The organism is Corynebacterium guangdongense (assembly GCF_030408915.1).
In the GTDB taxonomy this organism is placed as follows: Bacteria; Actinomycetota; Actinomycetes; order Mycobacteriales; family Mycobacteriaceae; genus Corynebacterium; species Corynebacterium guangdongense.
On record NZ_CP047654.1, the window covers coordinates 2721477 to 2806781 of the forward strand.

Sequence of the window (85305 nt, forward strand, 5' to 3'; positions counted from 1 at the left end):
CCGGAACCACCCCGATCCCGGACGGCGCCGTCCACCCCCCGCAGCCGCCGAAGACCGCTCGCGTCGAGGCGAATGCAGGACACGACAATGCCGACCCTACTGACCCTGCCGAAAGCACCGAGGGCGATGAGGCTGACGGCAACGCCCCGGCCCCGGGGCCGGTCACCCCGCGAAGTGGCGTCGCTAAGCCAGGTCGCGCCCGCCCGACTCCCGGTTCCCTCGCCACCGCGGGTGTCAGCCCGACACCCGCGGTGGCCTCGACTGCGCCGAAGGAGGCCGAGGCCGGCCAGCCGGAGAACTACGATGACTTCGAGCCCTCGGAAATGGAGGCCGAGCTGGCGAAACATCAGCCTCCGGCGCCGAGCCCAAGTCCGGCCCGCCCCTCCGGCGGTGCCCCGAAGCCCTCGATGATGGCGCCCCGGCGCAAGCTCCGTTCGCGTTACGTGCCGTTGCCCGAGGAGGTGTGGTCCTCCGCCGGATTTCAGACGCCCTTCGACGTCGGCCAGCAGTATGCGACCTGGTGGTACGACAATGCCGCGAGTGTCGACCAGCGCGACCAGGCCCACCTGCTCTCGGGTGGCGGACTGCCGCCGGAAATCGACCGTCCACTGCTGCAGTTCGCCTGCGAAACCCTCCACGAGTACACGCTCAGCGAAAATCAGCGCGTGAACCTCCGCGACGGGTTCCACGCCGGCATCCGTAGCGTGCTCATCAACATCCGCCGAGGCTAGGCGCCACTTGCCCGCACCCAACTCCCCCGGTCCCACTTATGGCCGGGGGAGTTTTGGCGCGCCCGGATCCCCTCCGGCCGACAACCCCCTTCAATTTGTTGACGTGTCATTATTTTCGACCTATCATTAACCTCAGCGCAACAGGGCGCATCGATTAATCCGCGGAATTTTAACCGCGGGGAACTGAGGACATCATGACCACCTTCACAGGCAAAGTAGCTCTCGTCACCGGCGCCGGTTCCGGGCTCGGCGAAGCCACCGCAAAGGATCTCGCCGCCCACGGCGCCAAGGTTATTGTCGCCGACATCAACCTTGAGGGCGCCGGGCGCGTGGCCGAGGAAATTACCAAGGCCGGTGGCGAGGCCGTAGCTTTCAGGATGGATTCCGCGTCCCGCGAAGACAATAGGAATGTCGTGGAGTTCGCCGTCGAGAAGTACGGCGCGCTCCACCTCGCGGTCAACAACGCCGGCATCGGAGGCAAGGCCAACAAGGTTGGCGAGATGGACCTGGACGACTGGGATCGGGTGATCGCCATCAACCTTTCCGGCGTCGCCTACGGCAACCGTTATCAGATCGAGCAGTTCCTCAAGCAGGACGATCCGTCCCAGACCGCGATCGTCAACATCGCCTCCATCCACGGCACCGTCGCCGCCCCGGGCAACTCCGCCTACACGGCAGCCAAGCACGGCGTCGTCGGCCTGACCAAGAACGCCGCCGCTGAATACGGGGACAAGGGCATCCGCGTGAACGCGGTCGGCCCCGGCTACATCAACACCCCGCTGCTGGCGAATCTGCCCCAGGAGCATTATGACGCGCTCGCCGCCAAGCACTCGCTCGGCCGCCTCGGCGAAGCCCAGGAGGTCGCGTCCCTGGTGCGCTACCTGCTCTCCGAGGACGCGTCGTTCATCACCGGCTCCTACCACCTGGTCGACGGAGGTTACACCGCCGTCTAGGCCCTCCGACCCGCCACTCCCCAGCAGCCGACCTGAGCCATCAGAAGCGGCGCCGGGGAGTTCCGGCTTTCCGGACGGCAGGACACCGAAAGCACAGGTGCGCCCCGGCCATAACCGGAGCGCACCTTAGTTGCTTTCGGCGGGCTACTTAGCGTCCTTTTTGGCGTCCTTTGCCCCGGCCTCGCCCTCAACCTCGGCGTCCTGGACGTCTCCGGTGTCGGCTTTCTCGCCCGACTCGATGGCGGCGTCGGCCTTGCCGTCGGTGAGCTCGCCAGCCTTGTCCGCGTTCATGGCGGCGCGGATCTCATCAAGACGAGCGCTGGCCTTCATGTCGGTTCCGGCGGCGGCGACCTCCGCCATGCGGTCATTGACCGTATTACCCAGCAGCTCCTGCTGGCCAAGCGCGTCGGCGTAACGACGCTCGATCTTGTCTCGGACGGAGTCCAGGGTCGGGACGTTCTCGCTCGGAGCCATGGAGGTGTCGATGGAGGCCATTGCTTCACTGGATTTCTTCTGCATTTCCGCCTGATCGGCCTGTGCGAGAAGCTTGTCGACCTCGGCGAGCTGCTGCTGCAGGCGGGCCTCGGACTGCCGCTGCTGCTCCTGCGCCTGTTCGGAGGCCTGCACGGCCTGGGCATGGAGCGTGCGGGTCTGCTCGAGCTCCTGCTCGGCGGCGACGAGCTGGGAGGCGAGTACCTCGGCCGCGTTGTTGAACTCGGCCGCCTTCACCTGATCGCCTTCGGCCGCAGCCTTGTCGGCGAGGCTGAGCGCCTGGCGGGCCCGATTCTGATAATCGGCCTGGGATTTCACCAGCCTGTCCATCTGCATTTCCAGCTGCCTCTTGTTGCCGAGGACAGCCGCCGCCTGCTTCGTAATCTCCTGGTGCTGTTTCTTCGCGCCTTCGACGGCCTGCTGGATCTGGACCTTCGGGTCAGCGTTCTCGTCGATCTTCTGATCGAAAGATGCCATGAGGTACTTCCAGCCCTTGCTGAACGGGTTCGCCATGTCCAGGTTTCCTTACTGTCTTCTTCGGATTTGCGGTCGAATATTTATATGGGGCCGAGTTTACGTAGGTTTTTCCGCGCGTGCCGGTCCCGAAGTGGTCCCCGGAAAAGGAAGGCGCCACCGTCCCGGTCCAGCCGGGGCGATGGCGTCACACGTGTCGTCGGGTTTACTGGCCGTCCGCCTGAGCGTTCTGCTCGGCGACCTGGCGACGAACCTCATCCATGTCGAGGGCCTTGACCTGACCGATGAGGTCTTCCAGCGCGGCCGGTGGGATGGCGCCGGCGTTGCGGTAGACCATGATGCCGTCACGGAAGGCCATCAGGGTCGGGATGGCTTGAATCTGCAGGGCGGCGGCGAGCTGCTCGTTAGCCTCGGTGTCAAGCTTGGCGAAGGTGACGTCCTCATGGGCCTCAGAGGACTTCTCGTAGGTGGGGGCGAAAGCCTTGCAGGGGCCGCACCAGTCCGCCCAGGCGTCGACCAGAACAATGCCGTCGCCGGTAACGGTGGTCTCGAAAGTGTCCTCGGTGATGTCAATGGTTGCCATGGTGCCTGTTCTCCTTAATAGGGTAATTTGTCGCCCACGATATAAAATACTGCCGACTTATCGTGGTTTCAGTTATCTTCAACTGTAGCGACTCGACTCCTATTCCCACAGGGGCGACGAGCATGCAGTTCGTGCGGGCGCACGAGTGTTTCCATTCAGGAGGACGATCACGATGACGAAGACCTATCAGCTGACGGGTCCGACCGACGCCGATTCCCGCGAGAAGCTGGTGAGCGAGCTCCAGGATGTGCAGGGCGTCCACGACGTGGACGTCTTCGAGGAGGCGGATTCCCCGAACTCACTCTCCATCGCCCTGTCGGGGCTGGGCTTCACGGACGAGCAGGTGGATGACGCCGCGGGCGCGGCCGGCTATGCACTGAAACTCTCATAGGAAACTCCTTGCACCATACCCCAAGGGGGTATACAATGGCGGGCGTTGCCCACCCATGAATCGAGGAGCTGTCATGGCAGAGACCAGGAACTACATTGTCGAGGGAATGACCTGCGGTCATTGCGAGATGTCCGTCAAGGAGGAGATTTCGGAGATCGAGGGAGTCACCGAGGTCGTCGCCGATCACGCCACCGGCGCTGTCGTAGTCACCGGCGAGAACTTCAGCGACGAACAGGTCGCCGAGGCCGTCAAGGAGGCCGGCTACACGCTGGTTTAAGGGCGGCTCGCCGCCACGTCACTGCCGCCGCCCTTGGGGCGGCGGCAGTGACGTTTCCCGTTTCCCCAGTACATCCTTGAACATATACCCCATAGGGGTATAGGGTGAACAGTGATCCGTGATCCCCGGAGGAAAGGAAACCTCATGACCACCGCCCAGCAGCCGGCGGGCACTGACGCCCCCGGACTCGACGCCGCCCACCTGGTCCAGCTGGACCTCGGGGTGACGGGCATGACGTGCACCTCCTGCTCCAACCGCGTCGAGCGAAAACTCAACAAGGCCGACGGCGCCGAGGCCACGGTCAACTTCGCCACCGAGTCCGCCTCGGTCCGGTACGACCCCGCCAGAATCAGCGAGTCCGAGCTCATCGAGATCGTCCGCAACGCCGGTTACGACGCATTCACCATGGCCGGCGCCACCCAGGGTGAGGACGAGGGCGACACTGCCGGCGTGCAGCAGGCCGACCGCCACGAGGAGGCCCGCGGCGAGGAGGCTCAGGACCTCAAAGGCCGCCTCATCATGTCCGCGATCCTCGGGATCCCCGTCACTCTGGTGTCGATGATCCCTTCCCTGCAGTTCATGAACTGGCAGTGGGCGGCGCTGGCTGCGACCACCCTGATCTTCTTCGTCGGCGGCGCGCCCTTCCACCGGGCCACGTGGGTGAATCTCAGGCACCGGGCCACCACGATGGACACGCTCGTCTCGCTCGGCACCACCGCCGCCTACCTGTGGTCGATCTGGGCGCTCTTCATCGGCAACGCCGGTGTACCCGGCATGGCCATGGAGATGTCGCTGCTGCCCCGCGACGACGGCATGGACCACATTTATCTCGAGACCATCGCCGTGGTCATCACCTTCCTGCTGCTCGGCCGCTGGTTCGAGGTGCGCGCCAAGGGCCAGTCCTCCGAGGCGCTGAAGAAACTACTCGACATGGGCGCCAAGGACGCGGCCGTCATCCGTGACGGCGCGGAGGTCCGCGTTCCGGTCGCTCAGCTCCAGGTCGGTGACGTCTTCGTCGTCCGCCCGGGAGAGAAGATCGCCACCGACGGCGTGGTCACCGAGGGTTCCTCCGCGATCGACGAGTCCATGATCACCGGCGAATCCGTCCCGGTCGAGGCCACCCGGGGTTCGGCCGTCACCGGCGCGACGATCAACACCTCGGGGCGGCTGCTCGTGGAGGTGACCCGCACCGGCTCCGACACCACGCTCTCCCAGATGGCCAAGCTCGTCACCGACGCGCAGGCGAAGAAGGCCCCGGTCCAGCGTCTCGTCGACCGGATCTCCGCCGTCTTCGTCCCGGCGGTCATCCTTGCCTCGATCATCACCCTGATCGTCCACCTCGCCATCAGCAGCGGAACGAACTGGGCGTTCTCCGCCGCCGTCGCCGTACTCATCATCGCCTGCCCGTGCGCCCTGGGCCTGGCGACCCCCACCGCGCTGCTGGTGGGCACCTCCCGCGGCGCCCAGCTGGGCCTGCTCATCAAGGGCCCGGAAGTCCTGGAGTCCACACGTCGGGTCGACACCGTCGTCATGGACAAGACCGGCACGGTCACCGAGGGCAGGATGTCGGTGACCGGCTACACGGCCGCACGGGATTCCGGACTCAGCAACGACGACGTCCTGGCCCTGGCCGCGGCCGTGGAGACAGGCTCCGAACACCCGATCGCCCACGCCATCGTCAGGGACGCCCAGGACGCCGTCGCGATTCCCGCGGCCACCGACTTCACCGCCACCGCCGGCCACGGCATCTCGGCGACGGTGGACGGGAAGACGGTCAGCGTCGGCAAGCCGGAGGGCACGCTGCCCGCGGACCTGGCGGCGGCTTTCACCGCCGCCCGGTCCCAGGGTGCGACCCCCGTGGCCGTCACCGTCGACGGCGCCACGGTCGGCGTCGTGGTCGTGCGCGACACCGTCAAGGCCTCCTCCGCCGAGGCCATCGCGCAGTTTCGTGAGCTCGGCCTGACCCCCTATCTCCTGACCGGCGACAACACGCAAGCCGCCCGGGTCGTCGCCCGTGAGGTCGGGATTGACGAGGACAAGGTCATCGCCGACGTGCTGCCGGCGGACAAGGTCGCGGTCATCGAGAAGCTCCAGAGCGAGGGCCGCAACGTCGCCATGATCGGCGACGGAGTCAACGACGCGGCCGCCCTGGCGCAGTCGGATCTGGGCCTGGCCATGGGCGCCGGCACCGACGTCGCCATCGAGGCCAGCGACATCACCCTGATGAACAATGACCTGCGTTCCGCGGGCGACGGCATCCGCCTGTCCCGTCGCACGTTGGGCACGATCAAGGGCAACCTGTTCTGGGCCTTCGCCTACAACGTGGTGCTCATCCCGGTCGCCGCACTCGGCCTCCTCAACCCGGGCCTGGCCGGTGTCGCCATGGCGTTCAGCTCTGTTTTCGTCGTGACGAACTCGCTGCGCCTGCGCGGTTTTCAGTCCAGCCATTAGGAGCGGGCATGTCTCGACCCCGGGGATCCGTCGTCCCCGGGGCTGACGTGATCCTGCGGCAGCGATTAGAGTTCAGCGCATCAGCCGGGCCCGCCCCAGTGGCCCGGCCCGAGGCGAAAGGCCACGCCGCCGACATGAGTACCCCCGCGACGCCGACCACTGACCCCGGCCCGGCCGGCCTCACCCGCAACGAAAGGCTGGACCGGCTCCCCGTCACCGCCAAGCACCATAAACTCCTGGTTGGTTCGGGCATCGGCTGGGCGCTCGACGCCATGGACGTGGGCCTGATCTCCTTCATCATGGCCGCCCTGGCGGTCCAGTGGAGCCTCAGCCCCACAGAAACCTCCTGGATCGCCTCCGTGGGCTTCATCGGCATGGCCCTGGGCGCAACCTTCGGCGGGTTGCTCGCCGACCGGGTCGGACGTCGGCAGGTCTTCGCGATCACCCTGCTGGTCTACGGCATCGCCACCGGCGCCTCCGCCTTCTCCACCGGGCTGGCGGTGCTCATCGCGCTGCGTTTCATCGTCGGCCTCGGACTAGGGGCGGAGCTGCCCGTCGCGTCGACGCTCATCAGCGAATTCGCCCCGCGCAAGATTCGTGGCCGCATGGTGGTGCTGCTCGAGGCCTGGTGGGCGGTGGGATGGATCCTTGCCGCGGTGATCGGCACCTTCGTCGTGGCCGGCAGCGACAACGGCTGGCGCTACGGCCTGCTGCTGGGCACGGTCCCGGCGGCCTATGCGCTCATCATCCGCTGGAAAATGCCGGAATCGGTGCGCTTCCTCGAAACGAAGGGCCGCCACGAGGAGGCCGAGGCCACGGTCCGCAGATTCGAATCCGGCGTCGACCCCGACACGCTCAGGCTTATCGACGCCCGGATTGCCCGCACCGAGGAGCACGTTGAACCGGTCGACCGTGACCTCGCACAGGAGACCTCGATCTGGTCGAGGAAGCTGCGCGGCCGCACGGCCGCGTTCTGGATCGTGTGGTTCTGTGTCTCGCTGTCCTACTACGGGGCATTCACCTGGATCCCCTCGCTGCTGGTCGCCGACGGCTTCACGATGATCCGATCCTTCAGCTTCACTCTCATCATCACCCTGGCCCAGCTGCCCGGTTACGCCGTGGCCGCCTGGCTGATCGAGAAGTGGGGCCGCCGGATGACCCTGGCCGTGTTCCTGGTGGGTTCCGCGGTCTCCGCCGGCCTCTACGGCCTGGCCTCGGTTGAGTGGCAGATCCTGGCGGCCGGCATGCTGCTGAGCTTCTTCAACCTCGGGGCCTGGGGCGCGCTCTACGCTATCGGGCCGGAGCTCTACCCCGCCCACATCCGGGCCACCGGCACCGGCGCCGCCGCGGGCTTCGGCCGCATCGCATCGATCCTCGCGCCGCTGATCGTCCCCTTCGTCATGGGCGGTTTCGGCATCAGCTGGCTGTTCGCGCTCTTCGCCACCTCCTTCGCCATCGCGGCGGTGGCGGCCTTCACCCTCCCCGAGCAGAAGGGGCGCCAGCTCGACGCTTAAGGAGCGGAAACGGCGAGGCACCCGGCAGAATTTCTGCCGAGTGTCTTTTCTCTGGCTTCGGACGGGCGGCCTAGAAGGCGAACAGTCGGCCGAAGAAGCCCTTTCCCCTCTTGGCGGCGGTGGCCTCCGCGAGGTCCTCGATGCTGCGGGGCATGTTCAGCAGCAGAGTGTTGCCTTCGGTGTGGGCGACGGTGAGGGAATCATCCAGTCGGGCGAAAGTCGTTGCGCAAGCGGTGTCGGTGTTGACGGTACGAATGGTCATGGGGTGTGCCTCCTTCCTCAATGCGGTGTCTGCAGTACAAGGTCTCAGCAATGTCTGCCGGGTCGATGTCCTAGAGTTTAGGACTTTTGCGCAGGTCAGGCACCGTTGGTAAGGCAAACCTAAAGCAGGAGCGCCTTAGATAGGCAACCCTAAAAAGAGGGTCCGAAACCCCGGGACCACGGGCTTTAAGTCAGACCAAAAGCTCTGTTAGGTAATTCTCACCACTCCCCCCTGGGGGTGTGATGAATAAAAATACCCGGAAAGACGGCCGACCGATGGCCCGCCCCTCCTTAACCGTGTGCCATGGACACGAAACGCGAGTAGTGCAGCTGGTGGGCGACCGGAATCGTGTCGATCGGACCGCCACGATGCTTGGCGATGATGATGTCCGCCTCACCCGCGCGCTCCGAGTCTCGCTCCTGCGAGTCCGGGCGGTTGAGCAGCATGACGATGTCGGCGTCCTGCTCGAGGGAGCCGGACTCACGCAGATCGGCCAGCTGCGGTTTCTTGTCCGGACGGTTCTCCGGGCCACGGTTCAGCTGGGAGATGGCGATCACCGGGACGTCGAGCTCCTTGGCCAGCAGCTTGAGCTGGCGGGAGAACTCCGAGACCTCCTGCTGACGGGACTCCACCCGCTTGCCCGAGCTCATCAGCTGCAGGTAGTCGAGCACGATGAGGTCGAGGCCGTGAGACTGCTTGAGACGGCGGGCCTTGGAGCGAATCTCCATCATCGTGAGGTTCGCAGAATCGTCGATGTAGAGGGGCGCGTCCTGGATCTCGTTGAGCCGGCTGGTCAGCTTCTCCCAGGCCGGCTCATCCATCTTGCCCGAACGCATGTCCGAGAGCTTGATGGCGGTCTCCGCAGCGAGCATGCGCATGATGATCTCGGAGGCGCTCATCTCCAGCGAGAAGATGATTGAGGTCAACCCGTGCTGGATGGAGGCCGAGCGCATGAAGTCCAGGGAGAGCGTCGACTTACCCACGCCCGGGCGGGCGGCGATGATGATCATCTGACCGCCGTGCAGGCCGTTGATGAGGTTGTCCAGGTCGGCGAAACCGGTGGGCACGCCCATCGCGGTGCCCTTGTCACGCTGGAAGGCCGCGAGCTCGTCCATCGTGTCGGTGAGCAATTCGTTGAGGACCTTGTAGTCCTCCGCGGTGCGGTTCTGGGCGACGCCGAAAACCTCCTGCTGAGCCCGGTCGACGACCGCTTCGACGTCGTCGCCGTCGTTGCCCTCATAGCCGTACTGGACAATACGGGTGCCGGCGTCGACGAGCCTGCGCAGCACCGCCTTCTCCGCCACGATCTCGGCGTAATAGCGGGCGTTCGCCGCGGTCGGCACCGAGGAGATGAGGGTGTGCAGGTAGGGCGCGCCGCCGACGCGCTCCAGGTCATTGTGGCGGTCGAGACGCCCGGCGACGATGACCGGGTCAATGTTCTTGTCGAGGGCGTAGAGGTCCAGAATCGCCGCGTAGATGAGTTCGTGCGCCGGGTAGAAGAAGTCCTCCGGGGAGAGCTCCTCGATGACGTCAGTGACCGTGTTCGGGCTCAGCAGCATCGCGCCGAGCACCCCCATCTCAGCCTCCTTGTCATGCGGCGGCTGGCGGTAGTCGTCATAGCGCGGCGCGGAGTCCCGGTCGCGGCCGCGGCCGCCCTTCGTACCGAAGGCCTTGCGGGGCGCCTCATCGCGGGGCGCCGGCGGCTCCATGGGTTCGAAGGGCTCCGCGGGCGGCACGTAATCGTCGTCGAAGCTACCGCTGGCGTCATGCTGGCTCGGGTTGGTCATGTACTGCTCCTTCGTTAAGGCGGTCCCCCTTGTTGTAGGCAGTTTAAGTCCCGACCACGACACCGTCGAATAACCCGTTTTGTCGGAGGAAAAGGGGAGTTGTACCCAGGGCTGTGGGGGCATTCTCGACGTTTATCCACACTCTCTGTGGATAAATATGGTTAACAGCACGTGACGGGCGTGTCACAGTCCGCATGTACTGTGGATAACTTGTGGAGAACTTCGCCCCTGCGGCCCACATTATCCCTATTCATCGTGTTCAGACGAGTTTCTGCCCTGTGGATAAACCTGTGACTGATGCCTCGAGACCAAAGTCCGAAAGGAGCCTCGACGGGGTGGAAATCACACTTCTTCACACGTCCGGAAGGTGAATAGCCGGGAAACAATGCACAGCAGAACCGCAAGGTGTGGAAAATGCGACCGACCCCGTGGCCCAGCGTCCGGGCGACGCCTCTTCCCTCACAGAAGAGACGCGCACGGTGGACGTGGGTGACGGGGCCGGTGGCGTGCTGTTGTCGTCTGGTGTGATCTTCTCCCGTAGCCGCGGTCCGGTTTCTCAGGCCGGAGTGCGGGGATGCGGGTCACACCCGTCTATCGCGCGAGTAAATTACTCGGCGACGACCGAAAAGTTGACCTTGCCGTTGACCTCAGGGTGCAGCTTCACGATGACCTGGTAGTTACCGGTCGTGGTGATGTAGCCCTTCGGCAGCTCGATGTTGCGCTTGTCCAGGGTCGGACCGTTGGCAGCCTTCACGGCGTCAGCGATGTCGCCGGTCTTGACGGAGCCGAAGAGCTTGCCCTTCTCGGAGGTCTTCACCTTGACGGTGACGCCCTCCAGGCCGTCGAGCTGCTGGCGCACCTCATGTGCGTGGTCGAGATCGCGGATCGCACGTGCATCCTGTGCACGCTTGATCTCCTCGATCTCCTTCTCTGCGCCGCGGGTGGCCACAATGGCCAGGCCGCGCGGAAGCAGGTAGTTGCGTCCGTAGCCGTTCTTGACCTCGACGATATCGCCGGGCTCGCCAAGCTTCTCAACGGCAGCGGTGAGGATCAGCTTCATGATCCCTGCCTTTCGTTGTGTTCAGGTGTAGATGGATGACGTTCTTGTTACTTACTTGAGCGTTTAGAACGGCGGCTCATCATCTGCGCCCCCGCCGAAACCGCCGGCCGGGGGTGCAGAGTTCCACGGGTCGTTCTGGGGAGCGTTGCCACCCTGGTTGGACTGCTGGCCACCGAAGTTGCCGCCGCCGCCAGAATTGCCTCCGCCGAAACCACCCTGGTTTCCACCCCAGTTGCCGCCGGTGTTGCCACCGGCGCCGCCGCCGAAGTTGCCGCCGCCCTGGCCGCCACCGCCCTGGTTGCCGCCGCCGGACCAGTTGCCGCCGCCGGACCCGCCTTCACGCGGGTTGCGGTTGACCTGGGCCGAAGCGAACTTCAGGGAGGGGCCGACCTCGTCGACCTCAACTTCGAAGACGGTGCGCTGCTCACCCTCGCGGGTCTGGTAGCTGCGCTGCTTCAGGCGGCCGTTGACGATGACACGCATGCCCTTGGACAGGGTCTCGGCGACGTTCTCGGCAGCCTGGCGCCACACGTTGCAGGTAAGGAACAGGGCTTCGCCATCCTCGTACTGACCCGAGTCGCGGTTGTAGACGCGCGGGGTCGAGGCGACGCGGAAATTAGCCACAGCCGCACCCGACGGGGTGAAGCGGAGCTCCGGGTCGGCAACGACGTTGCCGACGATGGTGATCGGGGTATCTCCAGCAGCCATTATGTATTCCTCAATTCCTTACAAGTGTGTTCGGGGTGAAAGAGCCGTGTTGCCCGGAGGCTACCTCATCGGCAGCCCCCGGTGTTCCCGTTCTTACTTGTCGGCGCGAAGCACCTTGGTGCGGAGAACCGCATCGCTCAGGTTGAGAAGACGATCCATCTCCTGGACGGACTCAGACTCGCAGTCCAGGTTGACGACGATGTAGACGCCCTCTTCCTGCTTCTCGATCGGGTATGCCAGATGGCGCTTACCCCAGACGTCAACCTTCTCGACAGTGCCCTTATCCTTGCGGATGATTTCCAGGTACTTATCCAGCGACGTGGCTGCGGTGCGCTCATCCTGGGTTGGGTGCAGAATGATCATTACTTCGTAGTGACGCACGGACCTCATCACCTCCTATGGTCTAGTGTTTTTTGGCTCGGCCATGCCCCTTGTGGGCATAGCAGGAGGGTCGTTGCGTCAGGCAACCTGGCCAGAATAGCAGCCCCGCAGGTCAGAGCGAAATCACGTTATTTGACATCGCGCGGGAAATTTTGTTGCCCGGGCCGGCCCGACGACGCCGACGGCACATTCGCCTGCGCAACCGCCAGAAAGTCGGTCGCCGGCGAGTGCATCGGGGCGTCCGGCCACACCACCCGCAGCGGGCGGCGCAGATCGACCCCGTTGGTCGGGACCTCGACGAGCATGCCCGTGCGCAGGGGTACATCCACCACCAACCGGGAGAGCACGCCGGGCGCGACGCCCGCGGCGACGGACCCGACCACCGCGGCGTTGGAGCTGACCTCGAGTTCCGGGTCCGCGCGGGGATAGTCGCGGAGCAGCGCGTCCAGCGTCCCGCGGGTGCCGGAGCCCGTCTCCCGCACCACCAGCCCGGTGCCCGCCAGTTCCCGCGCGCTGACGGGGCGGGCCCGCCCGGCCCAGGGGTGGCCCGGCGCGACGACGAGGGCGAGCTCGTCGGTGGCCAGCAGGTTGACGCGGGCGTGGCGCACCGGCAGCGGGGTCTCGATGAAGCCGATGTCGACGCGGCCTGCCTCCAGGGCGGCCAGCGTGTCCTGGGAATTGGCGACCGTGAGCGTCACCTCGACGTCCGGATAGTCCCTGTGGAAGCGTGCCAACCAACGCGGGGCGAGGTATTCGGCGATTGTCTGGGAGGCGCCGACGCTGAGGTGGGTGCCCGCCTCATGCGCCAGGGAGGTGACTGCGCCGGCGTACTCGTCGAGCGCGAGGAGGGCTTCTGCGGCCCACGCGGCGACGAGTCGGCCGTCCTCGGTGAGGGTCGAGCCGGCCGGGGTGCGATCCACCAGGTGCAGGCCGGTGACCCGTTCGTACCTGGCCAGTGCGCGGGAGGCGTTGGACTGGGCCATGCCCAGCTCCCGCGCGGCGGCGCCGAGGGAGCGGCGCTCACCGATGAGGACGAGCAGCCGCATGGCGTTGTCGTCGATGACCTGTGCCGGAATACCCATGCGCCCATGATATGACCCCATGGCAAAGTGCTCCTTCCCAGGGTCCCGGGCATCGGGGAGAGTAAAACCTATGCGCTTCAGGACCGAGACAGAGACCGATGCCCAGACAGGCCGGTCACCACACGTCGGGCAGGAGCGGGCCGAACCCCACGACCCTCCCGGGTGGTTCGCCCCGCTGCCCGGCGCCGCCGCCTGCCTGCTCGGCACTTTGGTCGCCGCCTGGTTGAGCGGACTCCTCCCCGTCATCCCCATGATGCCCCTGGCGATCCTGCTCGGGGCATTCCTCGCCAACGCGATCCGCCTGCCCGAGGTGATCGAGCCGGGCATCGCCTTCTGTGCCAGACACGTATTGCGGATCGGGATCGTGCTGCTGGGCCTGCAGATCCCCCTCTCCGAGGTCCTCGGCCTGGGCTGGCAGCCCCTCCTCGCCGTCCTCGCCGTCGTCGCCGGCGGGATGGCCAGCACCGTCTGGCTGGGGCGCCGACTGGGCGTGGACGAGCAGCTGACCCTGCTGATCGCCGCGGGCTTCTCCGTCTGCGGCGCGGCCGCGGTGGCCGGCGCGCAGACCGTGGTGAGGGCGAGCCGGGAGAAGATGGCGACGGCCCTCGCGCTGGTTATCCTGTTCGGCACGCTCGCCATTGGGCTGGTCCCCGTCCTCGGCGCGTTGTTCGGCCTGTCCTCCGCCGCCACCGGCGCCTGGGCGGGCGCAACGATCCATGAGGTCGCCCAAGTCGTCGCCGCCGCCGGCGTCGTCGGTGGCCCGGAGTCCACGGCGATGCAGTACGCCGTCGTCGTGAAGCTCTCCCGAGTCGTTCTGCTGGCGGCGGTGGTCGCCTACCTGGCCGTCCACCTCCGCAGGCGCGGTCTGGCCACCGTCGCCCACGCCCCCGACCGGGCCCCCCTCGTGCCGGGCTTCGTCGTCGGGTTCCTCGCCATGGTCGTCCTCGCCTCGACCGGAGCCGTGCCGGCGCCGGTCCTGGACATCCCCTCCCGGCTGCAGTCGGTGCTGCTGGCCATGGCGATGTTCGCCCTGGGCTGCGGCGTGAAGTTCAGCGAGCTGCGCACCATCGGCTGGCGCCCGTTCGTCCTGGGCGCGCTCGCCAGCACGGTGGTCGCCGCAATCGGCCTGCTCGGCGTCCTCGTGGCCTTCTAGGCGGCCCTAGCGATCAACCTCGGTGACGAGGCCCTCCGGGGTGATATCGACCTTGATGTCATCGACCTCCACCTCGAAGTGGCGCTGGCCGTCGTCTTCCTCGGCTTCGGTCCGGCCCTCGCCCGCGCAGGCGCGCTCCAGAACGGAGGCGACCTCCTCCTCGGTGACCTCCTCCGCGGCCAGGTCATCGCGGGCCTCCGGGGAGTAGTCGCCCGGCGCGCACGGGGCCTCGCCCGCGGCGTCATTGGAGGCGGTCGCCTCGTTGACCGCGGAACCGGCGGCAGAGGTGGCCTCCGCGGCTGCGGAACCGGCCGCCGAGGTGGCCTCCGCGGCCGTGTCGGCGGCGTCCTGGGAGTCGGAGCAGGCCACCATGCTCAGGGAGAGGGCGGCTGCGGCTGCACCTGCGGCGATGCGACGGGTCAGGGTGGTCATGGCGTCTCCTCACGTATGTCCAATGCTTGATACGTGACCCACGCTACGGCCCGGGCCCGGTGCCTGAAAGCGAATTCACCGGAATCTGAGCGGATTCTTATTTTCTACCCGGACCTGGCAGCGGCCTGCCAGGCTAGCCGCCGGTGGTCGTCGCCCAGAACACGGCGAGGGTGACGGGGACCACTGTGACGAAGAACAGGGCAAGCAGGCCGAGGACCACCGCCAGCGCCGTGGAGCGCTTGCGCATCACCGCCAGGTAGGACCCCGCGATACACAGGAAACCGACGACGATGGACAGGATGCCCAGAACGGTGATGAGCACGGTTAGTGACCTTCCTTGACGGGGGCGGCGGGCCGCTTGTCGACGCCGACGCCTATTTCTTCTGCAGGTGACACGGGAACGTCTCGCCGCCCGGCCCGGCCGACGCCCCGGCCGAGGACGAACCTGTCCGCCTGGCCGAAGGAACCGGCCAGCGGGTCCAGGCCGCCATGCGCCTCGGCGACCTTGTCCCTCCCATATCCCAGCATCTGGCGGACGACAAGGACAATCATGGCGATGATGAATGCGTCGCGGGTGAGGACGACGACGTCGAGGACCTCGCCCGGCAGGCCCTTGTTCTCGGCGCCGTGCATGTGAAGCATGAGCACCGGCCACACCATCATCTCGGTGAGCATCCACGCCAGGAGCAGGCGCCAACGGGGCAACGCCAGGACGGCGGGGACCACCAGCCACAGCGAATACTGCGGGGACCAGACCTTGTTGATGAGCAGGAATGCGGCGACGATGAGGAAGACCAGCTCGGCGACGCGCGGGCGTCGGCAAGCCATCGTGCCGAGCGCGAAGACTCCGGCGCAGGCCAACGCGAACAGGGTGAGGGTGACCGCGTTGAGGATCTCGGGGGCCCCTCCCCCGGCGTCGAAGCCCTGCCAGCCGGTGATGCGGGACACGACGGCCCACACCGTGGTCCACTCCCAGCCGCGCTCGGAGTTGAGACGGGTGAACTCGGCCCACGCCTGCGGATAGCGCAGCATCACCGACACGTTGACCGCCAGCCACGCGAGGACCGCGGCGGTGAGCATGCGCGCAAACGCCGCCCAGGCCCGCGAACGCACGGCGAGGACGAGGAACGCGCCGAGGAGGAACAGCGGCCACAGCTTGAACGCCGTGCCCAGGCCGATGGCCGCGCCGGCCCAGCCCGGCCGGCCCCGGGTGACGAGCCACAGCGCCAGGATGACCGCGAAGACCGAGGGAATGTCCCAGTTGGTGAACGCGTGCATGATGACGATGGGACTGGCCGCGACCAGCCAGAGGTCCCAGACGCGGTTGCCCGCCAGATCGACGAGCAGGCGGATGCCGGCCACCCAGAAGGCGGAGAGCACCAGGGCGGTCAGGCAGAAGTACCAGGCGGACTCCGCGACGGCCAGCGGCAGCGACTCCACGAGCGGGTACGTCAGGCGGGTGAGCCAGGCGACCGCCCCCTGGAACAGACCGGCCAGCACCGGGTACTCCATGTATCGGGTGAGGTCGCCCTCCACCCAGGAAAAGGCGTAGGGGAAGCCACCCTCATTGAGGCCCCGCCCGTTGTAGAGGGGGAGGATGTCGTTGTAGCAGGCCGAGACGTACTGGCGGTTGCCCGACCAGTTCAGGCCCACCACACCGTCCTCGCCACGCACGCCCTGGAGGCAGTTCGCCTTCGAGAGGAACCCGAAGGACAGCCACACCAGCGACGTGAGGATGAGCACGCGCAGCGGGGTCCACCACCGGGCCCGGCCCACCTCGGCGTGGCGCCCCAGGGGGCCGCCGAGGAAGGTGATGAATCCACGGGCCAGGGACTCGCTGCGGGCCGGCCAGACGCGCCTTGTCGGGTGAATGACCGGGACCGCGTCGGGCCGGGTCGCCTGGTGTGTCATGGGGACTCTCCTCGGCTGGCTGGAATCGGGAAAATGACGCCGGCCACGCGCCACGCGAAATGGTGGGGCGTAGCCGGTTTGAGTCGTCGCTGTTTACCGTACCCGGCCGGCGGTGCGTTATCCGGTCGGCAGGAGGTCGGCGATCTCGGGCGGGAGCTCGATGTCGATGGGCGGTCCCGGATCCGGGTTCGCCGGCGGGGCCGGAGCCTCCTCCGGGGCCGGGGCGGGAGTCGGCGCCGGGGCCTCCGCCGGGGGCGCCTCCTGCGGGGCCGGGGCCACGTCCGCCGACTCCGCGGAGGACGGCGCCGGGGCCGGGGCCACGTTGGTGACGACCGGCGCCGGCGGCGCGTAGTACGGGTCGTACACGTAGTCCGAGTAGGAGCTGCCGCCCGTGTAGCCGTTGAGGCCGAACTGAATCGGCTCCGGGGTCGGGAAATCGATGACCTCGAGGCCTTCGTGGGAGGTGTCCATCATGGACTTCCAGATGTCGGTGGGGGTGCCGGAGCCGTACATGTTGCCGCCCCACTCGTTGTAGATCGCAGAAGTGTTGTCGGCGGTGCCGACCCACACCGCGGTCGACAGCTGCGGCGTCGCGCCCAGCATCCAGGCGTCCTTGTTCGCGCCGGTGTCACCGAACTGCGCGGTGCCGGTCTTGCTCGCCGACGGACGCCCGCCGGCCAGACCCTTGCCCCCGGACCAGGCGGCGATCGGCTCCATGGCGCTCAGGAGGTTGTCCGCCACCTGCTTCGAGACGCGGCGCTCACCCTCCCCCTGCTCCCACTGGTAGAGCACGTCGCCGTTGGCGGTCTCCACCCGCTCGACCCAGTGGGTCGGCTGATACACGCCGCCGTTGGCGACGGTGGCCAGCGCGACGGCCAGGTCGATGGCGCGGGACTGGTACTGGCCCAGGATGATGCCCTCGTACGGCTGGTCGCCGTTCTCGGTGAGGGTCTCCGGGATGCCCGGCAGGGAACGGGCCACGCCGAGGGCGTGGGCCATGTCGGCGGTGTCCTGGGTGCCGTCGTAGAGGTCGTCCTGCAGACGGATGAAGGAGGTGTTGTACGAGCGCAGCAGGGCGTGCTCGATGGAACAGGTGCCGCAGGAGCCGGTGACGTTGGTGACCGGGATGTTGCCCGGCAGGGTCACCGGCGCCGAGGAGTACTGGGCGCTCAGCGGGATGCCCTGCTGGAGGGCGGCCGCCAGGCCGAAGATCTTGAACACGGAACCGGTCTGCAGGGCCGCGTTAGCGTAGTCCCAACCGGCCGCGTCCTCGCCACCGTAGTAGGCGCGGATGGCGCCGGTGCCCGGCTCCACGGAGGCGACGCCGGCGGCGGCGTCGTCCTGCAGGGTGCTCAGCCCGTCGTAGACGGCGTCGAGGGTGGCGTTCTGCGCCTTCATGTCGATGGTCGTGGTGATCTGCAGGCCGCGGGTGGTGACGTCCTCCTCGGAGATGCCGAGGGCCGCCAGCTCGGCCATGACGTGGTTCTTGATGTGACCGTTGGTGCCCCTGGCCTCGGTGTAGGCCGAGTACTCGGCGGGATCGCGGGTTTGCGGGAACTGCGCGCTGTCACGCTGCTCCTGGGTGATGGCCCCGGTCTCGAGCATGCCGTCGAGGACGTAGTTCCAGCGGGCCTCGGCGCCCTCCGGGTTGGACCACGGGTCCAGCTGGCTCGGCAGCTGAATCGTCGCGGCCAGGACCGCGCCCTCCGCCGGGGTCAGCTCCGCGGCGGGCTTGTTGAAGTAGGCGTTGGCGGCGGCCTCGATGCCGTAGGCGTTGCGTCCGAAGTACACCGTGTTCAGGTACGCCTCGAGGATGGTCTCCTTGTCCCACTGGTTGGTCATCTTGACGGAGTAGACCATCTCCTTCCACTTGCGCTCGATGGAGCGCTCGTTGCCCACCAGGGTGTTCTTCACGTACTGCTGGGTGATCGTGGAACCGCCGCCGGCGGCGTCGTTGCCCGTGACGACGCCGACGGCGGCGCGGGCGAAGCCGGAGAAGGAGAAGCCCGGGTTGGTCCAGAACTCGCGGTCCTCGGCGGCGAGGACCGCGTTCTGCACATGGTCCGGGATCACCTCGAGGGGCACCGTCGTCCGGTTGCCCTCCGGCGGCACGATGCGCGCCAGCTCCGTCTCACTGTCGGTGGCGTAGATGCTGGACACCTGCGCGGTGGTGAGCTCCTGCGGCTCCGGGATGTCGACCCGGACGTAGCCGAAGAAGAACGCGATCACCGGGATCGCGATCACCACGGCCGCCGCCGCACCGACGACCGACCAGATGGACATGCGCCGGCCGCGCTTCGCGGACGGCGTGGACCTGGACGTTGAGGTGGACGTCGACTTTGCAGCCGACTTCGGCTTTGACGCCGATTTAGAGGTCGACTTCGACTTCGATGAGGAGCTCTTCTTTGGGGACTGAGGATCGTCAGACACTGATCTTTTCCCTGTGCCCTTCCGTTAGATCTGGTGGAGGCGCGCCACCCAGACAGCGAAATTCCGGGCGAGGGGCGCAGAATCAACACAATATGGTGTGCCGAGACATTTTCAACACTTGCACATGCTACTTCGTCGGGAGGTTGCTTTGAAGTCGCGAAACCTGTGGGGACCGGGGTTATTCCGGGGAGGACGCGGCGTCGGCCCGCGGCTCACCCGCCCGGTTCGACCGTGCCGGTCTCCAGGAGATGGTTCCAGCGGCACCGGGTGCACACCTCCACGAGATGAACCGTGACGGGCCCGACCTCCTCGACGATGCGGACGATCTCCTCCTCCCGGCGCGCCGTGTTGCTGCGCTTGCCGAGCCGGTCACCGTAAATCCAGTTGACCTCCCGGAGCGTGTCCCCCTCACAGACGGGGCACGCACGCTCCGCTGGGTATCCGTGATACTTCGACGCCTCCACCAGAAGGAAGTCGGCGTCGCAGATGGAGTCGCGGTCGACTTCGCCCTGCCGCCAGGCGCGCAGGAGCATCCGCCTTTCCCAGCGGTGGGAAACCTCTTTACGTAAGCGGGCCATGACCGGCCATTGTAGGAGCCTCTCCCATTCAGATGCTTTAAAGTGAGATATGTTCTATGGTGAAACAATTGTGCCTGAATCCATTCGGGCCGACCCCGACAAGATGAGGAATTCCAGCATGTCCGACGGTGCACTGCAGGGCGGTCTGGCCGCCCAGACCGCCACCGAGACCGGTGTCAGCGATCTGGCGATGTCCCTGTCGAAGCGCATCCGCCCCGCGATGACCAAGCTCTACGTGATGTACTTCCGCGTCGCCGAGCAGTCCGACCTGACCGGCCCCCAGCTGTCCATCATGTCGCGCCTCCAGGAGAACGGCCCCTCCCGCATCAGCGCGGTCGCCCAGGCCGAGGGCATCCGTATGCCGACCGCCTCCAACGCCCTCCACCAGCTCGAGCAGCGCGACCTTGTCCGACGCGTCCGCGACGAGTCCGACCGCCGCGGCGTCCGCGTCGAGCTGACGCCCCTCGGGGAGACCGAGCTCGTCCGGGTCGGGAAGGAGCGCGAGCTCTACCTGGCGGAGATGCTGGATTCGCTTGACGACGACGACCTCCGCGACGCCCACGAACTGGTCGACATCATCAACCGCCTCGCCGACGCCTACAGCGCCGGCGTGATTTCCGACAACGGCAAGTAACACCCCATAATGGCGGTGGAGGTTCCCTCACCGCCCCTGCGCGCTGAGGCGACCCCGGAGCCGGCTCCTGATCCGGCCCCGCCCATCATCCTCATCGACCCCAGCGAGCTTATGGCCAGAGAAGAACAGCCCCCGACCGCCCCCGGGCCGATTCGCCTGCTCGTCGCCATCGAGCCCGGCGGCAGCGACACCGAGGCCATCAACTTCGCCGTCTGGCTCAGTCGCACCGCACCCGTCAAGGTCCGGGCCGTCGGCACGTTCCAGCGCCCCTGGCCGATCTCCGGTCTCTCCAAGATGGCCGGCCGTTACGAGGAATGGCTGCAGCGACAGTCCGCCAAGTACGCCAAGCAGGTGGCCAAGACCTTCCGCAACGCGGGCCTGGAAGAGGAGTTCTGGGACGACCAGATCTCCACCTTCGTCGACGGCCCCTCGGAGGCCACCCTCCTGTGCGAGGCCGCCGACGACTTCAACGCGGACCTCATCATCCTCGCTTCGACGCCGGCCGCCCCCAAGGGCCGCTTCACCCCGGGCACCTCCGCCGACGCCCTGCTCCACTCCTCCCCGCACCACCTGGGCTTGGTCCCCCGGGCGGCGAAACTCTCCAAGCGCGGCGTCACCCGGCTCAACTTCGCCCTCCTCGAGAGCGACCACCAGCGAGACCACGACGCCCTCATGTTCACCGCCGACCTCGCCGCCCAGTGGGAGGTGCCGCTGCGGGTGCTGGCCTTCTCCCCCATGGGCCTGACGGACGCCAACGACGCGCTGCGCCTCGACCTGCACCGCGACGTCAACGACGAGTGGCACGAGTACGCCCTGAGCATGCTTGACCGGGTCCGCGACAGCGTCCTGCACCGTCACGAGTCCCTCGACCTCGACACCGGAATCGCCGCCGGCGGCGGCTGGTCCGGCGCCCACGGTGCGGTGAAATGGAAGAAGGGCGACCTTCTCATGCTCGGCAGCCAGCCAGTCGGCGCCTTCTCCCGGGTCTTCGTCGGCTCCACCGAGGCGGAATTCATCCGGCACGCGCGGGTGCCTGTCGTAGTTTCTGCGCCCAAAGCGGGATAGTGTGGAGGGTCATGGCACCCTCCATCTCACGGGGAGACCGGGACTACCCGGATCATCCCGAAAATGACCTGTCGGACGACGCCGACTACGCGAACCTCCTACCGCCGACGCCCAGCTCCGCCGAGGAACTAGCGGAGTCGGAGGACCCTGTGCGCCGAGCCGAGCGCAACCGTGCCTCCACCCGCCAGGCGCTCTGGTACCTCGCCGTCATCCTCGTCGGCACCTTCCTCGCCGGCGGACTGCTCGCGGTTCTCGCCCGTGCCCTGGGCGGACCGCTGTGCACCCCCGACGGCGCCGACTGGCTGTGCTCCGAGGCCTCCCAGACCTGGTGGCCCATCGCCGCCTCCGTCACGCCAATCGCCGGGCTGATCGGCTGCGGCGTCATCATGGTCCGCAAACTCAAGAGCTACCTGCGCTGGCGCCCGTGGATGGGCGTCTTCTGGGTGCTGGTCCCTTTCACCATGTGGTGGCTGACCTACACCCTGGGCATTCTCGCCTCCAACTAACTGCAGTCCAGGCAGACCGCGGTGCCGGCGTCCGTGGCGCAGTCCCCGCAGATCAGCACCTGCTTCCGGCAGTCGTCCTCGTTCGCGCAGTTGAGGAACTGGTTCGTGGCCTCGCCGCAGTGGATGCACCGGCCGAGCTGCGCGGCCTGCCCCTCCGGTCCGAACTCGACGTGCATGCGCTTGTCGAAGACGTAGAGCGAACCCTCCCACAGCCCGTCGTTGCCGTACTTCTCCCCGTACCGGACGATGCCGCCGTCAATCTGGTAGACCTCGGTGAATCCGCGGTTCTTCATCAGGCTGGAGAGCACCTCGCACCGGATGCCACCGGTGCAGTAGCTGACGACCGGCTTGTCCTTCATCCAGTCGTACTTGCCGGAATCCAACTCCTGGATGAAATCGTGGGTGGTCTCCACGTCAGGCACCACGGCGTTCCTGAACTTGCCGATCTGCGCCTCCATCGCGTTGCGACCGTCGAAGAACACGACCTCGTCGCCACGTTCCTCGACCAGCCGGTTGACCTCCTCCGGCAGAAGGTGCTGGCCGCCGCCGATCACGCCGTCCTCATCCACCTTGAGCTCCCCCGGCGCGCCGAAGGCCACGATCTCGTTACGGACCTTCACGCTCAGCTTCGGGAAATCATCCCCCGTGCCGTCGGACCACTTGAACTCGGTGTCCTTGAACCCCGGGTAGTCCTTTGTCTTGCGGATGTACTTCTTGCAGGCGTCAATGTCACCGCCGACGGTGCCGTTGATGCCGTGCTCACTGATGAGGATGCGCCCCTTCAGACCCAGGGACTCACACAGGTCGCGCTGCCAGAGCATGACGGCCGTCGGGTCCGGGATCGGGGTGAACTTGTAATACAGCAGAATCTTCGGGGTGGCCACGGGTGCCAGTCTAAAGCGGCGGTGGTGGGCTGCTAAATCCTCGGTGGCGGACACGCCAGGACGGCGTCGCTTCGGGGCGAGGAGGCCTCGCCCCGAACTTGCCTGGCCTTTCGAAACTAACGCGCCGGAATGCCGGCGACGGCCCCTAGCGCTTCTGGTACAGCTGCTTCTTCCAGAACTTCGGCTCACTGGTGGCCTGCATGCCGAGGTTGCGGAAGATGCCCTCATCCACGGAGCCGAGAATGGTGGAGGTGTGGACGTCGCAGCCCTGGAGGTTCTGCAGCTGAGCCAGCGCCAGGCGGGCCTCCTCGCTGGTCGCGGCGGAGACTGAGAGCGCGATCAGCACTTCGTCGGTGTGCAGGCGGGGGTTGCGGGAGCCGAGGTGGCGGGTCTTGAGGGTCTGGATCGGCTCAATGGACTCCGGGGAGAGCAGGTGGGCCTCCGGGTCGATGCCGGCCAGGTACTTGAGGGCGTTGAGGAGCATGCCGGCGGAGCAGCCGAGCAGGTCGATGGTCTTGCCGGTGATGATGGTGCCGTCGTGGAGCTGCATGGCCGCGCCGGGCAGACCGGTCTCCTCCTCAATCCGGAGGGCGGGGGCGACGACGGTGCGGTCGGAGGGGACGCAGCCGGCCTTGGTCATGATGACGGCGGCACGGTCGGAGACGGTGGTGTCCTCGGTGGCGGCGCGGGCCTCGTCGACGAGGGCCTTGTAGTAGCGGCGGATGATCTCCTGGGTGGCGGCGGCGCGGCAGACCTCGTCGTCGGTGATGCAGTAGCCGGCCATGTTGACGCCCATGTCGGTGGGCGACTGGTAGGGGGTATTGCCCGTGACCTTCTGCAGCATTCCCTTGAGCAGCGGGAACGCCTCGACGTCGCGGTTGTAGTTGACCGTGGACTCGCCGTAGGCGCTCAGGTGGAAGTGGTCGATGACGTTGACGTCGTCGAGGTCGACGGTGGCCGCCTCGTAGGCCAGGTTGACCGGGTGGTCCAGGGGCAGGTTCCAGATGGGGAAGGTCTCAAACTTGGCGTAGCCGGCCTTCCGGCCACGCTGGTTCTCCTGGTACACCTGCGAGAGGCAGGTCGCGAGCTTGCCGGAGCCCGGGCCTGGCGCGGTGACGACGACGAGGTCGCGGGAGGTCTCGACGAATTCGTTCTTGCCGAATCCCTCCTCGGAGACGATGGTGTCGATGTTGCCGGGGTAGCCGTCGATGACGTAGTGGCGGGAGACCTTGAGGCCGAGGTGGGTGAGCTTCTCGGCGAATTCCACGACTTCGGCGGATCCCTCGTCGAACTGGGTGATCACGACGTGCTCGGTGAGGAAGCCGCGCTCACGGAAGGCGTCGATGAGCCGCAGAAGGTCGTCGCCGTAGCCGATGCCCAGGTCGGCGCGGACCTTCTTGCGCTCGAGGTCCTTGGCGCCGATGCAGACGAGGATTTCCACGTCGTCCTTGATTCGATCGAGCATCGCGATCTTGTTGTCCGGTGTGAAGCCGGGCAGGACGCGGGAGGCGTGCATGTCGTCGAAAAGCTTGCCGCCCATCTCCAGGTAGAGCTTGCCGCCGATTTCCTCGCGGCGCTCCTGGATGTGCTTCGACTGCAGCTCGATGTACTTGTCGGGATCGAATCCCAGTGCCTGCGGCATAGTGCCCCTTTGAGGTTGCGCGTTTTGACCGCACCCTAGCTTAACCCCGGAAGCGCCTGAGGCACAGATCCCCTGTTGCCGCGGCGGCGCGAGCGCGAATCGGCGCCCGGATCCCCTCGGGCTACCATCTGATCCATGCCTGAGGGTCACATCATTCATCGTCTTGCCCATCATCTCAACGAGGATTTCCGGGGCGTGGAGCTGGCGGTCTCCAGCCCGCAGGGGCGCTTCGCGACGGAGGCCGCCGTCCTGGACGGGCACCGGATTGAGTTCGCGGAGACCTTCGGCAAGCACCTGTTCATCCATTTCGACAACCCGGAACCGGCGCACACCGTCCACCTCCATCTGGGCCTGATCGGGTCGCTGCGTTTTGAGCCGGCGGCGGACGAGTGGGGTCAGATGCGGTTGCGGATCGTCAACCCGGACACGGGGGTGGCGGCGAATCTGCGGGGTCCGCAGTGGTGTCGGCTCATCACCGATGAGGAGGCGGCGGTGGCCAAGGCCGGCTTCGGCGAGGACCCCATCCGGCCGGACGCGGAACCGGAGATCGTGTGGGAGAAGGTCAGCAGGAGCCGTCGCCAGATCGGGTCGCTGCTGATGGATCAGAAGCTCTTCGCGGGCGTGGGCAACATCTACCGTGCGGAGGTGCTGTTCCGGCAGAACGTCTCCCCTTTTCTGCCCGGGCGGGACCTGACGAGGTCGCAGTACGACGCGCTCTGGTCGGATCTGGTGCTGCTCATGGCCGAGGGGGTTCGCGAGGGCGAGATCAACACGGTGCGCGAGGAGCACATGCCGGAGCGGATGGGTCGCGACGCCCGCCACGACGATCACGGTGGCGAGGTCTACGTCTACCGCCGCGAGGGGCTGTCCTGCTACATCTGTGAGAGTGACGTGCTGCGCGACGCCATGGAGGGGCGCAACCTTTTCTGGTGCCCCACCTGTCAGCCCGGGTAATCCCCGCGCCAAAGCGCCGCGCCGGGGCTAGCCTGAGACCATGCCCGCAATGACCTACGCGTATCCCGTGGCCGCCATCCGTGCGGCCGAGCAGCCGCTCCTCGACGCCCAGTCCGAACCCGATGAACTGATGCGGCAGGCGGCCCACGCGGTGGCGATCGCCGCACAGACGATGCTGACATCCCAGCCCACCGAGCCCGGGGTGGAGCGGGTGCTGGTGCTCGTGGGGTCGGGGGGCAACGGCGGCGACGGCCTCTACGCGGGGGCGGCGCTGGCGGCGGCCGGCTACCCGGTCGACGCGGTACTGCTGGGCGAGACCGTGCACCAGCGGGCCCGGGACGCCTTCCTGGAGGCCGGCGGTTTCCTGCTCGACGGTTTCCCGGAGGAGTCACGCCATCTCTACCGCCTGGTCATCGACGCGCTGCTCGGCATCGGCGGCTCCAGCGGCCTGCGCCGGGACGTCGCCGTCGAGGTGCAGCTGCTGCATTCCATGGACGCGCCGATCCTGTCGGTGGACGTGCCCAGCGGCATCGAGGCCGACACGGGTGTGGAGCCGGAACCCTACGTCGTCGAGCACCAGAGCGTGCCGGCGCACGTGTCGGCCGACGTCACCCTCACCTTCGGCGGGCTGCGTTACGCCCACTGCCTGTCGACGGCGTGCGGCGAGGTGCTGGTCACCAACATCGCCATCGCCGAGCAGCGCCTGGCGGGTGGTCTGACGCGGCTGCTCGCCGAGTGCGACGCCCCGGTGGTCTTCGCCTCCCGGGCGATGTCCTACCCGCGTCGTTATGAGTGGCCGACGAGGTTCCACTCCCCGCGCCCGGAGGCGGTCACCCCGATCGAGCCGGGCCCGCACGACGACAAGTACACCGGCGGCGTGGTCGGCGTGCTCGCCGGGTCGCCGGCCTATCCCGGCGCGGCGCTGCTGTGCGTGAACGCGGCGGTCCGCGCCACCAGTTCCATGGTGCGCTACGTCGGCGGGGAGCCGATCGAGATCGTGCGCGCGCACCCGGAGGTGGTCGCCACGGAGCGGCTGGCCGACGCGGGCCGCGTCCAGACCTGGGTGGTCGGCCCCGGCCGCGGCACCGACGAGGCCGCGCGGGCGGAGCTGGCGGAGACCCTGGACGCCGAGGTGCCGGTGCTTCTCGACGCCGACGCCCTCACCCTCCTGGCCCGGCACGAGGAACTGCGCACCGCGGTGCGCGAGCGTCCCTGGGCCACGGTGCTCAGCCCGCACGCCGGTGAGTTCGCCCGTCTCGCCGACGCCATGAAGGCCGGCGTCGACATCCCGGATCCGAGGCAGAACCCGGTGCAGGCGATCGAGCGCCTGGCGATCGCGTTGGACTGCGCGGTCATCCTCAAGGGCCGCTTCACCCTGATCGCCTACCCGACAGGGTCACGCATCTCGATCACGGCGGTCGACGCCGGCACGTCCTGGGCCGCGACCCCGGGCTCCGGTGACGTACTCTCCGGCCTGGCGGGCGCGCGGATGGCCTTCCGTTACGCCCGGGGCCGGGCGAGCGTGCCCCGCCCGGCGGCACAGGACGACGTCTGGTCCTGCTACGTCGCGCTCGCGGAGTCCGTGCAGATTCACGGTGTCGCGGCGTGGTTGTCGGCGCAGACGCCGGACGGGCCGGCGGCGACCTCGGCGAGCAGAATCGCGAAGTACATTCCGCGCGCGACGGCGCGACTGACGCTGCGCTGACACCGGGGCCGGGCCGCCGCCCTAGCCGAGATCGCGGCCGGTCACCTCGCCGCCATGGCCGACGAGGAAGTTCCACGAGATGCCGTTCTTGGTGAGGACCTGGGGGCGCAGGGCGTCGGCGAGCGCGAAGGACTTGTCGTGGTAGCCCAGCAGGTACTCGTCGAAGGCGGGCAGCCGGTACTCGGTGGCCAGCGCCTGCTCGATCTCCCCTGCGGTGACGTCGGCCTGCCACGCGCCCATGTGGAAGCCGTCGACGGCGATGGCGCCGGGGACCGCGGCGAGCGCGGCGCCGGCCTCGCGTTTGCCCAGGCCGGTCCACCAGCGGAAGTCATCGGCGGTGACGGGACCGTGGGAGTCGACGTAGCGGGCGGCCAGCAGGGCCAGCGACTCCGCGCGGCCCAGCTCCACCGACTCGACCGGCAGGGAGTCCACGAGGAGGAAGGTCTCGTCACGTCCCCGCTTCGGCCCCTGCACGACCTCGCCCTCCCCGCCCAGGGCGCGGAGCAGGTGCGGGCCGCGGTTGTCTCCGGGGTCGACGCCCGCGGCGGTGAAGACGGCGTAGACCTCGGGGCGGGTCAGCGGGCCGTCGGCCAGAGCCGCGTGGAGGGCCCGGCGCGCCGTGTCGACGTCCTCCGGACTCAGCCCCAGCCCGGGCCGTCGGCGGGCGGCGGCGCGTTCGACAGGCGGGTTGCCCAGGCGCATCATCCAGCGGGCGTCCTCGGCGGGGACGAAATGCAGGGTGCCGCGCATGGGCCAGCAGCGGACGATGAGGCCGGCCTCGATGGCGTCGTGCACGGCGGAGTCGTTCTCGTCGTGGGGGCCGGCCCAACGCAGGCTCAGCCCCCGGATGCCGGCGGGGTAGGTCTGGCCCTGGACCGCGCCCATGGACCGCACAGCTGTGCGGGGGTCGGCAGGTGTCGGGCGCGCGACCGCGGGGCTGAGGTGCTGGGCGATCAGGCGGCGGGCGCGCAGCTCGAGGAGATCCATGGCCCCATTATGCAGAACGGCAAATACTTGAACGTTGTAGCAAATGGCGGGCTGCAGTAGCATGGGGCCCATCTCACGAAAGGCGGGACCATCAACCATGACCACCACCTCCCACGGACACCATGAAGCCATCGTCGTCGGCGGCGGGCAGGCCGGGCTGGCCACCGCCTACTACCTGCTGGCACGCGGCGTCGACACGCTCGTCCTCGACAACAACATGGGCCCCGGCGGCGCCTGGAGCATGTACTGGGACACCATGACCCTGCTCAGCGAACCCGCCCAGAGCTCCCTGCCCGGCATGGCCATGCCCGACGTCCCCGGCGGCCTGACACCCGCCCACATGGTCGAATACCTCACCAACTACGAAGGCGTCTTCGACATCCCCGTGCGTCGCCCGGTGCGGGTGCTCCACGTCAGACCCGCGGGCGCACACTTCACCGTGGAGACCGACCAGGGCACCTGGACGGCGAGCCAGGTCATCATGGCCACCGGTACCTACGCCCGCCCCCTGGTCCCCCATGTCGAGGGCACCATTATGGGCCAGTTCTGGCACGTGGCGAACTACCCGGGCCGGGACACCTTCCGCGGCAAGAAGGTCGCCGTCGTCGGCGCCGGCAACGCCGCCGCCCAGATCGGCGCGGAGCTCAGCGAGGTCGCCGAGGTCATCTGGCTCACGGACACCGAACCCCGGCTTGTCGACGCCTCCCTCACCGGCGCCGACTACCACCGCCTGATCGCCGAGCGCCGCGACGCGATCCTGGCCGGCGCCACCGACGTCCCCTCCGACCCGGCCGAGCTGGGCAATATCATCCAGACCCCGCCGGTCAAGGCGGCGATCGAATCCGGCGCGCTGACGCCGACCCCGCTGCCGGAGACCCTGGACGGGCTCGAGGTCAACCACCTGATCTGGGCCACCGGTTTCGAGCCGGGCCTGTACCCGGTGCGGGGCCTGGTCGAGGACGGGAGGCCGAGCGTCGAGGGGCTGCACCTGGTCGGCTACGGCGGGGCCTCCGGCTACGGCTCCGACACCATCGCCGGCATCGGCCCGTGGGCGCAGCACACCGCACGGACGGTGGCCGAGGGCCTGGGCAAGCGCTAGCCCGAGTGGGACTCCTGCCCCGGCACGTTGGTGACCGTGGTCAGCAGGAACACCGAGTCGTCCTCCGCGGTCACCGAGTGGCGCCGATGGGTCAGCCCGTAGAGGTCGCCGGGCCCCATGGACACCTCGTCGTCGGCATTGACCGTGACCTGGCCTTCGAAGACCAGGATGGACGCGGCCGGCGGAGCGTTGTGCTCCTGCAGCTGCGTGCCCTTGCGCAGGGCGATGACGGTCTGGCGCAGCGGGCCGTCGCTGACCAGGAGTTTGGCGTAGCGGCCGTTCTCGGCGGCGCGGGCGGTGGCCAGGGCGTTGGCGATTTTCTCTTTCATGTCCCCAGTGTAACCGGCGTCACTTAATCGACAAGGGCCTCGTAGGTCCCCTCGAATTCCGCACGCACCGCCGCGTAGTACTCCTCGTGCTCGGGACGGTACGTGAAGGGCTCGCCGAAGGGCGGGACCGCCCGCTCCCCGCCCGGATCCAGGACGTCGAGCGCGATGAGGGCGGTGCCGCGCAGGGTGGCACGCTTCATCTCCAGCGGGATCACGTCGACGCCGAGGGTGTTGGCCAGGACCTGCAGCCAGGTCGGGTACTCCGTGGTCACGCTGCCGGAGGCGATGACCCGGGTGGCCGCGGCGCCGGCGGCGTCCAACTGCTCCCAGATGCGTTCGTAGCTGATGGCGATGGACTCGATCACCCCATACCAGACGTCCAGCGCGGTGGTGTCGTTGCTGATGCCGGTCAGGGCGGCCTTCGCATCGGCGGCCCAGCCGGTGGCGCGCTCACCGGAGAAGAAGGGCAGCCCGTGCGGGGTCTCGGGGTCCGGGTCCCCGGCCAGGCGCTCCCGGAGAGCATCGGGATCGACCGGGGCGATGACGTTCTCCAGCCAGGCGAGGGCGCGGCCGACGTCATTGATCGCGCCACCGAGGATGGCGTGGGAGTCGTCGAGACGGTAGCACCACAGCCCCTCCTGCACCGTCTCGGGAATGGTCGGCAAGATGACGCGCATCGCCCCCGACGTGGCGGCGGCGACGGCGACGGTGGTCTCGTCGACCGCCCCCGGGCCGACGTTGGACGGCCACCCGTCCGGGATGGCGTGGAACCAGGCGATGTCATTGAGCGCCGCCCAGGCGGTCTCCGTCGGGAAGGCGGGGTCCTGGGGGGTTCGCACCTCGTCGAAGAGGTCGGGGCTCACGCCCACCGCGTCGAGAATTTCGGCGTCGATCAGCCCCGTCTGCAGGTTGAGCACCCCCGACCAGGCGGCCGTCGAGGTGGCGATGCCGCGCACCCCGCCCAGCTTGAGATAGACGTACTCGCCGATGGTCATGACGGTGGCGGTCTTCTCCAGCAGCTCCGGACGCTCCGCCTTCAGCCACGCCAGTCGCGCCGGGTGGTAACTGGTGTGCAGTCGCACGCCGGTGCGCCGGTGGTAGGCGGACTCGTCGATCTGCTCGCGCAGCACGCCGACGTACTTGGCGCAGCGCGAGTCGGCGTAGGTGATGGCGCTGGTCAGGGCGTTGCCCTGGGCGTCGACAAGCACGAGGCTGGAGGCGAAGGAATCCATGGCCACGCCCTCGATCCGCAGGCCAGCGGACTCCGCGAACGCCACGATCCCCTCGATGACCTCGCGGCACTCCGAGACGACCTGGTCGGCGTCGATGGCGGAGGTGCCGTCGTAGTCGGAGATGAACTCGTGGGCGATCCGCTGCTTGGAGCCCTTGACCGGGCGGCCGGTGGAATCGTAGAGACCGCCGCGCGAGGCGGTCGACCCGACGTCGACGCCGAGGACGTAGGGGCCGCTGGCCTCCTTCCGACGGACCGCCATTGTCGGGACCTTCTTCGTCTCACTCATCGTCGGGCTTCCTTCCCTCGGCGTGCTGCCTGCTGAACCGGCATTGCGTATGACCAATCCTAGGCAGCCAGGGTGCACCGGGCGAAGCAGTTACCCTCGGACTCATGACTTCCACAGTAATTCGTACCGAGAACGCCGTCGAGATCGTCGAGACCCTCCCCGAGCACGCCGGCAGCGGCGCCCACACCATCCACGCCACCCACTCCTCACTGAACTACAAGGACGCGATGGCCCTGGCCGGTGACCGCGGCGTCGTCCGGAACTTCCCGATCGTGCCCGGCATCGACGTCGTGGGCACGCTGGCCGGTGACCCGGACACCCTGGTCACCGTCAACGGCGCCGGCCTCGGCGAGCGCCGCCACGGCGGCTACACCCCGCTGGTCAACGTCGACGAGTACACCGTCGTGCCCCCGGTGTTCGACGCATACCAGGCCGCCGCGATCGGCACCGCCGGCTACACGGCGGCGCTGTCGGTCAACGCCCTGCGCACGGTGGTCTCCCCCGGCGACGGGCCGGTGCTGGTCACCGGCGCCACCGGCGGCGTCGGTTCGGTGGCGATTCTGCTGCTGCGCTCTCTCGGCTACGAGGTCCACGCCCTGAGCGGCCGGGTGGCGGAGCACGGCGACTGGCTGCGCTCCCTGGGCGCGTCCGAGGTACTGGACCGCGCCGAGTTCTCCGAGCCGGGCAGGCCGCTGCAGAAGGGCCGTTTCGCCGGCGTGGTGGACGCCGTCGGCTCGCACACCCTGGTCAACGCGATCGCCCAGGTGACCTGGGGCGGAGCAGTGACGGCGTGCGGGATGGCGCAGGGCGCCGACCTGCCGGGCAGCGTCCTGCCCTTCATCCTGCGCGGAGTGTCGCTGCTGGGCATCAACTCCGTGGACGCCCCCGCGCGGCTGCGGGACGAGGCCTGGGTCCTGCTGGCCGAGCACCTCGACGTCGACAAGCTGCACGTGGAAACGGTCGGCCTGGCCGAGGTCGAGGCCGCGGGCGCCGACCTGCTGGCCGGAAAGCGTCACGGCCGCACCGTTGTGACGCTCTAGTGCGCCTCCTCGGCGATCACGTGGCGGGTGCCGGAGAAGTGCCGCAGGCGACGTTCGGCCACCAGCATGAGTCCGACGACGGCGCCGCCGACGGCCACCCAGAGCAGGGAGATCGCCAGCTCCGCGCCGCTCGCCGGGAGCAGCAGGTTCGCGTCGGCGTCCTGCCAGGGCCACAGCGCCCGCAGCGAGCCGACCATCAGGCCCGCCATGGTCACCAGGGCGACGGTGCGGTGCTTGTCCAGCAGCCAGCGCAGGACGCGGGCGAAGAGCGCGACGCCGAGCAGCGCCCCGGCGACGAAGGTGCCGATCACGGCCCAGTCCCGCTCCGCGACGGCGCCCATGACCGGGGCATAGAGTCCCAGCGCCAGCAGCAGGAAGGACCCGGACAGGCCGGGCAGCATGAGCGCGGTCACCGCGACCATCGCCGCGAAAAAGACGATCGGCGCGTTGAGCTGCTCCACCGGCGCGGCCGTGAAGCCGGTACCGATGAACGCCAGGACCGCGCCGAGGACGAAGAGGAGCCACACCCACGGCTTCGACGTCAGATCCGGGCGGTAGACCATCGACAGCGGCACTGAGACGGACACCGCCACCATGCCGAAGAACAGGGAACGGGCGGTCTGCTCGTAGTCCGTGACGAAGGCGGTCAGCGGACCCGCCATCGCGAAGACCGCGAACACCATGGCGGCACCGGCGGGGAGGATGAGCAGCCAGTCCAGGGCGCGGAACCGCGCGCTGACCTGCACTCCCTCCCCCTTCGCCACCGGCCTGACGACGCCGATGGCATCGCCGATCGCCGCGAGCGCCCGCTCATAGACGCCGACGACCAGGGCGACCGTGCCGCCCGAGACCCCCGGGATGAGTTCCACCACCCCGATCAGAAATCCTCGGAGCGCGTTCACGACCGCGTCGATCACGGGTGGCGCTGACTGGGCGGGCGACTGGCGGTGGTGCTGGGACATGGGTCCTTCATCGTCGTCGGGAGTTATGTAGTTTCCAGGCGGAACAACGCCGCCCAGGCTATCAAACCCCCTGCACAGCAGAGGCAGCCGCCACCCGCCGGCGGCTACCTGTCCGAGACGGTGAAGCGGGTCCTCGAATGGCGCTGGTCCTCGATCTCGTCCAGCAGTGCGACCGCCATCGTGCCCGTGGTGGTGTGGGACTCGCCGTCGGCGGCGAGGATGATCTCGTCGACGCCGAGCACCGGCTCGGTGGCCGCCCCCTCCACGAAGAGGCTCTGCGGGGAGACCCCGACCCAGTCGACGTCCTCGACGCCGCGGAGATAATCGAGCTGCTTGAGCTGGTTCTCCGGGATGGAAATCCAGTGCTCGGCGCCCGGCATCCAGCGGATCTCTTCGACGAAGAGGCCGCCCTCGGCAGTGCGTAGTGAGCCCGCGCCGAGGATGAAGAGCAGGCGCGGGGAGTTCGGGCCGAGCTCCCGGGCCGCTTCGATGAGGTTGCGGGTGACCTCGATGTGCTGTTCCGCCTGCTCCGGCGCGGTTCCGAAGGCGTTGACCAGCGCGTCGAGACCGACGATGTCGTCGGAGGTCAGTCTCAGCGCGTCAACGACGTGGACCTCCACGTCACCGAGCGCGCGGGCCTTCTCCGCGTCCCGGACCAGTGCGGTGACCTGGTGGCCGCGCCTGAGCGCCTCCGCCGTGACGGCGCTGCCGGCCTTGCCGGTCGCGCCGATGATGCCAATTTTTTGTGTCATGTCACCCAACTGTAATCAGCATCATGACCAGTTCGCTAGCGCCGAAAACCACCAGGCACACGGACAGCATCAGCACCGAGGCCGTCTTCGGTTCCGCCCGCTCCTGCCCGAAGGTCGAGGCGTGACGGCGGTAGCGGCGGTCGCTGGTCGCCATGAGGACCACCGCCAGCCCCAGCAGGATGACCGACAGCACAATGATGACGCCCGGGAAGAGGTGGGCCCAGCGCAGCATCGTGGCCGCCCCGACCATCAGGGCCAGGACGGTGCGGCTCCAGGCCAGCGAGGTGCGCTCCGGCTGCAGACCCGGATCCTCGTGCAGCCTGGGCCTCACAGGATGCCGATCAGGAGGACGACCGCGCCGAGCACGCTCACCAGCGACAGGAAGGGGATGATGCCGGCCACCGGCAGCGGCCGGTGGTGGCGCATCGCCCGTTCCACGTTGTACCAGCGGGTGGCCGAACCCAGGGCGATGAGGAGGCCGACGACGACCATGAGGATCGCCGCCGTCCTCTGCAGCGCCGGGTTGAGGGACTCGATGGGGAAGGCCTGAAGGGCGATGCCGCCGGCCATGAACGCCAGGGAGGTGCGGGTCCAGGACAGGAAGGTCCGCTCGTTGGCCAGGGTGAAGCGGGCGTCGGGATCCTCCCCGTCGGGGAAGACGGTGCGCGAGAGCCAACCACGCTCGTCGGGAGTGCTCATGTCCCCGAGACTAGCCCGGACGCCATGATCGTGACCACCGCCACCGCCCCGATGCTCAGCGCCGCGACGGCGGCGTAGCGGTTGGCCGTGTCCAGGAAGGAGGCGAGCCAGGCGCCGAGCACGGCGCCGAGGGTGTTCATCAGGAGGTCGTCGACGTCGGTGTAGCCGAGGGCGAACACGAACTGCGTGAGCTCGATGAAAAGGGAGAAGCAGAAGCCGAGCAGACCGCCCAGCAGGACGGGGTGGGTGCGTCGGCCGAAGACGTCCCGGGCCATGGCGGTCACCAGCCCAAAGGGAAGGAACAGGACGATGTTGCCGAAAGTGTTGGTCCACGGGGCGTACCAGACGCCGGGGTCGTCCCAGCCGTCGAAAAGCACGAGGTCCAGGTCGCGTCGCTGGTGGACCGCCGCGTTCCACAACCCGCCCACCTCGGCGTGCGCCTTGAGCAGGGTGACCGTCAGGATCGCGAGAACGACGATGATCGCGGTGACCATCGTCGCCGCCCGGGGAACGGCCCCGGACGGCTGCCCGGGGCGCGAAGGTGCCTGCATGGTGAGGATAGACATCCGTTTCACGCTAATGGCCGGCCCTGACAATCGTCTGGACCGGCCCTGGAGCGTTCCCGTCGGTTACTTCACGACCAGGTTGACCATGCGGCCCGGGATGACGATCTTCTTCACCAGGTTCTTGCCCTCGACGAGCGCGGCGATCTTCTCGTCGGCCAGCGCCACCTCGACCACGGCGTCCTGGTCGGCGTCGGCCGGGACCGTGATGCGTCCCTTGACCTTGCCGTTGATCTGGACCGGCAGCTCGACCTCGTCGTCGACGAGCCACTTCTCCTCGAACTCCGGGAAGGGTTCGAAGGTGACGGTGCCCTCATTGCCCAGACGCGACCACAGCTCCTCCGCCACGTGCGGGGCCAGCGGCGAGACCATGATGACCAGCGGGGTGACCGCGGCCAGCGGGACGGTGTCCGGGTAGGTCTTGGTCAGGTAGTTGACGTACTCGATGAGCTTGGCGACGACCGTGTTGTCGCGCAGGTGCGCGTAATCCTCGCGCACGCCGGCGATGGTGCGGTGCAGCTGCTTACGGTCCTCGTCGGTGAGCTCGGCGTCCTCGGACGCGTACACGGAACCGGATTCTTCGTTGATGATGAGGCGCCACAGGCGCTGCAGGAAGCGGTGGGAGCCGACCACGTCCTTGGTCGCCCACGGGCGCGAGGTGTCCAGCGGACCCATCGACATCTCGTAGACGCGCAGGGTGTCGGCGCCGAAGTCGTTGACGACGTCGTCCGGGGCCACGGCGTTCTTGAGGGACTTGCCCATCTTGCCGTACTCCTGGTTGACCTCCTCGCCGCTGTAGAAGAACTTCCCGTCCTTCTCCTCGACCTCCTCGGCCGGGACGTAGACGCCACGGGCGTCGGTGTAGGCGTAGGCCTGGATGTAGCCCTGGTTGAACAGGCGGCGGTACGGCTCCTTGGAGGTGACGTGGCCGAGGTCGTAGAGCACCTTGTGCCAGAAACGGGAGTACAGCAGGTGCAGGACGGCGTGCTCGACGCCGCCGACGTAGAGATCCACCCCGCCCGGATCGTTGGGGCCGTGCTCCTCCGGCTGCGGGCCAGTCCAGTAGCGCTCGTTCTCGAGGTCGACGAACGTCTCCGAGTTGGTCGGATCGACGTAGCGCAGCTGGTACCAGGAGGAACCCGCCCACTGCGGCATGACGTTGGTGTCGCGCCGGTACTCGCGCGGGCCGTCGCCGAGATCCAGGGTGACGTTGACCCAGTCGGTGACCTTGGCCAGCGGCGGCTGCGGCTCGGAGTCGGCGTCGTTGGGGTCGTGGGCGGCCGGGGCGTAGTCGTCGACCTCCGGCAGCTCCACCGGCAGCATGGACTCCGGCAGGGCGTGCGCGACGCCCTCGGAGTCGTAGACGATGGGGAAGGGCTCGCCCCAGTAGCGCTGCCGGGCGAAGAGCCAGTCACGCAGCTTGTACTGGATCTTCTCGACGCCACGCTCGTTCTCCTGGAGCCAGGCGATCATCTTCTCGATACCCTCGTCCTTGCCGGTGCCGTCGATGAAGCCGGAGTTGATGTGCGTGCCCTCGCCGACGAAGGCCGCCTCGGTGACGTCGCCGCCCTCCAGCACCGGGATGATGTCGATGCCGAAGGCGGTCGCGAACTCCCAGTCACGCTGGTCGTGCGCCGGGACGGCCATGACGGCGCCGGTGCCGTAGCCCGCCAGGACGTAGTCGGCGGCGAAGATCGGGATCTGCGCGCCGTTGACCGGGTTGGTGGCGTAGGCGCCGAGGAAGACGCCGGTCTTCTCCTTGTTCTCCTGACGCTCGACGTCGGACTTGGCGGCGATGGCGCGTCGGTAGGCGGCCAGCGCCTCCCTCGGGGACTTCTCGCCGTAGGTCCAGCGCTCGTCGATGCCCTCGGCGTAGGGCTCGTCGCTGATGAGCTCATCGACGAGGTCCGCTTCCGGGGCGACGGCCATGTAGGTGGCGCCGAAGAGGGTGTCCGCACGGGTGGTGAAGACGGTGATGTCGGTGTCACCACTGGTGAAGGTGACCTCCGCACCGCGGGAACGGCCGATCCAGTTGCGCTGCATGCTCTTGACCTTCTCCGGCCAGTCGAGCAGCTCCAGGTCGTCGACCAGGCGGTCGGAGTAGGCGGTGATGCGCATCATCCACTGGCTCAGGCGCTTGCGGAAGACCGGGAAGTTGCCGCGCTCGGAACGGCCGTCGGCGGTGACCTCCTCGTTGGCCAGCACCGTGCCCAGGCCCGGGCACCAGTTGACCATGGAGTTGGAGCGGTAGACCAGGCGGAACTCGTCGATGGCCTCCTGCTTCTCGACACCCGACAGCTCGTTGTAGTCACGGCCGTCCGCGGTCCGGCGGGTACCGTCCTCGAGCTCGGCGATGAGCTCGGCGATCGGGCGGGCCTTCTGCTGCTCGGCGTCGAACCAGGAGTTGTAGATCTGCAGGAAGATCCACTGCGTCCAGCGGTAGAACTCGGTGTCCGTGGTGGCCACCGAACGGCGCGGGTCATGGCCCAGGCCCAGCTGACCCAGCTGGCGGCGCATGTTCTCGATGTTCTTCATCGTCGTCGTGCGCGGGTGGGTGCCCGTCTGGATGGCGTACTGCTCGGCCGGCAGGCCGAAGGCGTCATAACCGAGCGTGTGCAGGACGTTCTTGCCCAGCATGCGGTTGTAGCGGGCGTAGACGTCGGTGGCGATGTAGCCGAGCGGGTGGCCGACGTGCAGGCCCGCGCCCGAGGGGTACGGGAACATGTCCTGGACGAACAGCTTGTCCTCCGGCAGCTCCTTACCCGGTTCAGCGAGCTCGCCGACCGGGTTCGGGGCGTTGAAGGTGCCGTTGTCGTTCCAGTACTGCTGCCACTTGACCTCGATCTGGTTGGCCAGCTCGTTGGTGTAGCGGTGTGCGGGAATATCTGCCTGCGTCATGTCTGTGCAGTCTAGTATCTCGGCGGACATGTGCTGTCCTGCGGGTTGTGGCGGTGCTTCGCCGGGCTGCCGCGAGCTGGTTGGGGCGGCGCCGTGGGCGGTCCCGGGGCCGCGGGACCGGAAGGCTTCCGGAGCCCGGGGGCCGCGGGTGGGGGAGAGCCTGAGTTCACCCAGGATGACGGGGAAGAGAATCCGGATCGGCATGAAGATCGGGGTGGAGTTCGCCTCGTCCCGGCGAAGAGAGGGGAGCAGAAGCTGACTGGGTGACCCGAATTCTTTGGAAGCCCCGGTGTGACAATCCGGACCCAAGAGGGGTACCCGACCTAAGGCTGACTTGAGACAGGATTGAGAACAGCCCCGGCGGATGATCATTCAGCCCACATCTCGCGCACGCATTGCTCTAATGTTTGTCTCATGAACCGTGCAGCGTTTTCCGTGGGCGCCATGCTCGTCCCCGTCGCGGCGCTTGTCGCCTGCTCCGGCTCGGGGCCGACATCATCCTCGGTCAGCAGCGTGGCCACCGCGACACTCCCGGTCGCCACCAGCGACGCGACAGCGCCGACGCCGGCCCCCGACAGCGGTCAGCCGACCGCGCCCGGGGAGTCCGTGGCCCAGGACGCGCCGACCCAGGCCGAAGTGATCATCGAGGCCGTTTCGCCCGAGCAGCGCTGCGAGCATGAGTTCATCACCGCCGCCATCGATGCTCCGGAGCTCGATCATCTCAACTACTGCGACGGGCAGTGGGCGTTGCTGACGAAAATGCAGACCGACTGGGCGGCCCAGGTGTTCTGGGACGGCACGACCTGGATCGTCCCCGAGTTCGACGGCCACACCACCTCCGGGCTCTCCCGGGGATGCTACCTGCCGGACACTTTCGAGGAGACGGGACAGCCGCCCCAGGAGCTGGAGATCATTTACTGCGATGATACCGCCGTGCTCTACGGCTAAAACAAACGCTTTCCAGAGTGACAATGTTTTATAGTGTGAGTGTCACTGACAGCGCAGCCGCTCATCCCCGCCACCGGTACACGGTGGAGCGATCTCCCTGGCGGCCATCCATTTCCACGATGCCGGCGCCCATCAACGCCTTGAGCGCGTAACGGACCTGGCCATTCGACAATGACGTAGCGGTGGAAATCTCGGCCAATGTGGTCCCCTCAGCGCCGGAGGCCTCGACCGCGTGCCCCACGAGCGGGGCGTTCCTGCCCAGCGTGATGAGCTCCAGAGTATAACTCACCCTCTCCTCAGTGCTTTCATTCTGGGAACTCAGGCGCGTCATTTCCGCGGTGTGCAGCCAAAATGTGACAGTGAAGGCGACGCCGACGTCGGCCAACTCCGGTGCGGGAAGACCGACAGACCGGGCCGCGGACGCCAGGCCCGCCTCATCGATGTCGCCGACGGGGAATGGGCCTCCGTCGCGGGTGGGGAGGTACCGGGCGAGGGAACGCAGCCGTGGGTTCGCGGGGGAGTCCGCCCGTCCGCCGGGGCTCGAAATCCGCAGAGTGTCGCCGTCGAGACGAACCTCCACAGCCGCGCCGGCCCCCAGCGTCTCCGGCCCCAGGTTGCGGTGAATCAGCGCATCGACGAGAACCTCCCGCAGCGGCGTCTCAAGGGGACGGGCAGTGTCGCCGGGCCATCGGCGCGGCAGGTGGTGGCCGAGCCATGCCGTGGACTCCTCCAGCAGCACGGGAAGCGGGCCCTCGAGCCGGACACGCTCATCCCTAGTGGCCAGGGTGACGCTCAGGCCCGGTTCCGCGCCCTGCGGGTAGAAACCCAGGGCATAGAGGCCCGCTACGGTCAGTTCCCCCTCGGCGGTGGTGACCCGGAGCAGGCGCAGCAGTCGTTCGTCGTCCTCAACGCCGCTCAGACGGGGGTTGCGGGACCTGACCAGATCCACAAAGGCGGAGGTGAGAGGGCCGTCGAGATCCTCATGCGACGTGCCGACCACCGGGCGGGCGTCGTGCTCCCACCACTGCCCGGAGGCCCCTGCGGCGGAGTCGAGCACCCGCAGCTCCCGGCCGGTCAGCGGACGCTCTCCGCCGCTTTCCCGGACATAGGCCACGCCCCCGGTGGTGGCCGGCCGAGAATTCGGCGACAGTCCCTGGACGTCCATGACGACCACGGTGGCGGCGCCGATTTCGAGGGTGTGCACCGTGACCGGGACCGGCGGCTGCACCGCTGCGGCGGCCTGAGCGGTGATCCCCGCTTCGGCGGTGACCGCGTCAGCGACCCCGTTGACGGCGAAGCCCTCGCCCTCATCCACGCCCAGGACGATGGTTCCCCCGCCAACCATGTTGGCGAAGGCGCAGAGCGTCCGGGGCAGGTTCAGGGTCCTCCCGGGCGCGGATGAGGCCACCGCAATGGTCGCGGAGGTCTCGCCACGGAGACGCAGCTGTGCCAGGAGTTCCGTCAGTCGTTCCCTCGTCCAGGTAGTCACGACTCCCATCCAACCACACAGTGCGAACTATTTACAGTGTGACTTTCAGTGATGCGCCCAGAGTGAAACTCCTGGAACTCGTGGGCGGAAAGATGGGTCATCGCAAAAATCCGACGAGGCCCATATGTTCACCCTCGAAACCTTCGGGCGGGCGGAACAGATCTCCGTATGATGCGACACGAACGTCATCACCGTGAGGACGAAGCCCGGTTGCCCGCCAGGGCTGCGGCCGAAAGGTGACCGGTACGACCGGGGGCTGTAAATACGAGGACGTGGGGGAGGGACAGGGACGGCCGATTCCGAACCCCCAGCCGTGACCGGCGGGACGAGCGCCCGGATGTCCGGTTAAGGCAGTGGAGGGCTCCGCATCCGCGACGACCAGTCATTACTGCAGGTCAGACGACTATGACGCCAGTTAATTCTACCGTCTCGGCGAGGCACCCGACAGCCCGAGACGGCGCACCCGCCGGGCGGCGGCCGGTTAGTTAGCCGTGGCACGCACACGTGTGCGTCCGTCGGTGACCTCGCTGACGGTGTCCATGACGTCGAGCAGGGAGCGGTCGTGGGTGACGATCGCGCAGGCGACCCCGGTCTCGTCGACCACTTCGCGGAAGAGTTCGATGATTGAGCGAGAGTTGGCCGCGTCGAGGGCGGAGGTGGGCTCATCGGCCAGCAGCAGATCCGGTTCACCCATGAGGGCACGGGCGATGGCCACGCGTTGGCGCTGACCCCCGGAGAGCCGGCCGATCCTGCGGTCGCCCTGGCCGGCGAGCCCCACCCGGGCGAGAAGATCGTCGGCGCGCGTCGGGCGCGGCTTCTGTCCCCGAATGTGGTCGGTGATGAGGAGCTGATCGCGGACGTTGAGGGCCGGGAGCATGTTGTCCTGCTGGAAGACGACGCCGATGTGCTCGCGGCGCATCGCGGTCCGGAGGGTGTCGTCGGCGTCGGCAAGCTCGTGCCCGACAAGCGACACGGAACCCGATTCCGGGACGGTGAGCAGGCCGGCGACGGCGAGGAGGGTAGATTTCCCGGAGCCGGACTCGCCGACGATGGCATGCAGCTCGTTGGCGGATACGTGCAGATCCGCGTGATCGAGGGCGATGACGGTCGAGTTTCCATCCGGGTAGGTGACGGTTGCGTGTTCGATTTTCAGGACGCTCATGCTGCTGCTCCTAGTGCGCTCAGGGGGTTGATCCTGGTGACTCGGCGGGTGGCGGCCAGTGCGCCGAGCAGGCCGAGGGCGATGACGCCGACGGCCGGGAGAAGGACGGTGGCGGGGTCGATGAGGAAGGGGACGGCCCGGGAGGCAAGGACGCCCAGACCCCAGCCGGCCAGGGCGCCCAGCCCGGCGCCGGTGAGAAGGACGATGACGGCCTGGCCGAGGCAGTCTCTGAGGAGGTAGCGGGGCGAGGCGCCCAGTGCGCGCAGGACGGCCAGGTCGCGGGTGCGCTGGATAGTCCACACGGTGAGGAAGGAGATCGTCACCAGCGCGGAGATGGCGTAGAGGAAGCCCTGCATCATCTGCAGGGAGCCCTGCTCGGAGCGGTAGGCCGGCAGGGCGCTGAAGGATTCGGACAACGACATGGCCCCGTCCGCCTCCCGGTCGAGCAGGATCGCCGTGCCCAGGGTGCCCGGCGCGACGTGGGCGCTGGCGACCCAGGTGTCGGTGGCTGCCCAGACGACGGGGGAGTGGGAGTAGTACTCGGTCTCGGCCCGGCCGACCACGTCGACCTCGACGCCGCCGAGGGTGACGGTCGGGGAGACGGACATGCCGGCGGGGACGAGGACGCCCTCGGCGGGGATGACCCCGCCCCCGGGGACCTTGTGGCCGGCGGGCAGGCCGAGGACGGCGACCGCGGCGGTCTCGGAGCCGTCGGTGAGCGTCGTCTGGCCGGTACCCAGGGGAACGGCGCCCGGACCCCAGTCGGCGAGGTCGGTTTCGGTGACGCGGGAAGCGGTGAAGGTGTCCTCGGTGAGGACGACGGCCGCCGGGTCGAGCGCTTCCAGCGCGGAGGTGTTCTGCTTGCCCAGCCCACCGGTGAGACCGGTGAGCATGACGACAAGCAGGGTGATCAGCCCGACGACCGCCGCGATCAACGCGAACCGGCCCCGGGCGTGGAGGATGTCTCGGAGTGCCAGGAACATGGCTTACAGCCTGGTGGCTGTGGGGGCTGGAACAATCGGGTCGCCGTTTGATTCCCCAATCAACCGGTCGGTTGATGGGGGACCCGCCTTTCCTGCCTAGCCTGGGAGGTTGTGTTCGCTGATTCCGCCCTTCCCCGTGTCCTGCGCTGGCTTCGCGTCGGCCTGCACGTGCTTTTCGCGACCCTGCTCTGTGTCGCAGTGCTCACCGCCGCCGGCTCGGGGCCGATGCTCGCGGGAGCAGGGCTGCTGGCGGTGGTCTACCTCGGGGGGACGCTCGCGGAGCAGCGGGGCATTGCTTATCGACGCCCGACCGCCACCGCCTGGCTCGCCCTCGTCCTTCTGCTCTGGGCGCTGCTGGTGGTGCACGCCCCCACGTTCGTGTGGCTGCTTTTTCCCCTGGTGTTTGTCATTCTCCACGTCCTGGGCGCGCGCGTGGCGGGACTGCTTGTCGTCCTCCTGGCCTGGGGCTGGGCGGTCGGGGCGCCTACCGTGGCGGGCACCCAGCTATGGGGCGTCGGCGGGGTCATCGGACCGGCCATCGGCACCGTCGCGGCGGTGGCGATCTACCTGGTCTACCGGGCGCTGCGCCGGGAGGCGGAACGTTACCGCACCATCGCCGAGACGCTGGCGGCGACCCGGGAATCGCTGGCCAGTTCGGAACGCCAGGCCGGCCGGCTCGCGGAGCGTGAGCGCCTGGCGCGCGACATCCACGACACCCTGGCGCAGGGCCTGAGCTCGATCGTCCTCATCTCCCGCGCCACCCGGAAGTCCCTGGCCGCCGGCGAGGCCGACGCCGCCGCCCGGCAGCTCGGCGCCATCGAGCAGGCCGCCTCGGACAACCTGGCCGAGGCCCGACAGTTCGTGGCCGGACTCAACTCACCCGTCCTCGTCGACTCACTGCCCGACGCCCTCCGCGAGCTCGGCTCCCGCGCCCGCCGAGACGTGGCGGCGCTCGGCCACGGTCCCTCAATCACGGTCGCCGCCGACGGCAGCGACGGTGACGGTGACGGTCCCGTCGATGACGCGACGGCCGGAGTCGCCATCCGGGTCACCCAGGAGGCGATCACCAACGCCCTCAAACACGCCAAGGCCTCCCACCTCGTCATCACCTACGGCTCCTGGCCCGGGGAGATCACCGTCGACGTCGTCGACGACGGATGCGGCTTCGAGCCCACCGAGGTCACCGGCGGCTACGGTCTCGATGGGCTGCGGGCGCGCGTCGAGGAGTTGGGCGGCCACCTCAACGTCGAATCCGTTCCCGGTTCGGGCACCGCCGTCGCCACGCGACTTCCCCGGAGGACACCATGATTTCAGTGGCGCTCATCGACGACCACCCGGTGGTTCGGGCCGGTCTGCGGGCGATTCTCGACTCCTTCGACGACGTCACCGTCGTCGCCGACGCAGGCGACGGATCCGTCGTGGACGACCTGCCGGAGGGCGTCGACGTGGTCGTCACGGACCTGCAGATGCCCGGCGTCGACGGGGTGGAGGCGACCCGCCGGCTGGTGGCCGCGCACGGGCCGCCGGTGCTGGTGTTGACCACCTTCGACACCCAGGCCGACATCCTCAACGCGCTCGAAGCGGGCGCGCTGGGCTACCTGCTCAAGGACGCGCCCGAGCAGGCGCTTCACGACGCCGTCGTCGCCACGGCCCGCGGCAGGCGGACCCTCGCACCCGAGGTGGCGGCCGTGCTCGCTGAGCGCGTGACCCGGCCCCGCGAGGCCCTGAGCGCGCGGGAGACCGAGATCCTGGCGGCCCTGGCCTCGGGCGCGTCGAACCGCGCCCTGGCCACCCAGATGTTCATCTCGGAGGCGACGGTGAAGACGCACCTGGTTCACATCTATCAGAAGCTCGGCGTCGACAACCGGACGGCGGCGGTGACGAAGGCCCGCGAACTGAAACTGATCTAGGGGCGCTCAAACACGATGATCAGGCCGTCGGTGCCACCCGGCCCGATGCGTCCCTTGATGTTTGCCGTCGTCATGGACTTGTAGGTCCACCCCTGCCTGGCGTGGTCATTGAGCGTCTGCTCGATTTTCTTGCCGCTGAGCTTGTCCCCGATGAGACCCTCGCGAAGTTCGACGACCTTGTACTCCATGGCTCATGCCCTTTCCCGTTTAAGTTCGCGCAGTTCCTCGATCATCTTCCGGTCGCGCTCCCACCGCTTGCTGACGTCGCGCATGATCGCGGCGACGCCCTCGACCCTCCCGCCGGTGTCCTTGAGCATCACGATGGCGAACTCCAGCGACACCCGGTCACCGTTCTTCGTCATCCCCGGCGCCGACAGAGGGTCCTTGCCGTACTTGGTGTGTCCGGTCTCCATCACGCGATCCCAGCCAGTCCAGTGCGCCTTGCGATGCTTCTCCGGGACGATGAGGTCCAGTGACTGGCCCACCGCTTCCTCGGTCGAGTAGCCGAAGAGCTCCACGGCCGCGTCATTCCACAGCTGAATGACCCCGGAGCGGTCCGCGTAGATGATCGCGTCCAGGGTGCTTTCCTCGATGATTCGGGGGGCGAGCTCGCGCATGATTTCGTCGTCGTTCATGTGATTCTCCTGTGCCGGATAAGGTTAACGCATCCTCAAGTGAGACGCGGGACACACATGGAATCCTACCCGCGCTCTCAGGACTGTCGGCGGATCTCAAGTTCGACCACCCCTGGGCTACGCCCCTTCATCGAATCAATCGAAAGTTGTAGGATGGGGCCATGCTGAAACCGCTCCTTCTTGTGACGGGACTCCTGGCGACCGTCCTCGGTGTTCTCGGCATGGTTCTTCCGGTTCTGCCGACGACCCCCTTCCTTCTGCTGGCGACCTTCTGCTTCGCCCGCAGCTCGACGCGACTCCACGACTACCTGATCCACCACAAACAATTCGGTCCGTACCTGTCCAACTACCACGAACGGGCCATGACGCCCAGGGACAAGGTTCGCACCCTCACGCTGATGTGGAGCGGCATCCTCGTGTCGGCCGCGCTCATCGGTTCCCCCATCACGTGGATCATCCTGCCCGCCATCGCCACGCTCGTGATGGTCCACATTCTCCGTCTGAAGCCCCGCCCGGCCCCGGGACAGACACCGCCACCCGAGAGCACCGTCGAGGAGACGCCCACCCAGCTCGACCGGCGTCCCCGGGCCGGAGATGGCCGCGGGCGGAACGCGTAGCGTGGGGCCACAGCTTCGCGAAGGGAGACCCACACCATGACCGACACTCACGTGCTGCACTTCGACCTCATCGTCATCGGATTCGGCAAAGCCGGAAAAACCATCGCCATGGAGCGTGGCCGGGCAGGCGACCGGGTGGCGATCGTTGAACGCTCGCCCGCAATGTACGGCGGAACCTGCATCAATATCGGCTGCATACCCACCAAATCTCTCCTTTATTCCACGGATGAGGGAATTGACTGGCAAGAATCCGTCACCACCCGCGACGAACTGATCGAGGCACTCAACCGCGCAAACCTCGGGATGGCGCAGGAGGCGGGGGTGACCGTGATCGACGCCGAGGCCCGATTCACCGGCCCGCGACAGCTGAGCCTCTCCGTGGCCGGCGTCGCGGACGGCGGGGACACGGTGCTGGACGCGGAGCGGCTCGTCATCAACACCGGCGCCGTCACTGACCTGCCGCCGATTCCCGGCGTCGACGGCCCCCGCGTCCACGACTCCACCAGCATCCAGCACGTGTCCCCGCTGCCCGCCCGCCTGGCGATCATCGGCACCGGCCCCGTCGGCCTCGAGTTCGCCTCCCTGTTCTCCGGCCAGGGCAGCGAGGTCACGGTGATCGGCTCCTCCGAACCTTTCGCCGCCTACGACGAGAGCGTCGCCGAGGAGGCCCGCGCCCTCCTGGAGGCGAGGGGAGTGCGCTTCCTCACCGGCGCCCGGGCACAACGGCTCGAGGACGCAGACACCCACGTCACCGTCACCTACGCCCGCGAGGGGGTGGATGGGCACCTGGGGGCCGACGCCGTCCTGCTCGCCACCGGCCGGGCACCCGCGACCGACGGCCTGGGGCTCGAGGCGGCCGGCGTAGAGACCGGGGAGCGGGGAGAGGTGTGCGTCGACGAGCAGCTGCGCACCAGCGCCGAGGGGGTCTGGGCGGTGGGTGACGTCCACGGCGGGCCGCAGCAGACCTACCTCTCCTACGACGACTACCGGGTGCTCTCCTCGCAGTTCTCCGGCGACGGCACCTACACGACGGCGGGCCGCACATTTCCGACGACGATTTTCACGAGCCCGCCACTGTCCCACATCGGCCTGACCGCGCGCGAGGCAGGGGAGCAGGGCCTCGACGTAACCGTGACGTCGGCCAAGGTCGCGGACATGCCCATCGTCCCGCGCCCGAAGATCCTCGGCCAACCCGAGGGCCTGGCCCAGTTCGTCGTCGACAGCGGCACCGACGCCATCCTGGGGGCGACGCTGCTGATGAGCGACTCCCAGGAGCTGATCAATACCGTCGCCCTCGGCATGCGGCACGGCGTCAGCGCCTCCGAACTGGGGCGGGGAATTTACACGCACCCCTCGAGTAGTGAGGTGTTCAACCAGCTGCTGGGCCCCTAGCGCTCTGCCCCGGGGCAATCGCGAGGCCGGAAACGGAGCCACCACCGCCCGGCGCGGGTTCCCCGCGCCGGGCGGTGGTGGGCGTCGACAAGCGGCAGCTGTCAGACAGGCACGCTCTGACGGCCTATGGGGTGCAGCTCTCGTAGAGGTAGTAGCCGGCTGCCGCGGCCACAGCCAGAGCGGCGGCGCTGCCGGCGATCCGGGCGGCGTCCCCGCTGCTGGTGCCGACGTTGATGTTGAACTGCTCGGCGACGGCCGCCGCCTGGTCGGAGTAGACGCCGAGGCCCTGCTGAACCTGGGTGTTCATGTCCTGAATCGCCAGGTTGACCTGAGCGGACATCGACTCCAGGCCCGGGATCCCCACCTGGTTGCCCACTGCCACCGGAACCAGCAGCGCCAGCGGAATACCGACGGTCAGGCCGGCGGCGACGCAGTTCTCCGGGATGCCGTCCTCGGAAGAGCTGGAGCCGCTGGAACCCTCGGAGGTGCCGTTCCCGGAACCCCCGTTGTCATTCTCATCAGTGCCGTCAGACGAACCCGAGGACAGCTCGGCGGCGCTCGAGACCACCGCGAGGCCGCCCAGGGAGGACAGGGAAGACCCGGCCAGGGCGCTGGAGGCGAGCTCGTCGGCGGAGCCCTCCCCGCTGCCCGGGGTAGTGTCCTCCAGCTCGGAAGAACCGGAGGACAGCTCGGCGGAGCCAGGTGCGCCCACCCGGACCGTGTAGGTGCCCGCGGGCAGATCTTCGGGGCCCACGACGACGATTGTGTCACCGTCCAGGCTCAGCTCCGTGCGGGTGCCGTCATCGGCCTCGAGGGAAACCCGCACACCGGCCCTGAGCAGGTCAGCAAGCTCGGCAGCAAGGGCGGTGTCGATGTTCAGGTCGCCCCCCTCGTCGACAGTGATCGTCCTGCCGTTCGCCGTGCTGGAGCCAAGCTCGGCGGAGCTCAGTTCCTCAGCAGAATTGAATTCGAGGTCGGCACTCAGATCCTGGGCCAGGGCGGTCGGGGCGATAAGCGTGGACGCGGCCAGGACGGTGGCCGCTCCGGCGGCGATCATGGTGCGGCCACGCAGTCCGTTGAGGGTCAGGGCGGAAATGCTCGTGATGTTCATGGAAGAAAACCTCTCACTGTCTCGGTAGGGCTCGATCGGGGTTCACTCAGAATCAGGGCGTTATCCTTCAGGGAAGGGATGGACTCCTAAGAGAAACTGTATAGAGACCCTTAAGGTTAATTCCACGCTTTGTGCCCATATTTCCAGCACAGACGGCATAAATAAGGGAATTCACGCAGATGAGGGCGTTCATGTTACTTAACTGAACCCAAGAAATTCACACCCGGAAGGGGGTTAGCCATCAGGTGAATGAACCGGAAAGGGGAAATGGGCGCCGGAACGGCGCCCATTTTTTATCATCTTGTCTTTACTGCCCCACCGATGGTCCCCTCCAGGGACCGGGGGTCAGTGTTCCCCCTCCCGGACCTCCCGGACCTCTCGGACCCGGTCCGCGGGAACTTGCGGGGTGACGGATTCGACGACCTTGACCAGCTCGAAATCCTCCTCCCGCTTCTGAATCTTGCCCTTGGCAAATTTGTTGACCACCAGCGCGATGGCGTTGTCGCCGGCGACGTTGGCGGCGGTGCCGAAGGAATCGATGGCGATGTAGGCCGCGATCATCAGGGCGATCTGGCCCTCATCGAAGCCGAGCATGGTGGCGAGCAGACCGGTGGCGGCCATGATGGCGCCACCCGGAACGCCCGGCGCGGCGACCATCGTGATGCCCAGCATCAACAGGAAGCCGAGGGCCAGCGGCAGCGAGACATCCATGCCGGACATGAAGACGATGGCGAAGGCGTAGAGGGTGATCTTCATCATCGAGCCGGACAGGTGGATGGTCGCCCCCAGCGGGATGACGAAGCCGGCGACGTTCTCATCGATGCCGTTCTTCAGCGCGGACTTGTAGCTGATCGGGATGGTCGCCGCGGAGGAGGAGGTGCCCAGGGCGGTGAAATACGCCGGCAGGACGTTCTTGAACGCGCTCACCGGGTTCTTGCCGGCGACGCCACCGGCGATGAGGTACTGGATGGCGAGGTAGATCCAGGTCATGATGACCGAGAGGACGAGAACCTTGCCGAAGGCGACGAGCGTGTCACGGAGGTTGCCGTTCATTCCCAGGTCCAGGAACATGCCGAAGATGAACAGCGGCAGCAGGGGAATGACGAAGGCCTCGATGACCTTCATGACCACGCGCTGAAGGTCGTCGGCCGCCTTGAAGAGGGTGTCGGACTTGACCGCGGTCATCCCGATTCCGATCATGAACGCCATCAGCAGGCCGGTCATCACCGCGAACGGCGCCGGCATCTCGAGAACGAAGTAAGGCTCAAGCGCACCCTCACCGACGTCCGAGACGTTGGTGTCGATCCGCTGGCCGGCCAGCAGGGAGGGGTAGAGGCCCTTCGCGGTGGCGAAGGCGACCAGGCCGGCCAGAATGGTCGATCCGTAGGCGATTCCTGTGGTGATCGCGAGCCAGTTGCCCGCACCGCGGCCCAGCCCGGCGATGGCCGGGGTGATGAGGGAGAAGATGAGGATCGGGACGAAAAAGTTGAGGAAGTTCCCGAACAGGGAATTGAACGTTGAGAAAACTCGTGCCAGCCACTCCGGGAAGAAGAAGCTGCAGATGATGCCCAGGATGATCGCCAGGACCACCTTGAACAGCAACGATGACGTAATCCGCTTCATGATCATGGCGGCGCCCTTCTAGTTGACAGGCCGCCCCGTCAAGGTGCTCTTTCCAGGTAACGGCAAGATTGATAGCAGCAGGATTCAACCTACCGCGCACCCGGCCCCACGTCCGAATTCGGCACCCACCGAAAGTCCAGGTGAGGGGCGGGGGAACAGGACCTGCGCGCCGTGGTCAACGCAGGTCGGGAGACGGTGCCCCGGGCCCTCTCATCTCCACCTGAAGAACGCTCGGCGCAGGCGGAGCGGAATCCCGGCCAGGTCGCCGGGGAAGGCCGGGCATGGAACTGGACCAGGAAATCGCACGCCGTAGACTAAGCAGACATGACCACCATCGTCGGCATTGTTCTTCTCCTCCTCGCTGTCATCCTCATCGTCATCGGCGCCCTGGCGGCGACGCGGAGACTCCCGGGTAACTCCCTCATCGGCATCCGGGTGGCCGAGGTCCGCAAGGACAAGGAGATCTGGGAACTCGCGCACCAGATCGCCGGTCCGTTCTGGGCCATCGGCGGCGTGTCCCTGCTCTTCGCCGGGTTCATCGCTTTCCGCGCGTCCGGTTGGGGCTGGCTCGTCCCGGTTGTTCTGGTCCTGGTCGCGGTGTTCTTCGTCGGCGCGGGAGCCAACGCGGCCGCCCGACGCGCCGCCGCCATCGACGTCGCCCGCGAGGTGGAGAAGAACAACCCGGCGACCACCCCCCCGGCGCCGAAGGTGGATCTGAACGCGCTGCGCCGGGCGGCGAACGCCAGCGACGACCAGGACGGCCCCGTCGACCCGACCACGCTGAACCCGAACAACTAGCCACCCAACGGTTGCAAGTCCACTGAGGCGTTACTAAGGTTGGCAAACGTGATCATCAAGAGTTCCAACCGCCAGTGGTGGTGGCGCGCCAAGTAGGGCGAGCCACTCTTGTTTGCATCCTCGATAAACACAGCAGGCCCGCCGCTTCGAACCCCGAAGCCTCGCGGGCCTTATTCAGGTCCACACCCGGAAAGGCCACCAGCCTGGAGGGCGCGAGAACTCGGTGGGGAAGAAGCCAGCAGCCTCTCTAATCCCGATACTGCCAATCGCGACCCCACGTCGCTCGACGTTGAAAGGTGAAGGTGACCCTCTTGCAGCACCTGGACCCACCGCTAGCCCCCAGGGGGCGGCCATGACCGCCGCTTCCCCCCACATCATCTCCACCCCGGTGCGCTACCACGAGGACGCCTCCGGCCTTTTCGCCCATGTCGGCGGCACGGCGGCCACGGACACCCTCCTGCTGGAATCCGCGGACATCACCACCCGCAGCGGCGTGAACTCGGTGGCGGTGCTCTCCGCCTCGCTGCGGGTCACCTGCACCGGGCGCACGGTCACCGTGGAGCCGCTCACGGAGTCCGGCGTCATCTTCGCCGCGGATCTCGCGGATCGACTCAGCGACTACGCGGTGGGCGAGAACACCTACGAGTTCCCCGTCTCCACGAAGATCGACGAGCGGGAACGCCTGACCGACGTCTCCAGCGTCGCCGTGCTGCGCGCGCTGACCACGGAAGCCGCCTACCGCGCCGAGAACGACGCCCTGCCGATGCTGGTGGGGGGCATCGCCTACGACTACCTCGAGACTTTCGAGGAACTTCCGGCGGTGCAGCCGAGCGCCAACACCTACCCGGACTACCAGTTCCTGCTGGCCGAGGTGGTGCTCTCCATCGACCACCAGACCGCCACGGCGCGCCTCGACGCGGTGGACGCCGTCGACGCCGGATCCGGCGTTGCGGAGAAGGTCCGGGCCCTGGCCGCGACCATCGAGTCCGTCGAGACCGCCGACTTCGACAAGCATCCCAGCGTCGACAAGCATGACGGCGAACTGGAGGTGACCGCCGACATTCCGGACGAGGAGTATCGCGCCCAGGTGGAGAACCTGAAGGGCAACATCTACAACGGCGACATCTACCAGGTCGTCCCGGCGCGAACCTTCACCGCGCAGTGCCCCGACGCCTTCGCCGCTTATCGACGCCTGCGCGAGATCAACCCGAGCCCGTACATGTTCTACACGCGCGGCCTCGACGTCAACGGCGAGGTCTACGAACTCTTCGGCGCCTCGCCGGAGTCGAACCTCAAGTTCGACGCCGAGACCCGCCGGATCGAGATGTACCCCATCGCCGGCACCCGCCCGCGCGGGATGAACCCTGACGGCACCATCAACGACGAGCTCGACATCCGCATGGAGCTCGAACTGCGCACCGACGCCAAGGAAATCGCCGAGCACACCATGCTCGTCGACCTGGCCCGCAACGATCTCGCCCGCGTCGCCGTTCCGGGCACCCGGCGCGTCGCCGATCTGCTGCAGGTCGACCGCTACTCCCGCGTCATGCACCTGGTCTCCCGGGTCACCGCGCAGCTGCACCCGGACCTCGACGCGCTGGACGCGTACCGTGCCTGCATGAACATGGGCACCCTGACCGGCGCCCCGAAGCTGAAGGCGATGGAGCTGCTGCGGGGCGCCGAGAAGCGTCGCCGCGGCTCCTACGGCGGCGCCATCGGCTACCTCAAGGGCACCGGCGACATGGACACGTGCATCGTCATCCGCTCCGCCTACGTCAGTGGGGGAGTGGCCGCCGTGCAGGCGGGCGCGGGGGTCGTCCGCGACTCCAACCCGCAGGCGGAGGCCGACGAGACCCTGCACAAGGCCTACGCCGCACTCAACGCCCTCGCCCTGGCGCAGGGCAAGGACCTGAAGGTGGTGCGCTGATGGCCAGGATCATTCTCATCGACAATCACGACAGCTTCGTCTACAACCTCGTCGACGCGTTGTCGGCGACCGGGCACGAGTTCCTCGTTTACCGCAACACGGTCGACGTCGACACGGTGCTGGCGGCCCAGCCGGACCTCATCATCCTCTCGCCGGGTCCCTCGCACCCCCGAGAGGCCGGGCACATGATGGAGCTCATCGACCGTGCCTACGGCCGTGTCCCGATGCTCGGCATCTGCCTCGGATTCCAGGCCCTGGTGGAGCACTTCGGCGGCGACGTACGTCCCTGTGGGCCGGTCCACGGCTCCTCGGTCGCCATGACGCTCACCGACGCCGGCGTCGGCCACCCCCTCTTCGAGGGTCTGACCGTCGACTCCTCGCCGGACCAGCCGGAGGTGATCGGCCGCCTCGTTCCGGTGGCCCGCTACCATTCCCTCGGTTCGACCGAGGCCCCGGCGCCGCTGCAGGCGCTGGCGACGACACCGACCGACGTCGGTGACGTCGTGATGGCGGCCCAGGCCCGCGACGGGGAGCGGGTCACGGCCATCGGCCTGCAGTTCCACCCGGAGTCGATTCTCACCCCGGGCGGACCGATCATGCTCACCCGTTGCCTTGACCTTCTATTGAAGAAATAGCCGAAGTAAAGGATTCCTATACCGATATGACCAGCCCAGACACTCTCGACGTCCTCACCCGGTTCATCGACAACAAGGACCCCTCGGTGGAGGAGTGCATCGAGGCCTTCACCCCGCTGACCGTCGGCGAGTACGACGACGTCCACATCGCCGCCCTGCTGACCACCATCAAGACCCGCGGCGAGACCGCCAACGACCTGCTCGGCGCCGCCCGTGCCTTCCTCAAGGCCGGCCGTCCGTTCCCGATCACGGGCGCGGGAATCATGGACACCGCCGGCACCGGCGGCGACGGCAAGAATACCATCAACATCACCACCGCAGCCTCGCTCATCGCCGCCGCCGGCGGCGTGAAGATGATCAAGTGCGGCAACCGTTCCGTGTCCTCGAAGTCCGGCTCCGCCGACGTCCTCGAATCGATGAACATCCCGCTGGACCTCGACCCGGAGCGCGCGGTGCGCCAGTTCGAGGCCTCGAACTTCACCTTCCTCTTCGCCCCGGCCTACAACCCGGCCATCGGCCACGTCCAGCCGGTGCGTCGGGCGCTGAAGTTCCCGACCATCTTCAACACCCTCGGCCCGATCCTGGCCCCGGCCCGCCCGGAGTTCCAGATCATGGGCATCGCCAACCCGAAGCAGGGTCCGGCGATCGCCGAGGTGTTCAAGGAGCTCGGCCGCACCCGCGCGCTGGTCGTCCACGGCGACGGCTCGGACGAGGTCTCCGTGACCGGCACGACCCAGGTGTGGGAACTCAACGACGGCGAGATCACCCATTACGAGCTGGAGCCTGCCGACCTCGGCGTCACCGGTTCCTACACCTTCGATGATCTCGCGGGCGGCAACGGCGAGGAGAACGCGAAGGCCATCTACGCCGTCCTCAACGGGGGCGGGGAGCCCGCCCACCGGGACGCCATCGCCGCCTCTGCCGGCGCAATGTTCTACCTGTACGGCATGGTCGACAGCTTTGCCGCAGGCACCGAGAAAGCCAGGGGCATGCTTGACGACGGCAGCGCCGCCGCCTGGCTGCAGAAGCACGAGGAGACAGACTATGCAGACTAACGACATCCTTCCCACCGTTCTCGAGGGCATCGTCGAGGGTCGCCGCGGCGACCTCGACGAGATCCGCGCCCGCATCAGCCACGTGGACCCGCAGACGCTGCCGGCCTCCACCCGTTCCCTCTACGACTCGCTCGGCGGGGGGCAGGGGCGCGGCCTCAACCGTTTCATCATGGAGTGCAAGTCCTCCTCGCCCTCACTGGGCATGATTCGTGAGCACTACGAGCCGGGCGCCATCGCCCGCGTGTACTCGCGCTACGCCGCGGGCATTTCCGTCCTGTGCGAACCGCACCGCTTCGGCGGCGACTACGACCACCTCGCCACGGTGGCGGCGTCAAGTCACCTGCCGGTGCTGTGCAAGGACTTCATCGTCGACGAGGTCCAGGTCCACGCCGCCCGCTACTTCGGTGCGGACGCCGTCCTGCTCATGCTCTCGGTGCTCAGCGACGAGGAATACACGACGCTGCAGGACGAAGCACACCGTCTCGGCATGGACGTCCTCACCGAGGCCATCACCGAGGAGGAGGTGGAGCGGGCGCTGCGGCTGGGCGCGAAGATCCTCGGCATCAACAACCGCAACCTCCACGACCTGTCCATCGACCTCACCCGCACCGAGCGCTTGGTCAGGAACATCCCGGCCGACGTCGTCGTCCTCTCCGAGTCCGGGGTCCGCGACAACGCGACGGTCCGCGCCATCGGCGGCGTGGCCAACGGTTTCCTGGTGGGCTCCCAGCTGACCAGCCAGCCGGACATCGATCTGGCGGCGCGCGAACTCGTCTACGGCCCGAACAAGATCTGTGGTCTGACCTCCTGGTCCGCCGCCCAGGCGGCGAAGGCCAACGGTGCGGTGTACGGCGGCCTCATCTTCGAGGAGGCCTCCCCGCGCAATGTTTCACGTGAAACAGCCGCCGAGATCATCGGCCACGAGCAGGGCCTGAAATACGTGGCGGTCTCGCGTCGCGACGCGGGCTACGCCGAACTGCTCCAGGACGGCATCGTCGCCGTCCAGGTGCAGGCTCCGTACCAGGGCTCCATCGACGGGGAGTTCGCCCTCATCGAAAAGATCCGTGCGGAGCTGCCGGAGGGCGTCGAGCTGTGGCGCGCGATCTCCATGACCTCCCCGGAGGCCGCCGCCACCGCCGAGGCCCTGGCCGCCTCGGCGGGCGTCGATAAGCTCGTGCTTGACGCCGGCGACGGCGGCACCGGCACCACCTTCGACTGGGACACCGTCCCGGAGTCCGTCAAGGGGCGTGCCCTGCTCGCCGGCGGCCTCAACCCGGACAACGTCGACGAGGCACTGGCCGTCGGATGCCTCGGCCTCGACCTCAACTCCGGTCTCGAATACGGCCCGGACGCGGGGGAGTGGGCCGGCCACAAGGACGCCGCCCGAGTACGTTCCGCCTTCGAATCCATCCGCAGCTTCACCCACGAGAACTAAGGACTGACATGACTGAGAAGCAGTACGGCGGCAGCACCATCCTGCCGGCCTACTTCGGCGAGTTCGGCGGACAGTTCGTCCCCGAGTCGCTCATCCCGGCGCTCGATCAGCTGGAGAAGGCGTTCGTCGAGGCCTGGAACGACGAGGAGTTCATGGGCGAGTACCGCCGTCTCCTGCGCGACTACCTCGGACGCCCGACCCCGCTGACCGAGTGCACCAACCTGCCCCTGGACAAGAAGCACGCCCGCATCTTCCTCAAGCGCGAGGACCTCGTCCACGGCGGCGCCCACAAGACCAACCAGGTCATCGGACAGGCCCTACTGGCTAAGAAGATGGGCAAGACCCGCATCATCGCCGAGACCGGCGCCGGCCAGCACGGCACCGCCACGGCCCTGGTCTGCGCCCTCCTGGGCCTGGAGTGCGTGATCTACATGGGCGCCAAGGACGTCGCCCGCCAGCAGCCGAACGTCTACCGTATGCAGCTGCACGGCGCGAAGGTCGTCTCCGTCGACGCCGGCGCCGGCACCCTCAAGGACGCCGTCAACGAGGCGCTGCGCGACTGGACCGCCACCTTCCACGAGTCCCACTACCTGCTCGGCACCGCCGCCGGCCCGCACCCGTTCCCGACCATCGTCCGCGACTTCCACCGCGTCATCGCGGAGGAGGCCAAGGCCCAGATGCTCGAGCGCACCGGCGCACTGCCGGACGTCGTCGTCGCCTCCGTCGGCGGCGGCTCCAACGCCATCGGCATCTTCTCCGACTTCATCGACGACGAGGGCGTCGAGCTGGTCGGCACTGAGCCGGGCGGCGAGGGCGTCGAGACCGGCCACCACGGCGCCGCCATCAAGGCAGGCAACATCGGCATCCTGCACGGCACCAAGTCCTACCTCATGCGCGACCCGGACGGACAGGTCGAGGAGTCCTACTCGATCTCCGCCGGCCTGGACTACCCGGCCGTCGGCCCGCAGCACGCTCACCTGGCCAAGACCGGCCGCGCCCAGTACGTCCCGGTCACCGACCGTGAGGCGCTGGCGGCCTTCCAGATGCTCTCCCTCCACGAGGGCATCATCCCGGCCCTGGAGTCCTCCCACGCCTTCGCCTACGCCCTCAAGCGCGCCGAGGAGGCCGAGGAGGCGGGGGAGGACATCAGCATCCTGGTCTCCCTTTCCGGCCGCGGCGACAAGGACGTCGACCACGTCCGTCGCACCCTGGCCGAGCACCCCGAGTACGTCGTCAACAAGCAGCTGAAGGAACAGAATTAATGTCGCGCTACGAGAAGGCTTTCGCCGCACTCAAGGAGAAGAACGAGGGCGCCTTCGTCCCGTTCTACATGCTGTCCGACCCCTCCCCGGCGGACGCCGTGGAGATCATCAGCGCCGCCGTCGAGGCCGGCGCCGACGCCCTGGAGCTGGGCGTGCCTTTCTCCGATCCGATCGCCGACGGCCCGACCGTCCAGAAGTCCCACACCCGCGCCCTCGACGGGGGAGCGACCGTGGCGATGGCCCTGGACCAGATCCGCCAGCTGCGTGAGCGCTTCCCGGAGATCCCGATCGGCATGCTGATCTACTCCAACGTGCCCTATGTCCGCGGCCTGGAGAACTTCTACGCGGAGTTCAAGGAGGCCGGCGCCGACTCCATCCTCCTGCCGGACATCCCCGTCCGCGAGGGCAGGCCCTTCCACGACGCCGCCGTCGCGGCGGGCATCGATCCGATCTTCATCGCCCCGTACCAGGCCTCCGAGGAGACCCTCGAGGGCGTGGCCGCGATGTCGAAGGGCTACATCTACGCCGTCTCCCGTGACGGTGTGACCGGCGCCGAGAACCAGGCCTCGGTCGAGGGTCTGGACAAGGCAGTCCAGAACGTCGAGCGTTTCGGCGGCGCCCCGGTCGTCCTCGGCTTCGGCATCTCCACCCCGGAACACGTCAACGACGCCATCAGGGCGGGTGCCGCCGGCGCCATCACCGGCTCGGCGCTGGCGAAGATCGTCGACAAGTATGTCGAGTACGAGCACCCCAACCCCGGCAGGGTCACCGACATGGCCGCCCTCAAGGCGGAGGTCACCGAGTTCGTGGCGGCCATGAAGGCTGCCACGAAGCTCTGATACCGCCGCCGCACCGCCCCGACATCGCCGTGATGTCGGGGCGGTCGTCCTTTCCCGCCGGGAACGCCCCTGGATGGAGGGGCATACTGGGATCATGGTCAGTGACGACGAGAACAACAGGAACACGCTTCTGGCCGGCCCCGGCCGGGGTCCCGCAGGGTGGATGACGCCCTTTCACACCCATCACGCCGGCTGTCTGAACGAGCTGGTCCATCAGGACCTGAGTGGTCGGGACTCGAGCGCTCAGGACACGGCCGGGCGGGCCCGGGAGTTAAGCGCCCCAGCCCGGCGGGCGCGGCCGGTGTCAGCCGGCGGGCGCCCGCCCGGGTGGCGCCGGGTGGATGAGACCCGAGATGGCTCCTTCGGTCGCCACGCGCTGGGCGAGGCGCCGGGGGAGGGGAGGGGGATCGTCGCCCGTCGGATCACGTTCGGCGAGACGCAGCGGAGACCATGCCGAATGGGTTCCACCCCGACCCCCGGGAGGACCCCCTCCAGCGAAGTCGCCCGGACTTCTGAGGGAGAGCTGGTTTCACGTGAAACATGAACCGGTTCTCTCCGTCACCGATCTGACGGTGACCTTCGGCGACTTCCGCGCCGTCAACGGTCTCTCCCTTAACCTGTCGGAGGGGAGCATCCACGGCTTCCTCGGCCCCAACGGCTCGGGAAAATCAACGACCATCCGCACTCTCCTCGGCCTGCTCCATCCGACCTCCGGCACGGTTCGGGTGCTCGGAAAGGATCCGCGGCGGGCGCCCGAGATTCTCAAGGACGTCGGTTACGTCGCCGGCGACGTGGCTCTGTGGCCGAACCTCACCGGGGCCGAGACCTTCCGCGCGCTCGAGTCACTGCGGGGCAGGCCCTCCAACCGCACGCGCGAGACCGAACTCATCGAGGCCTTCGACCTCGACCCCACCAAGAGGGCCAGGGAGTACTCGACGGGCAACCGGCGAAAAGTAAGTCTCGTCGCGGCGCTATCGATCGATGCCCGGGTGCTCATCCTCGACGAGCCGACGGCCGGGCTCGACCCCCTCATGGAGGAGCAGTTCATCCGGGAGACCCATCGGGCCAACGCTGCCGGGGCCTCGGTACTGCTCAGTTCCCACATTCTCAGCGAAGTTGAGCGCCTGTGCGATTACGTCACAGTGATTAAAGAGGGGAGGGTCGTCGAGAGGGGCGATCTGTCACAATTACGCCATTTTTCGGCCCACACCGTCACCGCGACGCTGCCCGATCCTGCATCGGCCCGGCGACTGGCGGCCGCCCTCCCCAACGCCACCTCCGAGCACGACGCCCTACGGGTCACCACCCCGGTCGACGAGGTGCCCTCCGCCCTCCGCCGGATCCTTGAGGCCGGGGGAGAGGCGATAACCTCCACGCCCGCCAGCCTGGAAAGCATATTCCTGCAGCACTATGAATCGGGAACTGGGGGTGGGCAATAATGAGATCAGCCCTATCATTGGCCACGATCAATCTCCGGACTTCGCGCATCTTCATCATTGCCTGGCTGCTCCCATTATGGGCGCTGTTGATTATTTTCCCCTTCGCCTACCAGGACTACTACCCGACGCTGGACTCCCGCCAGGAGATGCTCGGCGCCATGGCCACAAACGCGGGCACCACCGCACTCTACGGCATCATCGCCCGACCGGGAACGGTGGGCCAGGTGGTCACCTGGGAGATGGGGGCGTGGGTGGGGTTGCTCGGCTCGGTTATGAGCGTGCTCCTCTCCGTCCGTTGGCACCGCGGCAGCGAGACGACCGGCCTGGGGGAGCTGCAGCGCTCCACCGGCATCCGCCCGAGCGTTCCGCTTCTGGCGATGCTGCTCAGCTCGGCGCTGGTGGCCAGCGTCCTCGGCACCGGCTCGGCGCTCGTCCTACTGGGCGTCTCGGCCGCCATCGATGACGTCGGTGCCGCGGGCTCGCTTGCCTTCGGGGCGAGCGTCACGCTGATGTGCCTGGGTTCGGTCGTGCTCAGCCAGCTGGTGCTCCTCCTCGTCACCGACGCCTCCTCCCTGACTCGGGTCGCGCTGTCCACCCTCGCGGCTTCCTTCATGGTCCGCGCCTACGCCGACGTCGAGAAGGTGCCCTGGCTGAACTGGCTCTCACCGCTCGGCTGGCGGGAGGTCATCAGCCCCTTCGAGCGCGACGACTGGGGCCGCGTGGGGTGGCTGCTCCTGATTGTGCTGTCGGGGGCGGCCCTCCTGGCCGCGCTCAATTCGCGGCGGTCTTTCGCCCGCGGGCTTCTCGACGCCCGACGCCCCACCCGCACACGTGTGCGCCGTGTCCGGGGAATCGTGGGGTTGTCGGCGCTGCTCAACCTCGGCAACATCATCGGCTGGGCGGTCGCCGTCGCCATCCTGTCGGCGTTCCTCATGTCCATGTCCGGGTCCATCCAGGAACTGGTGGCGGGGGAGGGGACCACGGGCGAGATCTTCCGCGACGTGCTGGGCGGGACGGCGGTCTACGAAGCTTTCATCGGATTCATCTGCATGGTCGGCGCGATCCTCGTCACCGTCGCCGCGGTGTCGGTCGTCCACTCGGAGGCGGCCGGGGAGCGTGGCCGCACAGTCGACGTCGTCCGGGCCACCGGCGTCCGGCGCTGGGCGCCACTGGGGGGCGTTCTGGCTGTCGCGGCGGTCGCCGCGTGTGGCTGGATCGTCGTCCTGCACGGCGCGGGCGCCGCGGGTCTGGCGCTGCAGGATTCCACGGTCCCGGAGGATTACACGACTCTGGCCTGGGCGACGTGGTCGCAGTCGGGGGCGGTCGTCTTCTTTATTGGGGCAGCCACGTTCATCCTCGGCCTGTCGCCCCGGGGAGCGCTCCTCACGTGGCTGCTACTGGGGTGGTCGGCGGTCACCGCGCTGATGGGGGAAATTCTCGGGTTCCCGGACTGGCTCATCGACGCCTCCCCGTTCACCCACACGATGACCTCCGCAGACTCGGAAGCGGGGCCGGTGCTTCTGCTCCTGGCGGCGGGCGTCGTGTCCTCGGTCGCAGGCCTGCTGAGTTCCTCCCGACGCCAGGTTCCCTGAGGCATAATGTCACTCATGAGCGAGTTCCCCAACCTGTCCTGTTCCCGCCGGATGTTCCTCCTCGGCACTGCGAGCACCTTCGCCAGCGCCTTCCTCGTCGGCTGTGGCACCGCCCCCTCGGAGGAGGTCGCCGCGACCCAGGTTCCGGTAGGCTCCGCCGTCATCGTCGGTGACGTGATCATCGCCCAGCCGACCGCGGGCAATTTCGTCGCCTACTCCACCTCCTGCCCTCACCAGGGCAACAAGATCACCCAGGTCAACGACGGCACCGTCACGTGCACCGCCCACAACTCCGTCTTCGACATCGCCGACGGCTCCGTGCTCGACGGCCCCTCCCGCGATCCGCTCGCTGCCGGAAAGGCGACCGTCGACGGTGGCACCGTAACCGCCACCGCCTGAGACAGGCGTTTCACGTGAAACATGAAAGCCGCATGGCCCCCAGTCGGGCCATGCGGCTTCCGTGCTAACGGCGGGGAATGGTCAGCGCAGGCCGCGCCACGCCGCCCGGGCGTACTGCGGCGGGAAGGTCACGTCCTCCGAGGAACCGCTGAGCTCGTGGGCGGCGCGCAGCGGGAAGTTCGGATCGCGCAGCGCCTCCCGCCCCAGGAGGACGACGTCGGCCCGGCCCTCCGCGAGGATCGCCTCGGCCTGCTCCGGTGAGGTGATCATGCCGACCGCGCCCACCGGGGCGCCCGTCTCGCGCTTGATCTCCTCGGCGAAACGGACCTGGTAGTTCGGCGCCACCGGGATGGTGGCCCCGACCAACCCGCCCGTGGTGACGTCGATGAAATCGACCCCTGCCTCGCGCAGCAGCTTCACCAGGGTGACGGTCTGCTCGGCGTCCCAGGAGGCGACCTCGGGGAGCCAGTCGGTGGCGGATAGTCGGACCAGCAGCGGCATGTCCTCCGGAATGGCGTTGCGCACGGCGGTAGCCACCAGACGGATGAGGCGGGTGCGGTCCTCGAAGGTACCACCCCAGGAGTCCTCGCGTTTGTTGGAGACGGGGGAGAGGAACTGGTGCAGCAGATAACCGTGGGCGGCATGCAGTTCCACCGTGTCGAAACCGGCCCGCACCGCACGCTCGGCGGCAGCGGCGAAGAGCTCCGGCAGCTCACGGATCTCGTCGCGGTTGAGTTCGCGGGGATCGAGCTGGTCGTCCGCCGCGACCGGGGAGGGGGCCACCGTCTCCCACCCGCCGTGCTCGACGGGCACCGTCTGGGTCGGGTAGGTGGTCGCGTCCGGGCGGGCCGGAACCGTGGAGGCCTTGCGTCCGGCGTGATTGAGCTGCACGCCCATCTTTGCTCCCTGCGAATGAGCGAAGTCGACGATCCTCGACCAGGCGCTCACCTGCTCGTCGTTCCACAGGCCGGTGCAGGCCGGGGAGATGCGCCCCTCCGGTACCACGGCGGTGGACTCCGCGATGATCAGGCCGAAGCGGCCGACGGCGCGGGCGCCGTAGTGCACGAGATGCCAGTCGTTCGGGACACCGTCGACGGCGGAGTACTGGCACATGGGCGCCAGCCAGATTCGGTTGGGGACGGTCAGCCCCCGGAGCGTGATCGGTTCATGCAGGTGAGTCATGCCTTCGAGGGTAGCCGGTGCTTCTATGCTCGGTGGCATGTCGATAAGTTCCCGGTTCTCAGCACAAGTCAGGGGAGTAGATCCGCTGATCGTCCTCATCATCCTCGCGGTGGTCATCGCGATCCTCGCACCCGCGCGAGGGGAATTCGCCGAGTGGTTCGCGACCGCCACCAACATCGCGATCGCCCTGCTCTTCTTCCTCTACGGCCTCCGACTGTCGACGCGTGAAGCTCTGTCGGGCCTGACCCACTGGAAGCTCCACCTGATGATCCTCGGCTTCACGTTCGTGGCGTACCCGATCGTGGGGGTTGCGCTCAAGCCGGTGCTCTCGCCCTTCATCAGCGAGGAGCTCTACGCCGGCATCCTCCTGCTGACATTGGTGCCCTCGACGGTGCAGTCCTCGGTGGCGTTCACCTCCATCGCGCGGGGCAACGTCTCCGGTGCGATCGTCGCGGCGTCGGCAAGCTCTCTCGTGGGCGTCTTCGCCACGCCCCTGCTCGTGATGCTGCTCATGGGGGCCGGGGACGGGGTCCGCATCGACATGAAGGTCTTTCTCGACATTTCCGTACTGCTGCTTCTGCCTTTCGTGCTCGGGCAGATTCTTCGCCGCTGGCTGGCAAAGCTCGCCGCCAACAAGGCGACCAAGATCGTCGACCGCGGTTCGATCGCGATGGTCGTCTACTCCGCGTTCTCCTCGGGCATGGTCGCGGGCGTGTGGTCCTCGGTGGGATTCTGGGAGGTCGTCTTCCTCGTCGTCTTCTCGGTCGTCCTGGTCGCGTTCATGCTGTGGCTGACGCGCTTCGTGTCGGAGAAGCTGGGCTTCCCTCGTCGCGACGTCATCGCCATCGAGTTCTGCGGTTCGAAGAAGTCCCTCGCGACCGGCCTGCCGATGGCGTCGGTCATCTTCGGAGGCGCGTCGTTGGGTCTACTCATCCTTCCGCTGATGATCTACCACCAGATCCAGCTGATGATCTGCTCCTGGCTCGCCGCCCGGTACGGAAAGCAGGCGCCGGAGCAACTCGCGGTCGCCTGAGATTCCCGCCCAAGGCGCCTTCCCCGAGGGGAGGGCGCCCTGCTGGTTTCCCGGGACGGCTTGCGCATTCCGGTTTTCCCGACAAGCATGTTTCACGTGAAACGCCATTTTGTCCGTATTGACCTCACCGTGCCCGGCGTCGGCACCCTCATCAACATCGCCGACCTCGTCGAGGTGGATGCGCAGACGTGCACCGTCAATCGCATGCTCGAGCTGGACCCGAACGAGACCATCACGGGGGCCTACATCCACGGCCGCTGCGTCGGCCGGATCAACGAGCCCCAGGCGGCCGTCCCGCATCCCGACTCCTACGCGGACTTTCCCGACATCGAGGTGACCCGCCTCGATCCCGAGGAGTACGAGGCCCTGTGGACCGAAGCCGCCGCCAAGTTCCCGGAGATCTGATCCCCAGCCCCGATGTTCCACGTGAAACATCGGGGACGTCGCCGTGTCGGGGGTCGGACTAGAACACGAAGTTGACGAGCCCCATGTAGAACATGGTGCCCGCCAGAATGGAAAACGCGGGCCGCCGCCGCCACATATGGAGCAGGAGCGTGAAGGCGATGGCGAGCAGACCCGGCGCCAGCCCCGCCGCCCCGGACCCGGCGAGGGTGTAGACCACGAGCACGCTCATCACCCCGACGGGCATCGTCACGCCCAGCAGCGCCACCAGGCCGGACCCTTCCAGCGATCTCCGCACGCTGAACGGAACGGCCCGCAACAGCAGCGTGACGATCGAGACGGGGAGGAGCACCGCCAGAACCATCTCGAAAGTGACCCCCTCGGGCAGGCCCATTCAGCGATCCCTCCGGAGGGTGAGCGCGTCGTCGAGGCGCGGGGAGTAGAAGCGGACGAGGAGAAAAACGAAGTACGCAATGAGCGCGACCAGAAGCATCTGCCCGGGGAAGAACAGGGCCGACAGGACGCCGAGCGCTACCGCGACGACGGGCAGCGAAAAGTCCCGGTTGTTCCGGAAGGCCTCGTAGGCGAGGACGACGAAGAGGGCGGTGAGGGCGAAGTCAAGGCCCTCCAGCTCAATCTGGACTACCGAGCCGAAGAACGCGCCGAGGACGCCGGAGAGCACCCACGCGAGCTGACAAAAGACGGTGATCGTCGACAGGCGGGCGCCGCTGACGGGACGCCCGGCACGGTCGACGCCCCCCGCGCCGAACGGGGAGGTGATCGCGTACACCTCATCGGTGAGCGCATAGGTGGCGTAGGCGCGGGCGAGCGGGTTACGGATGCGGTGGCGCGGATAGGTCAGCCCGTAGAAGATGTGGCGGAAGTTCACGAGGAAACCGGTCACCGCGGAGGTCACCCAGCCGACGCCGCCGGTGATCATGCCGAGCGCCAGATACTCCATGGAGCCGGCGTAGATGACCACCGAGAGAATCGGCGCCCACCACCATGCGAAGCCGACCTGCGTCACCAGCAGACCGAAGGCCAGCCCGAGGGGGATGAGGCCGAGCGCGACCGCCCAGGCGTCGTTGAGCCCTCGACGAACCTCAGTTGTCATAGAGGTCGGCGGGGAAGGTGGCGAAGAGCGGCAGCGGCATCGCCTGCCGGCGCAGCACGTCCCCCCAGAGATCCTGGGACGCGGGGGCGATGACGTCGGCCGGCAGCGCCGGCGCCACGAACCACTCACCATGCTGGATTTCATCCTCGAGCTGGCGCGGCGCCCACTCCGCGTAGCCCGCGAACAGGCGCATGCCGTCGACGAGTTCGGCGATCTCGTGGGGATCGGAGCGCAGGTCCACGTGCGCCAGACGGTTGGCCAGACGGTTCAGCTGCGGGGTCTCGTCCATGTCGACGCCGATTTTCGTCTGGGCGAGGCCGACGACGGACTGCTGGTTGAGCGGGCCACCGATGTAGAGGGCCTGGGGCTTGGCCACGGCCGGCAGCCAGTCCGGCATGACGTTGTAGACGGCGAGCTCACTGCGGGCGGTGAGGTTGACGCCCAGGGTCATCGCCTCCGAATGCTCGATGATGAGAATCACGGATCGGGCGAATTCCACGGACATCATGCCGGGAGCGGCCACCAGAAGCATGCCGGGGGCCGGTTCAACGCGCTCCATGGCGTTGAACAGTCGGTCTGCGTACAGCATCTGCTTCTCCTTAGTTCTCCTGCTCGTTGCGCCACCACTCGCGAAGGTGCTCGATGGCCACCTCCCTGTCCAGGGGGCCGTGCTCGAGGCGCAGCTCCTTGAGGAAGGCCCACGCCTGGCCCACCTGGGGACCAGGCGTGAGGTCGAGGATCTGCATGATCTCGTTGCCGTCCAGGTCCGGGCGCACCTTCGCGAGGTCCTCCTTCGCGGCGATCTCCTCAATGCGCTCTTCCAAGTGATCGTAGGTCCGCTGGAGCCTTTTCGCCTTTTTAGCGTTACGGGTGGTCGAGTCCGCGCGCACCAGCTTGTGCAGACGGGGCAGGAGTTCGCCCGCGTCGGCGACGTAGCGGCGCACCGCGGAATCGGTCCACTGTCCCTCGCCGAAGCCGTGGAAGCGCATGTGCAGGTACACCAGCTGGCCGATGTCGTTGGTCAGGTGCTTGGGGTACTTGAGCTGGCGCAGGCGCTTCTTGACCATCTTCGCGCCGACCACCTCGTGCTGGTGGAAGGTCACGCCGCCGCCCGGCTTGGCGGCACGGGTGGCCGGCTTGCCGACGTCATGCAGCAGGGCCGCCCAGCGCAGGGTGAGATCGGGTTCCCCGTCCGTCTCCTGGTCGATCGCCTGGCGCATCACCTGCAGGGAGTGCGCGTAGACGTCCTTGTGCTGGAGGTGCTCGTCGGCGGTGAGCTGGAGACCCGGGATCTCCGGGAAGACGTGCTCGAGGATGCCGGTGGCCACCAGCAGGTCTATGCCGCGGGCGGGATCCGTCCCGAGCATGAGTTTGTCCAGCTCCACCTGGACGCGCTCGACGGTGATGCGCGCGATCTCGTCGGCCATCTCGCCCATCGCCTTTTCGACCCGCGGCGCGACGTCGAACTCGAGCTGGGAGACGAAGCGGGCGGCACGGAGCATGCGCAGCGGATCGTCGCTGAAGGAGCGCTCCGGGGTGTCCGGGGTGTCGAGCGCCCGGGCGGCGATGTCCGCCAGGCCGCCGACCGGATCGTGGAAACGGAGTTCCAGGGGGCGATCCCCCTCGTCCGGGTGGGCGGGGAGAAGTTCCACGGCCATGGCGTTGACCCGGAAGTCGCGGCGGATGAGGTCGCCCTCGAGGGTGTCGCCGAAGGTCACCTCCGGGTTGCGGGAGACGCCGTCGTACTGGTCGGCACGGAAGGTGGTGATCTCCACCTGCTGGCCGTGTTTCTCCGCCGAGACCGTGCCGTAGTCGATGCCCGTGTCCCAGACGACCTCGGCCCAGTCCTCCAGGATGGCCTTGATTACCTGGGGGCGCGCGGAGGTGGTGAAGTCCAGGTCCCCGGACAACCGGTCCAGGAGCGCGTCGCGGACGGAGCCGCCCACGAGGTAGAGGGATTCCCCGGCCGCGGCGAAGGCGGTCGCCAGCTCCGTCAACAGGTCCTCATGACTGAGAAGCGTCGACTGGGCGTGGGCGAGCAGGACCAGCTGGGAAACATCGGGGGAAGTCACGCTCATCACCTTACCGCCAGGTCGATGACCAGCCGAACCGCTCCTTCGGCCCGCGCGGTGGACAGGTCCGTGAGATTATCGTCGGGACAGCGGGCGCGGGGAGCCTCCCTCCCGGCAGTGCTCCCGTCGCCGACTTTGAGCACCTTTCACCACCTCACAGGAAGGTGCCACGCAGCCCGTGGCAAATTCCGAAACACCCCGGTGACCTATAGGATCAGCAGAATGAATGAGAACGATTCGGCCGGACAGCCGGGGCAGAATTCCCCGGATGGAGGTTCGGCTTCGCAGCAGCGTCGTCGCCGACGTCGCCGCTCGCGTCGTCGTTCTTCCGGCGGTAGCCAGCAGAGCACCAGCCAGAACACGCAGAGCGGCCAGGGCACCCCGGGGCACTCGGGGGACGAGAAGGCGGCGTCCCAGGGCGAGGCACCGGGCCGTTCGCGTTCCCGTCGGCGCCGGAAATCGGGATCCCAGCCCTCCGGGTCAGGCCAGCAGGGCGGCGAGAAGAGCCAGAACCAGGGCCAGCAGCAGAACCAGGGGCAGTCCCAGAGCCGGCGTTCCCGAGGCAAGTCGGGCGCCAAAGCCGGTGCCCGGACCGCGGCCAAGACGGGCGCCCGGGGACGCAAGCACGCCGCGCAGCGCCACCGTCGCCCGGACCATGGCGGCCCGCGGATGGAGACCAGGGATGAGACCAGCGCCGGCGGGCTCGTCATCAGCGGTCTCGCTGAGGCCGTCAGCGTCACCGGTGAGGTGGACCTCGCGCGGATCTACGTCGCCCTGATCGGGCGTCTGGATCGTCGCGGCCGACTGCTGTGGTCGATGCCCAAGGGCCATGTGGAACCGGGGGAGGAGCGCTCCACCACCGCCGAACGCGAGGTGTGGGAGGAGACCGGTGTCCACGGTCAGGTCATCGAGGAACTCGGCGTCATCGACTACTGGTTCGTCTCGGACGGCGTCCGCATCCACAAGACGGTGCACCATCATCTGCTGCGGTTCGTGGACGGCGAACTCAACGACGAGGATCCGGAGGTCACCGAGGTGGCGTGGATCCCGGCCAGCGAGCTGATCGAGCACCTCGCCTACGCCGATGAGCGCAAGCTCGCGCGCATCGCGCATGACCGCCTTCCGGAGCTGGCACGTGCGGAGCACGAGGCGGGAAGGGCCACCCCGAGGTGACGGGTCACTGGACTCGACGCCTGCGCCGGGGTTTCTCCGCCCTCGCCGCAGGCGCTGTCGCGTTCACGGCCGGCGTCGGCGTCCTGCCGGCGGCCTCGGCCGGCCCTACCCCGGTGACGCCGACGGATCCCCTGGCAAGCGAGCAGTGGGTCAATCCCGCTGTCCGCCCGGGAGAGGCCGACAGCGGCGTCACCCTCGAGCTGGCCGCGGCCCCGGGCCTGCAGGTCGCCCCGTTACGGCCCGGCGGCAACCTGGTCGTGGAGCTGAGGATCCGTAATGACTCGGGGGCGAGCACCGAGGCGCTGTCCCTGGTCGCCCGGCGCGGTGAGGCTGTCCCCGGCAGCGCCCGGGCCCGGGACGTGCTGGCGGCGGACACCAGCCTGTACGGCTACTACGGGGCCATCGAGGAGATCGAAGCGCTGGCGCCGGGGGAGGAACGCACCCTCAGGCTGTCCCTGCCGACGCTGCCGGGTGAGGACGGGTCCCTGTCGATCAGCGCCCCGGGCGCCTACCCGGTCATGTTCACGCTGGGGGACTCCTCCGGGCTGCTGACGACGGAGCGCACGCTCATCCCGGTCACCGGCGACGCCGGCGCCCCCGAAGAGCCTGCAGAGCCCGAGCCGGAGGAGCGGCCGGGTTTTTCGCTGATCTACCCGGTCACCGCGCCCGTGGACATCGTCCCCGGGGAGACCGGCACCGCGCCGGAGCAGCCGCCGCTGCTGCTGCGTTCCGAGGAGCTCGCCGACCAGCTCGCCGAGGGCGGCCGGCTCACCCAGCTCGTCGACGCCTACGCGAGCGCCACCGACGCCGACCCGGAACTGGGCTACGCCTCCTGCCTGGCGCTCGATCCGGCGCTGGTCGACGTCGTGGACCGGATGTCGCGCGGGTACACCGTCACGCCGGAGCGCTCGACGCAGAAGGTGCCCCAGCGGCTGCGTGATTCATGGTTCCGCAACGAGGAGGAGATCCCCTCCGAACCGGGCCGGGGCGCCGAGGACGCGGCGGAGTGGATCGGGGATCTCGTCGCCGTCGCCGAGCAGGGCTGCGTCGTTGCCCTGCCGTGGGCCAACACCGATCTGCGGGCCGTCGCGGCGACGGGCGACACCTGGCTCATGCGCGAAGCGGTGGAGCGGGGCCCGTTCACCCTGGAGCGGATCCTGGGGACGGCCGGCACGACGAACGCCGTGGTCATGCCCGGCGGCTACGTCACGCCCGAGACCTACCCGGCACTGGCGTGGGCCGATCACGAACAGTCCGGGCTCGCTGAGGGCGGAATGTCCGCCCAGTGGGAGGCGGCCCAGACCGCCGGGGGAGAGGCCGCCTACGACCCGGGCGGGCCGGTGCGGGTGCTCGTCGCCGACAACACGGTCGCCGGCGAGGGCGTGGTCCGTGATCTCGGCGCCGGCATCCGGGCGGTGACGTACCAGTCGAGTCTGGCGACCTTGCTGGCGGCGACGGGCGCTGAACCGACGACGACGGGGTACTCCAACACGGCGACGCGCTACGACTACCGCGTCGATTCCCCGGTCTCGCGCACGATCACCGCCGGCGCGGCCCTGCGCGCCGAGCTCACCCAGGCCGAGGACGTCGTCGTCGCGATGCTGCCGGAGGAGCTTGATCCGGAGACCGCGCGCCACCTGCTCAACGTCGGCGGGGCGGTGCTTGCCGACGACTCCGCCCGCCCGCTTCCCTTCGGGGAGCTGCTCGCCCAGCCGGCGACACCGACCGCCCCCGACGCTTTCGTGGGCGCGCCCTTCCCGGATCCCTCGGTCACCTCCGACACGGAGATCGCGGCCGCCCGCGATCACGGCACCTACCTCAACGATCTGACCCGCATCATGGTCAACGAGCCGACCATCGCGCTGACCCGCTACGGTTTCACGCACCCGATGCGGCAGGAGCTGCTCCTCGCGCTCGCCGGCCACGGCCGCTCCTCCCTCGGCGGCTACGACTCCGCCGTCCGGCGCACCGCCGACAGGCTGGGCGCGCTACGCGGGACGCTGCAGGCGATGCGCTCGTCGGTCAGCCTCATCCCGCCGGGCAACGTCTACACCCGGGCCTCCCAGTCCTCGCCGCTGCTCATCGTCGCCGAGAACGGGCTGCCCCTGCCGGTCAAGGTCGCCGTCAACTTCTACTCCGAGGACGAGGTCACTCTCCACGTGGCCACGCCGCTGCGGATCCCGGCGCGGGGTTCGATGACCGTCGAGATGACCGCCGACCTCCCGGCCCGCCACGATCAGACGGACATCCGCCTGTGGCTGGCCACCCAGGACGGCGCCGCAGTCTCCGCGCCGGTGGACATTTCGGTGCAGACCCGCGCGGGCAGCGCCTCGCTGCTGGTGCTGCTGGGCGCACTCGCCGCCGTGCTGGCGATCGCTTTCGTCGCGCGGCGCAGCAGGACGCGTCGACAAGCCACATCCGCGGCGTCGAAGCCCACCGCCCGCGGACCGGATCCGGGCCCCGACCCAGCCAGCCCTGATCCCCACGAACCACCCGTTCTCTGATTGGACGAGACTCACGTGACTACCCCGAAGACACCGCTGCCGGGCACCCGGTCGCGGATTATCCCCCCCTCGCCGGCGGCGCCCGTGCCCAAGCCGCGGGGGAGCTCCCCGGCCCCGGTGAAGGCCGGGACTGCCTCGGAGGCCGTCGACAAGCGCCCCGCCCTCACCGAGGCGCCCGAGCCGGTCGTCGACCGGTCCACGCTGACCGCCGCCCCGGGCGCCGTGCCCCCGCCGATGGCGGAGGACGTCGCGTCCGGTACGCCCGACGCCGCGCCGACGGCCACCACCTCCGACGCGCAGGTCGTGCGCTCCACCGGTTCGATGGCGATAGCCACCCTGCTCTCGCGCATCACCGGCTTCATCCGCACCGTGCTCATCGGCTCCACGCTGGGCACCGCTGTCGGTTCCGCCTTCACCGCGGCCAACACGCTGCCGAACATGATCACGGAGATCGTCCTCGGCTCCGTGCTCACCGCGCTGGTGGTCCCGGTGCTCACCCGCGCGGAGAAGGAGGACCCCGACCGGGGCGCCGCCTTCATCCGGCGACTGTTCACGTTGACCTTCTCGTTGATGACGGTGGTGACGGTGATCGCCGTGATCTTCGCGCCGCAGCTGACCCGCATCCAGCTCAACGCCGAGGGTGAGGTCAACATCCAGCTGGCGACCAACTTCGCCTACCTGCTGCTGCCGCAGATCTTCTTCTACGGCATGTTCTCGCTGTTCATGGCCATCCTGAACACCAAGGAAATCTTCCGGCCGGGAGCCTGGGCGCCGGTCGTCAACAACATCGTCACCATCGGCGTCCTGCTGCTGTACTCGACTGTGCCGGGCTCCATCAACCCCGCCGCACCGACCTCGCTCACCGACCCGCATGTGCTGCTCATCGGCCTGGGCACGACCCTGGGCGTCGTGGTGCAGTGCCTGATCATGGTGCCGCCCCTGCTCAAGGCGGGCGTCGACCTACGCCCGCTGTGGGGAATCGATCCCCGCCTGAAGCAGTTCACGGGCATGGCCGCGGCCATCGTCGTCTACGTCGGCGTCTCCCAGGCCGGCCTCATCGTGACCAACCGAATCGCCTCCGCTTCGGACGCCGCCGCGGTCCTGATCTACTCCAACGCGTGGCTCATCCTGCAGGTGCCCTACGGCATCGTCGGCGTCGCGCTGCTCACCGCGATCATGCCCCGCCTGTCGCGCAACGCGGCCGACGGCGACGACAAGGCCGTGGTCCGCGATCTCACGCTGGCCACCAAGCTGACCTTCATCGCGATCATCCCGATCATCGCCTTCCTCACCTTCTTCGGCCCGGCCATCGGCCATGCGCTGTTCAACTACGGCGCCTACGACGACACCTCCGCCGAGATCACCGGCCTGACGATCAGCTTCTCCGCGTTCACGCTCATCCCGTACGCGCTCGTCATGCTCCACCTGCGCGTTTTCTACGCCCGCGAGGAGGCGTGGACTCCGACGCTCATCGTCGCCGGCATCACCGGCACCAAGATCGTCCTGTCCATGCTCGCCCCGCAGGTCGCCACCTCCCCGGCCACGGTGGTCATCCTGTTGGCCGCGGCCAACGGCTTCGGCTACGTCACCGGCGCGGTCATCGGCGCCCAGCTGCTGCGCCGCAAGCTCGGTTCACTGGGCGGCCCGGAGATCATGCGGACCACGGTCTGGGCCGCCATCGCGGGCGTCGTCGGCGGCGTCGCCGGCCTGCTGGTGCGCTCCCTGCTGCGCAACTTCGCCGGTGGCTTCTACGACTGGATGGAGGGCATCGATTCGATCTCCTCGGCCGTCTTCCTCATGGAGCTGACCCTGGTCGGCGTCGTGTTCATCATCACCGTCGGCCTCGTGCTGGCCCGCTCCGGGCTGCCGGAGGTCCAGACCCTCGGCCGCTCGCTCACCCGCATCCCGGGCATGTCCCGCTTCATCAAGCCGGACGAGGACAAGGCCATCGACACGGGTGAAGCCGACGTCCGCGACATGTACCAGCAGATGTTCGCCCAGGACGTCTTCAACTCCTCCCCGGTCCCGCCGCCGATGTCGGCCGGAGTCGTCCGCGGCCCGCGCCTGGTGCCCGGCGCCCCGGTCTCCGACGGGCGTTTCCGTCTGCTCGTCGACCACGGCTCCGTCGCCGGCGCCCGCTTCTGGCAGGCCCTGGAGCAGTCGACCGGCAAGCATGTCGCGCTCACCTTCATCGACACCACGGGCCAGGCCCCGATGGCGCCGCGCCCCGTCGCGGAGTCCGCCCGCCTCGCCGCGGAGGTCACCCGCAACACCCGCAAGCTGGCGAAGCTGGGCCACGCCGCCATCGCCCCGAACATCCGGGTCCTCGGCTACCGCTCCGGCGCGCTCATCGTCTCCGACTGGGTCGAGGGTTCCCCGCTGCGCGAGGTCGCCCGCACCGCCCTGGATCCGGAGCACCCGGCGACCCTGCACCCGCAGGCCGTCGCACTGGCCCTGGCGCCGCTGGCCAACGCCGCCGCCGAGGCCGAGGCCGCCGGCACTCCGCTGGGCCTGGACAACTCGGCGCGCCTGCGCGTCTCCACGAAGGGCACGACCGTCCTAGCCTTCCCGGGCGTGCTGCCCAACGCCTCGGTGCAGCAGGACGCCTCCGGCATCGCCTCCGCCCTCGAGCTGCTCGCCGAGGCCACCGCCGACGGCGACAAACCTGCGGATCCGACGCTCAAGCAGATCGCCTTCGACGCCCGCGCGGTCGCCACGGAGTCCGCTTCCGAAACACCTTCTGAACCCGACGATCCGACCTGCCTCTCCGCCGCCAACGCGAAGGTACTCGACCTCGGCCACCGGCTGGCAGAGTTCGGCCGCGCCGGGACGGCGTCCCCCGAGACCCGGGCGGAGCTCGCCGACGCCGACACCCCGGACGACACTCCGGCCGACGCCGCCGCCGTCTCGGTCTCCGCGTCGGAACTGATCCGGCGAGGTCTCCTGGACCCCGTGGACATGGGTTCCGGCGACACCGGCGCGGGGGAGAAGGTCTCCACCCAGGACTCCGGTTTCGGATCCCGCGGCTACACCCGTTCCGGCACCGTCGCGGTCGCCGGCGCCGCAGTCGTCTTCGTGGTCCTGGTCGCCGGCGCGACCACCTACCTGACGGGTCTGCTCTCCGGTGACAGCGCGACGTCGCCGATCAACGCGGACTCCCTCCAGGGCTCCCAGGTCGAGACCCAGCCGCGCCAGCTGCCCATCGTCCAGCCGATCTCCGACGCCTCCGTCTGGCAGGCGCCGGGGCAGGATCCGGACGCCGACAACCCGGGCACCGTCTCCGCGGCCGTAGACGCGGACCCGGCGACCGCGTGGCGTTCCAACGAGTACCCCAACGGACTCGGCACCAAGCCCGGCATCGGCCTGGCGCTGACGGCCCAGCGCCCGGTCCAGCTTCAGCACCTCCAGGTGCTCTCGCCCTCCCAGGGCGCCCGCATCTCCGTGTACCTGGTCCCGGAGGGCACCGATCCGCAGACGGTGACCGACCTGTCGACGCTGCCCCGAATCATGCAGGGGACGCTGATGACCGGCCGGAGCAACATCGATCTGGCCGCCCGGGACATCAGCCCGGACACGGCGACCACCTCGCCCACCGTGACCCCGAACGAGGCGACGGATTCCCTTCCGTCCGCCGCCGGCGTCATCGTCTGGTTCTCCGATCTTCCCGAGGACGACGACTACATCGAGCTGGCCGAGGTCGCGCTGATCGGACTCAACACCGCCGCGGACGCCGCCCGCCTGAGCGAGGGCGCCTCCGCGTCGACCCCGGAATTCACCGAGCCGCTTCCGATCCCCTGACCTGACCGCCCCCGCGCCCGGCCTCCTGCACCATAGGGGGCCGGGCGCGGTGTTTTCCGTGCACACCACAGTGGACGGGAAGTCACCGCCGGGACGCCCCGCGGGTTCTAGCATCGGGGTCAAGAACGCTTGAGTCATTCGCTTCCGGGGGGAAGAATGCCAGGTCCAGAACAACGGCTCGACCAGCCGTCCACCATCGCAGAGCGCACCGCCGCCGACGCCAGGGAACGTGCCCGTGACCGGTTGACGGCAGTCGTCGGCAACTCCCGCTTCGAGGGGGACGGCTTCAACGATCCGGCCCGCCCCCCGGAGCCCGGACGCTTCGCGGCGCTGGCGCACCTGGGCAAGACGGAGCGCTCCGACGAACAGCTGGTCTCCGACTTCCTGGCGGGGGACGCCACCGCGTTTTCGACGATCGTGGAACGGCACCGTGCCCGACTGCTGTGGGTGGCCCGCAGATACACCCGGGGCAACGAGGCCGACGCCGAGGACGTCGTCCAGGAGGCCCTGTTCAAGGCGTCGCGCAAGCTCGGTTCCTTCCGGCAGGAGTCCTCGTTGTCGACATGGCTGCACCGGATGGTCATGAACGGCGGCTACGACTTCTCCCACCACCGCTTCCGCAGGGAAATGCCCACGTTGAACGACGACACCGTCGACGCCGAGCACGACTACCGGCTCGCCCACGACCCGCATGCCGCCCATTCGGAGTCGATGGCCGTGCGGGAGGCGCTGAACTCGCTGCACCCCGATCAGCGTCGGGCGCTCCTCGCGGTCGACGCATTCGGGTATTCCGTTAAGGATGTGGCCAGGGAGGAAGGTGTGAAACCCGGCACCATCAAGTCACGTCGGGCCCGCGCACGCACCGCTTTCAGTGAGGCGCTGGCGAGAGTCGGCGCGTCGCCCTAGCCGTGGCGATAGGGGAGACCACGCCTGGCTGGTTACAATGGGGCAACATCACGACGAGATCCATTTCGTCAATCTTTTGAAGGAGTTTGCGTCCCCATGACCGACACCATCCACGAGGTCGCCATCGTCGGTTCCGGCCCGGCCGGTTACACCGCCGCTCTTTACGCGGCCCGCGCGGAGCTCAACCCGATCGTCTTCGAGGGCTACGAGTACGGCGGTGAGCTCATGAACACCACCGAGGTGGAGAACTTCCCCGGTTTCCAGAACGGCATCATGGGCCCGTCCCTCATGGAGGAGATGCGTGCCCAGGCCCTGCGTTTCGGCGCCGACCTGCGCATGGAGCTGGTCGATTCCGTCGAGCTCGAGGGCGAGATCAAGAAGATCCACGTCGGCGACGAGGTCTACCTGGCACGTTCCGTCATTCTCGCGACCGGCGCCGCACCGCGTCTGCTCGGCGTCCCGGGCGAGCAGTCGCTGACCGGCCGCGGCGTCTCCTACTGCGCCACCTGCGACGGCTTCTTCTTCAAGGGTCAGCACATCGCCGTCGTCGGCGGCGGCGACACCGCCATGACCGACGCGCTCTTCCTCACCCGTTTCGCCGAGAAGGTCACCGTCATCCACCGCCGCGAGGAGTTCCGTGCCTCCGCCATCATGGTGGAGCGCGCCCGCGAGAACGAGAAGATCGAGTTCGCCCTGAACAAGGTCGTCGACGAGGTCAAGGAGGTCGACGGCAAGGTCGGCGGCCTGGTCCTGAAGGACACAGTCACCGGCGAGACCAGCGACCTGGACGTCACCGCGATGTTCGTCGCCATCGGCCACGACCCGCGCACCGCCACCTTCCAGGGCCAGCTGCCGCTCAACGAGGACGGTTACGTGCTTGTCGACGCCCCGTCGACCCGCACCGGAATCCCGGGCGTCTTCGCCTGCGGTGACCTGGTCGACGACCACTACCAGCAGGCCGTCACCGCCGCCGGCTCCGGCTGCAAGGCGGCCCTGGACGCCGAGGCTTTCCTGGCCGACACCCCGGCCCCGAGCACCTCCGCCGCCGGCGCCGAGACCGTCTAGGCCCTCCTTCTCGAGAAAGAGAAACCCATGAGCAACGTCGTAGATGTCACCCAGGACACCTTCAAGGCCACCGTCATCGACTCCGACAAACCGGTCGTTGTCGACTTCTGGGCCGAGTGGTGCGGCCCGTGCAAGAAGCTCTCCCCGATGATCGAGGAGATCGCCGAGGACATGGCCGGCGAGGTCACCGTCGCCAAGGTCGACGTGGACACCGAGCGCACCCTGGGGGCCATGTTCCAGATCATGTCAATCCCCTCCGTCCTCATCTTCAAGAACGGTGAAAAGGTCGATGAGTTCGTGGGGCTCCGCCCGAAAGCGGAAATCATTGATCGTATTAAAGCGCACCTCTAACTGCTAGGGTGAGAAACCACATCGATAATGCTTGACACAGGGAGGGGATGCGCCGATGACCGTATCTAGAGGCATCAAGGTTGGGCAGTCCAGCCCACGCGTCGCCGAAGTTCGCACGACGCTGGCCCGTCTCGGCCTGCTCCCCGGCTTCGGGGGAGCCGTCACCGGCGGCAAGTCAGCGTCTCAGAAATACGCCGACGCGGACACCATTTTCGACGAGGCGCTGGCGGAGGTCCTCAAGGCCTTCCAGCAGTCCCGTGGCGTTGTCCCGTCCGGCGTCATCGACGAGCTGACACTGCGCGAGCTGCGCCACGCGTCCTACACACTGGGCGCCCGTGTCCTGCAGTTCCAGCCGAACAACGAACTCATCGGCGACGACGTGGCCCAGCTGCAGGAGCAGCTGCAGGAGCTGGGCTTCTACGACGGGCACGTGGACGGCCACTTCGGTGAGCTGACCCACCGGGCTCTGACCGATTACCAGCTCAACGCCGGCCTCCAGAACGACGGCGTCTGCGGCCCCGACACCCTGCGGGCGCTGTCCCTGCTGGGCCGTCGCATCACCGGCGGTTCCCCGCAGGCGATCCGCGAACGCGAGACCGTGCGCGCCGCCGGCCCGAAGCTGGCCGGCAAGCGCGTCGTCATCGATCCCGGCCTGGGCAACGGCGAGTTCGGTCAGATCGTCCAGGGCCGCTACGGCGAGGTCGCCGAGGAGGAGCTCCTCTGGGATCTCGCGCACCGCATCGAGGGCCGGATGATCGCCGCGGGCATGGAGACCATTCTCTCGCGCACCCGCACGGATAACCCCTCCGCGCAGGATCGGGCCGACATCGCCAATGCCTTCGGCGCCGACCTGATGATCTCGCTGGCCTGCGATTCCTACCCGAACGAGAAGGCCAACGGCGTGGCCAGCTTCTACTTCGGTTCGGAGGAGGGCAGTTCCTCCATGACCGGGGAGACGCTCTCCGGCTACATCCAGCGCGAGATCGCGGCCCGCACCGACCTGCTCAACTGCGGCAACCACGCCCGCACCTGGGAGCTGCTGCGCCTGACCCGGATGCCCTCGGTGGAGGTCGTCCTCGGTTACCTCACGAACCCGGGTGACGTCAGCATCCTGACGGCCCCGGCCAACCGCGACGCCATCGCGGAGGCGATCGTGGTGGCCGTGAAGCGGCTTTACCTGCTGGACGAGGATCACGCGCCGACCGGCAGCTTCCGCTTCGACGAGCTGCTCGCCGCCGAGGGTCTTTGAAGCTCTGATGCGGAAGTTGCGTGAGCCGGCAGTCCCGGGGACGGCGGCCAATCGGTGACGTAGCCGGTCAGCAGGGAGGCCACCCTGCGGTGGCTTTGGGCCCCGGGGGCGCATTTCCTCTCACATGCCGGTCCTTTTCGGGGGGGAGAGAGAAGTACACGTATGTCCGTCGCTGGATTCGCAGTCACCGTAATGTGTGAAACATGAAAGATTTAATCCGTCGGGCCGTCCCCGCCGTCACCGTGTCCCTGGCCCTGATCACCGCGCCTGCCGCGGGCGCGCAGTCGTCCGTCACCAGCCTGCCCGGCCTTCCATCCTTGCCCCGGTTGAGCCCTCTCCCGCAGTTTCCGCAACTGTCATCGGGCATCAGTTTCAACAACCCCTTCGAGCCTGAAGTGGCCGACCCGTCCAACCGGTCGGGCTATGGTCTGCGGGGAGCCATCGAATTCTATCTGGCTGGACAGGGTTATTCCATTGACCGGGGCGGACCGGTCGAGGCCCAGGCACTCGAGCTGGCCAAGCAGGGGTTCAATGGTGAAATCTGGCTCGATGACAAGGGGATCTCCCGGTCCCTCTACTTCCCGCATGGTGAGGGCATTGTCTCACGGGTCAGTCCGGAGGACCTGAAGGCCACGGGGCAGTGGTACCTGACCGCTACTCCGAGCAAGGTGAACAACCCGAAGCGTGCCGGTGTGGAGACCTGGTCAGTGCCCGGCGGGGATGTCTACGTCGGCCAGTTCTTCACCTACGACTAAACGCTCGCCCAGGTTTCGTTCACTGGCCGGGGCGGGGAGTCTGGCGCTGAGCTGGGGTCGGGCAGGAAGACCTCAGGTCACCGGGGCGGCCACCCCGGAGAGCAGCTTCTCGACGGCCGCGGCTGACAGCAGTCCCTGCGCCGGGGGAAGCTCCAGGCGCAGACGCGGCAGCACGGGGTGGGGCTCGACGACCTCGAATCCCGCTGATCGCAGGGCCATCTCGCTGATCAGGCCGATCTCCCGGTCCCTGGCGACGATGTCGGCGTGCTCCTCGCAGAGGGCGGCGACGTCCTCGGTGGTGCAGTCGATGGCCAGGCCGAAGGCCTCGACCGCGGTGGCGCCGCGGCGGGTCAGTTCCATGATGGCGGCGTCGAGCAGCACCGGTTCGATGCCCATCGCCTCGAGCCCGGGATCCACGAACAGTGACGTGATGATCTCCGCGTCCTCGCTGACCGGGCCGGTGGGCATCGCTCGGGCGCCGGGGGCCAGCGACGCGGGGCAGAACAGGATGGTAGCCGTGACCGACAGGCCTGCGGCACCGTCCCCGTCGACGATGGAGTAGCCGCAGGTGCCGTAGTCGAGGAGGGTGGTGGAGATCCACACCTCCTTCTCGAACTGCGCATCGCCGGCTTCGGTCACCCGGCACGCGAGCTCCGGCTCGAGTTCCCAGAAGACGCTGCGGGCCGCCAGCCGATGCAGCAACCTCTGGTTGTCATCGGTCAGTGGACGCAGGCGGGCTCCCATGGGCGGCTCAGTGGTCCTCTGCGCCCGGAGCGCCCTCAGCGCCCTTGATGAGCGCCATGATGCGGTCAAAGTCCTCGCGGTCCCCGAACTCCACCACGATCTTGCCCTTGCGCTTGCCGCGGGTGATGGAGACCTTGGTGTCCCACTCGTCGGCCAGGCTCTCGGCGGCGGTGGTGAGGTACGCGGGCTGCTCGACGGGCTCGCGGACCTTCTTCTCGGGGAGGACGCCGTCGCGGTTGGCCAGCGTCACGGCCTCCTCGGTGGCGCGCACGGAGAGGCTCTCGGCGACGACGCGGTCGGCGAGGGCCGTCTGGGCCGCCTCCCCGGCCTTGAGGCCGAGGATGGCGCGTGCGTGTCCCGCGGAGAGCACGCCGGCGGCGACGCGGCGCTGCACCCCGACCGGCAGCTGCAGGAGACGGATCATGTTGGTGATCACCGGGCGGGAGCGGCCCAGCCGGTCAGCGAGTTCCGCCTGGGTGACGTCGAACTCCTCGAGCAGCTGCTGGTAGGCGGCCGCCTCCTCCAGGGGGTTGAGCTGAACCCTGTGGATGTTCTCCAGCAGGGCGTCCCGGAGCATGTCCTCATCGGAGGTGTCGCGGACGATCGCCGGGATCTTGCGCAGGCCCGCCTTGGTGGCGGCGCGCCAACGCCGTTCACCCATGATGAGTTCGAAGTTGGGTCCGTCAGGGCGGACGACAATCGGCTGGAGAAGGCCGAATTCGCGGATGGAGTGGACCAGCTCGTTGAGCTCGTCCTCGTCGAAAACGGTCCGCGGGTTCTTGTAGTTCGGCGCGATGAGGCCGATCGGGATTTCCTGGTAGGTGGCGCCGAATTCGGCGGCCGCCTCATTCTCCTGTTGCTGGACGACCTTGCGCATCGTCGCCGGGGTCTCCGTCGGCCGGCCGAAGGTCGGGGCGCCGCGCACGGAGCTGCGGGCACGGGATCCCTTGCTGCCGCCGATGACGACGTCCGCGGCACCGTCGCCCAGGCGCGGGCGGGGCGAGGCGCTGGCGCCCTCACCCGGGCCGGCGGGGATCAGCGCCGCCAGGCCGCGGCCGAGGCCGCCCTTCCGGTTCTCACCGCCCTGCTGCCCGATTCGGGGAATGCCAGGGGTCGGTTTCTCGCCGGGCGTGGAATCCTTCGTGGCCATCAGATGCTGTCCTCCATGCTGCTGTCGAGTTGCGCGGCAATAGTCGGGCTCACACCGATCGGACCGGTGGTCTCGTGCGGCTGGTAGTCGCCGCGCTCCGCGAACTCCCGGGCCGCGTCCAGGTAGGCCAGGGAGCCGCGTGAGGTGGGCGAGTAGTCGATGACGGTCTGGCCGTAGCCCGGCGCCTCGGAGACCTTCACGGAGCGCGGAATCATGTTCTTGAGCACGACGTCACCGAACTGGTTGCGCACCTCCTGGGCGACCTGCTCGGAAAGCTTGGTGCGGCCGTCGTACATCGTCATGAGCACCCCCGAGATGTGCAGGGAGGTGTTGAGGTGTTCACGGATCATGCTGATGTTGCCGAGCAGCTGCCCCACGCCCTCCAGCGCGTAGTACTCGCACTGGATCGGAATGAGCACCTCGTCGACGGCGGTCATCGCGTTGATGGTCAGCAGCCCCAGCGACGGCGGGCAGTCGATGAAGATGTAGTCGTAGCCCTGATCGGCGACGTGGCCTTTGCGGAGGGCGTCGGCAAGCCGGTACTCGCGCCGGACGAGGGAGACGAGCTCGATCTCGGCGCCGGCGAGGTCGATGGTCGCCGGAATGCAGTGCAGGTTCGGGTTGTGCGGCGAGACCTGGATGGCCTCGTCCGCGGTGGCCTCACCGATGAGCAGCTCGTAGGAGCTGGTGATGCCCGCCCGGTGCTCGGCGCCGAGCGCAGTGGAGGCGTTGCCCTGCGGATCCAGGTCGACGACCAGAACCTTGAGTCCGTGCGCCGCCAGCGCGGCGGCCATGTTCACGGAGCTGGTGGTCTTGCCGACGCCGCCCTTCTGGTTGGCGACCGTGATAAGGCGCGGCTCATCCGGACGCGGCAAGGTGCCCCGCACCAGGGTCTTGCGCTGCTGCTCATCCATCGAGGGATCGTCCTTGTCTTCCCACCAGTTCATGTTTCCTTACTCTAGTGTGTGGGGACGACACCACCAGATTCGACTACTTCACCCGCGGGATCCGGATGAGTGTGGTCGGTTCCTCCAGCACCTTGTCGCCGACGGTGAAGATCTCCGCCTCGCCGCCGCCGGCTCTGCGGATCTGCGTGGCGTCGCGTTCCAGCTCCTCGCCGACGGAGGATCCCTTCATCGCGACCATGGAGCCGCCGATCTTCACCAGCGGCAGCGACCAGCCGACGAGTTTGCCCAGCGGGGCGACCGCCCGGGAGGTGACCACGTCGACCTTCTCCAGCTTGCGCACGTGCGGCTCCTCGGCCCGGCCGCGGACGACGGTGACATTGTCCAGCCCGAGCTCGTCGACGACCTCGCCGAGATAGGTGGAGCGCTTGAGCAGCGGCTCAATGAGGGTGATCTTCAGGTCCGGGCGGGCGATGGCCAGGGGAATGCCGGGCAGGCCAGCCCCGGAGCCGATGTCCGCGATGGAGGCGCCCGCCGGGAAGGCCTCGCCGATGACGGCGCAGTTGAGGACGTGGCGGTCCCACAGACGCGGCACCTCACGGGGCCCGATGAAGCCGCGCTCGGAGCCGGTGGTGGCCAGGGAGCGGTGGTAAGCGACGGCCTTGTCGAGGCGGTCGCCGAAGATCTCGGCTGCGGCTGCGGGCGGTTCCGGCAGGGCGGCGGGGGTCGTGTTGTCGGCTGACAAAGTGCACTCCTTGGGGTGATGGCACGGCTGGGTATGTACTGTCCAGCGTATCGCGCCCGGGGAAAAAGAAGGAACGCGGTGGGGGGATTCCCACCGCGTTCCGCGTGCTCTTCCGTAGTCCGGAGCGTGCGAGGAACTACGTGTTGTACCTGTCCTTCACCCGGTCGAGCACCCACTGGCGCCCCACGCCCTCGGCGCCGGCGGCGGCGGCCGCCGCGGCGACCTCCGGGTTGCGGGCCTCAAAGCCGTCGCGGGCCAGGTCGTACTCGACGCGCTTGTCGGAGCCGAGCGCCTTGCGTTCGGCGTTGGAGAGGTAGACGAAGTCTCGGTCCTGCGGCTCGATCGCCGGGAGAGCGTCGACGCGCTGCTCGAAGGCTTCGCGACGCGCCGCCCGCGCCGAGGTCGAACCGGTGGCCGGGGCCACGACGTCGCGGCGCTCGGACTTGGTGCGACGATCGGCCTTGCGGGCGCCGACCTGCGGGGCGTTTGCCCTGGCCAGAGCGGCCTTCTCTTCCTCTTCCTGAGCCTCCTCAGCGTCCATCTTGCGGTAGACGAGCTGCATCTGGACGAAGGACCAGCCGACGTTGGCGGCCATGTAGACGAGCAGGCCGATGGTCCAGATCCAGCCGGTGAAGATGGTGAAGGCAGGCATCATCCAGAGCATCATCTTGCCCATCATGTCCTGCTGCATCTTCATCATGTCGGCGTTGTCGCCGGTCGGCGCAGTCACCTTGCCGGATGCCTGGCGGTCCTTCTGGCGGGCCAGGGACAGGCGCGCGTTGAAGTGGGTGATGACGGCGACGAAGATGACCAGCGGCACGGCCACGACGATGACCTGCCAGCGGGCGAAGTCGAGCCCGTTCTCGGCGAAGGCGGCGAGCTGATCCTCTCCCATGGACATGGAGGAAGACAGCGGCACGCCGAAAAAGCGGGCGTCGAGGAAGGACTGGACGTGATCCGGGGAGAAGATGTAGTTCGCGGTGTTGCGGTTCTCCTCGGCGGTCATGCCGAGTCCGCCGCCGCCCATGCCGCCGGGTTCACCGGTGCGGTTGAAGGAACGCAGCACGTGGAACAGGCCGATGAACACCGGGATCTGGATGAGCATCGGCAGACAGCCGGCCAGCGGGTTGACCTTGGCGTCCTTGTAGACCTTCTGGCTTTCCTCGGCCATCTTGGTCTGGTCGTTCTTGTAGCGCTGTCGGACCTCCTGCAGCTTCGGCGCGAGCTGCGCCATCTTGCGGGAGGAGCGCAGCTGCTTCATCGTCGGCCACAGCAGGATGGCCTTGATGGTGAAGGTCAGCAGGATGATGGACAGCACCCAGGTCACGCCTGAGTCCGGGTTCATGACGAGGCTCAGGACCTCGTACCAGAACCACATAACGGCCGAGATCGGCCAATAGACAAAATTGAGCACTTCGGGTCGGAACTCCTAGATCAGTGATTATCGGGCGCGCGATTTCGGCCTCGGGACGGGGTCATAACCGCCCGGATGCCAGGGACCGCACTTTGCCAACCGAGCCAGCGACATCAGTCCGCCACGAATTGCTCCATGCCGGGACACCGCCTCAAGGGCAAACGAGCTGCAGGTCGGCTCGAACCGACAGGTCGACACCATCTTAAGGCCCGACAGTCGGTTTTGGTAGAACCTCACCGCGCTGACGACGAGCCGGGAAAGCGGCCCGCGGGGGGCGGGAAGCCGCTCGCCGTCGGTGTTGAAGTCAGCCACGGTGGCGCGCCTTCTCGATCGCCTTGGCCAGGTCACGGCGCAGCTGCTCGCTCGTCGCCCCGCCGGCGGGCGGGAGGGCGCGGATCACCACGTCGAGGTTGGCCGGAAGCGTGTCGACGAGGGCTATCGCCTCGTGGCGCAGCCGGCGGGACGTGCGGTGGCGAACCACTGCGTTGCCCACGGCCTTGGAAACGACAAGACCGAACCGAGGCCCGGGAACCAGTGAAGGATCCGGGTCAGTCGGTTCGGTCCTGCGGTCACGAACATGCGCGACCAGGGTGCGACTGCCGCCACGGTGGCCCCCCTTGATGGTCGACGCGAAGTCGGCCGAGGAGGCCAGCTTGTGGTGTTTCGGCAGCACTGCGATCCGCGAAGACTACGCGGTGAGCTTGGCGCGGCCCTTACGGCGACGAGCCGTAACGATGGCGCGGCCTGCGCGGGTGCGCATACGGGTACGGAAGCCGTGCTTACGGCTGCGACGGCGGTTATTCGGCTGGAAAGTGCGCTTGGACACGAGGTCTCTCCTTGTGCATGTCGGTGCCACCAGGATCCCGGGACGCAACCTGGCAACCGTTAATGGTTATGAAACTGAGTGCTGCGGCAGGGCGTGGAGATACATGATCCCATGCTGCGGCGCGCGTCTCCGCACTGGACAACGACGTCCCGGTGGCCGGCGCTGATGACGCTCTCAAAAGTGTTTCGCCGAACGTGTTCGTCGTGAACTCGTCCAGGGAAGCAACAGACCCTGACAAGAGTACGCGACAGATCCGAAAGCCGACAAATCGAGGCGGCGCCGCAATTCACACATTTAAACGGGTGCCCCTGAAATTACAAAGCTGTGGTTTTGTGCAGGCCACTGAGGTTTTTGCCGGTCCACCTCCTCGTGGCCCGACCTCGTCCCCGGGGCGCCCCGGCGAGAAAATCCTCGGTAACGGTTCCCTCCTAGACCATTCCACCCCGTGTGGGTAACAATGGCTCAATCACCGCTTCTTCCTGCTCAGGAGAGGATCCGGCCTGTGAATAACCACGCGCTTAGGTGCGGGAAACTCTTTTCCAAATCAATGAACATCCAGGTCAGAACGCAATTTGACGGCAATTACGGCTATCCACACTTAACGGAGTACGCTGTGGATAACTTTATCGGCCAGTTATCCACAGGTGTGGACAAACATGTGGATCGTGAGGTCAACAGGCCTCCTCGCAATGTGAATCATTTGTGAGCAACTGTTGTACACAGGCCGGAACGACACCCAGAATCAACCACCGACAAGACAGAAAAGCGGGGAATTAC

The 85305-nt window shown here is 67.8% G+C and carries 84 protein-coding genes (1 of these 84 cut by a window edge); 40 read left to right on the forward strand and 44 right to left on the reverse strand.

Annotated features, from left to right (window positions below):
• Both CGUA_RS12755 and CGUA_RS12760 read left to right on the forward strand, forming a co-directional pair.
• Positions 1-731: the 3' portion of an NYN domain-containing protein gene (locus CGUA_RS12755; RefSeq protein WP_290196271.1), read on the forward strand. The gene continues 607 nt to the left of window position 1, outside the view; 731 of the gene's 1338 nt are visible here — the last part of the coding sequence; its start codon lies off the left edge, out of view; it ends in the stop codon at positions 729-731.
• 194 nt (positions 732-925) lie between these two features.
• The gene (locus CGUA_RS12760; RefSeq protein ID WP_290196273.1) at positions 926-1684 is read left to right on the forward strand and encodes an SDR family NAD(P)-dependent oxidoreductase; all 759 of its coding nucleotides are present in this window, start codon (positions 926-928) and stop codon (positions 1682-1684) included.
• 144 nt (positions 1685-1828) lie between these two features.
• Here the strand turns inward: CGUA_RS12760 and CGUA_RS12765 are convergent, their stop codons facing one another.
• Both CGUA_RS12765 and trxA (CGUA_RS12770) read right to left on the reverse strand, forming a co-directional pair.
• Positions 1829-2689 (reverse strand): PspA/IM30 family protein, encoded by an 861-nt coding sequence (locus CGUA_RS12765; RefSeq protein WP_290196275.1) that lies wholly within the window; start codon positions 2687-2689, stop codon positions 1829-1831.
• Between the two features lie 166 nt (positions 2690-2855).
• A complete protein-coding gene (gene trxA, locus CGUA_RS12770; RefSeq protein WP_290196277.1) occupies positions 2856-3233 on the reverse strand; it encodes a thioredoxin in 378 nt (125 codons plus the stop codon).
• Between the two features lie 172 nt (positions 3234-3405).
• On the opposite strand from trxA (CGUA_RS12770), the gene CGUA_RS12775 reads away from it, so the two are divergent.
• The 4 genes from CGUA_RS12775 to CGUA_RS12790 all read left to right on the forward strand — a co-directional run bounded on the left by CGUA_RS12775 (position 3406) and on the right by CGUA_RS12790 (position 7866).
• Positions 3406-3624 (forward strand): transporter, encoded by a 219-nt coding sequence (locus CGUA_RS12775; protein ID WP_290196279.1) that lies wholly within the window; start codon positions 3406-3408, stop codon positions 3622-3624.
• Between the two features lie 73 nt (positions 3625-3697).
• Positions 3698-3901 carry a heavy-metal-associated domain-containing protein gene (locus tag CGUA_RS12780; RefSeq protein ID WP_290196281.1) on the forward strand — a complete coding sequence of 68 codons (204 nt, stop codon included), beginning with the start codon at positions 3698-3700 and terminating at the stop codon, positions 3899-3901.
• Positions 3902-4045: 144 nt separating this feature from the next.
• A complete protein-coding gene (locus tag CGUA_RS12785; RefSeq protein WP_290196283.1) occupies positions 4046-6352 on the forward strand; it encodes a heavy metal translocating P-type ATPase in 2307 nt (768 codons plus the stop codon).
• Positions 6353-6486: 134 nt separating this feature from the next.
• The gene (locus tag CGUA_RS12790) at positions 6487-7866 is read left to right on the forward strand and encodes an MFS transporter (RefSeq protein ID WP_290196286.1); all 1380 of its coding nucleotides are present in this window, start codon (positions 6487-6489) and stop codon (positions 7864-7866) included.
• Positions 7867-7936: 70 nt separating this feature from the next.
• On the opposite strand, the gene CGUA_RS12795 is transcribed toward CGUA_RS12790, so the two are convergent.
• From CGUA_RS12795 to CGUA_RS12820, 6 genes are all read right to left on the reverse strand, one after another.
• Positions 7937-8128: a hypothetical protein gene (locus CGUA_RS12795; protein WP_290196287.1), complete on the reverse strand. Its 192-nt coding sequence runs from the start codon at positions 8126-8128 to the stop codon at positions 7937-7939.
• A 290-nt stretch (positions 8129-8418) separates the two neighbouring features.
• Entirely contained in the window at positions 8419-9915 is a 1497-nt protein-coding gene (dnaB, locus tag CGUA_RS12800) for a replicative DNA helicase (RefSeq protein ID WP_290196289.1), read from the reverse strand.
• A 607-nt stretch (positions 9916-10522) separates the two neighbouring features.
• A complete protein-coding gene (gene rplI / locus CGUA_RS12805) occupies positions 10523-10975 on the reverse strand; it encodes a 50S ribosomal protein L9 (RefSeq protein ID WP_290196291.1) in 453 nt (150 codons plus the stop codon).
• Positions 10976-11038: 63 nt separating this feature from the next.
• Positions 11039-11683, reverse strand: a complete 645-nt coding sequence (locus CGUA_RS12810; RefSeq protein WP_290196293.1) for a single-stranded DNA-binding protein — start codon at positions 11681-11683, stop codon at positions 11039-11041.
• Positions 11684-11776: 93 nt separating this feature from the next.
• A complete protein-coding gene (rpsF, locus tag CGUA_RS12815) occupies positions 11777-12064 on the reverse strand; it encodes a 30S ribosomal protein S6 (protein ID WP_290196295.1) in 288 nt (95 codons plus the stop codon).
• Between the two features lie 128 nt (positions 12065-12192).
• Positions 12193-13146: a LysR family transcriptional regulator gene (locus CGUA_RS12820; RefSeq protein ID WP_290196298.1), complete on the reverse strand. Its 954-nt coding sequence runs from the start codon at positions 13144-13146 to the stop codon at positions 12193-12195.
• Positions 13147-13216: 70 nt separating this feature from the next.
• On the opposite strand from CGUA_RS12820, the gene CGUA_RS12825 reads away from it, so the two are divergent.
• The gene (locus CGUA_RS12825) at positions 13217-14299 is read left to right on the forward strand and encodes a YeiH family protein (protein WP_290196300.1); all 1083 of its coding nucleotides are present in this window, start codon (positions 13217-13219) and stop codon (positions 14297-14299) included.
• Positions 14300-14305: 6 nt separating this feature from the next.
• Here CGUA_RS12825 and CGUA_RS12830 read toward each other — a convergent pair whose 3' ends face one another.
• The 4 genes from CGUA_RS12830 to CGUA_RS12845 all read right to left on the reverse strand — a co-directional run bounded on the left by CGUA_RS12830 (position 14306) and on the right by CGUA_RS12845 (position 18925).
• On the reverse strand, positions 14306-14731 hold the full coding sequence (locus tag CGUA_RS12830) for a hypothetical protein (protein WP_290196302.1): 426 nt from the start codon (positions 14729-14731) through the stop codon (positions 14306-14308).
• A gap of 133 nt (positions 14732-14864) precedes the next feature.
• Positions 14865-15053, reverse strand: a complete 189-nt coding sequence (locus tag CGUA_RS12835; protein ID WP_290196305.1) for a hypothetical protein — start codon at positions 15051-15053, stop codon at positions 14865-14867.
• 2 nt (positions 15054-15055) lie between these two features.
• Positions 15056-16642, reverse strand: a complete 1587-nt coding sequence (locus CGUA_RS12840; protein ID WP_290196308.1) for a glycosyltransferase family 87 protein — start codon at positions 16640-16642, stop codon at positions 15056-15058.
• A gap of 117 nt (positions 16643-16759) precedes the next feature.
• The gene (locus tag CGUA_RS12845; protein WP_290196310.1) at positions 16760-18925 is read right to left on the reverse strand and encodes a transglycosylase domain-containing protein; all 2166 of its coding nucleotides are present in this window, start codon (positions 18923-18925) and stop codon (positions 16760-16762) included.
• Between CGUA_RS12845 and CGUA_RS12850 the strand changes: the two genes are divergently transcribed.
• Entirely contained in the window at positions 18918-19058 is a 141-nt protein-coding gene (locus tag CGUA_RS12850) for a hypothetical protein (RefSeq protein ID WP_290196312.1), read from the forward strand. The genes CGUA_RS12845 and CGUA_RS12850 overlap by 8 nt on opposite strands.
• A gap of 226 nt (positions 19059-19284) precedes the next feature.
• Here CGUA_RS12850 and CGUA_RS12855 read toward each other — a convergent pair whose 3' ends face one another.
• Complete coding sequence (locus tag CGUA_RS12855; protein WP_290196315.1) at positions 19285-19650, reverse strand: DUF5318 family protein; 366 nt, start codon at positions 19648-19650, stop codon at positions 19285-19287.
• A 190-nt stretch (positions 19651-19840) separates the two neighbouring features.
• On the opposite strand from CGUA_RS12855, the gene CGUA_RS12860 reads away from it, so the two are divergent.
• The 3 genes from CGUA_RS12860 to CGUA_RS12870 are packed head-to-tail and all read left to right on the forward strand — an operon-like array spanning position 19841 to position 21855.
• Complete coding sequence (locus CGUA_RS12860) at positions 19841-20284, forward strand: MarR family winged helix-turn-helix transcriptional regulator (protein ID WP_290198400.1); 444 nt, start codon at positions 19841-19843, stop codon at positions 20282-20284.
• A 9-nt stretch (positions 20285-20293) separates the two neighbouring features.
• Entirely contained in the window at positions 20294-21349 is a 1056-nt protein-coding gene (locus tag CGUA_RS12865) for a universal stress protein (RefSeq protein ID WP_290196317.1), read from the forward strand.
• Positions 21350-21360: 11 nt separating this feature from the next.
• The gene (locus tag CGUA_RS12870) at positions 21361-21855 is read left to right on the forward strand and encodes a hypothetical protein (RefSeq protein ID WP_290196319.1); all 495 of its coding nucleotides are present in this window, start codon (positions 21361-21363) and stop codon (positions 21853-21855) included.
• Here the strand turns inward: CGUA_RS12870 and trhO are convergent.
• Complete coding sequence (trhO, locus tag CGUA_RS12875) at positions 21852-22739, reverse strand: oxygen-dependent tRNA uridine(34) hydroxylase TrhO (protein WP_374725052.1); 888 nt, start codon at positions 22737-22739, stop codon at positions 21852-21854. The two genes, CGUA_RS12870 and trhO, sit on opposite strands and share 4 nt — an antisense overlap.
• 145 nt (positions 22740-22884) lie before the next feature.
• Positions 22885-24381, reverse strand: a complete 1497-nt coding sequence (locus tag CGUA_RS12880; protein WP_290196322.1) for a DUF1846 domain-containing protein — start codon at positions 24379-24381, stop codon at positions 22885-22887.
• A 135-nt stretch (positions 24382-24516) separates the two neighbouring features.
• On the opposite strand from CGUA_RS12880, the gene CGUA_RS12885 reads away from it, so the two are divergent.
• On the forward strand, positions 24517-25335 hold the full coding sequence (locus CGUA_RS12885) for an Fpg/Nei family DNA glycosylase (RefSeq protein ID WP_290196324.1): 819 nt from the start codon (positions 24517-24519) through the stop codon (positions 25333-25335).
• A 49-nt stretch (positions 25336-25384) separates the two neighbouring features.
• On the forward strand, positions 25385-27040 hold the full coding sequence (locus CGUA_RS12890; RefSeq protein WP_290198401.1) for a bifunctional ADP-dependent NAD(P)H-hydrate dehydratase/NAD(P)H-hydrate epimerase: 1656 nt from the start codon (positions 25385-25387) through the stop codon (positions 27038-27040).
• Positions 27041-27061: 21 nt separating this feature from the next.
• Here the strand turns inward: CGUA_RS12890 and CGUA_RS12895 are convergent, their stop codons facing one another.
• Entirely contained in the window at positions 27062-28027 is a 966-nt protein-coding gene (locus tag CGUA_RS12895) for a winged helix DNA-binding domain-containing protein (RefSeq protein WP_290196326.1), read from the reverse strand.
• Positions 28028-28124: 97 nt separating this feature from the next.
• Here CGUA_RS12895 and CGUA_RS12900 point away from each other — a divergent pair, with 97 nt between their 5' ends.
• Complete coding sequence (locus CGUA_RS12900; RefSeq protein WP_290196328.1) at positions 28125-29126, forward strand: FAD-dependent oxidoreductase; 1002 nt, start codon at positions 28125-28127, stop codon at positions 29124-29126.
• Here CGUA_RS12900 and CGUA_RS12905 read toward each other — a convergent pair.
• Together CGUA_RS12905 and CGUA_RS12910 are read right to left on the reverse strand one after the other, a co-directional pair.
• Entirely contained in the window at positions 29123-29455 is a 333-nt protein-coding gene (locus tag CGUA_RS12905; RefSeq protein WP_290196330.1) for a cupin domain-containing protein, read from the reverse strand. The two genes, CGUA_RS12900 and CGUA_RS12905, sit on opposite strands and share 4 nt — an antisense overlap.
• A 23-nt stretch (positions 29456-29478) precedes the next feature.
• On the reverse strand, positions 29479-30975 hold the full coding sequence (locus CGUA_RS12910; RefSeq protein ID WP_290196333.1) for a gluconokinase: 1497 nt from the start codon (positions 30973-30975) through the stop codon (positions 29479-29481).
• 104 nt (positions 30976-31079) lie between these two features.
• On the opposite strand from CGUA_RS12910, the gene CGUA_RS12915 reads away from it, so the two are divergent.
• Positions 31080-32015 carry an acrylyl-CoA reductase family protein gene (locus CGUA_RS12915; RefSeq protein ID WP_290196335.1) on the forward strand — a complete coding sequence of 312 codons (936 nt, stop codon included), beginning with the start codon at positions 31080-31082 and terminating at the stop codon, positions 32013-32015.
• Here the strand turns inward: CGUA_RS12915 and CGUA_RS12920 are convergent.
• The 6 genes from CGUA_RS12920 to leuS form a co-directional block, all read right to left on the reverse strand.
• Positions 32012-32977, reverse strand: a complete 966-nt coding sequence (locus CGUA_RS12920; RefSeq protein WP_290196338.1) for a DUF368 domain-containing protein — start codon at positions 32975-32977, stop codon at positions 32012-32014. The two genes, CGUA_RS12915 and CGUA_RS12920, sit on opposite strands and share 4 nt — an antisense overlap.
• A 104-nt stretch (positions 32978-33081) precedes the next feature.
• Complete coding sequence (locus CGUA_RS12925; RefSeq protein WP_290196340.1) at positions 33082-33729, reverse strand: NAD(P)-dependent oxidoreductase; 648 nt, start codon at positions 33727-33729, stop codon at positions 33082-33084.
• A gap of 1 nt (position 33730) precedes the next feature.
• Positions 33731-34060 (reverse strand): DUF202 domain-containing protein, encoded by a 330-nt coding sequence (locus CGUA_RS12930; RefSeq protein WP_290196342.1) that lies wholly within the window; start codon positions 34058-34060, stop codon positions 33731-33733.
• A complete protein-coding gene (locus CGUA_RS12935; RefSeq protein ID WP_290196343.1) occupies positions 34057-34428 on the reverse strand; it encodes a YidH family protein in 372 nt (123 codons plus the stop codon). The genes CGUA_RS12930 and CGUA_RS12935 overlap by 4 nt, the downstream gene beginning before the upstream one ends.
• Positions 34425-34994: a VanZ family protein gene (locus tag CGUA_RS12940; RefSeq protein ID WP_290196345.1), complete on the reverse strand. Its 570-nt coding sequence runs from the start codon at positions 34992-34994 to the stop codon at positions 34425-34427. The genes CGUA_RS12935 and CGUA_RS12940 overlap by 4 nt, the downstream gene beginning before the upstream one ends.
• A gap of 63 nt (positions 34995-35057) precedes the next feature.
• Entirely contained in the window at positions 35058-37889 is a 2832-nt protein-coding gene (leuS, locus tag CGUA_RS12945) for a leucine--tRNA ligase (protein ID WP_290196347.1), read from the reverse strand.
• Positions 37890-38303: 414 nt separating this feature from the next.
• Between leuS and CGUA_RS12950 the strand changes: the two genes are divergently transcribed.
• Positions 38304-38837 (forward strand): hypothetical protein, encoded by a 534-nt coding sequence (locus CGUA_RS12950; RefSeq protein WP_290196349.1) that lies wholly within the window; start codon positions 38304-38306, stop codon positions 38835-38837.
• Between the two features lie 61 nt (positions 38838-38898).
• On the opposite strand, the gene CGUA_RS12955 is transcribed toward CGUA_RS12950, so the two are convergent.
• The 3 genes from CGUA_RS12955 to CGUA_RS12965 form a co-directional block, all read right to left on the reverse strand.
• Positions 38899-40326, reverse strand: coding sequence for an RNA/DNA-binding domain-containing protein (locus CGUA_RS12955; RefSeq protein ID WP_290196351.1), 1428 nt, complete (start codon positions 40324-40326; stop codon positions 38899-38901).
• Between the two features lie 481 nt (positions 40327-40807).
• Entirely contained in the window at positions 40808-41488 is a 681-nt protein-coding gene (locus CGUA_RS12960; protein ID WP_290196353.1) for an ABC transporter ATP-binding protein, read from the reverse strand.
• On the reverse strand, positions 41485-42471 hold the full coding sequence (locus CGUA_RS12965; protein ID WP_290196355.1) for an ABC transporter permease: 987 nt from the start codon (positions 42469-42471) through the stop codon (positions 41485-41487). Before CGUA_RS12965 ends, CGUA_RS12960 begins: the two co-directional genes overlap by 4 nt.
• Before the next feature lie 111 nt (positions 42472-42582).
• Between CGUA_RS12965 and CGUA_RS12970 the strand changes: the two genes are divergently transcribed.
• Positions 42583-43779: a sensor histidine kinase gene (locus tag CGUA_RS12970; RefSeq protein ID WP_290196358.1), complete on the forward strand. Its 1197-nt coding sequence runs from the start codon at positions 42583-42585 to the stop codon at positions 43777-43779.
• Positions 43776-44381 (forward strand): response regulator transcription factor, encoded by a 606-nt coding sequence (locus CGUA_RS12975; protein WP_290196359.1) that lies wholly within the window; start codon positions 43776-43778, stop codon positions 44379-44381. The genes CGUA_RS12970 and CGUA_RS12975 overlap by 4 nt, the downstream gene beginning before the upstream one ends.
• Here the strand turns inward: CGUA_RS12975 and CGUA_RS12980 are convergent.
• Both CGUA_RS12980 and CGUA_RS12985 read right to left on the reverse strand, forming a co-directional pair.
• The gene (locus CGUA_RS12980; protein WP_290196361.1) at positions 44378-44569 is read right to left on the reverse strand and encodes a DUF4177 domain-containing protein; all 192 of its coding nucleotides are present in this window, start codon (positions 44567-44569) and stop codon (positions 44378-44380) included. The genes CGUA_RS12975 and CGUA_RS12980 overlap by 4 nt on opposite strands.
• 3 nt (positions 44570-44572) lie before the next feature.
• The gene (locus tag CGUA_RS12985; protein ID WP_290196363.1) at positions 44573-45016 is read right to left on the reverse strand and encodes a PAS domain-containing protein; all 444 of its coding nucleotides are present in this window, start codon (positions 45014-45016) and stop codon (positions 44573-44575) included.
• 161 nt (positions 45017-45177) lie between these two features.
• Here CGUA_RS12985 and CGUA_RS12990 point away from each other — a divergent pair, with 161 nt between their 5' ends.
• Entirely contained in the window at positions 45178-45633 is a 456-nt protein-coding gene (locus tag CGUA_RS12990) for a YbaN family protein (protein WP_290196365.1), read from the forward strand.
• 36 nt (positions 45634-45669) lie between these two features.
• Positions 45670-47025 carry an FAD-dependent oxidoreductase gene (locus CGUA_RS12995; protein ID WP_290196367.1) on the forward strand — a complete coding sequence of 452 codons (1356 nt, stop codon included), beginning with the start codon at positions 45670-45672 and terminating at the stop codon, positions 47023-47025.
• Positions 47026-47149: 124 nt separating this feature from the next.
• Here the strand turns inward: CGUA_RS12995 and CGUA_RS13000 are convergent, their stop codons facing one another.
• Positions 47150-48136, reverse strand: coding sequence for a hypothetical protein (locus tag CGUA_RS13000; protein ID WP_290196369.1), 987 nt, complete (start codon positions 48134-48136; stop codon positions 47150-47152).
• Between the two features lie 345 nt (positions 48137-48481).
• Positions 48482-49765, reverse strand: a complete 1284-nt coding sequence (locus tag CGUA_RS13005; RefSeq protein ID WP_290196371.1) for a dicarboxylate/amino acid:cation symporter — start codon at positions 49763-49765, stop codon at positions 48482-48484.
• Positions 49766-50083: 318 nt separating this feature from the next.
• Here CGUA_RS13005 and CGUA_RS13010 point away from each other — a divergent pair, with 318 nt between their 5' ends.
• The 10 genes from CGUA_RS13010 to CGUA_RS13055 all read left to right on the forward strand — a co-directional run bounded on the left by CGUA_RS13010 (position 50084) and on the right by CGUA_RS13055 (position 61140).
• Positions 50084-50557, forward strand: coding sequence for an SdpI family protein (locus CGUA_RS13010; protein ID WP_290196372.1), 474 nt, complete (start codon positions 50084-50086; stop codon positions 50555-50557).
• Between the two features lie 352 nt (positions 50558-50909).
• Positions 50910-52484 carry an anthranilate synthase component 1 gene (locus CGUA_RS13015; RefSeq protein WP_290196375.1) on the forward strand — a complete coding sequence of 525 codons (1575 nt, stop codon included), beginning with the start codon at positions 50910-50912 and terminating at the stop codon, positions 52482-52484.
• Entirely contained in the window at positions 52484-53119 is a 636-nt protein-coding gene (locus CGUA_RS13020) for an anthranilate synthase component II (RefSeq protein WP_290196377.1), read from the forward strand. Before CGUA_RS13015 ends, CGUA_RS13020 begins: the two co-directional genes overlap by 1 nt.
• A 26-nt stretch (positions 53120-53145) precedes the next feature.
• Positions 53146-54174, forward strand: a complete 1029-nt coding sequence (gene trpD / locus CGUA_RS13025) for an anthranilate phosphoribosyltransferase (protein WP_290196379.1) — start codon at positions 53146-53148, stop codon at positions 54172-54174.
• On the forward strand, positions 54164-55609 hold the full coding sequence (gene trpCF / locus CGUA_RS13030) for a bifunctional indole-3-glycerol-phosphate synthase TrpC/phosphoribosylanthranilate isomerase TrpF (RefSeq protein WP_290196381.1): 1446 nt from the start codon (positions 54164-54166) through the stop codon (positions 55607-55609). The genes trpD and trpCF overlap by 11 nt, the downstream gene beginning before the upstream one ends.
• An 8-nt stretch (positions 55610-55617) precedes the next feature.
• The gene (gene trpB, locus CGUA_RS13035; protein ID WP_290196383.1) at positions 55618-56871 is read left to right on the forward strand and encodes a tryptophan synthase subunit beta; all 1254 of its coding nucleotides are present in this window, start codon (positions 55618-55620) and stop codon (positions 56869-56871) included.
• Positions 56871-57710, forward strand: a complete 840-nt coding sequence (gene trpA, locus CGUA_RS13040; RefSeq protein ID WP_290196385.1) for a tryptophan synthase subunit alpha — start codon at positions 56871-56873, stop codon at positions 57708-57710. Before trpB ends, trpA begins: the two co-directional genes overlap by 1 nt.
• 533 nt (positions 57711-58243) lie before the next feature.
• Entirely contained in the window at positions 58244-59149 is a 906-nt protein-coding gene (locus tag CGUA_RS13045) for an ABC transporter ATP-binding protein (RefSeq protein ID WP_290196387.1), read from the forward strand.
• A gap of 86 nt (positions 59150-59235) precedes the next feature.
• Complete coding sequence (locus tag CGUA_RS13050; protein ID WP_290196389.1) at positions 59236-60741, forward strand: efflux permease Rv1217c-related protein; 1506 nt, start codon at positions 59236-59238, stop codon at positions 60739-60741.
• 15 nt (positions 60742-60756) lie between these two features.
• Complete coding sequence (locus CGUA_RS13055) at positions 60757-61140, forward strand: Rieske (2Fe-2S) protein (RefSeq protein WP_290196391.1); 384 nt, start codon at positions 60757-60759, stop codon at positions 61138-61140.
• 81 nt (positions 61141-61221) lie between these two features.
• On the opposite strand, the gene CGUA_RS13060 is transcribed toward CGUA_RS13055, so the two are convergent.
• Positions 61222-62322, reverse strand: a complete 1101-nt coding sequence (locus CGUA_RS13060) for an NADH:flavin oxidoreductase/NADH oxidase (protein WP_290196393.1) — start codon at positions 62320-62322, stop codon at positions 61222-61224.
• Between the two features lie 37 nt (positions 62323-62359).
• On the opposite strand from CGUA_RS13060, the gene CGUA_RS13065 reads away from it, so the two are divergent.
• Positions 62360-63355 (forward strand): bile acid:sodium symporter family protein, encoded by a 996-nt coding sequence (locus CGUA_RS13065; protein ID WP_290196395.1) that lies wholly within the window; start codon positions 62360-62362, stop codon positions 63353-63355.
• A gap of 87 nt (positions 63356-63442) precedes the next feature.
• Entirely contained in the window at positions 63443-63760 is a 318-nt protein-coding gene (locus CGUA_RS13070; protein ID WP_290196396.1) for a hypothetical protein, read from the forward strand.
• A gap of 58 nt (positions 63761-63818) precedes the next feature.
• Here the strand turns inward: CGUA_RS13070 and CGUA_RS13075 are convergent, their stop codons facing one another.
• Genes CGUA_RS13075 through CGUA_RS13090 form a run of 4 tightly spaced genes read right to left on the reverse strand, consistent with a single transcriptional unit; the run spans position 63819 to position 66949 of the window.
• Positions 63819-64151, reverse strand: coding sequence for a branched-chain amino acid transporter permease (locus tag CGUA_RS13075; RefSeq protein ID WP_290196398.1), 333 nt, complete (start codon positions 64149-64151; stop codon positions 63819-63821).
• Positions 64152-64871 (reverse strand): AzlC family ABC transporter permease, encoded by a 720-nt coding sequence (locus tag CGUA_RS13080; RefSeq protein WP_290196400.1) that lies wholly within the window; start codon positions 64869-64871, stop codon positions 64152-64154.
• Positions 64861-65460: a YqgE/AlgH family protein gene (locus tag CGUA_RS13085; RefSeq protein ID WP_290196402.1), complete on the reverse strand. Its 600-nt coding sequence runs from the start codon at positions 65458-65460 to the stop codon at positions 64861-64863. The genes CGUA_RS13080 and CGUA_RS13085 overlap by 11 nt, the downstream gene beginning before the upstream one ends.
• A gap of 10 nt (positions 65461-65470) precedes the next feature.
• Positions 65471-66949, reverse strand: coding sequence for a CCA tRNA nucleotidyltransferase (locus tag CGUA_RS13090; RefSeq protein WP_374725053.1), 1479 nt, complete (start codon positions 66947-66949; stop codon positions 65471-65473).
• Positions 66950-67165: 216 nt separating this feature from the next.
• Here CGUA_RS13090 and CGUA_RS13095 point away from each other — a divergent pair, with 216 nt between their 5' ends.
• From CGUA_RS13095 to CGUA_RS13130, 8 genes are all read left to right on the forward strand, one after another.
• A complete protein-coding gene (locus tag CGUA_RS13095; RefSeq protein ID WP_290196404.1) occupies positions 67166-68116 on the forward strand; it encodes an NUDIX hydrolase in 951 nt (316 codons plus the stop codon).
• Complete coding sequence (locus CGUA_RS13100; RefSeq protein ID WP_290196406.1) at positions 68113-70620, forward strand: hypothetical protein; 2508 nt, start codon at positions 68113-68115, stop codon at positions 70618-70620. The genes CGUA_RS13095 and CGUA_RS13100 overlap by 4 nt, the downstream gene beginning before the upstream one ends.
• A gap of 117 nt (positions 70621-70737) precedes the next feature.
• Positions 70738-74418: a murein biosynthesis integral membrane protein MurJ gene (gene murJ, locus CGUA_RS13105; RefSeq protein ID WP_290196408.1), complete on the forward strand. Its 3681-nt coding sequence runs from the start codon at positions 70738-70740 to the stop codon at positions 74416-74418.
• 156 nt (positions 74419-74574) lie between these two features.
• Positions 74575-75324 (forward strand): sigma-70 family RNA polymerase sigma factor, encoded by a 750-nt coding sequence (locus tag CGUA_RS13110; RefSeq protein WP_290196410.1) that lies wholly within the window; start codon positions 74575-74577, stop codon positions 75322-75324.
• 96 nt (positions 75325-75420) lie between these two features.
• On the forward strand, positions 75421-76389 hold the full coding sequence (gene trxB / locus CGUA_RS13115) for a thioredoxin-disulfide reductase (RefSeq protein WP_290196412.1): 969 nt from the start codon (positions 75421-75423) through the stop codon (positions 76387-76389).
• A 27-nt stretch (positions 76390-76416) separates the two neighbouring features.
• Positions 76417-76740 carry a thioredoxin gene (gene trxA / locus CGUA_RS13120; protein ID WP_290196414.1) on the forward strand — a complete coding sequence of 108 codons (324 nt, stop codon included), beginning with the start codon at positions 76417-76419 and terminating at the stop codon, positions 76738-76740.
• 55 nt (positions 76741-76795) lie between these two features.
• Positions 76796-77989 (forward strand): N-acetylmuramoyl-L-alanine amidase, encoded by a 1194-nt coding sequence (locus tag CGUA_RS13125; protein ID WP_290196417.1) that lies wholly within the window; start codon positions 76796-76798, stop codon positions 77987-77989.
• Between the two features lie 203 nt (positions 77990-78192).
• Complete coding sequence (locus CGUA_RS13130) at positions 78193-78744, forward strand: hypothetical protein (RefSeq protein ID WP_290196420.1); 552 nt, start codon at positions 78193-78195, stop codon at positions 78742-78744.
• Between the two features lie 72 nt (positions 78745-78816).
• Here CGUA_RS13130 and CGUA_RS13135 read toward each other — a convergent pair whose 3' ends face one another.
• The 8 genes from CGUA_RS13135 to rpmH form a co-directional block, all read right to left on the reverse strand.
• A complete protein-coding gene (locus tag CGUA_RS13135) occupies positions 78817-79488 on the reverse strand; it encodes a hypothetical protein (protein WP_290196423.1) in 672 nt (223 codons plus the stop codon).
• Positions 79489-79495: 7 nt separating this feature from the next.
• Positions 79496-80638, reverse strand: a complete 1143-nt coding sequence (locus CGUA_RS13140) for a ParB/RepB/Spo0J family partition protein (protein WP_290196425.1) — start codon at positions 80636-80638, stop codon at positions 79496-79498.
• Positions 80638-81552, reverse strand: a complete 915-nt coding sequence (locus CGUA_RS13145; RefSeq protein WP_290198403.1) for a ParA family protein — start codon at positions 81550-81552, stop codon at positions 80638-80640. The genes CGUA_RS13140 and CGUA_RS13145 overlap by 1 nt, the downstream gene beginning before the upstream one ends.
• Before the next feature lie 76 nt (positions 81553-81628).
• Complete coding sequence (gene rsmG, locus CGUA_RS13150; RefSeq protein WP_374725054.1) at positions 81629-82288, reverse strand: 16S rRNA (guanine(527)-N(7))-methyltransferase RsmG; 660 nt, start codon at positions 82286-82288, stop codon at positions 81629-81631.
• A 136-nt stretch (positions 82289-82424) separates the two neighbouring features.
• A complete protein-coding gene (yidC, locus tag CGUA_RS13155) occupies positions 82425-83702 on the reverse strand; it encodes a membrane protein insertase YidC (RefSeq protein WP_310169374.1) in 1278 nt (425 codons plus the stop codon).
• Between the two features lie 27 nt (positions 83703-83729).
• Positions 83730-84014, reverse strand: coding sequence for a membrane protein insertion efficiency factor YidD (gene yidD, locus CGUA_RS13160; RefSeq protein WP_290196427.1), 285 nt, complete (start codon positions 84012-84014; stop codon positions 83730-83732).
• Complete coding sequence (gene rnpA, locus CGUA_RS13165; protein ID WP_290196430.1) at positions 84007-84375, reverse strand: ribonuclease P protein component; 369 nt, start codon at positions 84373-84375, stop codon at positions 84007-84009. The genes yidD and rnpA overlap by 8 nt, the downstream gene beginning before the upstream one ends.
• A 15-nt stretch (positions 84376-84390) precedes the next feature.
• Entirely contained in the window at positions 84391-84528 is a 138-nt protein-coding gene (rpmH, locus tag CGUA_RS13170; protein ID WP_290196432.1) for a 50S ribosomal protein L34, read from the reverse strand.
• Between the last annotated feature and the right edge of the window lie 777 nt (positions 84529-85305).

Bases quoted from the DNA above. Each gene is read 5' to 3' on its own strand.
- CGUA_RS13015 (WP_290196375.1), top strand. From the start codon at position 50,910: ATGACCGCCGCTTCCCCCCACATCATCTCCACCCCGGTGCGCTACCAC.
- trxA (WP_290196277.1), bottom strand. From the start codon at position 3,233: ATGGCAACCATTGACATCACCGAGGACACTTTCGAGACCACCGTTACC.
- CGUA_RS12905 (WP_290196330.1), bottom strand. From the start codon at position 29,455: ATGAAAGAGAAAATCGCCAACGCCCTGGCCACCGCCCGCGCCGCCGAG.
- CGUA_RS12765 (WP_290196275.1), bottom strand. From the start codon at position 2,689: ATGGCGAACCCGTTCAGCAAGGGCTGGAAGTACCTCATGGCATCTTTC.
- trpB (WP_290196383.1), top strand. From the start codon at position 55,618: ATGACTGAGAAGCAGTACGGCGGCAGCACCATCCTGCCGGCCTACTTC.
- CGUA_RS12950 (WP_290196349.1), top strand. From the start codon at position 38,304: ATGAACCGTGCAGCGTTTTCCGTGGGCGCCATGCTCGTCCCCGTCGCG.
- CGUA_RS12780 (WP_290196281.1), top strand. From the start codon at position 3,698: ATGGCAGAGACCAGGAACTACATTGTCGAGGGAATGACCTGCGGTCAT.
- CGUA_RS12850 (WP_290196312.1), top strand. From the start codon at position 18,918: ATGGACATGCGCCGGCCGCGCTTCGCGGACGGCGTGGACCTGGACGTT.
- CGUA_RS12790 (WP_290196286.1), top strand. From the start codon at position 6,487: ATGAGTACCCCCGCGACGCCGACCACTGACCCCGGCCCGGCCGGCCTC.
- trxB (WP_290196412.1), top strand. From the start codon at position 75,421: ATGACCGACACCATCCACGAGGTCGCCATCGTCGGTTCCGGCCCGGCC.
- CGUA_RS12895 (WP_290196326.1), bottom strand. From the start codon at position 28,027: ATGGATCTCCTCGAGCTGCGCGCCCGCCGCCTGATCGCCCAGCACCTC.
- CGUA_RS12920 (WP_290196338.1), bottom strand. From the start codon at position 32,977: ATGTCCCAGCACCACCGCCAGTCGCCCGCCCAGTCAGCGCCACCCGTG.
- CGUA_RS12890 (WP_290198401.1), top strand. From the start codon at position 25,385: ATGACCTACGCGTATCCCGTGGCCGCCATCCGTGCGGCCGAGCAGCCG.
- CGUA_RS12990 (WP_290196365.1), top strand. From the start codon at position 45,178: ATGCTGAAACCGCTCCTTCTTGTGACGGGACTCCTGGCGACCGTCCTC.
- CGUA_RS12915 (WP_290196335.1), top strand. From the start codon at position 31,080: ATGACTTCCACAGTAATTCGTACCGAGAACGCCGTCGAGATCGTCGAG.
- CGUA_RS12810 (WP_290196293.1), bottom strand. From the start codon at position 11,683: ATGGCTGCTGGAGATACCCCGATCACCATCGTCGGCAACGTCGTTGCC.
- CGUA_RS12840 (WP_290196308.1), bottom strand. From the start codon at position 16,642: ATGACACACCAGGCGACCCGGCCCGACGCGGTCCCGGTCATTCACCCG.
- CGUA_RS13145 (WP_290198403.1), bottom strand. From the start codon at position 81,552: ATGGATGAGCAGCAGCGCAAGACCCTGGTGCGGGGCACCTTGCCGCGT.
- CGUA_RS13095 (WP_290196404.1), top strand. From the start codon at position 67,166: ATGAATGAGAACGATTCGGCCGGACAGCCGGGGCAGAATTCCCCGGAT.
- CGUA_RS12910 (WP_290196333.1), bottom strand. From the start codon at position 30,975: ATGAGTGAGACGAAGAAGGTCCCGACAATGGCGGTCCGTCGGAAGGAG.
- CGUA_RS12985 (WP_290196363.1), bottom strand. From the start codon at position 45,016: ATGAACGACGACGAAATCATGCGCGAGCTCGCCCCCCGAATCATCGAG.
- CGUA_RS12775 (WP_290196279.1), top strand. From the start codon at position 3,406: ATGACGAAGACCTATCAGCTGACGGGTCCGACCGACGCCGATTCCCGC.
- trpD (WP_290196379.1), top strand. From the start codon at position 53,146: ATGACCAGCCCAGACACTCTCGACGTCCTCACCCGGTTCATCGACAAC.
- CGUA_RS12940 (WP_290196345.1), bottom strand. From the start codon at position 34,994: ATGTCTATCCTCACCATGCAGGCACCTTCGCGCCCCGGGCAGCCGTCC.
- CGUA_RS13055 (WP_290196391.1), top strand. From the start codon at position 60,757: ATGAGCGAGTTCCCCAACCTGTCCTGTTCCCGCCGGATGTTCCTCCTC.
- CGUA_RS12830 (WP_290196302.1), bottom strand. From the start codon at position 14,731: ATGACCACCCTGACCCGTCGCATCGCCGCAGGTGCAGCCGCAGCCGCC.
- CGUA_RS13125 (WP_290196417.1), top strand. From the start codon at position 76,796: ATGACCGTATCTAGAGGCATCAAGGTTGGGCAGTCCAGCCCACGCGTC.
- CGUA_RS12925 (WP_290196340.1), bottom strand. From the start codon at position 33,729: ATGACACAAAAAATTGGCATCATCGGCGCGACCGGCAAGGCCGGCAGC.
- CGUA_RS13085 (WP_290196402.1), bottom strand. From the start codon at position 65,460: ATGCTGTACGCAGACCGACTGTTCAACGCCATGGAGCGCGTTGAACCG.
- trpA (WP_290196385.1), top strand. From the start codon at position 56,871: ATGTCGCGCTACGAGAAGGCTTTCGCCGCACTCAAGGAGAAGAACGAG.
- CGUA_RS13060 (WP_290196393.1), bottom strand. From the start codon at position 62,322: ATGACTCACCTGCATGAACCGATCACGCTCCGGGGGCTGACCGTCCCC.
- CGUA_RS12995 (WP_290196367.1), top strand. From the start codon at position 45,670: ATGACCGACACTCACGTGCTGCACTTCGACCTCATCGTCATCGGATTC.
- rplI (WP_290196291.1), bottom strand. From the start codon at position 10,975: ATGAAGCTGATCCTCACCGCTGCCGTTGAGAAGCTTGGCGAGCCCGGC.
- trxA (WP_290196414.1), top strand. From the start codon at position 76,417: ATGAGCAACGTCGTAGATGTCACCCAGGACACCTTCAAGGCCACCGTC.
- CGUA_RS12885 (WP_290196324.1), top strand. From the start codon at position 24,517: ATGCCTGAGGGTCACATCATTCATCGTCTTGCCCATCATCTCAACGAG.
- CGUA_RS12975 (WP_290196359.1), top strand. From the start codon at position 43,776: ATGATTTCAGTGGCGCTCATCGACGACCACCCGGTGGTTCGGGCCGGT.
- dnaB (WP_290196289.1), bottom strand. From the start codon at position 9,915: ATGACCAACCCGAGCCAGCATGACGCCAGCGGTAGCTTCGACGACGAT.
- CGUA_RS12880 (WP_290196322.1), bottom strand. From the start codon at position 24,381: ATGCCGCAGGCACTGGGATTCGATCCCGACAAGTACATCGAGCTGCAG.
- CGUA_RS13080 (WP_290196400.1), bottom strand. From the start codon at position 64,871: ATGACAACTGAGGTTCGTCGAGGGCTCAACGACGCCTGGGCGGTCGCG.
- trpCF (WP_290196381.1), top strand. From the start codon at position 54,164: ATGCAGACTAACGACATCCTTCCCACCGTTCTCGAGGGCATCGTCGAG.
- leuS (WP_290196347.1), bottom strand. From the start codon at position 37,889: ATGACGCAGGCAGATATTCCCGCACACCGCTACACCAACGAGCTGGCC.
- CGUA_RS12965 (WP_290196355.1), bottom strand. From the start codon at position 42,471: ATGTTCCTGGCACTCCGAGACATCCTCCACGCCCGGGGCCGGTTCGCG.
- CGUA_RS12870 (WP_290196319.1), top strand. From the start codon at position 21,361: ATGGCACCCTCCATCTCACGGGGAGACCGGGACTACCCGGATCATCCC.
- CGUA_RS12960 (WP_290196353.1), bottom strand. From the start codon at position 41,488: ATGAGCGTCCTGAAAATCGAACACGCAACCGTCACCTACCCGGATGGA.
- CGUA_RS12860 (WP_290198400.1), top strand. From the start codon at position 19,841: ATGTCCCTGTCGAAGCGCATCCGCCCCGCGATGACCAAGCTCTACGTG.
- CGUA_RS13000 (WP_290196369.1), bottom strand. From the start codon at position 48,136: ATGAACATCACGAGCATTTCCGCCCTGACCCTCAACGGACTGCGTGGC.
- CGUA_RS12825 (WP_290196300.1), top strand. From the start codon at position 13,217: ATGCGCTTCAGGACCGAGACAGAGACCGATGCCCAGACAGGCCGGTCA.
- CGUA_RS12935 (WP_290196343.1), bottom strand. From the start codon at position 34,428: ATGAGCACTCCCGACGAGCGTGGTTGGCTCTCGCGCACCGTCTTCCCC.
- CGUA_RS13090 (WP_374725053.1), bottom strand. From the start codon at position 66,949: ATGAGCGTGACTTCCCCCGATGTTTCCCAGCTGGTCCTGCTCGCCCAC.
- CGUA_RS13065 (WP_290196395.1), top strand. From the start codon at position 62,360: ATGTCGATAAGTTCCCGGTTCTCAGCACAAGTCAGGGGAGTAGATCCG.
- CGUA_RS13140 (WP_290196425.1), bottom strand. From the start codon at position 80,638: ATGGCCACGAAGGATTCCACGCCCGGCGAGAAACCGACCCCTGGCATT.
- CGUA_RS13130 (WP_290196420.1), top strand. From the start codon at position 78,193: ATGAAAGATTTAATCCGTCGGGCCGTCCCCGCCGTCACCGTGTCCCTG.
- CGUA_RS13075 (WP_290196398.1), bottom strand. From the start codon at position 64,151: ATGGGCCTGCCCGAGGGGGTCACTTTCGAGATGGTTCTGGCGGTGCTC.
- CGUA_RS12820 (WP_290196298.1), bottom strand. From the start codon at position 13,146: ATGGGTATTCCGGCACAGGTCATCGACGACAACGCCATGCGGCTGCTC.
- CGUA_RS13005 (WP_290196371.1), bottom strand. From the start codon at position 49,765: ATGATCATGAAGCGGATTACGTCATCGTTGCTGTTCAAGGTGGTCCTG.
- CGUA_RS12980 (WP_290196361.1), bottom strand. From the start codon at position 44,569: ATGGAGTACAAGGTCGTCGAACTTCGCGAGGGTCTCATCGGGGACAAG.
- CGUA_RS13020 (WP_290196377.1), top strand. From the start codon at position 52,484: ATGGCCAGGATCATTCTCATCGACAATCACGACAGCTTCGTCTACAAC.
- CGUA_RS12785 (WP_290196283.1), top strand. From the start codon at position 4,046: ATGACCACCGCCCAGCAGCCGGCGGGCACTGACGCCCCCGGACTCGAC.
- CGUA_RS12845 (WP_290196310.1), bottom strand. From the start codon at position 18,925: ATGTCCATCTGGTCGGTCGTCGGTGCGGCGGCGGCCGTGGTGATCGCG.
- CGUA_RS12795 (WP_290196287.1), bottom strand. From the start codon at position 8,128: ATGACCATTCGTACCGTCAACACCGACACCGCTTGCGCAACGACTTTC.
- CGUA_RS13135 (WP_290196423.1), bottom strand. From the start codon at position 79,488: ATGGGAGCCCGCCTGCGTCCACTGACCGATGACAACCAGAGGTTGCTG.
- CGUA_RS13010 (WP_290196372.1), top strand. From the start codon at position 50,084: ATGACCACCATCGTCGGCATTGTTCTTCTCCTCCTCGCTGTCATCCTC.
- CGUA_RS12900 (WP_290196328.1), top strand. From the start codon at position 28,125: ATGACCACCACCTCCCACGGACACCATGAAGCCATCGTCGTCGGCGGC.
- CGUA_RS12855 (WP_290196315.1), bottom strand. From the start codon at position 19,650: ATGGCCCGCTTACGTAAAGAGGTTTCCCACCGCTGGGAAAGGCGGATG.
- CGUA_RS13070 (WP_290196396.1), top strand. From the start codon at position 63,443: ATGTTTCACGTGAAACGCCATTTTGTCCGTATTGACCTCACCGTGCCC.
- CGUA_RS12865 (WP_290196317.1), top strand. From the start codon at position 20,294: ATGGCGGTGGAGGTTCCCTCACCGCCCCTGCGCGCTGAGGCGACCCCG.
- CGUA_RS13110 (WP_290196410.1), top strand. From the start codon at position 74,575: ATGCCAGGTCCAGAACAACGGCTCGACCAGCCGTCCACCATCGCAGAG.
- CGUA_RS12760 (WP_290196273.1), top strand. From the start codon at position 926: ATGACCACCTTCACAGGCAAAGTAGCTCTCGTCACCGGCGCCGGTTCC.